This is a genomic window from Mesorhizobium sp. WSM4806, from assembly GCF_055811635.1.
On the sequence record NZ_JBVVQZ010000023.1, the window covers coordinates 57,672 to 139,621 of the forward strand.

Consider the following 81,950-nt stretch of genomic DNA (forward strand, 5'->3'; position numbering starts at 1 on the left):
TGATTTGGACGATGACGGGGATCCCCGATCGCCCGGAAACAACTTGGCCGAGCATGGCTGCGTCATGAACGGATTTGACGGACGCCAAATGCCATGATTGAACCGCAGCTGCCATCGCCTGCAAGGCGGATGAGGTGAACTTGCGATACCTCCGACGGTATTCAACCCCAGGTGGTTTGAATTTGATCGCAACGGTCTGAAGGCGGACCGTTTGGTGACACAAAATCCCAGGATCGGACTACGAAACCGACGCGATGACCATGGCAATTGAGGACATATATCGGCCGCTTGCCTTAACCGCGAGATTGCTTGTCCAGTGCTGGCCGCAGCTATTGCTTGTCGGCTGCCTGGGTATGATCGCTCGTGGTCTGCTGCTTCAGGGCGCCGTGACGATCGGCCTCCAATTCCCGCTGGGCGGAATGGTCATGCTGTCGCTGGTGGTCCTCGCCAAGCTGACGGTGCTGGTCGTGATGTTCGTGGTGCTCCGGCCGCACATGCCGGCGGTGGCGGCACTGAGGCAAAAAGCCAAAAAGGCAGTGGACGAAACAAAGCGCGAGCCGGTCCTGGCGATTACCGCCGCTGCGATCCTGCCGTTCTTCGCCTATTATGCCGCCTGGGGTTTTCTTGGCGATACGGTTCGCGAATATTCGCGCATGGCGCTCGCCCAGGCCGATTTCGGCAAGAGCGTCGACATCTTCGCCATTCTTCAGTCAAGCGGCGTGGTCCTGTCGATCGTCATATGCTGGCTGGTGCGTTTTGCCGCCAAGCGACTGAACGCGCGCGCGTCCCACCCTTACTGGCGGCTGCTGATCGTGGCGACGGACGCAACCTGGGTCTTCATCGGCCTCTACGCGCTCGGCGTATGGAAGGACCAGTTCATCCGCTGGCTTGGCGCAGGCGCCGCGCTGCAACAGCTCAGCCTCGATTTGCTTGCGCCGGTAAGTCAGGCGGTCGCAGCCGGCCAGTTCGTTCCCGTGGAATTCCGGCCGCTTCCCTTCGGCGAGCAGCTTCAGAATCTATTCTTTTTCGCGTTGCTGCCGATTGTCTGGCTGGTGATGGCGGCGATCATCAACGGCTATGAGCTTTCCGCGCCGGCCGCTCCCGGTCCTGCGCCATCCCGAGCGACCTCCTGGCAGAAGTGGCTGAAGGATTTCGCGTCTCACTTCGTTGGCGGTTACCGCAGCCGCTATTCGCCGGTCTGGACTTGCGTCAAGCTGACGCTCAGTGCCGGCCTGGCCACGCTTGTCACCTTCGTCATCGCCTATCAGGCCATCTCCTGGGCCGGCGCCTGGACATGGTATGGCCTGACGAGGCTGATCGGAGCGCACGATCTCGGGACCTGGCAGATCTTCGCCGATGCTATCAGCCTGTTCATCGGCAGCCCAAGCGAACTCGACGGAGGAATCCTGCTCGACCCGGTCCGGGTCGCGCTGCTTGCAGCCGTGCTCGAGACCGCGGTCGCCATGGCTGGCGAAGCGAATGGCGTCAGGTCCGCGGCTCGCTGACGCTGAGATAACTCGGCAGCCCCGAGTAGAGGGCGATCGACAGCCTGAGGCCGCTCGCCGCAGGTGGGATCGAAAAACTGGCAGCCATCCGTGCCGGTTTGCCGGGCTCCGTCGCGGCGAATGCCATGCCGCCGCACAGGGACCGTTGCTCGGCCTCCGGATATTGCTTCCTGACCACCGGATCGGCAAACAGGGTTGGCCGCCATTCGCGACCGCTCCCATCGGAAAGCCGCACCTCGCATGGAACCGAGCCGAGCGCTTTCGGGTCAGCAGCGAGAGCTTCGAATTCGGCAAGCACGACGGCGCTTCCCGCGCTGCCTGCCAGTCTGGTGAAGCGTGTCACGGTCCAGCTGGCGCCGGCATAATCGACCGGCTGTCCCAAGCTCGCAGATAGCGGCTGGCGCAGATGTTGGGAGCGCCAGTCCTTGATGCTTCCCCACGTCTGCACGGCCAGCGCGGCAGGCAGTGCGACCACCAGCGCCATCATGCTCAGCCAGTAGCCTCGCCGCGTTGACGTCACCTTTGCGGGAGAACTGTCCATGGCGGCCTTTCTTCGTTGCGGCGGATGGTGATCGCCGGCTCGATGTCTTTGCCCGAAATGTTCGTGGCGATGCGGATCTCGTCGTCGAGCGGCAGCAATTTTGTGGGTGCGACCACGACGGTGCCGTCGGCGACGGCATCCTCCGGCACTTCGAACACCAGAAGGACCCGGCGTGGCAGCCCGGGCTGGTAGACATCGCCCGGCATCATTTCGATCGTCGCCCACAAGCGGTCGGTCAGGACATAACGGATGCCGCTGCGGCTCAGCCACTCGCCCGATGTGAGTCCCAGGGTCTCGAATTTCGCCTCGGCCTCGCCTTCGACCACAACCCATACGCCGGAACTCGTGTAGGTCTTTGACTTGCCGAAGGTCTCGACGTTGAGAACACGCGCCACCCTGGTGCTGTCCAGCGAAAGCGCGAAGGCGCGGGCCTCCACACGCTTGTTCATCCCGCCCGAAGCGACTATCGGCGATGTAATGTCGCTGTACAGCGGGCGCGTGTGCTGCATGCCGTAGAGCACGGCGGCAGCCAACAGCAGCGCCAGCGCCGAACGCAGCATGCGCATCATGGCGCCTTCTCCACCGGCAGGTCGACCGTCGCAACCGGATCACGGTCGAACCACCCGCTTGCGCCGTAGACATTGTCGCGCAGCTTGTAGATCTGGCCGGTGACGGTGATCGTCACCTTGTCGGGCACGGGCACACCGGCCGGCCACTCCCAGGCCATGGTCAGGCGTTCCGGCATGTTGGGATTGAAATATCCCGCCAGATACTTGTCACGATCGAGATAACCCGTTGGCATCGGCAGCTTTTGCGCCGGCGCGCTGAGCGTGACGACGCGATGGAGCACGTTGTTGGGGGTGGCGGAACGGTTCACCACATCCATGTCCACCATCACAAGCTGCACGGGCCGCGATGGGGGAACGCCTGTCGGCGGCACGGTTCCGACACGTGCCGTTCGCAAGGTCACAAACCAGCGACCGGCATCGATTTGCTGGCCTGCCTGCACAATCGGCACCTTTGGCGGATGGGCAGCTTCGTAGAGCGTCATTGAAAACGAGATTGCCGATGCGGCCAGCCCGCCCAGGCCTGCAATCAAAAAAGCATACAGCCTTTGCCGTATTGTCGTTCGTGTCGGTTCCGTCATGCGCCGTGCGGTATGCGATGGTCCTCAGGCCAGCCTTATACGATGCGAGATCAATTTGTTACAACAGCAGCGGCAGGCATCTCCAAGGGGTTCAGCGCAGGGACACCAGCCGCGCAATCGGATCGTTGGTGGCTCGCCCGGTCAGTGTTCAATCCCCGCTCCTGGCGTCGAGCGCGGCCCGCCTAAACCATTCGCCCCCAAACCATTCGAGAGGCACCGGACTCGGCTCGGCGCCCCTCACCTTCTTCACTTGTCCGACCACACGGCCAGCTCGTAGCCGTCCGGATCGGAGAAATGGAAGCGGCGGCCGCCCGGGAAGGAATAGGCGGGCTTGACGATCTTTCCGCCGGCCTCCTCGACATGGCGCTGGGTCTCGTCGAGCTTGTCGGCATAAAGGATCACCAGCGGTCCGCCTGCCGCCTTGCCCTGGCCACCCAGAGCGAAGCCGCCGGTCAGGCGGCCGTCGTTGAACTCGCAATAGCTCGGCCCGTAGTCCTTGAAGGACCAGCCGAACGCCTTTCCATAGAAGTCGCGCGAGCGCGCGATGTCGCCGACGGAAAACTCGACATAATCGATGCGCTTGTCGTTCCTGGATTTGGCCATGATCTTCTCCTTTCGCGGTTTTTGGATGCTCAGCGCCCGAGCATTGCCTTCAGGCTGTTGAGGTCGCGCTGCACGGCCTCGGCGTCGGCAGCGAATATCTCCTCCGTCATGTCCGGCGTCCTCAACAGCACGAACATGACCTCCGCGCCGGTCCCGTTAGGAACCACGCGCACCGCATTGCGGGTTTCCTTGTCATCGGCAAAGACGATGTGATCGAGGACGCCGTATTCGTTCGGCCGGGAGAAGCGGATGCGGATGGGCCGGCCGTCGGGGTCCTCCGCGGTCCATTCCTCGCCCGATCTTTCGAAGCGCCTGCCGAGGCCTGCCGCCCAGCGCTGGAAGTTCTCAGGGATGGAGGCGAAGTCATAGACTTCGCGCCAGTCCCGGTCGATGGACACGGTGATGATGCGGGATTTGTAGATCGTCATATCTGCCTCCTTTCAACGAAGGCAGACTAGGCCGCGTTGGCGGTGGCGTATTGAACGAAACGGCCAGCTCAGGCGCCGAGCTGCCGCAGAACCGTCGCCGGCGAGAAGCCCGACAGGCGCCGCACCTCGCGCGTCAGATGCGCCTGGTCGGAATAGCCCGCCTCGAACGCCAGACCGGCCAGGCGCGGCTCGGTGGACTGCCGCGCCAGGTTCAGGAACCGCTGGAAGCGGAGGATGCGGTCGAGCGTCTTCGGGCCATAGCCGAAAGCCTCCTGGCAGCGGCGGCGAAGCGTTCGCGGGCTGACGTCGAGCCGGTCGAGGATCACCGCCATGCCCGGACCGGCGGATTCGGTTTTCAGCGCGTTGAAGGCAAATCCCATGTCCGCAGGCGGCGGCTCGACATCCGGCGCAAGCCTGCAGAGTGCCGCTTGCATCGCCCGCATCCGCTCTATCGTCGAGGACGCCTCGCCAATTTTTTCGGCGATTTCGCGCGCAAGCGCTCCCCAGAAGTGGCTGAGCGCCACCCGGCCGCCGACGATTTCCGACATCGGCAGGCCGAGCCATCGGCTTGCCGCACCCGGTCGGAAGCGGGCGCCGATCACCGTAGAGCCAGGTGTCAGAGTAGAGAGGGCAACGGCCACGTCGGGGCCCGCCACGACCAGATCGCCGTCGATCCAGGTGATGTCGACGCAGCCGTCGGGGACCACGGCCGACAGGCTCGCCGCGTCCGGGCGCAATGTATTGGACCAGGCACACTGGAAATGCCCTTCGAGTGCGGCCGCAGGATCGAACTCGCGGTACTCCCCGATTGCCCCGGAAAGGATTGGTGCCCCGGAAGGGACGGGTGTGTTGTCGGATGTCACGAGCCTCTCCTGTGAGGAACTTTAGGCATCGTACCCTTCGGTCCCCGAAATCTATTGCGCTGGCGGCGGGCTTCAACCCTGTCCTCTGTGCTCCAACCCTCGTTTGGGGCCTGCACTGTGAGCGGGCGTCTGCGGTGCAATGCGTCTTGACGACCGGGGCGCCGTTCGATTGGCAGCTTTCACCGGCTGCTGGAGATGTCGCCCGCGATAGGCAGTTTGCCGTCTTTATCGCCATGGAGCCTTGACGCACGGGAACCATACACGTTAGGGCGTCCGGGCACGAACGATTGGCGACCAAGCAAGGAAATTCCAGCTGATGGAAATTTTTACCGCCGCCGGCCTCGCGGCCCTGCTCCAGGTCATTGCCATCGACCTTGTGCTTGCCGGCGACAATGCCATCGTCATCGGCCTTGCTGCGGCGGGCCTGCCGTCGGATCAGCGCAAGAAGGCGATTCTCGTCGGCATTGCGGCGGCCACCGTGCTTCGCATCTTCTTCGCTCTGATCACCCAGTGGCTTCTCACCATCGGCCCCATTCTCCTCATAGCCGGCGGCCTGCTGCTGCTTTGGGTGTGCTGGAAGATGTGGCGCGAGTTGCGTGTCAGCTACGAGCAGGAACATGACGCGACGGAAGCGTTGTCGAATGTCGATTATGACAAAAGCGGGACGATTGGCGGCAAGGGGCCGCGCAAGACCTTCGCTCAGGCAGCCTGGCAGATCGTCATTGCCGACGTTTCGATGTCTCTCGACAACGTCCTTGCAGTCGCCGGCGCGGCGATGGACCATCCGACGGTCCTGATCATCGGCTTGGCGCTGTCGATTGCGCTGATGGGCTTCGCCGCTTCGTTTGTCGCTCGCCTCCTGCATAAGTACCGCTGGATCGCCTATATCGGCCTGGTGATCATTTTCTATGTCGCCGTGAAGATGCTTCTGGATGGTGCTGTGCAGCAGTGGCCCGAACAGTTTGCGTTCCTGGCGCCCTGGTTCGGGCCGGGCGGCCATTGAAACCTGAGCAGTGCCGGTCTTAGCGTGCAGGCCCGCCCGAGGCGCCAAGCCATTCCTCGGTTTGCCTGATTGCGGAACTATGCTATTGCGCCGTGCGAATTGAGCTTCTGCGAAAGTTCAAAAGATCAACATGCATCGAGACTTCCGGGCCGGGCCTAAGGGTTTCCGGCCCGCGTCCATTGGAAACCGCAAATGTCTGCCCCTCGCGTCAGTTTCGTCAGCCTTGGATGCCCCAAAGCCCTCGTGGACTCGGAGCGCATCATCACGCGCCTGCGCGCCGAGGGCTATGAGATCGCGCGCAAGCATGACGGCGCCGATCTGGTCGTCGTCAACACCTGCGGCTTTCTCGATTCGGCTCGCGATGAATCGCTCAATGCCATCGGCTCCGCCCTTTCGGAGAACGGCAGGGTCATCGTCACCGGCTGTCTCGGCGCCGAACCGGACGTCATCCGCGAAAAACATCCCAACGTTCTCGCCATCACCGGTCCGCAGGCCTACGAGAGCGTGATGGCTGCGGTGCATGAGGCCGCGCCCCCGAGCCACGATCCCTATGTCGACCTTTTGCCGCCGCAAGGCGTCAAGCTCACGCCGCGCCACTATGCCTATCTCAAGATTTCGGAGGGCTGCAACAACCGCTGCACGTTCTGCATCATCCCGGCGTTGCGCGGCGATCTCGTTTCGCGGCCGGCGGCCGACGTGCTGCGCGAGGCCGAGAAACTGGCCAAGGCCGGCGTCAAGGAAATCCTGGTGATCTCGCAGGACACCAGCGCCTACGGCATCGACATCAAATACCAGACCAGCATGTTCGGCGATCGCGAAGTGCGAGCCAAATTCCTCGATCTGTCGGAGGAACTCGGCAAGCTCGGCGTCTGGGTACGCATGCACTACGTCTATCCCTACCCGCATGTCGCCGATGTCATCCCGCTGATGGCCGAAGGAACGATCCTTCCCTACCTCGACATTCCTTTCCAGCACGCCTCGCCGCGAGTGCTGAAGAACATGCGTCGGCCCGCCCATGGCGAAAAGACGCTCGACCGCATTCGCGGCTGGCGCGAAATCTGTCCGGATCTGGCGATCCGCTCCACCTTCATCGTCGGCTTCCCCGGCGAGACGGACGACGATTTCGAGATGCTGCTCGACTGGCTGGACGAAGCCAGGATCGACCGCGCCGGCTGCTTCAAATACGAGCCGGTCAGGGGCGCCCGCTCCAACGACCTCGGCCTCGAACAGGTACCGCAGGAGATCAAGGAGGCGCGCTGGCACCGTTTCATGCAGCGCCAGCAGAAGATCTCGGCAACGCAACTCGCCAGGAAGGTCGGCAAGCGTCTGCCAGTGCTGATCGACGAGGCGCATGGCACCTCGGCGAAGGGCCGCACCAGATACGACGCACCCGAAATCGACGGCTCGGTGCATATCCAGTCGCGGCGTCCGTTGCGCGCCGGCGATGTCGTCACCGTCAAGATCGACCGTGCCGACGCCTACGATCTTTACGGCTCAGCGGTCTGACCGCATCTCGCCCTACGGCGCCGCGTCCTTTCGGGCGGCAAAGGACGCCGCATAACATAACACCTGATTTTGCGCATGACCCTTCCCGAAATCGATCCCTATTTCGGGCTCTTGCTAAACGAAAGGGCGCCGCGCGGCGCCCTTCCTGTCAAGATTTTGGCCCATCTTGCGCTTACTGCGGCAGCTTGTCGTCGACGCCCTTGACGTAGAAGTTCATGCCGAGCAGCGTCGGGTCGTCGGCGACTTCGCCTTCCTTCAGCCACGGCGTGCCGTCCTGCTTGGCGATCGGGCCGGTGAACGGGTTCCATCCTTCGACGATCTTCTTCTCGGTGGCTTCCGCCATCGCCTTCACGTCGTCGGGCATGTTGGTGTAAGGGGCCATTTTAACGGCGCCGTCCTTGATGCCCAGCCAGACATTGCCGGGTTTCCATGTGCCGTCGAGCGCGGCCTTCACCCGGCCGATATAGTACGGGCCCCAATCGTCGACGATCGAGGTCAACTGCGCCTTGGGGGCGAACTTGATCATGTCCGAAGACTGGCCGAAGCCCTGCAGTCCGCGCTCTTCGGCGACTTGCAGGGCAGCGGTCGAGTCGGTGTGCTGGACGATGATGTCGGCGCCCTGGTCGAACAGAGCCTTGGCGGCATCGGCTTCCTTGCCCGGATCGAACCATGAATTGATCCAGACGATCTTCGCCTTGAAATCCGGCTTGATCGACTGGGCGCCGAGCATGAAGGAATTGATACCCATCACCACTTCGGGAATCGGGAACGAAACGATGTAGCCGGCGACGCCCGACTTCGATTGCTTGGCGGCGATCTGGCCGAGGATGTAGCGGCCTTCGTAGAAGCGTGCGTTGTAGATGCCGAGATTTTCTGATGTCTTGTAGCCGGTCGCGTGTTCGAACATCACGTCGGGGAATTTCTTGGCGACCTTCACTTCGGGGTCCATGAAGCCGAAGGACGTACCGAAAATGATCTTGCATCCTTCGCGCGCCAGGCGCTCGAAGGCACGATCGGCATCGGGACCCTCGGAGACGTTCTCCAGATAAGCGGTCTCGACCTTGTCGCCGAGCGCCTTCTCCACGTCCAGGCGGCCCTGGTCATGCTGGTACGAATAGCCGAAATCACCGATCGGGCCGGTATAGACCCAACAGGCTTTCAGCTTTTCCTGCGCTTCGGCGGTCGCCGCCAGCGACAATGCCGCCGCCGCGGTCATCAGCGCAATAAGCAGTTTTTTCATCGTGTTACCTCTCTGAGTTAAGCCTTGGAGCTTCCCGTTTGTCTTTTTATCGTCAGCGATCCGGAACGAATGGCTGCCCCAAGGAAGCCGGTGTGTTCATCATCGTCAAACGCTTGTTGCGCGAGATTAGAACGAGAACCACGATGGTTGCCAGATAGGGCAACGAAGAAAGCAGTTGCGAGGGAACCGGAATGCCGAAAGCCTGTGCATGAAGCTGGCCGATCCAGACCGCGCCGAAGATATAGGCGCCCGCCAGCACCCGCCATGGCCGCCATGATGCGAACACGACCAGCGCCAGCGCAATCCAGCCGCGCCCGGCGGTCATGTTCTCCACCCATTGCGGCGTATAGACCAGCGACAGGTGGCCCCCGGCAAGGCCCGCACAGGCGCCGCCGAAGATCACTGCCAGATAGCGGTAGCGGATGACCTTGATGCCAAGTGCATGGGCCGATGTGTGGCTGTCGCCGATCGAGCGCAGCGTCAGTCCGGTGCGGGTCTTGAACAGGAACCACATGACGGCGGCGGTCAATGCAATCGAGATGTAGAAGATCGGGTCCTGGCCGAACAGCAACCTGCCGACGATGGGCATCGCTGTCAGGCCGGGAATGTCGAGGTTTGGCAGCCTCGCGCCGGGCTGGCCGACAAAGCTGGTGCCCATCATGCCGGAAAGCCCCAGGCCGAGCAGTGTCAGCGACAGGCCGGTCGCAACCTGGTTGGTGGCCAGCGACAAGGTCATGACGGCGAACAGCAGTGAAAACACCGCACCCAGGGCGATCGCCGCCAACAACCCGATCCATGGCGATCCGGTGAGATAGCCGGCGCCGAAACCGCCGACCGCCCCCATGATCATCATGCCTTCGACGCCGAGATTGAGCACGCCGGAACGTTCGACCACCAGCTCGCCAATCGCCGCGATCAGCAAAGGCGTCGCCGCGGTTGCGATGGTCAAAAGAATGTTGACGGTGATGTCCATCAGCGGGCCTCCTCCAGCTTCGGCGCGGCTTCAAGCGTCGGCGCAGCCAGGCCGATCAGACGAATGCGGTAGTGAATGAGCGTGTCACAGCCGAGCACGAAGAACAGGAGCATGCCCTGGAACACGCGCGCCACCTTGTCGGAGATGCCGAGCGCGCTTTGCACCGCCTCGCCGCCAAGATAAGTCAGCGCCAGCACCAGGCCCGCCGCGACAATGCCTAATGGATTGAGCCGGCCGAGGAACGCCACGATGATGGCGGCAAAGCCGTAGCCGGGCGAAATCACCGGCTGCAGCTGGCCGATGGCGCCGGAGACTTCCGAGATGCCGGCAAGTCCGGCCAGTGCCCCCGACAGCATGAAGGCGAAGAACACCATCCGGTGGATGCCGAAGCCGGCGAAGCGCCCTGCCCTGGGGCTTGAGCCGAGCACGCGGACCTCAAAGCCTTTCAGCATGCGGCTCATCAGGATCCAGACCAGCACCGCCGCGACCAGCGCGAACACGAAACCCCAATTGGCGCGGCCGGAGGCCGGCATCAATTCCGGCAATATCGCCGAGTCGTTGAACTGTATCGTCTGCGGGAAATTGAAACCCTTCGGATCGCGCCACGGCCCGCGCACCAGCCAGTCGAGGAACAGCTGCGCGACATAGACCAGCATCAGGCTGGTCAGGATCTCGTTGGTGTTGAAGCGCGCCTTGAGCAGGGCGGGAATGGCGGCGTAGGCGGCACCGCCGACCATGCCGAACAGCAGCATCAGCGGCAGCACCAGCGGCCCTTCAAACTGCGGAAACAGCACCGGAATGCTCGATCCGACGATGCCGCCCAGGATGAACTGGCCTTCCGCGCCGATGTTCCAGATGTTGGCTCTGTAGCAAACCGACAGGCCGACCCCGATCAGGATGAGCGGTGCCGCCTTGATCGCCAGCTCATGCAGCTGCCAGACCTGACTGACAGGCTCGAGGAAATAGATTTGGAACGCCTTCAAGGGATTGACGCCAAGCAGCGCGAACAGGATGGCGCCGGCAATGATCGTCAGCACGAATGCAATGAAGGGCGACAGCGCCGAGAACAGCATCGAGCGCTGCGGCCGTTTGACGAGTTCGAGGCGCATCATGACGTCTCCAGAGCGTGTTCGGCGTGGCCCGGCTCGGCCCCGCCCATCAGCAGTCCGATCTTTTCGAACGTCGCCTCGGCGATCGGCAAAGGCTTCGACAACTCGCCATTGTGCATCACCGCGATCGCGTCGGATATCTCGAACAATTCGTCGAGATCCTGGCTGATGACCAGCACTGCCGAGCCGCTGCGCGCCAATTCGATAAGCGTCTGCCTGATATGGGCGGCCGCACCGGCGTCGACGCCCCAGGTCGGCTGATTGACGACCATGACGCTTGGCCTGCGGTCGAGTTCGCGGCCGACGATGAATTTCTGCAGGTTGCCGCCTGAAAGCGCTGCCGCCTCCGGGTCCGCAGAGCTCTTGCGCACATCCATCGCCTTGATGATGCGTTGGGCAGCTGCATAGATCGCATCGCTTTTGACCATTCCGCCGGCGCCGACAAAAACCTTGCCGTCGGTGGCATGGCGCGACAGCAGCAGGTTTTCCGAAAGCTTCATGCGCGGTGCTGCACCGTGGCCGAGCCGCTCTTCCGGCACGAAGGCAGCGCCCATCAGCCGTCTGCCGGTGATGCTGAGGTGGCCGGCGTCCTTGCCGCGGATACGCACCGAGGCGGCATCCTGCTGCGGCACCTCACCGGAAACGGATTCGAAGAACTCGCCCTGGCCGTTGCCGGCGACGCCTGCAATGCCGATCACTTCGCCGGCGCGTACGGCCAGGTTGATGTTTCTGAGCGGGATCGAGAACGGCGTTGCGGGCTTGCGGCTGAGCGCGCGGATTTCAAGCAGCGGCTGCGCAGTCTCGATACCCTGGGCCGGCGCGCGCACCACGGCCTGCACGTCGTTGCCGACCATCATGCGCGCCAGCGATGCCGCGGTTTCCTTGCGCGGATTGCAATGGCCAACGACCTTGCCGTGGCGCAGCACGGTAGCGCGGTCGCAGATACGCTTGACCTCTTCCAGCCGGTGCGAAATGTAGAGGATGGACTTTCCTTCCGAGCGCAGCCGTTCGAGCGTCTCGAACAGCTTGTCGGCTTCCTGCGGCGTCAGCACCGAGGTCGGCTCGTCGAGGATGATGAGCTGCGGCGTCTGCAGCAGACAGCGGATGATCTCGATACGCTGGCGCTCACCGACCGAGAGGTCGCCGACCAGCGATTGCGGATCGAGCGGCAGGCCGTAGCTATAGGAAAGCGCCCTCGCCTTCGCGGCGATCGTGCTGATCGGCGAACCGTCGTCCAGCGACAGCGCGATGTTCTCGGCCGCCGTCAGTGCCTCGAACAGCGAAAAATGCTGGAACACCATGCCGATGCCAAGCTTCTTCGCAAAGCCGGGATTGGTGATCGTGACCGCCTGGGCGTTCCAGAAAATCTCGCCCGAATTGGGCTCCAGCGTTCCGAACAGCATTTTGACGAGCGTCGACTTGCCGGCGCCGTTCTCGCCGAGCAACGCATGGATTTCGCCTTTTGCGACGATGAGATCGATATGGTCGCACGCTGTCAGTGTGCCGAACGTCTTGGTAAGGCCACGAACCTCAAGCAGGTTGGCGTCGTCCTGATTTGCACTCACAGTGCCTCCCATCTGGTTTGCCAGATATGTTCTGTGTTCCCGCAGGCATGGTATGCGTGGCCTGCTGTCATCGCAAAGCGGCACCCGTCTTGAAAGAGCTTCAAGAATTTCAGCGGAAACCTAACGCATCGGCCCGAAAATCGAAATCGATTTTCGGAAAGCACGATGCGCAGATTCAAAATGTCAGAGCGTGCTTTTGTGCGTCCAAGTGGACGCAGGTCGCTCCAAGCGATGGCAAGGCTCAGGGGACAAAAATGGTTGTCCCGGTCGTCCTGCGGCCTTCGAGGTCGGAATGCGCCCTGCCGGCGTCCTGGAGCGCGTAGCGCTGATTGATCTTGATCTTGACCGCGCCGCTGAGCACGATTTCGAACAGCGCGGCGGCGGACGCCTCCAGGTCTTCGCGCCTGGCGTTGTAGACGAACAGTGTTGGACGGGTTGCAAACAGCGAACCTTTCTGCGCCAGCAAGGACATGCTGAACGGCGGGACCGGTCCCGACGATTGGCCGAAGCTGGCGAACATGCCGAGCGGCTTCAGGCAGTCGAGCGAAGCCGGAAAGGTGTCGTTGCCGACCGAATCATAGACGACGTCGCACTTCTTGCCGCCGGTGATGGCGAGGACGCCGGCGACGAAGTCCTGCTCGCGGTAGTTGATGACGTGGTCGAAGCCATGCGCCTTGGCGAGCTCGATCTTGTCGGCGGAGCTGGCGGTGCCGATCACGGTTGCGCCGAGATGCTTGGCCCATTGGCCGAGGATCAGCCCGACGCCGCCGGCCGCCGCGTGAAACAGGATCGTGTCGCCCGCCTTCACCTTGAAAGTACGGCGCAGCAGGTATTCCGCCGTCATCCCTTTCAGCATCATGGCCGCCGCCTGTTCGTCGCTGATACCGTCCGGCACCTTGACGACGCGATCGGCCGCGATCACGCGCTGCTCGGCATAGGCGCCAGTCGTCACGGCGTAGGCGATGCGATCGCCCGGCTTCAGCCAGTCGACGTCCGCGCCCACTTCCACCACCACCCCGGCCGCCTCGCCGCCGGGTATCAGCGGGAAACCGCCTGGCGGCGGGTAAAGGCCGGAGCGATGATAGACGTCGATGAAATTGAGGCCGATCGCCGTGTGCCTGACCAGGATTTGCCCCGAGCCGGGTTGGCCCGGATCGGCGTCCTCATAGGTCAGGACCTCCGGACCGCCATGGGCGTGGATGCGTATTGCTTTGGACATTGATGAGGCTCTCTTGGGACCAGACTCTATGGGATCAGGTTTTCTTGGCGCCGAGCGTTGGAAAGAGCTGCATGATACCGCCGATGCATGCGAGGTAAAGTCCGGTGACCGTGATGCCGATCTTGGTGAAGACACTCACCTGCTCGCCCAGGACGCCGATCTGGTCGTAGAAGGCGGCAAGAGCTGCTTGCGCCAGCGCCAGCGCTCCGAAAGCGCACCATAGCAGCGTCATGCCAAGGTTGATCGGCCGCAGCCGCGCCACCCGCACCGGGTGGATGAAATTGATCGGAACAAAGGTCAGGATGCCGGCCACCACGACCACGGCGAAGGAAACCCATTGTCCCGGCTCGATGACGAACAGCGTGAACACCACCATGTTCCAGACCACGGGAAACCCCTTGAAGAAATTCTCCTTGGTCTTCATCCCGGTGTCGGCATAGTAGATCGCGCTCGACACGACGATGATCGCCGCCGACAGGAACGACAGGCCCTCGCCCATGAAGCCGCGCTGGTAAAGCGCGAAGGCCGGTATCAGCACATAGGTGACGTAATCGATGATGTTGTCGAGGAGTTCGCCCGACCACGTCGGCAGGATTTCCTTGACCTCGAGCTTCCTTGCGATCGGCCCGTCGATGCCGTCGACGAACAGCGCCAGCCCCAGCCACCAGAACATCGCCGTCCAGCGCTGCTCGCTCGCCGCCACCAGCGACAGGAACGCCAGGAACGAGCCTGATGCGGTCAGCAGATGCACCGAAAACGCGCGCGCCTGCGGCCATGTGACTTTCTTCTTCGGCCTCGGAATCTTGTCGGCGATTTTCCTGGCCGTGATTTTTCCGGCCGTGATTTTTCTGGCCGTTGTTTTTTTGCTCACGGGCCCCGCCAGTCCAGCTTGCAGATTTCGGCCGAGCGGCCGGCAAAATTCCAGTTGCGGCCGAAGGCCCGCATCTTGCTCTTGTCGGACCTGGCGACGATGATTTCCGGTGCGATCCAGTACTCCGAATTGCTGATCACCGTATCCTTGTCGCGGTCCTTGCCGGAAATCGGCGTTACGGCTCCATCGATGATCTTCGGGATCTGGAAGATTCGGGTCCTGTCGCGCGTCTCATAGGTGATCGGCGCCTGCTCGACGCCGAGGAACTTTCCGACCAGGATGGAGAGCAGCGAGGTGGTCCCGCCAGCCTTGCCGGTGAAAATCCTGGTCAGCGCCTTTACCGCGTAGACTGAGGCGCGCTTGTCGATGAACAGTCCGGCGGTCCAGTTGCCGCGGCTCATATAGCCGGGGATTTCCATGACCAGCCCAAGATTGAGGCCGGAAAGCTCGACCTCGCCGAAATGGCCGGCGTCGATGCGGAACCCCGCCCAGGTCTGACAATAGCCCTCGGTCGGCGGATGACTGCCGAGAGAGAGCACGCAAGGACAAAAAACCGTGCAATTGCAGGAGAGCACCAACTCTCCTTTCATTGCCCAGCCTTGATCCGCCATAGAATTCTCTCCCTATGCCGAGACTACTAGCAGGGCGGTTGCCCAGACAAGCAGTATCGCACCGGCGACCCGGGTTGGCAGCCTGCCCGCCGTCTGTTTTTCGATCAAGGTGAACAGGCCGATCAACGCCAACCAGAACACGTTCATCACACCGACGGCGAACATCACCAGCATCAGCGCCCAGCAGCAGCCGAGGCACCAGACGCCCTGCTCCATGCCGAGCCGGAAAATGCGGCCGGGCCTCGCGCTCCAGTTCGAAAACAGGATCGAGAACGGGCTTTTGCATTTTGTCAGGCAGGCTTCCTTCAGGCCGCTGAACTGATAGAGGCCAGCAACCAGAAGCGCAGCCGCTCCTGTCGCTCCGACCACCGGATCGAGCATCTGCACAGATGAGGCGAAGGCGTGAACGATGAGCGTCAGCGCCGCAAACACTGCCGACGCAGCCAACCACACGCTGAGGTAACCGGCGACCAGGATCAGCGGATGGACGACCGCTTCGCCCTTGATCCGCGCGGTATCGGCAATCTCGCAATAGGTGCGGATCATCGGTGCCGCCGAAGGCAGCATGGTGGCGACCGCCATCAGGAACCACATGACGATGAGCGCTCCGGCCTGCGCGCCGACGCCGCCGTCGAGCGGCGCAGGTGCAAGACAAAGGCTGAAGAAGCGCTCGAGAAGATCCGGCAGCGGCAGCCCCGGCAGGTGCCTGAGCATCGTGTCGCCGGGTGCATCCACGCCCGGAACCCGGCTTTCGGCGCCACGTATGGCCATGGCGCCAAGCAGCAGCCATGCCAGGACGACGGCTGCGCCCAAAACGATGTTCACCGCCAGTCGAGGATTGCGCGAGACGCTCGCCGCTGCGCGGCCGAAACGGTCGAGATGACTGAAATCATGGTCTTCGGCGGTCATGGCAGTCGAATGGGCCGAATCGCCGCGTTGATCAAGCCGCATGATCTGATCTATATGCTCCTCAGGTCGGACCGACCGCCTCGCATCGCAACCGGGAAGCCGAATTGGACCGTCGGGAAACAGCACGGATACTGGTGGCCGGCAGTGGCCCGGCAGGGCTGATTGCAGCGCTTGGTTTCGCAGACGCCGGCTTTCCCGTGACGCTCGTCGGACCCGAGGCAAATGGCCAGGACGGCCGCACGACGGCCCTGATGAACCCGGCCCTGAAGATCCTCGAGCGGTTGGGCGTCCTCGATGCGGTGAGGTCCCAGGCCGCACCGCTGAGGGTGATGCGCATCGTCGATGCAACCAGCCGGCTGATCCGCAGCCCGGTGGTCATTTTCCGCGCCAGCGAAATCGGCGAGCAGCAGTTCGGGCTGAATTTACCCAATAGTGCGCTCAACCCCGCACTTGCCCGTGTTGTTGCCGCCCATTCCGGCATCGAATGGCGAAAAGCGATGGTGGAGACCTGGCGCCTGGACGGCGACCATGCGCATGCGATCCTGCCTGACGGCAGCGAGATCACGGCATCGCTGGCCGTCGCTGCCGATGGCCGTTTGTCGCCGGCCCGCGAGGCTGCCGGCATCTCGACGTCGGCGCGGTCCTATCCGCAGGCGGCATTGGTTCTCAATTTCGGCCACCGCAGCGACCACTCTTTCACGTCGACCGAGTTCCACACCGAGACCGGCCCGTTCACCCAGGTTCCCCTGCCCGGCAACCGGTCCAGCCTTGTCTGGGTGGTAGAGCCGGAAACGGCGAAGGAACTCGCCGCACTGGACGACGCGGCGCTTTCGATGCGCGTCGAACAGCGGATGCAATCGATGCTGGGCCGGGTTTCCGTCGAACCCGGCCGGCAGATCTACCAGCTTTCCGGCGTGACGCCGCGGTGCTTCGCGCGCAACCGGGTCGCACTTGTCGGCGAAGCCGCCCATGTGTTTCCGCCGATCGGCGCACAAGGTCTCAACCTTGGTATCAGGGATATCGATGATCTGATTGGAATTGCTTGCAAAAACAGGGATGACCCGGGCGCCGTCAAGGCCCTCGCAGCCTATGATTTCAAGCGCCGGCCCGACATCCTGGCGCGCAGCAATGCGGTCAACCTGCTCAACAAATCGCTGCTCTCGCAGATGCTGCCGGCACAGATGGCGCGCAGTGCTGGCCTTGGCGTGCTCGGCGGATTCGCGCCGCTCCGCGCCTTTTTCATGCGCGAGGGGCTGCGGCCCGGCAGTGGTTTTGCAGCGCTCGCCGGCGGCTTAAGGAAACAGATCCGGCGCTAGCACAGGGCGGGCTGGCCCGTATTTGGCGTGGCGTCAAGCGTTCGGCATTGAAATCATGCGGCGTCTGCGTCAAATAGGTCAGGTATCAGCCATAAGTCGGGCTCGATTTTTTGAAGCGTAACGCGTAAATTCAAGGTCTTAGGGAGTCTTTGCGCATTCCAAGGACGCGGCACTCTAGGACTTAGTGGTGAGTACCATGATGAAAACAGCCAAATTTTCGATCGGACAGGTGGTCCGCCACCGGCTGTTTCCGTTCCGCGGCATCATTTTCGATGTCGACCCGCAATTCGCCAACACCGACGAATGGTACGAGGCGATCCCGGCGGATGTGCGGCCGCGCAAGGACCAGCCCTTCTACCACTTGCTCGCCGAGAATTCGGAAACGGAATACATCGCCTATGTGTCTGAGCAGAACCTGCTCGAGGACCGGTCTGGTGAACCGGTGCGGCATCCGGAGATCGGCGAGATGTTCGACAAGAGGCCGGACGGACGCTACGAGCCGAGACGCCAGTCAAGACATTGAGCTGACGAAAATCGCGGGGACCTGACGCGATTGCGGGCCTAGAAATGGCCGGACGGAACAAAAAAGCGGGGCATGACCCCGCTTTTTGTTGGCTTGAGAAATTGTCTTGTTTGCTCAGGAATCAGTTGGCGGTCTTCGCCTTGTCCTGTTCTTCCTTGAGCTTCTTGGCGAAGTCCTGGTTGTTCTTGGCAACGAAATCCTGAAGCTTCTTCTGCCGATCCTCGATGTCCGACTGCTGCAGCGGCGGCCCGTCGAAGGCGCCGCTGAAGCCGGTCAGAGCGACCTTGATCGGGTTCGGCTGGTTCTGGAAATTGACTGAGGTCAGCGTCAGGTTCGAACCCTTCTTGAAGGAACTGATGAGCTGATCGGTCAGCGGCACTTCCGCCACGCAGCGGTCGGGGAAGCAGATCACATAGTCGAGCTTCTGCGCCTTCGCGGTGTCGATCTGGAGGCCAATGCCGGGAGGAATCAGGCGACCGCTCGGAACCGTCACCTGGAACACCTTGCGGTTTACCTTGCCCTTCAATTCGATCAGGCTGACGCCGGTGACGAGCTGGCCGTTGCCGGCGGTGGTGATGTTCTGGACATTGCAGATGTCGACGTCTTCCTGCTTGGTGCAGGCTTTGAACCAGCCCTGCGGAATCTGCTGTTGCTGCTGCGCAAGAGCAGCGGGAAGCTGTGCGCCCAAAAAGCCGACCACGCCAGCGGCCATGACCGACAGGCGGTACGCGTTGCTGTTCAGGCTCGTCATATCGTGCACTTCCTCTCAAATGATCCCAAGACCGGCTTCTTCGCGCCGTGTGGTCCAGCTAACTGTTGTCGAAATGAGGCAACAGAATGACTTCGAACGGCGTGTTACACTGCAAGCGGTGCCGAATCCAGCCCGATGCCCGCAATTCTTGAGCTCGCGATTAGCCGGGAGGCGGTCGGCTCATGTTAGGGTGCGCTCCGAATCATCAAGCCGACCCGGTAAGGAGACGGTCATGGGCCGCGTTCTTGTTTGGCTGATCGCCGCGATTATCACCCTTTCGCCCCAGCCGGCCTTGTCGGAGCCGAAACACGCGATCGCCATGCAGGGCGAGCCGGCGCTGCCGGCCGACTATGCGCATTTCAACTACGTCAATCCCGATGCGCCGAAGGGCGGCAGCATCACCTATTGCGTCGTTGGCAGCTTCGACAATCTCAACCCGTTCATCCTGAAGAGCCTGCGCACGACGGCACGCGGCATGATCGACAGGATTTTCGGCAATCTCGTCTTCGAGCCGTTGATGCAGCGCAACGACGATGAGGCCTTCAGTCTTTACGGCCTGCTTGCCGACACTGCCGACATTGATCCGGAGCGCAAGAGCATCGAATTCCACCTCGATCCGAGGGCCAAATGGTCTGATGGTCAACCGGTGACTGCGGAAGACGTGCTGTTCACCTACGACGTCTTTACCGAGAAAGGCCGGCCACCCTACAGCGCCCGCATGAGCATGGTCGCCAAACTGGAAAAGACCGGCGACCGCAGCGTGCGCTTTAGATTCAACGACAAGGCTAATCGCGAGACTCCGTTGGTTATCGCGATGACGCCGATCGTGCCGAAGCACGCTTTCGACAAGGCGACCTTCGACAGGACCACGCTGAAACCGGTGATCGGCAGCGGCCCCTACACCGTGGCGCATGTGGCGCCTGGCCAGCGCATCGTGTTCAAGCGCAACCCGAATTATTGGGGCAAGGACATCCCCGCCAAGCGCGGTTTCGACAATTACGACCAGATCACCATCGAATATTTCCTCAACGCCAACGCCAAGCTGGAAGCTTTTAAGAAAGGCATCTGCGCCATCGCTGACGACAGCGATCCGGTCAAGCGCGAGCGAGATCTCGACTTCCCGGCCTTCCACAAGGGCGACGTGATCGCCGAAACGTTCGACACCGGCATCCCGCCAGTGGTGACGGGGTTCCTGTTCAACACGCGGCTGCAGAAGTTTTCCAATCCGGTGGTTCGACGCGCGCTCGGCATGCTCTACGACTTCGAATGGGCCAACAAGAACTTGTTTGGCGGCAAGTACATGCGCACCATGAGCTATTGGCAGAATTCCGAGTTGTCGGCACTCGGCCATCCGGCCGACGACAGGGAAAAGGCGCTCCTGGCGCCCTACCCGGGTCGTGTGCCAGCCGATGTCATGGACGGCACCTGGCGGCCACCTGTCACCGACGGCTCGGGCCAGGACCGCAAGGTGCTGAAAGCCGCCTTCGACATATTCAAGGGCGCGGGCTATGCCTTGCAGGATGGAGTGATGCTCGATCCCGAGGAGAAACCCTTCGGCTTCGAGATCCTGACCGCCTCCCAGAACGAGGAGCGCCTTGCCGCCATCTACCAGCGCACGCTTGCGAAGATCGGCATCGATGTCACCATCCGCAGCCTTGACGGCGACCAGATCCAGTCACGTAAGCAACGTTTCAATTTCGAGGTGCTGATCGGCGCCAGCGGCTTCGAGAACTCGCTGTCGCCGGGCATCGAGCAGTTCGGGCGCTGGGGATCGGCTGCCGCCAATGCCGAAGGGTCGTTCAACCTTGCCGGCGTCGCCGATCCGGCGATTGATGCAGCACTTGAGGCGATTGTCGACGCCCGCAGCCGCGAAGATTATGTTGCCGCCGTCCGGGTCCTCGACAGGTTGTTGATCTCCGGCCACTACATGGTTCCGATGCAGCACAACACGCAGCAATGGCTCGCCTACTGGAGCTATCTGGAACATCCGCGAAAGACCCCCATATCCGGTTATCGACTGCCGACATGGTGGCGCAAGCCGAAGTGACCTCTTCGGAACAGGAGATCAAGATGAGCGACGAGAAGTCGATTACCGTCGATGTGGTCTCCGACGTCGTCTGCCCCTGGTGCTTCATCGGCCAGAAGCGGCTCGACAAGGCGATCGCCGCGGCAAACGAGGTCAAGGTGCATATTCGCTGGCGGCCGTTCCAGCTCGACCCAACCATCCCGCCCGAAGGCAAGGATCGCCGCGAATACATGATGGCCAAGTTCGGCAGCGACGAACGCGTCAGCGAGATCCACGCCCGCATCGAGCCATTGGGCGAAGCCGAGGGCATCAACTTCGCCTTCGCCGCCATAAAGGTCGCGCCCAACACGCTGGACGCGCACCGCGTCATCCGCTGGGCTGGTGCCGCCGGCGAGGTCATGCAGAACCGGCTGGTGCGACGTCTGTTCCAGTTGAATTTCGAGGAAGGCGCCAATCTCGGCGATCATGTCGTGCTGATCAACGCCGCCCGCGAGGCCGGCATGGATGCGTCCGTCGTCGAGACGCTTTTGCCGACGGACGCCGATGTCGAGGCGGTGCGCACCGAAATCGCCACCGCATCGAGCATGGGTATCACGGGAGTGCCGTGCTTTCTGCTTGAGGGCAAGTATGCGGTGATGGGCGCGCAAGACGTTGACACGCTCACCGACGCCATTCGCCAGGTTGCGGCGGCGAAGGCGCGGGGCGAGTTGGAGAAAGCGAACTGATGGACGTCCTTCCATAGGCGCCTTTGGCGACATTGCCAAAGCAGCCACGCCCTCCGGGCCAACGCCCTCCGGTCACTTTCCGGCTGCCGCCAGGTCGATATGGCAACAAGGATGACGGCGCGCTTTGCGTCGATTCGTCTTCCGCAGCATAAAAATCGGCCGATCGATCACGCTCTTCCCATAACAAAACTGTGCAAAAAGCTTTCCCTTGGGGAAGATGCTGACGCTTGCACACGTGAATCAGCAACTCATTGATATTAGACGGATAATCTGCGTCGAGGGCGACCTCGCAAGGCGTTGCCGCTGTTGCTTAATGGCAACGGCCAGGGGTTCATCCTCCACAAGCCCGAGAAAAGATAATTGAAAATGATCAATTGGTGTTACTGTCTGTAACAAAACTAAAAGAGGGTTGGGCGGGATTGTGATTCGGGTCGGTAGACCAGGGCGACATTCAATATCGGAAAAATGGCTCCGCGGTGCCGCAAGGCCGCCGCTCCTGACACCAGTTTCCTCGATGCGCAGCTTCTGGGGACTGATGCGGGCCTACTGGTTCTCGGACCGCTGGGTGGAGGCCTGGACGATGACGCTGGTCATCGCCCTGTTTACCGCGCTCTCCAGCAAGGCTGGCGTCTGGTTCGCCGAAGCATCCGGGGAACTGGTCAACTCGATTGCCTTCTACCACGATGCCGCGAACACCACGCCGCTCGCATCCCTGCTCACCAACGCCGGCGTGCTCATCCTTCTGGTCGTGCTCAAGGACGCGGGCTTTACCGGCATCCGCACTTTTGTTTCCGCGACGCTGCATCGCAAATGGCGCGCTTGGCTGGACAGCCGTTTCAACGCAGCGCTTCTCGACACCAATCACACGCATTTCCATGCTCAGCACGGTTCCTCCGGCGCTGCTGCCCCCGACAACATCGACCAGCGTGTCCAGGAATCGATCAAGGACATGACCGGCGGAGCCATCGGCCTCGCCATCGGGGTGATGGCTGTCGCCACATCGCTTTATTTCGTCGGCCGGAAACTGCTTGAAACCTCGGCAGAGGTGAAAGGGCTGGAGTTCCTCGGCAGCTATGGCAGCGCGGTCTTGGCTTTCCTGGCGGTCGCCATTTACGTGCCGCTGAACACCTGGATCGCGGTGAAGCTCGGCAGGTTGCTGGAACGGATCAACATCCGGATGCAGCAATCCGAAGGCAGTTATCGCGGCGAGCTGACCACGTTCCTGCGCCGCAGTTTCCATGTCGCCGCCTCTCAGGGCGAGAATGTGCAAAAGACGATGCACGAACGGCTTTATGTCGACATCGACCGCACCTGGGCAAGGCTGAACATCGTCCACACCAGCTATCGTTCTTTCGAGCTGGTCTACACTTTCATCGGCGCCCGCATTGTCGCCTATGCGCCGGGCCTGGTGCCCTATATCCACAACCGTTTCGACCTCAAGGGCTACATAACGGGCTCCGAGATGGTCAACTCACTCATCAATCAATGTTCGTGGTTCATCCATGTCATGCCTTCCATTGCGGCGCTGCGCGCCAACAGCCTACGCGTGACCGAACTCGCCAACGCGATCGAAAACGTCCAACACCCGCAGGAATTCTACAGTCTCACCGGCTGTTCCGATTTCCGCTACGACCGTCAGAACCCGGTTTTCGGCTTGACCATCCAGAAACTCGAGCTGGCCCACCAGGGCGAGGACGCCACCCCCTTCCTGAGTGCTGCGAATTTGCGCTTCCGGCGTGGCGAGTGGACGTTCCTGAAGGGCGAATCCGGCTGCGGCAAGACATCGCTGATCAAGGCGATCAACGGCCTGTGGCCCTATGGCCGCGGCTCCATCGTCTTCCCGGAAGGGGTCGAAAGTTTCTATGCCGCCCAGGAGGTCAAGCTGCAGCAGGTCTCGCTGAAGCAACTGGTCTGCCTGCCCGGTTCAGAGCGCGATCACACCGACACGCAGGTTGCATCGGCTCTGCACAAAGCCGGCCTTGGCGATTTCATCGAACACATGACCGATGAAAGCCGTGACGGAATGAGCTGGGACCAGGTGCTTTCGGGCGGCCAGAAACAGAAGCTGGTTGTCGCTCGTATCGTGCTGCAGCAGCCGGGGCTGCTGTTCCTCGACGAAGCGACCGGGGCGCTCGATCCGGAAGGGAAGATTGCCTTCCATCAAGCGATCAAGGACAATTGTCCAGATGTCATGGTGATCTCGATCATGCACGAGGCCGTGCCGCCAAGGTCGCTTTCAGGCGCCGAATTCTACCACAGCATCGTTGCCATCGCGGACGGCGTCGCGACCAAAAAGCCGCTGGCGCCGAGCCTGCCGGTCGAGCTCACCACCATTCTCGCGCACCCCAGGCCAGTCGAGGAAACAAGGCCGGTCGAGGAAAGATGGCTGCGCTTCCCTCGCCGCATCAGGCAGAAATAGCGGCGAACAGAATATCGTTGCACAGTGTCGCATCGGATTGGTGATCTGCGGTCGAGTGGCGCTGCACCATTGCCTTGGTGCATAGATGCACCATTGGTGACGATACGGGCAAAACGTCAGGCGCGCTCGCCGTCCCTCACCCGGTAGGTCGGCTTGTACATGGTGACGAGTTCTTCCGCCGCAGTCGGGTGCACGGCCATCGTGCGATCGAAGTCATCCTTGGTCAGCCCGGCCTTCAGCGGAATGCCGAGAAGCTGCGCCATCTCGCCGGCATCAGGCCCGAGGATATGGGCGCCGAGCACCTTTTTCGAGGCGCCGTCGACCACCAGCTTCATCAGCATCTTTTCGTCGCGGCCCGACAGCGTGTTGCGCATCGGCCGGAAGCTGGCGCGGTAGACCTCAACGTCGGAAAAACGCTTTATGGCCTCGTCTTCCGACAGGCCGACCGTGCCGATCTCGGGCTGCGAGAACACCGCGGTGGCGATCGTTTCATGGTCGGGCGAGGTCGGGTTGCCCTTGAAGGCGGTCTCGACGAAACACATCGCCTCATGGATCGCCACCGGCGTCAGTTGCACGCGGTTGGTGACGTCGCCGATCGCCCAGATGTTGTCGATGCTGGTGCGCGAATATTGGTCCACATGGATAGCGCCGGTCCTGGTTATCTCGATGCCGACGCCCTCAATCCCCATGTTTTCGGTATTGGGCAGACGGCCGATGGCGAGCATGACCTGATCGACCGTCAGCACCTTGCCACCGGTGACGACAGCGTCGAGGCGCCCGTCGGGACGCTTCCTGACCCATTCGGACACGGCATGGCAGAGGATTTTTATCCCCTTCTTTTCCATCGTCTCGTGCAGCATGCGCCTGAGATCCATGTCGAAGCGAGAGAGGATCTCCTTGCCGCGATAGACCAGCGTTGTGTCGACGCCGAGGCCGTGAAAGATGTTGGCGAATTCGACGGCAATATAGCCGCCGCCCTCGATCATGATCGCGTCAGGCAATTCCTTGAGATCGAAGGCCTCGTTGGAAAAGATACAATGCTCATGGCCGGGCAGAGCCGGGTGCGGTGCCGGGCGGCCGCCGGTGGCGATGAGAATCTGGTCGGCGGTGACGGTGCGGTCCTCGCCGAGAAGATGCACCGCATGCGGATCGACCAGCATGGCGCGTGACTGAAACGTCTCGCCGCCGGCGCCTTGGACATTTTTCCTGTAGATAGCTTCCAGCCGGCTGATCTCGCGATCCTTGTTGGCAACCAGTGTCTGCCAGTCGAAGCTCGCCTGCGGCACGGTCCAGCCGTAACCGGCGGCGTCGGCAAAGTGCTCGGGAAATTGCGAGGCATAGACATAGAGCTTTTTCGGCACGCAGCCGCGGATGACGCAGGTGCCGCCATAGCGGTATTCCTCGGCGATGCCGACGCGCTTGCCGAGTGCCGCCGCCACGCGCGCCGCCCTCACCCCGCCGGAGCCGCCGCCGATGACGAAAAGATCGTAGTCATAGACGGCCATGGCGCGGCTCCTTGCCCTTCAAAATGTCTGAGACAGGTAGGCTGCAAACCGCCAAAAGAAAAGCCCGGACGCCGCGCATCCTGTCGGACGCGCAACGGAGGCGGGCTTTCCGGTCCAGCAGCGATGACGCCGCCGGAAACAGGCTCAGTTCTTCGGTGCTTCCGGCTGCGTGCCATCAGCAGGAGCCGCGGCATTTGACGGTGCTGTGGCCTTTGCCGCCGCGGCCAGCGTTTCGCCGACCTGCTGGGCGAGGTCGCGAGCGAGGCCGTTCTGCCATATCTCGGCGGCCTTGAGCAGCTCACGCGTCACGGCCTGGCCGCTGTCGAGCAGTTTCTTGCCGGTATCGGAATTGTAGAAAGCGGCGATTTCGGTAAGCTCTTTTTCGGAAAATACCTTGGCATAGGCCAGGGCCGCTTCCTTCTCGAGATCGGCGCGGCGCGAGGCCAGCGCCAGAGCCTTTTCGCTAACCGTTCTGCCGATCAGCTCCTGCATGTCCGGGTTCTTTTGGATAAGCTGCTGCTGAAGCGCGGCGGCGGCCTGCGGCAGGATGTTGTCGAACGGGTCCGTCGCGTCGATCGCCGCGACTGCGGCGCGGGCTGCCTTAAGATGCCCTTCGCTGACGTCCTGCGAGAACGCCGGCGATGAAAACGCAAAGACGGCTGAAGCTGCCAGAATTGCAGAAAAACGGCGAACCCGGTTATGCAACATCATGATCGATAGAACTCCCTGGTTTTCGGGCGGCATGGACGGTTTGGACGCCGTCGCCGGCTATGATGGCCGCTGATGCCAGCCCGATGAAAAGACCATGCTCGACCACGCCCGGAATGGCATGGAGAGCATTCGAAAGCGCTCTTGTATCCGGAATGCGGCCAAAAGATGCATCGAGGATAAAATGGCCGCCGTCTGTAACAAAAGGCTGGCTTCCCGTCATCCTCAATGTGACGGGGCCGGAAAGGCCGAGCCTTCCGGCTGCCGCGGCGACGGCGATTTCCGTGGCACGCAGGCCGAACGGGTTGACCTCGATCGGCAGTGGAAAACGGCCGAGCGTCTCGACCATCTTCGAACGGTCGGCGATGACGATCATGCGGGCGGAAGCCGCCGCCACGATCTTTTCGCGAAGCAGCGCACCGCCGCCGCCCTTGATCAATGTCAGCTCCGGATCGATCTCGTCGGCGCCGTCGATGGTAAGGTCGAGCTCGGGCGTTTCTTCCAGCGTCGACAGTGGCACGCCAAGCTCGCCGCAGAGGATAGCGGTGCGCTCCGAGGTCGGCACGCCGATAATGGTAAGGCCGGTGGCGACCTTTTCGGCGAGCAGCCGCACGAACTCGTCGGCCGTCGAGCCGGTGCCGATGCCAAGCCGCATGCCATCGCTGACATGGGCAAGTGCCGCCCGCGCGGCCTCGACCTTCAGTTGCCTCGCATCCATGCTTTGCCCCGGATTTCGCTTGTTTCGGCGCTCCTAGCATCTTTGCCCGTCCGGTCAAAGACTTTGCCCTGTGGATTGACGCCCTGTGGATTGAGTTGGCACGGCTTGCCTGGATGGGCTGCAGCGGCTATCGCCTGCCGGCAGCGCAATCGTCACAGGACATGCCATGACCCGACCGATCATCGTGTTCGACCTCGACGGGACGCTGGTCGACACAGCGCCGGACCTGCTCGACAGCCTCAACCACAGCCTTGCCGCCAGCGAACTCGCAGCCGTCGACGAGGCCGGCTTCAAGCGCTTCGTCGGCCATGGCGGCCGGGTGATGATCGAGCGCGCGCACGCCGCGCAGCAGAGATCGCTGGTGGTAGAGGAACACGACCGATTGCTAAAGCTGTTCCTCGATCACTACACCGACAACATCCCGGGCAAATCGCTCCCCTACCCCGGCGTCGTCGAGACGATCGCGCGATTCGAGGCGGCTGGCTATCTCCTGGCCGTCTGCACGAACAAATACGAAGCCAACTCGGTGGCGCTGATCGAGGCGCTCGGCCTGGCGAAGCATTTCGCGGCGATTTGCGGTCAGGACACGTTTGCGTTCCGCAAGCCCGACCCGCGCCATCTGACCGAAACCATCGTGCTCGCCGGCGGCGATCCGCACCGCGCGCTGATGGTCGGTGATTCGCAGACCGACATCGATACGGCGAAGGCGGCCGGCATTCCCGTGGTGGCAGTGGATTTCGGCTACACCGACCGCCATGTGCGCGAATTCGAACCGTCGGCGGTGATCTCGCATTTCGATGCGCTGACGCTTGGTCTGGCCGAACGCCTGATTGCCGCTGCCGGGCACTGAGCGCGACGGCGACCGGCCCGCTCCCGGCGGGATTGCATTCGGTCTTCGTCGGAACGCCAGCACATCGCCTTGACTTCCCCGGCCGGCCTCCCTTATATCGCGGCGCGCTTGGCCTTCGGGCAACGAGCGGGCGATTAGCTCAGCGGGAGAGCACACCCTTCACACGGGTGGGGTCGCAGGTTCAATCCCTGCATCGCCCACCAATACCAGCTTCCCGTACAAAGTTACCATCCGCTTCGGAGCCGCCTACGCTTCGAGCTTCCGCCTCATCGCAAGGTTTGCCATGACCCGGTTCATGCGATTCGCCAGGCAGCCGAGGACACATCACAAGCGCTGTCTACCCTTGGAATCGCTCAAGCTGCACATTGAACGCGGCCGGGAGAAAGTTGACGGACGATAAAATCGTCCTAGGTGAACTGCTATCTCAGTGGCCCGGGAACTGACGAGGGGAAATCGCCGTCGACCTCCTGCTCGATTAGTAAAACTGCGCAATTGCAAATGCGTCCGGCTTCCGCGAACATTGCTGGACCCCATCAAGGGCCCGTAGCGGCCGACCCGAAACTGAGCGCTGGCTTCCCGGCCCGCTGTCCTGGCGGCCTCGCCTTGGATCCAGCCAGCGTCCTTAAAGTCAAAAGGGAGGAATATCAGATGAAAGTGACAAAACACCTCACCGGTGTGGTGATCGCGTCGACCTGTCTGTGTGCACCCGCGCTGGCGCAGACCAAGTTGACCATGTGGTATCACGGCGCCGGCAATGAGGTGGAGTCGCGAATCCTCAACCAGATCATTTCCGACTTCAACACCAGCCAGTCCGACTGCACGGTGACCATCGAGAGCTTTCCCGAGAAGAGCTACAACGATTCCGTCGCGGCGGCGGCCCTCGCGGGCAACCTGCCCGACATCCTGGATGTGGACGGGCCGGTCATGCCCAATTGGGCCTGGGCCGGCTATCTGCAGCCGCTGCCGATCGACGAGAGCGAGTTCGCCGACTTCCTGCCCGGCACCAAGGGCGTGTGGGACGGCAAGCTCTATTCGGTCGGTCTGTGGGACGCGGCGGTGGCGCTTTTCGCACGCCAATCCACGCTGGACGCGCTGGGCTTGCGCACCCCGACCCTCGACAAGCCCTGGTCGCGCGAGGAATTCATGGCCGCGCTCGATGCCGCTAAGGCCTCCGGCAAGTATGAATTCGCCCTTGATCTCGGCATGAACGACCAGGCCGAGTGGTACTCCTACGCCTTCTCGCCGTTCCTGCAGAGCTTCGGCGGCGACATCGTCGACCGTTCGACCTACAAGACGGCGGAAGGCGCGCTGAACGGCGAGGCTGCGCAGGCGTTCGGCAAATGGTGGCAAGCGCTGTTTACCGGAGGCTATGCGCCGGGCACCAGCGAGGACCCGGCCGATCAGCAGACCGGTTTCATCGGCGGCAAGTTCGCCTTCCAGTGGAACGGCAACTGGCGCGCGGTGGCAACGATGGAAGCCGTGGATGACGTTGTCTTCCTTCCAGCCCCCGATTTCGGCGCCGGCAACAAGATCGGCGCGGGATCTTGGCAATTCGGCGTGTCGGCCAAGTCAAAACATCCGGAAGGCGCTGCCGAGTTCATCAAGTTCGCCGCGCAGGACAAGTACCTGGCCGCCTTCTCCGACGGCATCGGCCTGATCCCGCCGACGCCGTCGGCGGCGCAGATGACGAAGAACTACAAGGATGGCGGCCCGCTCGCGGTGTTCTTCGACCTTTCCAAAGCACAAGCCCTGGTGCGCCCGGTCACCCCGGGCTACGTGGTCCAGGCCAAGGTCTTCACCAAGGCACTGGCCGATATCGCCAATGGCGCCGACGTGGCCGACACGCTTGACGCGGCGGTCGACGAGATCGACGCCGACATCGAAAGCAATGGTGGCTACGGTCACCGCTAGTTCTGTCGCGCCGGGGTCCTCGCCAGCCGCGGACTCCACCCTCTCTGGCTTGCTGGGCGGATACCGCGGATGGCGTCGAAACTGACCCTGTCGAACCGGGCGGGCTGGACATTCGTCCTGCCGGGCTTCGCACTCATCTTCACATTCATCGTGCTGCCGTTTTTCTTCGCGATCGGGCTGTCATTGACAAATCAGCGGCTGCTGTCACCAAACCCCACCCAGTTCGTCGGGTTGGAAAACTATCGGCAGCTCCTCGGCCTTGCGGTGGTGACCCTCGAGCCAGAGCGCAACGATGCTGGCGAAGTGATCCGAAACGAGGCCGGCGAAATCCAGTATCCCCGCCTGCGCGAGATCACCCGTAGCGACGACTATCCTCAGTATCGCGGCATGCGCGAGTGGTTTCGCTGGCAGTCCGGCGAGAACGTCATGGTCGTCATCGCCAACGACGTTGTGTTCATGAAGGCGCTGGTAAACACCTTCCTGTTCGTTTTGGTCGTGGCGCCGGTACAGGGCAGCCTCGCGCTGATGCTTGCTTTGCTGATCAACCACAAGGTCAGGGGCATCAACCTGTTCCGGACCATCTACTTCATGCCGGTGGTGGTCTCCATCGTCGTGGTCTCGCTCCTCTGGCGGTTCATCTATGACGGCCAGAACGGGCTGTTGAACAGCATCCTCCAGGCCCTCACCTTCGGCCTCTTCCAGCCCGTCGACTGGCTCGGCAATCCCTCGACGGCGCTGTCCGCAGTCATGGCCATGTCGATCTGGCAGGCCGTCGGCTTCCACATGGTCATCTGGCTGGCGGGGTTGCAGACGATCAGCCCCACGCTCTACGAGGCCGCCGCCATCGAGGGGGCTTCGAGATGGCAGACCTTCCGCTATGTCACCTGGCCGGGCCTGCGCAACACCGCCGTGCTTGTCCTTGTCGTGATCACCATGCAGGGCTTCGCGCTTTTCGCCCAGATCGACGTGATGACCAATGGCGGTCCGCTCGACAGCACCCAGACCCTCGTCTTCCAGGCGGTCGAGCGCGGCTACGGCAAGCAGGACATCTCCGGCGGCTCGACCATCTCGGTCATCCTGTTCGCGATCGTGCTGGCGATCTCACTCATCCAGCGCTGGCTGACACGGGAGCGTTAGGATGGCCTTCGATCCCGACAATTACGGCCTCAGGCTGTTCGTCCGCTATCTGGTGCTGTGCCTGATCGCGCTGATCTTCGTCTTTCCGCTCGTGTTCATGATCAACTCGAGCTTCAAGCCGGACAGTCAGCTTCTCGCGGACACTTCCAGCCTGCGTGCATTCCTGCCCGTCGGGGACATCAGCCTCAACAACTATTTCGGTGCGTTTCGGCGGGCGCCTGTCGGCCTGTTCGTCCTAAACTCGGTTCTGGTCACCGGGGTGACCGTCCTTCTCTCGCTGCTGATCTGTTCGCTGGCCGCGTTCTCCTTTGCTTTCCTGCGGTGGAAGGGGCGCGATGTCCTGCTCTCGATCGTCATCGCGACGCTGATCATCCCTTTCGAGACCATCGCTATCCCGCTCCTGCTCCTGGTCTCGAAACTGCCCTGGATTGGGCTTGATGGGCTGCATTGGGGCTGGCTCAATACCTACCGGGTGCAGATCATCCCGTGGATCGCCGACGGACTGACGATCTTCCTGTTCGTGCAGTATTTCAAAGGGCTGCCGGGCGAACTGATTGAAGCAAGCCGGGTGGAGGGCGCGAATTGGTGGCAGGTCTACTATCGCGTCGTCATGCCGCTTTCAGGGCCGGTACTGGCGACTGCCGCCATCCTGAAATTCCTCGTCATGTACAACCAATATCTCTGGCCGCTGATCGTGGTGCAGCAGGAAGGCTATCGCCCGGTCATGGTCGGCCTCGGCTACTTCTTTCAACTCAACGTCGCCTGGGGCGAAGTCATGGCTTATCTCACCCTTATCACCGTCCCGGTGCTGGTCTTCTACCTGTTGCTGCAGCGCGCCTTCATCGCGTCGATCGCCTCGACCGGCGTGAAGGGCTGACTGCATGGCTCTCGCGCTCAAACGCCAGTGGATCTGGGACGGCCGGTCAGCCCCATTCCTCAAGGCCGACCAATCGATCGGAGACCCCGAATTGCCGCACATGAATCAGGAAACGGGAGCCATCGCTCATGGCTGAGGTCTCACTCAAGGGCGTCAAGAAATCCTTCGGTCGCGTCGAAATCATCAAAGGCGTCGATATCCACATCAACGACGGCGAGTTCGTCGTCTTTGTTGGACCGTCGGGCTGCGGGAAGTCCACCTTGCTGCGCATGATCGCCGGACTCGAGGACATAACCGAAGGCACCCTCGAGATCGGAGGCCGGGTGGTCAACCAGCTGCAGCCCAAGCAACGCGGTGTTGCGATGGTGTTCCAGAGCTATGCCATCTTTCCGCACATGACCGTGCGCGAGAATATCGCGTTCGGCCTTACGATCGCGGGCGCTTCCAGGCAGGAAAAGCAGCAGAAGGTGGCCGAGGCCGCACGCATCCTGCAAATGGAACATTTGCTCGACCGCCGGCCAAGTCAGCTTTCGGGCGGCCAGCGCCAGCGCGTCGCCATCGGGCGCGCAATCACCCGGAAACCGGCCGTATTCCTGTTTGACGAGCCGCTCTCCAACCTCGACGCCGCACTGCGCATGGACATGCGCATGGAAATCGGCCGGCTGCGCAGGCAACTGGGCACAACGATGATCTATGTCACCCACGACCAGGTCGAGGCGATGACGCTGGCTGACAGGATCGTCGTGCTGAAGGACGGTCAAGTCATGCAGATCGGAGCGCCGATGGAGCTCTATCACGAGCCGGCCAACAGGTTCGTAGCCGGCTTTCTGGGAGCCCCGTCGATGAATTTCCTGAACGTCGACGTCCTCGCCCTCGATGGCGAAGCGGCAATGGTTGGCAACCAATCCCTGGAGCCGATCAGGGTAGCGACCAGAAGGCGCGCCTTCCGGAAAGACGGCAAGGCCATCCTGGGTGTCCGTCCGCAGTACCTGCGGCCGGTGCAATCTGGAAAAGGCTTGCTGCATGGCATCGTGGCACATGCCGAGCGATTGGGCAGCGAGACGGTCGTCGACCTGACCCTTCGCGATAACAGCGAACTCATTGCGGCCTTCAATGAAGACAAGGTCTTTGAACCGGGTGACGCTCTGGAGCTCACGTTCGACACGGCCTTGGCCCACCTCTTCCCCGACGAAGGTGAGTTGCAGACGCATTAGCATGAGCAACGACAACAAGATGCGTCTGCCAATTTCGCGGGTGTCCGTTCCGGAACCCGAAACAAACCTGCCCGGAACAAACCTGCATGGCCGCGAGTTTCTACTTTTGCGAGAAGTGAGGGAAAGCCATGTTCAGACTTGTTTTGGCGACAGGCGTCGTAGTTCTCTTTTTCGGTGAACCGGCCCTTGCCGCAGACGGAAGTCCGTTGCCGCCGCAGAATGCCAGGAAACTGTCGGAAATAATCGCCAAGGTCGAGCAGCGCGACGACTTCCGCTACGTCGACGAGGTCGCCTGGGACAGCGGTGCCTACACCGTTACTTATTACACGACCGACAAGGCGAAGGTCGAAATCACCTACGATCCGGTAACAGCCGAGCCCAAATAGATCGCCACTCCAGGCAATAGGTGCCCAGGTCGGCGACACTGATGGCGGCGCGGCCGGGTCCGGCGCCCGCTCTCCCCCGCGTTAGCGTCCTCAGATCGCCGGCGAGCGCACTGCTTGCGTGCTGTCGAGCGCCTGCTGCAGCCGCGTGTCGCGGTCGTAGACGTCGCTGAAATATTCGACTTTGCCGGACATATCAGGCCAGGCGGTGAAATAGGCGACATAGACCGGGATCCTGCGCGCTACCTTCTCCGTCGCATGTCCGTGCTTCAGCTTCTCCGCGATGTCATCGACCGAGGTGCCGAGCACGGCCGCCGCCATGCCGCGCGGATCCTGCAGGCGAACGCAGCCATGGCTGAGCGCGCGCATGTCACGCTCGAAAAACGTCTTTTGCGGCGTGTCGTGCATGTAGATGGCGTGCTTGTTGGGGAACAGGATCTTCAGTTCGCCCAGCGCATTGGCCTCGCTCGGCAGCTGGCGCACGCCATAAGGTATCTTCGCGCCATAGGCGCCCCAATTGACCGAGGAGGAGGGAATGCGTTTGCCGCGCGCGTTGACCACTTCGTAGCCTGCGCGGTCGAGATAGCCGGGATCCCTGCGCAGCCGGGGCAGCATCTCGTTGACGAGGATCGACTGCGGCACGCCCCAATAGGGGTGGAAGTCGACCTGCTCGAGCTGATCGTAGAAGAAGGAAGTCTGGTTGGTGGTCTTGCCGATGACGACGCGGGTCTTCAGCTTCTCCTCGCCATTCTCGATGTAGCTCGCGGTAAAGGCCGGCTGGTTGATGAAGACACGCGGGCTGCCGAGATCGGATGGCAGCCAGCGCAACTCTTCCAGCGCGACATGCACCTTTTGAATCTTGTCGGCCTTGGACGTCCCGACCAGCGCCGCGACGGTGCGCGGACCGATGACGCCGTCGCCCTTCATGCCAGCCTTTTTCTGCACCGCCTTGATGACCGGCACCAGTTCCGGGGCATAGACCTCGCTGGTGGCGAGCCTGGCCAATATCTCGCCATAGGCGCCGCCCGTCTCGTCGTCGAGATTGCGCGCTATCTTCGTCAGAAGCTTCGGTAGTTCGGGGCTGGTCTCCCCCGGCTTCAGCAACAGCTTGGGATCGACGACGATCTCGTCTTCGGCGCTGGCCTGGAGTGATTCCAGTTCGACGCGCAGCGCCTGATATTCGGCGTTCTGCGGATGCCGCGATTCGAGATAGGTGCGCACTTGCTGGGTGCGTGTCAGCGTTTTCAGCACGCCTTCCATGTCGAGCGGCTTGACCGGGAAATCATAGTAGCCGGTGATGCGATTGGGATCGACGCGGCCGCTTTGCGCGTCGTGGACATAGCGCAAGACGCGCGCTGACAGCGCCATCTCGAAGCGGACAAGTTCCTTCAACCGCGCATCGGCGCTGCCGGTCGATGCGCCGGCGGCAGGCACTTCAACCGTATAGTCGGCCGGCGTGAGGCCATAGCTCGTCGTCTCGCCAAGCACCCGCACCGCATCTTGCGCGCGGCTGTTGGCATTGGCTCCCGTCACCCAGATGAAATCCGGATTGGCCGCGTAATAGGCGACGAGCGCCTTGGCGATGTCTTTCTCGGCGTAGAGCTCGTAATCGTTCAGTCCGGCAATCGCTTCGCGGAAGGCCGCGCCGGTGGCGGAAGAAGGCTGGAATGCGGCGTCTTGTGGCATTGCCGGCTCCGGCGCTGCCGTCAGCGTCGAGAAGTCGACGCGCACGAGCGGATCGCTCTTGTAGGTGTAATAGGACGGGCCGCGGATCCGAGAGGCAGCGGGCGCTGCTGCATATGGCTTGTATTTCGGCCTCTGCCTTGATGGCGGCAGGGGGAAATCAGCTCGCGGCGAATGCCTGACACCACCGCCGAAGAGCCTCTCGAAAAACCCTTGCGCGTCTGCCTGCGGCACGCCGAAGGCCAGCATTGCCGCGACCGCCGCAAGCGGCATCACGGTTGCTTTGTTTCCGAGGAATTTCATGGGATCACCCGCTCCGGCTGCAACCGGCTCCGTTCCGCATCGCTTGACGGTCTCGCCCACCGCATCATGGATGTAGGGCGCGACTACACCGATTCATACTGATTTCGTTAAGCTTTCATAAATTTCAGGAGGTCTGTTGCAGAACAGTTTCACAACGGTGGCAACCGAAGCGAATTGGGTCCGCTCCGGTTCCAGCAAATAGCGCTCAGGTCGGGCGATGGCGCCGCGGCGATGGGAGCCAGCTCAACCAGCCTCTAAGCAGCATTCGGCTGCAAGGAAGCGCTCTTCCTCGAAGCGGTCGATCTCTACACGCAGGTCGAAGCCGTCGCTGTTTAATGCAGCGATACCGGCTCCCGGTGTTCGGCAACGAAGCCGACCGCACGCTCGACCACGCCCTTGTCGGCAAGGATGCGGCGGTGGCCGAGCCCGTCGGCCCAGTAAAGCCGCACATGGTCGCCGGCGCCGGCATAGAGCCTTGCATGGTCGGCGGACACTTCGCGGTCGTCCGGCGCATGGATGACCAGCGTTGGCACCGGCGTGCCGGCAAGCTGGCGGTCGCCGGTGAATTCGTGCAGCGGCCGGCCGGCGATGCGTTCGACCCGGTCGGCCATGGCGGCCTGCGAGCGTGGGCCGACACTGAGCATGCGGCTGAAATCGTTGAAGATCTCCGGCAGCGAGCTCGGTGCCGCGATCAGCACCAGCCGCTCGGCCGCCAGCGGCGGAACGTCTTTGACCGAACCGACGACGGCATTGGCGGCCACGGCACCGCCGAAGGAATGGCCGACGACCGCCACGAACGGGCCGAACCATTCGCCAGCGAGTCGGGCGGCCTCTACAGCGCTGACCAATGTGAGCCGGCGGCCCTGCGACTGGCCGTGGCCCGGCAGGTCGAGCGAGACAACCTTGTAGCCGGCGTCTCGATAGGCTTCGATCAGCGTGCGCATATATTCGGTGCGCGAACGCCAGCCATGGATGACGAGCACCGTGCCGGCGGCCCGCCTGCCCGGCTCTGGCCTGAATTCATGCACCATGACGCAGCCGTTTTTGGTCTTCAGCCGATGATGGCGCGCCTCGGCCATGAAGCCGGCGGCGCGGTCGACGGCGCGCCGCTCGCCGTCGCTGAGGATTTTGGCGTTCGGCGTGCGGCAGAACAGTTCGAATGCCGCGCGACCGGTCAGGCGGGGAGCCACATGTTCGGCGGCGGCAAACACGCCCCGGATGACCTTCAATCCAAATGATGCCATAGTGGCAATCCATCCATTCGTTCAAGCATGAACATAATAGTTCAAACATGAACATTAAACAAGAGCTGCCCTGGGACAACCCGCGTTTTCGCAACTGGGTCGCGGTGGCGCGCGCCTGCCATGCGCTGGAACGCACGCTGGCAGTGAAGCTAGCGCCGCTGGACCTGAAGCCGGCGCAGCTCGACGTGCTGATGAACCTTTACCGCCATCCCGGCATGTCGCAGCACGATCTCGCCCGCCGGCTGCTGGTCGGCCGTTCCAACATCACCATGCTTTTGCCGCAACTCGAGACACGCGGCCTGCTGCGCCGCGAAGGCGATCAGAAGGACAAGCGCGTGCTGCGCCTGACCCTGACCGAAGCCGGCACGGAACTGCTGATGCAGGCGCTGAAGGTCCACATGGCGCTGATCGAGAAAGCGATGAGCCAGTCGACGCCGGAGCAATGCGACATGATCGGCGAGCAGATGCGAAAGATTGCCGACCTGCTCAAGGAAGCATGACTGGAGCATCGGACCCAAAAGCCCGCCCTCGAGCCCGCCCCGGGGTGGAAATCGGTTTTGGGAAAATCCGATGCTCAAACAAAGGATGGCGCTCGCGGAGCGACCCGCTCACCACATCGACTTTTTCGCGCGCTCCGGCCATTCCCTGTCGTAAGCCTCGCCGTCGATGCCTTTCCGGTTGGTTATTTCCAGGATTTTTCCGGGTGTCGGCAGCGACTTCGGGTCGACATGCCTCGCCGGGTTCCACAGTTCCGATCGGACAATGGCGCGGGCGCACTGGAAATAGACCGAATCGACATGGATGACCGTGACCGAACGCGCCGGTCGGCCGTCGACGCTGAACGAGGCGCACAGCGCGGCATCCGTGGTGATGTGGGCGCGGCCGTTGACGCGCAGCGTCGTGCCGCAGCCTGGGACCAGGAACAACAGGCCGACGCGCGGATCGCGAATGATGTTTTTTAGCGAATCGGCACGGTTGTTGCCGCGCCGGTCCGGCATCATCAGGGTTTTCGGATCATGGATGCGGACGAAGCCGGCGAGATCGCCGCGCGGCGAGCAATCCAGGCCTTCCGGCCCGCTGGTCGCGAGCGCGGCAAAAGCCGAGGCCTCGATGAAGGCGGCGTATTCGGGGATCACATGGTCGAGTTCCTTGACCATCGAGGTCTCGCCGGGCAGGCCATAGAGCGCTTCGAGCTGCTCGACCGTGGTGATGACGGACATGTTTTCGCCTCCGAGTATCCGCAGCCGCTACTCCAATTCCGTGACGTCTTGACGACACGTGCTGCACCTCATTTCGACCGTCTGGAAACGGGTGTCGATCCCCCAATATTAAGGGGTAAGCCACGTTGATAGCACGATCCTGAAACGGAGACGGAAAATGGATAAACCCTTCGATCGGCGACGTACCGCCTTGGAACTTCTCGAAAATATGTTCGAGGCTGAGATGCGCTTCCTGCAATCAGGGTCGGAGAGCCTCGATATCCTTGCCAGCGCGTTTCACGCGGAAGTTGTCGTGCATGAGCCGCAGTCCCTGCCCTATGCCGGCGACTGGAATGGCCTCGACGGCGTTGGCGCCCTTTTTCGCAAGATGCGGGAAATCTGGAGCGACGTGACCGTGGAAAGCCTTCAGGCCGCCCAAAACGATGACATGGTATTCATGAGCTGCACACTTGCGCTGACATCGCGGGCCAATGGTGCAACCATCAAACAGCCATTTGCCGAAGTCTTGCGCTTCAAGGATGACCGGCTGATCGAAGGCACGCCGTTTTATTACGACACCAGCGAAATACTGGCGATCCTGCGTTGACCGGAGCGTCCCGCCCGAACCATTCAACGATCGCGGCTTAGCCCCTTCTCTTCCAGCTCGGCGAGATAGGCGGCCCAGCGTGCGTCCTTCTCACGACCCAGCGTATGCAGGTAATTCCAGGTGAAGATGCCGGTATCGTGGAAATCGTCGAAGGTGATGCGGACGGCATAGTTGCCGACCGGTTCGATCTTCAGGATCGCAACGTTGCGCTTGCCGGGAACGGTCACGCGCTGTTCGGGCGAATGGCCCTGCACTTCGGCCGATGGCGAGGCAACCCGCAGCAGCTCCGCCGGCAGCTCGAACGGCTGATGGCCAGGGAACGTCACGGTAAGCAGCCTGCGGTCCTTCGAGACCCTGAGTTCCTTCGGCGCCGTCATGGTGATAGGTTCCACATCATCTGTCCTTTCCCTACGCCGCTTCGCGCAGCGGGAAAAGGCCGCTTCGAAACTTCCGACACGATCTGTCGGCGGTGTGATGTTGCCTAATGCATGTCGCGCAAAATTGTGCAGCGGTTTTTGCGATAACGACATGCATAAAACAACAACCTAAAGCGCGTCGTATGAGGCCGGTCGAACGCGACGCGCTTTCGGAATCGGAACTTCTTGACTTGAATGGTTGGTTGGATCGTATCACATAGCCATATATAACGAAGCCGTTCGCAGCCACGGGAAACGCACCAGCATGGACATGATCGATCCTTTTGGTCGCACGATCAGCTATCTGCGCGTTTCGGTCACCGACCGCTGCGACTTCCGCTGCACCTATTGCATGGCCGAGGACATGGCTTTCCTTCCCAAGAAGGATTTGCTGTCGCTGGAAGAGCTCGACCGGCTATGCACTGTTTTCATTGAAAAGGGAGTCAGGAAACTGCGTCTTACCGGCGGCGAGCCGCTGGTGCGCAAGAACATCATGCATCTGGTGCGCCAGATTTCGCGTCATCTCGAAAGCGGCGCTCTGGAAGAACTGACGCTGACCACCAACGGCTCGCAGCTTTCGCGCTTTGCCGCTGAACTCGCCGATTGCAGGGTCAAGCGCATCAACGTCTCGCTGGACACGCTGGACCCGGAAAAATTCCGTCAGATTACCCGCTGGGGCAATCTCGACAAGGTCATGGATGGCATCGACGCCGCGCAGGCAGCGGGACTGAAGGTGAAGCTCAATGCGGTGGCGCTGAAGGATTTCAATGACGCCGAACTGCCCGAGATGCTGCGCTGGGCGCACGGCCGCGGCATGGAGTTGACTGTCATCGAAACCATGCCGATGGGCGAGATCGACGCCGACCGCACCGACCAGTATCTGCCGCTGTCGCTGCTGCGCGCAGTACTCGAGCGGCAGTTCACGCTGACCGACATCCCCTACAAGACCGGTGGCCCGGCCCGCTACGTCCACGTCGCCGAGACCGGTGGCAGGCTCGGCTTCATCACGCCGATGACGCATAATTTTTGCGAAAGCTGCAACCGCGTCCGGCTGACCTGCACCGGCACGCTCTATATGTGCCTCGGCCAGGAAGATGCCGCCGACCTGCGCGCACCGTTGCGTGCATCCGAAGGCAACGAACTGGTCGCCGACGCCATCGACGAAGCCATTGGCCGCAAGCCAAAGGGCCATGATTTCATCATCGACCGCCGCACCAACCGTCCGTCGGTATCGCGGCACATGAGCGTCACCGGCGGCTGATCTTCCTGGTCGCACCGCCGAAATAAATCCTGCCGCTCTTGCGAGGAGGTTGTAACGAGCCGCCGAAGGCCGTGGACCAGCCCTTTGACGTTGCTGTCTTGCCGCCGGCTGGTAGAGGCTTGATGCAGGACCACAGTGGTAACGCCTTTGCTTTTTTCCCCAAATCTTCGCGGTGCACTGTTCATGGTGGTGGCGATGAGTGGTTTCACCCTCAACGACGCGATCACCAAAGTCGCGTCGGAATCCATGAACATGGCGCAGGTCATGCTGATCCGCGGCGCCTTCGCTTCGCTTTTCGTAGGCCTGCTTGCCTGGCAACGCGGCGCGCTTGCCCTGCCCGGCTCGATGCTGCAGCCGATGGTGGCGATACGCGTGATCGGCGAAGCCGGCGCTACCGCGTCGTTTCTCATCGCCCTTGCCCATCTGCCGATTGCCAATGTCTCGGCCGTGCTGCAGGCGCTGCCGCTGGCGGTGACGATGGGCGCAGCACTTGTGTTCAAGGAAGGCGTCGGCTGGCGGCGCTGGCTGGCCATCGCCATCGGCTTTGCCGGCGTGCTGATCATCGTGCGGCCCGGCTTCGAGGGGTTCAGCATCTATTCGCTGCTGGCACTGGCCTGTGTCGCCTGTTGTGCGGTGCGTGACCTCGCCACCAAGCGGATACCGCAAGCCATTCCGACATTGCTGGTGTCGACCACCACGGCAGTCGCCATGACCGTGCTCGGCGCGGCGCTGCTTTTGCCGATGGGCGGATGGACACCGATGACGGGGGAAAGCACGGCGTTCCTGGCATTGGCGGCAGTGCTCGTGGTCATCGGTTACCAGTTCATCATCATGGCGATGCGGGTGGGCGACATCTCGTTCATCGCGCCGTTCCGCTACACGGCCCTGCTCTGGTCGATCCTGCTTGGCCTGTTCATCTTCGGCGACGTTCCTGACCTGCCGATGATCCTCGGCGCCAGCATCATCGTCTGCTCCGGCCTCTACGCACTTTACCGCGAACGGATCGTCGGCCGGCGCAAGACAGCCGCCGAAAGCGCTGGACCTGATATGGCGCCGGACGGCATATAGGCTTGCCATTCGCCACGAGTGACCTTGTCCGTGTCGAGGGTCTGTTGCAGAGCATGAAGCCATGATGAGACGCGTCTTCGGTATCACCGGCTGGAAGAATTCCGGCAAGACGACACTGACCGAAAAGCTGGTCGCCGAACTCGTCCGGCGTGGCTGGAAAGTCTCGACGGTAAAACACGCCCATCATGCCTTCGACATCGACAAACCGGGGGCGGACAGTTTTCGCCATAGGCAGGCCGGGGCCACTGAAGTCGCCATCGTGTCGGACAGGCGCTGGGCGCTGATGCACGAATTACGCAGCGAGGACGAGCCGACGCTGGATGCGATCCTGTCGCGGCTCGGCACCGCCGACATCGTGCTGGTCGAAGGCTACAAGCGCGAGGCGCACAGCAAGATCGAGACGCGGCGGCTGGAGGCCAAGGACCAGGCACCGCTTTCGGCAAATGATCCGCACATCGTCGCCATCGCCGCCGACTTCACCATCGCCGACGAAAGCCTGCCCGTCTTCGATCTCGACGACACCAGATCGATAGCCGACTTCATCGAGCGCGCGACAGGTTTGACGCGCTGAGGGTACTGCCGAAGAAGGATCAGCCGCCCCCTGTTTCCCCGTTGCTATACCTGCCGCAACGTCAGCATTGTCCGGCAATGCGAAACCCGCAAGCAACGGTTTTACAGTTGCTTTTTCTTGGGAAAGAATGGGAGTATCGCGCCAGCGGGCGGTCAACAGAACCGCCCACAGAGCCGCTCGGAACGACGGCCGGGGACATACAGAGAGGACTATCATGCGTACTGCACTGCGTATAGCGCTCGCCGCATCGGCGGCGCTGCTGACATTGGGCGTTGCCCAGGCTCAAGAGAAAACCTTGAGGATCGGCTCGGAGGGAGCCTATCCGCCGTTCAACAACCTGACCGCTGATGGCCAGCTCGTGGGCTTCGACATCGATATCGCCAAGGCGCTTTGCGACGAGATGAAGGTGACGTGCACTTTCGTCGCGCAGGATTGGGACGGCATCATCCCGGCGCTTCAGGCCGGCAAGTTCGACGCCATCGTCGCCTCGATGTCGATTACGCCGGAGCGTGCCGAGAAGGTCGACTTCACCAACAAATACTACAACACGCCGCCGGCCATCGCCGCGCCCAAGGACAGCGATATCAAAGGCGTGACCAAAGAGGACCTGGCCGGCAAGACGATCGGCGTGCAGGCGTCCACCACCCACTTCAATTATTCAACCAAGACTTATGCCGACAGCACAATCAAGCCGTACCCGACCGCGCAGGAATACCAGCTCGATCTCGCCAATGGCCGCGTCGATGCGGTCAACGACGACATCACCGTCATCGAAGGCTGGCTTGCCACGCCGGACGGCGCCTGCTGCAAGCTGATCGGCGCGATCACGCCCGACATCGAGATCCATGGTCCGGGCGCCGGCATCGCGGTACGCAAGGGCGATACCGCGTTGGTCAATCAGTTCAATAAGGCGATCGACGCCATCCGCGCCAACGGAAAGTACAAGGAAATCAACGACAAGTACTTCAAGTACGACGTCTACGGCGGCGAGTCCTGATCCTTCCGGGTTGACGGCGAACGGCGGGACATCCCCGCCGTTTGCGCAAGGCGCGGCGCGCCAGGGCTGACGCCGCGCTCTCAAAAAAAGCATAGAGGAGAACAGGCAGGCGGATGCAAAGCGTTTGGACGCTGCTCAGTTGGGGACCCGAAGGCTGGCTCGACGACATCGCCTATGGTGTCTTCATCACCGTTTTGCTTGCAGCCGCGACCCTGCCTGTCGGTCTGATGATCGGCTTTCTGGTCGCACTGGCCAAGCAATCCAACGAACCGTCGCTGCGGCTGGCCGGCAATATCTACACCACGATCTTTCGTGGATTGCCTGAGCTGCTGACCCTGTTCATGATCTTTTACGGCGCGCAAATCGGCATCCAGCAATTGATGCGCCTGTATGACCCGACCGCCGCGGTCGAAGTGAATGCTTTTGTTTCCGGCATGATCGCGCTCGGCGTCGTCTTCTCGTCCTACGCCAGCGAGGTCTTCCTCTCGGCATTCCGCGCCATCCCGAAGGGACAGTATGAGGGCGGCTATTCGGTTGGCCTGTCGGGCGGGCAGACGATGCGACTGGTGGTGCTGCCGCAGCTTATCCGCATCGCCCTGCCGGGTCTTGCCAATCTGTGGCTTATCTTGCTCAAGGACACTGCGTTAGTTTCGGCGATTGGCCTTGCCGATATTCTGCGGCAGACCGGTGTTGCTGCCCGCGTGACCAAGCACGCCTTCCTTTTCTATGGATTTGCGGCCCTTATCTATCTGCTCCTCGCCATCATATCGTCTTTCGGCATCAATGCCATTGAACGCAGGGTTGGCCGACAACAGGTGCAACGATGAGTGCGGCAGCGGCCGACGTGGCGACCAAGGTCGAAAAACCGCCGGCAATCCCGCGCGGCTGGTCCCGGCAACGTGTATTGGGATATGCGTTGGTCGGTCTCTGGATCGTGCTCGGCATCGGCATGATTGTATACTTGGTCGAGGCTTGGAATTCCGAACTCTTCCAAAAATACGCCCCGGGCTACATCTCTGGCCTGGGAGTGACCCTCACGCTTGTCGCTGTGTCGATCGTATTGGGAGCCGTTCTTTCAGTTCCTGTCGCGTACGCGCGGATGTCCAGGAACCGGACCCTGTCCAGCTTTGCCTACGCTTACGTCTACTTCTTCCGCGGCACTCCGCTTTTGACCCAAGTCTTTCTTATCTACTATGGAGTGGGTTCGTTTCGACCGGCACTTGAAGCTGTCGGCCTGTGGGGCTTTTTTCGCGAAGCTTGGTACTGCGCCATTTTCTCGTTCACACTCAATACAGCAGCCTATCAGGCTGAGATCCTGCGCGGCGCAATCGAGAGCGTGCCCAGGGGCCAGTGGGAAGGCGCTGCCTCGCTTGGCCTGCACAAATTGCAAACACTGCGCAAGATCATCCTGCCACAGGCATTGATCGTGGCGCTGCGCCCCTACGGCAACGAGATCATCCTAATGATCAAGGGCTCGGCCATCGTAGCCCTCATCACCGTCTACGATCTGATGGGCATCACGAAGCTCACCTATTCGCGGACTTTCGACTTCCAGTCCTATGTCTGGGCGGCGATCATCTATCTGATCATTGTCGAAACGCTGCGCCACGTAGTCGAATGGATTGAACGGCGCATTACGATCCATCTGCAACGCTGACTCCCATCGCTTTGCCTGATCCGCTAAGAAGGCCGGAAAACAGGATTGAAGGGATTCGAAAACATGGCATCGGTGGCATTTCTCGGTCTTGGCGTCATGGGCTATCCAATGGCCGGACATCTCAGGAACAAGGGCGGCCACGACGTTACCGTCTACAACCGCACCAAAGCAAAGGCCGAGCAATGGGTTGCCCAGTATGGCGGCAGTGTTGCCAACACGCCGGCTGAGGCCGCCGACGGCAAGGACTTTGTCTTTTGCTGCGTTGGCAATGACGATGATTTGCGCGCGGTGACGATTGGAGCCGAGGGTGCGTTCCAGTCGATGAAGAAGAAAGCCATCTTCATCGACAACACCACGGCCTCGGCTGAAGTCGCGCGCGAACTGGCGGAGAAGGCGCAAGTTCGCGGTTTTTCGTTCCTCGACGCACCGGTCTCCGGCGGTCAGGCCGGCGCCGAAAACGGCATCCTGACCGTCATGGTCGGCGGCGAACAGAAAGCCTTCGAGCAGGCGAAGCCTGTCATCGATGCCTATGCCCGCATGGTCGGGCTGATGGGCCCGGCCGGCTCGGGCCAACTCACCAAGATGATCAACCAGATCTGCATCGCCGGCCTTGTCCAAGGGCTGGCCGAAGGTATTCATTTCGGAAAGAAGGCTGGGCTCGACATCGAAAAGGTCATCGAGGTGATTTCCAAGGGCGCGGCCGGCTCATGGCAGATGGAGAACCGCCACAAGACGATGAATGCCGGCAAATATGATTTCGGCTTCGCCGTCGACTGGATGCGCAAGGACCTCGGCATCTGCCTAGCGGAGGCCGACCGCAACGGCGCCAAGCTGCCGGTGACGGCACTTGTCGACCAGTTCTACAAGGATGTGCAGGGCATGGGCGGCAAACGCTGGGACACGTCTTCGCTGCTGGCGCGATTGGAGAAGTAGGTTTTGTCGTGGCCGAGCTTTCGCCTCAATCCAGCGCCGAGGAGATTGTCGCCCATCTGCGCTCGATCGGCTCGCAGGAGAACCGCCTTGGCATGCTGCGCTACGGCATCAAGATCGAACGTGCGCTCGGAATCTCGCATGGCGTGCAGAGGCAGATTGCCAAGAAAATCAAGCGCAACCATGAGCGTGCCTTCGAACTATGGGAGTCGGGCATCATGGAAGCGCAGTTCATCGCTTCCGTCACAGCCGATCCGAAGCGGTTTTCTGCTGCGGATGCAAGACGATGGGCGGCGACTTTCGACTCGTGGGATATCGTCGACGGCGTCTCCGATCTCTTTGTCGATACGGATTGCTGGAAGGAGCTGATAGAAGAGTTCGCGGCCGACGAACGCGAGTTCGTTCGACGCACGGCCTTTGCCATGATGGCCTGGTCGGTCGTCCACCGGAAGAAGGAGCCAGAGACGACCTTCCTCGACTTCCTGCCGATCATCGAAGCGCACGCCAGCGATGCCCGTAATTTTGTGAAGAAGGCAGTGAACTGGGCGCTTCGCTCTATCGGCAAGCGGTCGATGAATTTGCACGGCGATGCCCTTGCCCTGGCACAGAAGCTTGCTGGATCGACCGACAAGACGGCGCGCTGGATCGGCAAGGACGCTGCACGGGAGCTTTCCGATGCCAAGACGCTTGAGCGGCTCGCCAGGAAAAGCTGACCGGAGCCAAATCCGCTTTACTGAGGTGACGCGATCCACGCGCGCCGATTTCGAAAACCTGTTCGAGCAGGCGGGCGGCCCGAAATATTGCTGGTGCATGGCCTGGCGCCACCTCGAAAACCGCGAGCACGCGTCCAACGATGAGCGGAGACGGGCCATGATGGCGCTCATCGAAGCCGGCACGCCGGTCGGTATCGTTGCCCATGCCGAAGGCAACACCGTCGGCTGGTGCTCCGTGGCGCCACGCGAGACCTATCGCAAGCTGTCGCAGGCGCAGGACGACAGCGAGGCGGGCGTGTGGTCGATCGTCTGCTTCTATGTGCCGAGGGCGTCGCGCGGCCGTGGACTGGCAAGCGCCCTGCTCGACGCGGCCATCGATCACGCCTTCGCCAACGGCGCCAGGACCATCGAGGCCTATCCAGTCGACCAGGCGTCGCCGAGTTACCGTTTCATGGGCTTTCGAGAGATGTTCGTGGCCCGCGGATTCCATGAGATCGGCATGGCTGGCTCGCGCCGGCATGTGATGCGCTTGGAGCGTTGAGGAAGCCAGACGCTACCGGCGCAGGTCGTGAACATCAAGTTCCGTCCACATCCACTCAAAACTGTAAGCGGCCATGGGATGGGCGCGGTCAGGCTGCCTGGCGGTCTGGTTTTCCAAATATTTGAGCCACTCGGCGACCTTTTGCCGGCCAGTTCGGGTCTTGACGGCCTGACGCGGTGTCTTGCCTCCAAGCATTTGGACCGGCTGATCGAGGGTTTCCCGATAATGTTGATCCAGGTATTCGTGAACGACCTGTTCAGCGAGTTCCGGCGGCATCTCCGATGATGGCGTCCTGCCATCCTTGGCTGGCCGTTCGGCCATCATCTACTGTATGGTCCGGATTTCGGTAAGAGGTGTTCGGACCAGATCGCCGAGGGCTCGCTGGTCAGGGCCGTCCCTTTTTCCGCCCGCTCGGCGGAATTGGCGGATAGACACAGGAAACCGCCTTTCAATTCGACATTGCCCAACACGCGCCAACCGCTGTCCATCGCGGTGTCCAGGGAAAGCTGGCCCGCCTCCTTGAGTTTGTCCTCGCCTGGCGGCATGTATTCCAGCCAGTTCCAGAACTTGTGCATTTTCCTGCGACATGCCCGCTATGCCGTTCAGCAGGGCGGCGATGTCCTCCTGCGTCGCGCCGGCGGCCAGGGGAAAGCGGACATCATGAAACATGAATTCGTCGCCTTCGGCATTTTGGAGCATCGGCATGTCCATCACCTTGTCAAAGGCGTCGAACACCCATATGAGCGTGAACGTGAACGCCACCGCCCGCAGGTCTTCATCCCTTATGGCCGGCAGCTTTCTAGCGTTCTTTTTGCCGAACACGTCCAACAGGGCATCGAACAAGGATTGGGTGGCCTCTCGGGTGAAGGGAAGAACACCGCCGGTAAGGATATTCTTTCCGAAGACGGGCACGATTCTCGCCGCAATCTTGTCCCACTGCTTCAACGTCTTGGTGGCGGTGCCCTCTTTGACGGCGATCGGCTCGCCACCGCGGAGAAGATCGCACGCCATAAACGATTGCCCCGGAACGACGTCGCTCACCTCATACAAGCTCATGACGGAGGTACGCAGCGCGCCCATATAGGCCCTCGTTTGCGCATTTTCCTTCCAGCCTCTGCGCTCGAGATACTTATCGACGATGTTGCTGGGTTCGCCCTCGAAATCCTGGGTAGGAAATCCTCGAAGGCACAGCCCTAAAGATTCATGACTCTGTCGTCACCGAGGACCTCGGCGAGTTCTTCGAATTCCATGTCCCCGTCGCCAAGGATCGGGCCGAAATGTTCGTCGAAAACTTCCTCGAAACATTCGCGCCATTCGTCACGGCTGAGGAATTTCATCAGCCCGTTGAGATCATGGCTGGTCGGCATTGAATTTCTCCAGGTTCAGGCGATATCCGAAGATAGGGTTTCTGTCGTCTGGCATCGCTGGGTCGGGTTATTCTGCGCCGCCGAGCCGACTGGGCAAGAATTTTTTTGGCGATTTCCTCCCTTTCTTCGGATCGAACTCCCCGCGCCGGTGCCGGCGTGCCCTTCAGTGGGGGCGGCAGCCTCAACGACGGTTTGCCCCACGGTAGCCCCACCGGCATGGCACTCGATGTTGCATTCTGCGATAACAAGTGGATCACTCCGTTACCGATACTTCACGACGGGTTTACCCGATCCAGCCACGGACTGGCGAAGGATGAAGCCAATGAACAATTGTCTCAAATCAGGCGCGGCCTTGGCTGTCGCACTCGGCCTCTCCATTGCCACCGCTTCCGCCGAAACCGCGCGCATATTCTGGAAGGACCTGCGCCCGGCGACCCAACCCGCTGCCGAAAGTGTCGGATTGCCGATGGGCGCGGCAAAAATGCCTGACCGCGGCGAGACGCTGTCTGTCAATTTGCGAGACAAGGCCGTCCAACTGGCGGGCTACGCGCTGCCGCTCGATCGGGACGGCGATCTAGTCTATCAGTTCCTGCTGGTGCCGTGGACAGGTGCGTGCAGCCACATGCCGACGCCGCCGCCCAATCAGATCGTCCTCGTCACGCCCGCCCGCCCCTACAGGATGTCGCAAGCCTATCAGCCGGTTGCCGTGACCGGAGCGCTGGAGCCGGGCATGGAGAAAAGTCAGCTGTTCATCCTCGACGGTGTCAGCGTGATCCAGTCGGGTTACACCGTGCGCAAGGCGGAGGTGACGGATGTCGATGGTGTGCCGGACACGATCACGCTGCCGGCAAACTCGCCGTGGAGTTTCCTCAACAAAAAAAAGAACTAAGCAACAACTCCTCAGGCAGCGTTGGCGCCCGATTCCTTGTCCAGGACCATGTAGTCGAGCGGCATTTCGGTCGTGTATTTGATCTGCTCCATGGCAAACGACGACGAGACGTCGCGGATCTCGATCTTGGCGATCAGCCGCTTGTAGAAGGCGTCGTAAGCAGCGATGTCGGGCACCACCACGCGCAAGAGATAGTCGACGTCGCCGCTCATCCGGTAGAACTCGACCACTTCCGGAAATTCCTGGATGACCTCCGAAAAGCGGCGCAGCCACTCATGGCTGTGCGAATTGGTGCGGATCGACACGAACACGGTGACGCGCACATTGACCTTTTCATGATCGAGGATGGCGACGCGCCGCTTGATGACGCCTTCCTCCTCGAGCTTCTGGATGCGCCGCCAGCAGGGCGTGGTCGACAGTCCGACTTTCTTGGCGACATCGGCGACCGCGAGCGTCGCGTCCTCCTGCAAGAGGCGGAGGATTTTTCTGTCAAGGCGGTCCATTTGGGTGCTCCCACGGGGATAGATCAGGAATAGATTGGCTATAGTCCTTCTTATTTGGGCCATTCACAAGAAAGAAATTCTGTCAGATGGCGCAAAAGCGAGTGATTTCTTGCTTGCGCGTCAGCCGAGGCGATAGCGGATTTCCGATCTCAGAAACGGCAGCAAATCCATTTCAAACCACGGATTGCGCTTCAGCCAGCCGGTGTTGCGCCACGACGGATGCGGTAGCGGCAGCACTTTCGGGATGGTGGGCGCATCCCAGATGGTGCGCCAATCCATCACCGTCTCCGTCAGCGAGGGCCGGCGCGCGACGCCCATGTGCCAGGATTGCGCATAGAGGCCGATCGTCAGCACCAGGTCGATATGCGGCATCAGCGCCATCAGCGGCGCACGCCAGGCCGCTGCACATTCGCGGCGCGGCGGCAGGTCGCCGCCCTTGGCATCCTGGCCGGGAAAGCAAAAGCCCATCGGCACGATGGCGAATTTTGTCGTGTCGTAGAATTCTTCGCTGCTGACGCCCAGCCAGTCCCGCAACCGATCGCCGGAGGCGTCGGTGAACGGCATGCCTGACATATGCACCTTGGTGCCCGGTGCCTGGCTGGCAATCAGGATACGGGCGCTCGACGACGGCCTGAGCACAGGGCGCGGCTCATGCGGCAGCGGCTGGCCGACCGGGTTTTCGACGCAGATTCGGCAGGCGCGCACCCTCGCCGCGAAGTTTTCCAGGTCTCGATCATGCCTGGGGCTCATCCTCAGGCCGCGGCGCTCGGCCGGCTGGAGATCGCCTGATGCCAGCGCAGCACGTTGACACAGTCTTCCGGCACCTTGATGCGCGCCGGCTTCATGAAGTCGATGGCAATCAGCCCGGTGATGTCGGCGATCGAATAGGCGTCGCCGGCGACGAATTCGCGGTTCGCCAGTTCGTCGTCGAGGAGTTTCAGGAATTCAACGGCTTTCAGCTTGTTGGCCTCGCCCCATTCGGGGATTTGCGGAATTTCCCATTCCTTCATCGCCGGATGGACGTGGCGGAACGCGGCGCTGACGCAGTTGAGCAAGTTGAGCTCCATCCGTCTTTGCCACATCTCGACCAGCGCCTTGCCGAGCGCGCCGCGGCCGAACAACGCCGGTGCCGGGTGCAGTTCCTCGAAATAGCGGCAGATGGCGACGGATTCGGTGATGACGGTGCCGTCGTCGAGTTCGAGCACCGGCAGGCGCTGCAGCGGGTTGCGCGAACTGACCGGCTGCTCTCTGTGCTCCAGTGCGCCCATGTCGACGGGCACCAGCGGAACCTCAAGCCCCTTTTCAGCGAGGAAGACGCGAACCCGCCGTGGATTGGGCGCCCGGCCGCCGTCGAAGAGTTTCATCCCATCCTCCTTTCGCACCGGCCCGAAAACCGGAATCGATTGCCGGAAAGCACGACGCGAAGATTCAAAAATCTCAGCGCATGGCTTGCGCGTCCGACTGGACGCACGTCGCTCTGTTGCAACACTATAGGATTGACCATCACCAGAAGCGAAAAATTTCTCGTAAGCCATCGCCGATCGAAGCCAAGCGACCGTGCTTTCTTTCGACCACTTCGTGATCGCGGCTCTCGCGCCAATCATGCGGCTCGTCGAAAGTGCCGGCCCAGATGCCGGCCTTGCCTGATCGGGCAGCGGCCTCCTCGGTTTCGAAATCGCCATAGGCAACTGCCCAGCCGGCCTCGACCTGGGCGCGGTTGAGATCCTTGCCGCCGGCGTTGCAATCGCCGAGCAGCCGGCGGTATCGATCGCGCTGCCAGCCGGTGCAGGAGACGGGTTTGCCTGATATCAGACGTACCAGCGACTGCCGCGCCAGCTTGCCGCAGGGATAGTCGGCGCCGTCCTTGCGGCAGATCTGCGAATATTCTGGCGCATCAATGCCGCGCATGCGGATGCGCTCGGTACCGAGCGTGATCGTATCGCCGTCATTGACGACGGCGGCACCCTCAGCCTTGCGCGTCTCGATCCGATCAAGGCGCGCCGCCAGAAGGATCAGCAGACCGAGGACAAGCACGGCCAGTGCATAGTCCACCAGCCGGCGCCAAAGGCTTCGCGGCTGCGGCGGGACGTATCGCAGTCCCGGCCGCCGCGACCACGAACGGCTCATATGGCAAACCGTTGGTTAATCATTCGAACGTAGCTTAACGATTTGAAAGCGCTGCCCGCATAAATTGAAGTCTCCATGCCCTCGCAACGTTCGACCACAGCGGACAAGTTTATTGTGGACCGCCGGAAACCCCATCGCAACAGCGATGTGGCGCGCGCGGTGCGCAAGACGCGCGACCGTCTTTCGCAGCAGGCCGGAAATCCTGATTTCGACCGCGAGCTGTTGAAACTGCACGCCCGTGCGATGATAGGCGGCGCGATCATAGTTCCGCTTCTCGTCCTGGCGACCGCCGCGACCGGTCTGTTCGCTGGCGTCGGAAAGGCAATTGGCGTCTGGGCGCTTCTTATACTCATCTGCTACGCCATCGTCGTGTTCATGGCGAGGCGCGTCGACCGAACGGAAGCTGCCGAACTCAACCCGCTGCAAACGCACCGTGATTTCCTGATAGGCCATTTCCTTTGCGGCCTGGGCTGGGCCTGGTTTGCCTGGCTCGGTTGCGACGCTTGCCAGGTCGACCAGTTCCAGTTGATCAAGGCGGTGGTGCTGCTGCTTGCCATGGCGGCGACGGCGATCACAGCGTCATCGTTGCGCGGTGCGTTGCTGGCGACTTTCGCCGTTCCGGTGGCCGCCTATGCCTATGCCGGCGCCAGGCAGTGGATGCCGGTCGAGTTGATCATGGCCGGGTTGCTGATTGTCTCGCTGCCCTTCTTCGCCTATGTGGCGCGCCGCCTCAATCGCTCGTCCTTGATGCTGCTCTCGTTCCGCTCCGAAAAGGACGCGCTGATTGCCGAATTGGACACGGCGAAATCGATGTCGGACGAAGCGCGCCGACGGGCGGAGGACGCCAACCTGGCAAAGTCGCGGTTTTTGGCCTCGATGAGTCATGAGTTGCGGACGCCGCTCAACGCCATTCTCGGTTTCTCCGAGGTGATGGCGAACGAAGTGCTCGGACCGATGAGCAATCCGACCTATCGCGACTATGCTCGCGACGTCCATGACTCTGGCCAGCACCTGCTCGACCTGATCAACGAAATCCTCGACCTGTCGCGCATCGAAGCGGGCCGCTACCAGCTCAACGAAGAGCCGATGATGCTGCTTTCCGTCGTCGAGGATTGCTGTCACATGATGGAGCTGAAGGCGCGCAACAAGGACATCCGCATCGTCCAGGATTTCGAAAACGCCTTGCCGCGCCTGTTCGCTGACGAACGCGCGGTGCGCCAGATCGCGCTCAATCTTTTGTCGAACGCCATCAAGTTCACCGGAACTGGCGGCGAGATCCGCGTGCGCGTCGGCTGGACGGCGGGCGGCGGCCAATACCTCTCCGTCAAAGACAATGGGCCCGGCATTCCGGAAGACGAGATTCCGGTCGTGCTGTCCGCCTTCGGCCAGGGCTCCATCGCCATCAAGAGCGCCGAGCAAGGCACCGGGCTTGGCCTGCCGATCGTCCAAAGCCTGCTCGCCATGCATGGCGGCGAGTTCGAACTCCATTCCAAACTGCGCGAAGGCACCGAGGCGATCGCCATCTTTCCGTTGAGCCGGGTGATGGAGGAATTGCCGGCGCTGCCGACCAGGGCCGTTGCTGCGCGCCGGCGATAGACGCTTAATGCATGTCGCCGCAAAACAACAACCTGAAGCGCGTCGCATGAGCGGGTCGAACGCGACGCGCTTTAATGCAGCGCCGCTGCCATGCCCGAGGCGGTGAGCGCAGCGGCTTTGACCAGGCCGGCCGCAAGTGCCGCCCCTGCCCCCTCGCCGTGGCTGACGCCGAGATCAAGCAGCGGGCGCAAGCCGAGCCGCTCGGCGGCCCGAGCATGCGCAGGCTCTGGCGACAGGCTGGCAAGCAGGCAATGATCGAGCGCAGTGGCGTCGGCGGCATGCAGCGCCGCCGCAGCGGCTGTCGCCACCAACCCATCGAGCAGGACGGGGATCTTCTGCGTCCGGGCGGCGAGGATGGCGCCGGCAATCGCTGCGAACTCACGGCCGCCAACCCGGCGCAACGCTTCCAGCGGGTCCCTGAGACCTGTGCCGTGGAAGGCTAGCGCGGCATCGACCACTTCCGCCTTGCGCACCCGCATCGATGCATCGGCGCCCGATCCGGATCCGACCCAATCTGCGCCACTGCCGCCGAACAGTGCGGCAAGCAAGGCCGCGGCGACGGTGGAATTGCCGACGCCGAGGTCGCCAAGGCAAAGCAGATCGGCGCCGCCGGCGATCGCCTCCATGCCGAAGGCCATGGTGGCGGCACAGCCGCGTTCGTCAAGTGCCGCCTCCTCGGTGATGTCGGCGGTTGGAATGTGCAGCGCAAGATCGAACACTTTCAGCCCGAGATTATTGGCGATGCAGATCTGGTTGATCGCCGCACCGCCGGCCGCGCAAAGCTCGACGGCGTTCGCCGTGGCAGCGACAGGCCGTGGCGAAATGCCGTGGCGAGCGACCCCGTGATTGCCGGCGAAGATCGCCACCAGGGGCCGGTTCACTGCCGGCGGCGCGCGGCCGCTCCAGGCGGCCAGCCAAGCCGCGATGTCCTCGATGCGGCCGAGCGAACCTTTGGGTTTGTCGGCCTTGGCAAACAGCCTACGGACGCGGGCTTCGGCTGCCGTGTCGGCCCGTGGCAGGGTCGCCAGAAGATTGCGAAAATCGTCGAAGGGCAGCGCGCTGGTCATGTCGTTGATGATCGTTCCCGGAGTTGGTGAGCGGCATAGCCGCCTTGCTCGGCCGGCACAACTGCCGGCATTGACGCGAAAGCGGCTGCCGGCGGCGCATTCCGGAGGGCTTGCATTGGCCTTGCCGTTACACCATGTGGAGGCGAGACGAGGAATTCCTTGGGAATCCTGAGAGATAAACATGACGGCCATCGAATCCCCATGCGTCCTGGTCTGTTCGATCGATATGAAAACCGGCTTCTGCTTCGGCTGCGGCCGTACGCGCGAGGAAATCGGCGCCTGGATCGAGATGACCCCTGAAATCCGCCGCAGCGTCATGGCCGAGCTGCCGGCCCGGCTGGAAACGGTTGAACGCAGACCGCGCCGCGAAACCCGCCGCACCCGCCTCGCGCGCGAACGCGACGCTCTCTCGTGAGCCACATATGAACCGGGTTTTCTGGGTTTTGATGATCCTGATCGGGGTAGGCGTTGTCCTGCTCATGCTCAATGATCCCGCCGGCAGCACATTCGGCGTCGAGAATTACGATTTCAGCCGGCTGATCTGGCTTGCCGCACTGGTTGCACTCATCGCCGCCGGCTTACTCAGATCAGGCAGACCCTTGGGCACGATGGCCCGCAGCATGGGCGCCTGGGCCGTCATCGTGCTCGCACTGATCGCCGGCTACCAGTATCGTTATGAATTGCAGGATTTCGCCAGCCGGGTAACGGCCGGCCTTATCCCCGGCAGTCCGCTGGCGTTGGGCCTTGAGGACGGCCACGCCACGGTGACCCTGGACAAGGCCGGCAATGGCCATTTCGAAGCACGAATCATGGTCAACGGCACGCCGGTCCGGGCCGTGGTCGATACCGGCGCAACCAGCACCGTGCTGACCGCGCAGGACGCGCAAGCGGCCGGCTTCAATCCAGCCGCTCTCAATTTCACCATCCCGGTTTCGACCGCCAACGGCATGGCGCGCGCCGCCGTCGTGAGAACCGACGAATTGGCGATCGGCGGGATCGTGCGCAAGGACATGCCGGTCATGATCGCCGCGCCCGGCATGCTCGGCCAGAGCCTGCTCGGCATGAACTTCATCGGCTCATTGTCCGGATTCGACGTGCGCGGCGACCGCATGATCTTGCGCGATTGAACAGTCAGGCCACTGCGCCGCTCAGTGAGCGTTAAGCATCTCGACCGCTTGATCAAACCGGCCGTCCCGCTCCGCCCAGCGCAGGAAGCCCACGCACTCCACCAGAATCTCCTTCGGCGTCGGCTCCCGGCTGAACAACGCCATCGCCTCGTCGACAAACGCATCGAGCGGCATGTAGTCGTCGCGCCTCGACTGGCCGGGCGTGAGTTCAGTGCGAACCGCTGGCAGCGCAAGCTCGATCACTTCGACCTTGCCCCTGAGTTGCTCGCGCAACGACACCGTATAGGAATGGATCGCCGCCTTGGTGGCATTGTAGGTCGGCGTGCCACTCGGCGGCACGCGATCTGGGAGCTTCAAGGGCAAATCGTGACCCAAAGCCGACGAGAGCAGGACTAGGCTCCGAAGCGATACTCTTTTATCATGGTACAGTTGCCCAGCGCCGGAAACTACCATGGAGCGCAGGCTTGCGGCGATACTTGCCGCTGACATCGTTGGCTACAGCCGCCTTATGGAAGCCGATGAGGCGGATACCCTCGCGCGCCTGAAGAGCACCCGCGAGAACCTGATCGATCCGAAGATCGCCGCTCATAAGGGGCGCATCGTGAAGCTCATGGGCGACGGCGCGCTGATAGAATTCTCCAGCGTGGTCGACGCGGTCGGTTGCGCCGTCGAAATCCAGCGGACTATGGCGGAGTGCAACGCCGAACTGCCGAAGGAAAAACAACTCGAATTCCGCATTGGCGTAAACCTTGGCGATGTGATTGTCGAAGGGCAGGATATCTATGGCGACGGCGTGAATGTCGCAGCGAGACTGGAAGGATTGGCCGAACCCGGGGGCGTCCTTATTTCAGGATCGGCGTTCGATCAGGTCGAGAGAAAGCTGGATTTTGAGTTCGAATTCTTGGGTGAACAAAAGCTCAAGAACATCGAAAAACCTATTCGTCTGTATCGGATAGGCCCGCGGGCACGCGCCGCATCCGGAACAGTTCCAGCAAAACGCAAGCGCTATATCGAATGGCGCCGGCCGGCGGTCGTGGCGACGGCGCTGATCCTGATCGCCGGAGGTGTAGCACTTTGGAAGGTCGTCGGCGACGGTTCAGGACCGCCGGTCGAGGTGGCCTCCAGGGAAAGAATGGCGCTCCCGCTACCGGACAAGCCATCGATCGCTGTATTGCCATTCACCAACATCTCGAGCGACGCCGGCCAGGAGCACTTCGCCGACGGCATGACCGATGACTTGATCACCGACCTTTCCAAGCTTTCCGGCCTCTTCGTGATCGCGCGAAACTCGACATTCATTTACCGCGGCAAGCCGGTAAAAATCAGCCAGGTCGCCGAAGAACTTGGCGTGCGTTACGTTCTCGAGGGAAGCGTACGGCGAGCCGGCGAGCAGGTGCGAGTCAACGCCCAACTCATCGATGCCCTCACCGGCGGGCATGTGTGGGCGGACAGGTTCGATGGAAACGTCGCCGATATTTTTGCGGTCCAGGACGTTTTTGTCGCAAAGATCGTCGAAGCGTTGAAGGTCAATCTCACCACCACCGAAAAAACGGAAATTGCCCGCGCCAAGCCGGACAATATCGCAGCCAAGGAAGCTTTCGAAGAGGGTTGGAGCCTTTATCTCCGTTACAACGCAAAGGACACAGCTGCCGCCATCAATTCCTTGAAAAAAGCAACCGAACTTGATCCCGAATATGGGCGAGCTTATGCCGCCCTGGCGCTGGCCTACTTCCGCGTCGTTGACTCACTCTGGGGTAAAGAACTCGGTAGGGACGAACCATATTTCTGGTGGGGAGCTCACGATTACGTAGAGCTGGCCAAGAAATATCCAACGTCACTGTCTTATACGGTCGAGGCATTGCGGAACGTTTATCAAGGTCTGGCCAAAGATGCACGCAGGAATGCCGGTCGAGCGATTGCATTGGATCCCAACGACCCCGAAGCACACATCGCAATGGCTTGGGCGCTGACGATCTCAGGCGAACCTGCCGAGGCGCTGAATTTCGTCGCGACCGCCATGCGGCTCAACCCGACCTATCCAAGCCACTACGTTCTCGCTCGTGGATTGGCGCTTTTTGCAATGGGCGATCTGAAACAAGCGGCGGAGGTGTTCGGAGACGGCGTCAGGCGAAACCCAGACGCAACTGCGCTCTTTCTACCACTCAGTTCCGTGCTGGCGCAGCTCGGGCGCCGGGAAGAAGCCAGGCAAATGCTCCTGAAGTTCCGACCGGGTGCAGACCAGAAAGGGCTCGAAAATCTTCCCGACACCTATATCTTCTCGTTCCAATGGGATTATGAACACGCAGGCGTGCGGGAGCGCCTGTATGATGGTCTCCGTATCGCTGCGCTGCCGCTGGCCATCACCGTTACGAGCCTGGAAACAGAGCTTGAGACCGGCAATCCCTTTTCCCAGCAATATGCGGCAGAGCGACTGGGCTGGTTTGGACCAGCGGCAGCACAAGCCGTTCCGGCTCTGGTTGAAGCGCTTAAGGTTGAATATCTCCGCCGGGATGCCATCGAGGCGCTGGGAAAGATCGGGCCTCCGGCACGAGCTGCGATACCTGCGCTCGTGGCACTCCAGAATGAAGCTCTAATTGGCATTCACGCAAAGGACGCACTGTCCAAAATCAGAGGCAATTGATCGACCCTGGACGCGCGCCCGGGATTTCCGCTTGTGGTCCAACGCGGACCTGCTGCGATGTCCGCTCGGGAGCCGCTGGTGGGGGCAAGGAGACATTAGACGCGTCCAGTCCGCCATCCCAGTTTATGAGTAGACGGCCTAGGCGAACCACCAGCGTTCGGCGATCTTAAGCCCGTCCATCGGCCAGTTCGACGCCACCTCGCCATGGGCGAGAGCCTTGGTGTGGGCATCGACATAGGAGTTGAAGACGACATTAATGAGCCCGCCGTCGTCATGCAGCAATTGCTGCATTTCGGCATACATGCCGGCACGCTTGGTATCGTCGGTCTCCGAGCGGGCGGCGACGAGCAGCTCATTAAAGCGCGGATTTTTCCAAGACGTTTCGTTCCACACCGCTTCCGCCGCATAGGCGATGGTGAACATCCAGTCGCACGTCGGCCGGCCGGCCCAGTAAGAGGCGTAGAACGGCTTCTTGAACCAGACATTGTCCCAGTAGCCTTCATTGGGCTCCCTGATCACATTCAGGTTGAGCCCGGCCGCCCGGGCATGCTCCTGCCACAGGAGAGCCGAGTCGGTCGCACCCGTGAACCCGGCATCCGCGACCGACAGGTCGAACTGGGTGTTCTCGGCCCCCGCCTTCTTGAGAAGGCTCTTGACTATATCGGGGTCGTAGACATGCTTCGGCTGCGGATCGATCGCGAACTTGACGGTCGGTGCGACCGGATTGTCGTTGCCGACGGCGCCGTGGCCGAGAAACACCTTCCGCACGATCTCGTCGCGATTGAGCGAGTACTTGATCGCATTGCGCACATCGGGATTGTCGAAGGGCGCCTTCTGGACGTTCATGACATAAACGTAGTGGCCGTAGCCCGTCGTCTCCGAGATCACGAGATCGGGGTTCTGCCTCAGGATGTCGAGCGTCTTCAGATCGCAGCGATCCATGTAGTGGACCTCGCCGGTGTTGAGCGCGTTGGTGCGCGCCTTCACATCGTTGATCGCCAGGCATTCGACACGGTCGAACCAGCCCTTGTCGGGTTTGAAGTAGCTCGGGTTCTTGTTGAAGGTGGCGATGACGCCGGGCTCGAATTTCTCGAGCATGTAGGGGCCGGTGCGGATGCCCGACTCCCAGTCGACGCCGCCCTCTTTCGCCGGCATGACCGGGATGTCCGACATGATGTAGGGGAAGTCGGCATTGCCGCCGTCGAGTTCGAACACCACCGTCTCGGCACCGTCGGCGACGACATTCTTGACCGAAGCCAAGAGCGATTTCATCACCGATTTCGTGCCCTTGACGTTATGGTGCCTGACAGAGGCCACGACATCGTCGGCGGTAACCGTCTTGCCATTGTGAAAGGTGGCTTCTTTCCTCAGTTTGAACACCCACTTCTTGGCGCCGTCTGACGGCTCAAAGCTCTCGGCGAGGTCGGGGACCACGTTGCCCTTGGAATCGATCTCGGTTAGGCCATTCGACAAGGTTCCGAATAGCGCGGTGCCGGTGAACGGGTTGACGCTGGTACTACCCGGGTCCAGTGAATCGGTGGCGGCGGCATCGCCGATTCCGATCTTCAAGGTGCCGCCCTTCTTGGGCTCGGCGCGCACCGCCTGGACGAACATCGCATTGGCGGCCGTGGCGGTAAGGCCGGCGGCGAACGCCAGCTGAACAAAGTCGCGACGCGAAACGCTGCCTTTCGCGGCAAGCTTGGCGGCCAACTTCAGTTTCGTTGCAAATTCCGTCACAGATGCTCTCTCCCTCGAACGGGAAGATCATGCGAGACCCTCGGCGGCCCGAGAGACTTTAGGACGATAGCACAACAGGCATTCCCGAGCTAACGAGGAACCTCCGGCAGCGCACGGTCGGACTCGTGTCCTCTCGCTTGCTCCCGCGTGGACTTGGGCCCTCGCCCGGGGCGGGTGGATCGGTCGATATCCAGTTCGTTGGCTGCGACGGAAAGATTGCCAACCTGTATTTCGAATACACATGGCTGGAGTTGCTGGGTCCGCCTCTATCACCCCGCACGCAAATTTTAGATCGCACATGGGTATTCTCGGAGCCGAAGCTGATGAATGGACATGAGGACGTCCAATGTCCGCTCTTCCAAAGCTGCCCTGGAATCGCTTTCGCTAATGTCCGTTTCTGGCGCTACTTGCCCGTTCAGGTGGCCGCTACAGTTGATTGCGAGCGACCTTGGGCAGTCTTTCGAAACGAACGCCCAACAGAATCGTCATTTGTTCTCGCTCAGCGTTGTTTGGCGTACCTTCAACGCGACGCCCTCCACATGATCTTGCGCGACTGGACAGTCAGGCTGCTTCGGCGTCCGTCCCGCTAAAATCGACTGCAGCGAAAGCCGCCTTCAGCACATCCGGTCCGGCGCCGGGCCTTGTCGCATCGGTCGAAAGGATCTGCCGGTAGCGGCGCGCGCCAGGCAGGCCGTGGAACAGGCCGACCATGTGACGGGTGACATGGCCAAGCCGCCCGCCCCGCTCGATATGGCGTGCCGCATAATCCGCCATCGCATCGATCAGCGCGGCAAAATCGAACGTTTTGGACCTGTCGCCGTAAAACGCCGCATCGACGCCTGCCAGAATGCCCGGCGTATGATAGGCGGCGCGGCCGAGCATGGCGCCGTCGACATGATCAATGTGGTCAAGCGCCTCTTCAAGGGATTGAATGCCGCCGTTGATGCCGATGAATTTGTTTGGATTTTTGGCCTTCAGCCGATACACCCTGTTGTAGTCGAGCGGCGGGATGTCGCGGTTTTCCTTCGGGCTCAGCCCTTCCAGCCACGCCTTGCGGGCATGCACCCACAGCGCGTCGGCGCCGGCCGCGAAAACCCCGTCCGCCAACGTATCGAGCGCCGGCTCGGGATCCTGCTCGTCGACGCCGATGCGGCATTTGACGGTAACCGGAATGCTGACAGAAGCCTTCATCGCCGCGACGCAATCGGCGACCAGAACCGGTGCTTTCATCAGGCAGGCGCCGAACGTACCCGACTGGACGCGATCGGACGGGCAGCCGACATTGAGGTTGATCTCGTCATAGCCGAAGACTTCGCCGATGCGGGCCGCCTCGGCAAGCTTCTGCGGATCGGAGCCGCCGAGCTGCAACGCGACCGGATGTTCCGTACCATCGAAGCCGAGCAAGCGCTCGCGCTCGCCATGGATGACCGCGTCGGCGACGACCATCTCGGTGTAGAGCAAGGCCCGGCGCGTCAACTGGCGATGCAGGAACCGGCAATGCCGGTCCGTCCAGTCCATCATGGGCGCTATGGCGAATTTTCTATATTTTTCAATCATTTACACACAGATTTTAAACCACGAGATTGGACGGACACTGCCGGCCTCTATGATATGTGACTCATTTCATTCTTTTTTCAAAGCGTAACCATCAATGTCACTTCACACCGCTTTTCTGCTCATGACACAATATAATGGTAGGGCCACCATTCCGCTCGATGAGGTCCGTCGCGATTGCCGAGCCAGACTAACTGTGCGTCGCGAGCAGACGTGCAGCTGACTTCAGATCAGCAGTATCCAAACCCTCAACGAAGCGCTCGAACCGCGGCTGGAGATGCGCCCGGGCGGTTTCGTGTTGTCTGCGATCGATCAGAAGGGTAGCCAGGTCGACCGCGGCGCGCAGCTCCCACCCCCACGCGCCCCAACCCTGGCTCATTTCGAGTGACCGGCTGAAGTAGGTTTCAGTCTCGTCGCCAGACTGCACTGACGCCAAAACAAGGCAGCCCTTCACGCGCAGCAACTCCGGCATATAGCAGAGATCTCCGTTTGCCTCGACCGACAGGATCGTGTCGTCGAGCAGTGCGAGGGCCTCCGCGAGCCGGCCCGTGGCGGCAAGGCCTTGAACGAGCGCGACGTTGAGCGGAGTGGTGAGCAGTTCGTAGGGTGCTGCGTGGAGCTCCGCGAGACTGCCTTGCAGGCTCTCGATTCCCTTTTCCGCATCGCCTCGACGAATGGCCAGTTCTCCCTTGAGGCCTCGTCCTAGCGCCAGATACGGTCCGAGCGAGTGGGGTTCCGCACGCAAGCAGAGACGGTCTATATGCTCGTCCGCGCGGTCGAGATCGCCGACCCAAAGGAACACGGAAACGGCCCAGACAAGAGCGATCGAAAGCGTCAGCGGATGGTTCAGGATCTCGGCGTCCTTGATCGTCAGCAGCGCGCGTTCCACCGCCCGATCCGGATGGCCTTGCAGCCAAAGCGTTCTTGCCAGGATCGCGCCGGCCAGGATTCTCCCGTCGAAGCCGAGATAGTTGGTCGTGGTCCGACCGGAACGCGGCCCGTATCGCAATGCTGCCGCAAGCGAGGTCTGGGCGCGAGCTAGTTCTCCATTGAGGTGAAGCGATATTCCCATCAACGAATGCGCCAATGTCGTGGAGACGGAGTCTTCCAGCGCGTCGGCAATGACGGTGCAACGCTCCGCGTAGCGGAGCGCGGTCCTGAAATCTCCCGTACGCAAATGGAACATCTGCAGCGGCCCGAGAACCTGAATCTGGTCGAGCGCATCGCTGCGCTGCTCGGCAATGGAGAAGCTTCTGTTCAGCGCCACGCGCGCTGCGTCCCTTCCCCCGTGCGTGAACATCAGGGAAACTCCAAGGGCCGGCTGAAGGTGCATCTCCTCGCGTCCGCTGCGCATGGAGTCGTCGAGAGCGAAAATTGCCCGGGAGCTCCAGCGATGGCACTCGGTGAGCAAGGACATCGACAGGAAAAGCGGAGCAGCGGCGGCGGCAAGACGAATGCCGAGCCTGGCATCCCCGTTGGATCCGAAACACCAATCCAGAGCCCCACGCACATTGGCAAGGCCCGCGAGGTGCAGTGATCGTTGCGACGCGCTCGACAACGTAGGCCACTCATTCCCCGTGTCCTCCAGCCATCGCAGACAGTAGGTCGCGTGCCGGGCGGCCAGTTCCGTGAGTTCCGCATCCTGGACCTCGAACTGAAGGGCATAAGCCCGCGTCGTATCGAGCAGTCGATAGCGCATCGTTGCACCGGCTGGCCTCGCCGCGACCATCGACTTCGCCACGAGGCTATCGATGGCGCTGAATACGAGCGCATCGTCCACGGTCGGGCTCGTTACTATTGTCAGCGCGGCATCGATCGAAAAAAGACCGACGAAAACGGCAAGCCGGCGAAGCACCAGGCGCTCGAATTCGGACAGAAGCCCGAAGCTCCAGTCCAGAGTAGCCTGAAGTGTCTTCTGGCGCGGCGGTGCGCTGCGCTGCCCCGGCCACATGAGGGCCAGGCGTTCGTCGAGAAGCATCGCGGTCTTCTGCAGGCCGTAGCTCGCAACCCGTCCTGCTGCCAGTTCGATGGCAAGTGGTACGCCATCAAGCTTCCGGCAGATGTGCGCCACGACCCCCGCATCCGAATCGTCGAGGTCAAGACGAGCACCGCTCGCTGCTGCGCGCTCCAAGAACAGCTCGGTCGCAGGGAACGCCTGCGCGACTGCCGCGGTGGGTTCCAGATCGTCCGGCGGGTAAGCAAGCGGCGCCAGCTTGTAGACGTGCTCGCCTTCGACCTGGAGAGCCTCCCGGCTCGTCGCCAGGATGTGGGCCTGCGGCGCGGAAGCGAAGATACGGGCGGCCAGGTCTGCCGCCGCGTCTATGACATGCTCGCAGGTATCCAGGATCAGGAGGATTCTCTTGTCAGCCAGGTATGTGATGAGAGCGGACGTGGCGTCGTCAGACTGAAGCGACAAGCCCAGCATCGAGGCTACAGTCGGCGCAACCAGGTTGGGATCATTCAGCGCGCCAAGATCGACGAAATGCACAGCGCCGGCAAACGCATCGACGACGTGATGCCCGGCCGCCACTGCAACGGTGGTCTTGCCGACCCCACCCGTGCCGACGATCGTGACGAAGCGCGCGGCCGCCAGCTCCGCGGAAAGCGCGGCCGTGTCGTCGGTTCGCCCAACCATGCGAGCTAGTCGGCTCGGGAGGTTGGCCTGCGGGTAGCTGGCGGCAGCCTCGCTTCGCGCATCGTTGCGACCACCCGATCGCGAGACCGGCGCCACGAAGCAATAGCCCCGGCCCTTCAAGGTAGCGATGTAGCGCGCGCCGTCCTTGCCGTCGCCCAACGCCTTTCTGAGATTGGCCATATGAAACCGCAGACTACCCTCCTCGACGGTGACGTCGGGCCAGACGTTCGCCAATAAATCCCTCTTGCTGATCACCTCGTTGGAGCGGGCAGCCAAAGTAGCCAGGATATCGAAAGCGCGCCCGCCCAGATCGACGGTGGTGCCTTGCCGCAAGAGCAGCCGTTCGCGGACGGCAAGCGTAAAGGGACCAAATGATATCGTGTCGGCTGCAGGCCCTGTCATGACACTCCCTTCGCAGCCTGCTCATGCAGGCGACCACTCACCTATGAGAACAACAAAAGTGGGGGCTTCGCTGCAAGCCTGCATTCGCCGACGAGCGCTAACGTTGCATCATAATGCATAACGGGCGCTTCGGGCGATCTCCTTCTATGTGTCGAAAGCAGCAAGAACCTCTCTGCCGACGGACCCAAGGAAAACGACCATGCCCGCATCATCGCCATCGCTCACGCGACGAAGCCTGCTTGCCGCATCAGCGGCCACAGGCGCCTTGAGCCTGCTTCCAGCAATGGCGCGCGCGAGCGTCGATAGTGAAGCCGTCCGTCCCTTCCGCGCCGGCATTCCGGAGGAGGCAATCGTCGATCTCCGCCGACGTCTGGCAACGACGCGCTGGCCCTTGCGGGAAACAGTTACGGATCAGTCCCAAGGCGTGCAGCTCGCAAAGCTCCAGGATCTCCTTCGATACTGGATGACCGATTACAACTGGCGGAAGGTCGAGGCGAAGCTCAACGCTCTGCCTATGTTCGTCACCGAAATCGACGGCCTCGCTATCCACTTCATCCACGTCCGGTCCCGCCATGAGAATGCTATGCCGATGATCATGACGCATGGCTGGCCCGGCTCGATCTTGGAATTCATGAAGGTCGTCGGTCCGCTGACAGATCCCACGGCCCATGGCGGCGCGGCGGAAGACGCATTCCATCTCGTCGTGCCGTCGATACCTGGCTTCGGCTTCTCCGGGAAACCGACGGAGGCTGGCTGGGGCTCAGACCATATCGGCCGTGCCTGGGGCGTGCTGATGAGGCGGCTGGGTTACGACCGCTACGTCTCGCAGGGTGGCGACTGCGGTTCGGTCATCTCCCATCGCATGGCGCTGCAGAAGGTGCCTGGGCTCATTGGCATACACGTCAACATGCCGGGGACCGTGCCGCCGGAAATTGCATCGGTGCTGGCGGCCGGCGGGCCGACGCCGAGCGGACTGACCGAGAAGGAAAGTGCGGCATTCGATGCGCTCGACACCTTCTACAAGGACAGTTCCGGCTATGCCGCCATGATGGTGACGCGGCCACAGACCATCGGCTACTCCCTGGTGGATTCACCTGTGGGTCTTGCCGCCTGGATCTACGAAAAGTTCGCGCAGTGGACCTATAGCGGTGGCGACCCCCGAGCGGGTTCTGACCAAGGACGAGATGCTCGACGACATCTCGCTCTACTGGCTCACTGAATCCGGAACCTCCGCGGCGCAGATCTACTGGGAAGACCACTCCAACAATTTCAATGCCGTGGACATTGCCGATCTTCCGGTCGCCGTGACGGTATTCCCCGGCGAAATCTACTGCGCGCCGCGAAGCTGGGCCGAGCGCTGCTACCACAACCTCATCTATTTCCATGAGGCCAAGGCCGGCGGGCATTTCGCTGCCTGGGAACAGCCGGAAATCTTCACGCAGGAGGTCCGTGCAGCTTTCAGATCGCTGCGCTGATCGAAGATTCGATGTCATACAGGATGCATGCCATGACTACCCAAGCAAAACGACTCTACACAGCGAAGGTGCACACAACGGGCGGCCGGGAGGGCGGCTCACGCAGTTCCGACGGCAGGCTGGACATCAGGCTCTCGACGCCCGGCGGCGCGGGCAGCGGCACCAATCCCGAACAGCTTTTTGCTGCCGGTTGGTCGGCATGTTTCGAGGGCGCGATGGCGATCGCCGCGCGCAAAATGAACGTCGTGCTGCCAGCAGACCTTTCGATCGATGCGGAGGTTGATCTCAACAGCGGCGACGGCGCCTTCTTTCTCAGCGCCCGGCTCAATGTGAGCCTGCCAGGGATGGATCGCAACGACGCCCGGGCCGTTGTCGATGCTGCTCATCAGACCTGTCCCTACTCGAAGGCCACGCGCGGCAACATCGAAGTCGAAATTAACCTGATCTAGTCCCTCGGTTTCGGCACTGCCGCGACTGCCCTGGAAACATGAACAAAGGTAGTAGTCCCATGAACGCAATCAAAATTCCGGAAGTCGTCGACCATCATCGCCGACGCCTGTTCGGCATCGCGGCCGCGACCGTGGCGTTGGCTCAGTTAGGAGCGGTCCGAACCTCCACTGCTCAGGGCGGGACGCAGACGACATTAGCCGGCGGGACACGATCGCGAAACTCATTCGCATCGCTGAAGCAGATCGAGGCTGGTCTGCTCACCGTCGGGTATGCCGAGGACGGCCCGGCGGATGGGCCACCCGTCATACTGCTGCACGGCTGGCCCTACGACATCTACAGCTATGTCGATGTCGCGCCGCTGCTTGCAGGAGCCGGCTATCGGGTCATCATGCCCTATCTGCGCGGCTACGGCACGACGCGGTTCCTGTCGGATGCCACTCTTCGCAACGGCCAGCAGGCTGCGCTGGCGGTCGATATCATCGACCTGATGGATGCCCTGGGCGTCGAAAAAGCGATCGTCGCCGGCTACGACTGGGGCGCGAGGACGGCAAATATCCTTGCCGCGCTCTGGCCGGAGCGCTGCAAGGCCATGGTTTCGGTCAGCGGCTATCTAATCGGCAGCCAGGCGGCCAACAAGGCGCCGCTACCGCCACAGGCCGAACTGCAATGGTGGTATCAGTTCTATTTCGCGACCGATCGTGGCCGTGCCGGCTATGCGCAATACACGGACGACTTCGCCAAACTGATCTGGCGGCTCGCCTCGCCGCGCTGGAACTTCGACGATGCGACCTTCGCCAGAAGCGCCGCTGCGTTCAAAAACCCCGACCACGTCGACATCGTCGTCCACAACTACCGTTGGCGGCTCGGCCTTGCTGAAGGCGAGCGCCGCTATGACGAACTGGAGGAAAAGCTTGCCAAGCGCCCGGAGATCGACGTGCCAACGATCACGCTGGAGGGCGACGCGAATGGTGCGCCACATCCCGATCCCGACGCCTATGCGAAGAAATTCTCCGGCAAGTACGAGCATCGGCTGATCACCGGCGGCATCGGGCATGACCTGCCGCAGGAGGCGCCTGATGCCTTCGCCACGGCCATCATCGATGTCGACAAGTTCTGAACGCGGACGGAGCGAGCGCATGAGACGCAATCTTGCAATTGCAGCCGTCATCGCCGTGTCGATCGCTTTCGCTATCGGCTGCGTTGAGATCGACAGCGTTCGAGCTAAGAACGCGGAAGCCTCGCCGATCTATGGCGTGACGATCCCGGTCGGTTACCGCAGCTGGCAACCAGGACCTGGCCACCTGGTCGCAGGCATGCGGTCTAGCCTGCGATCTTGATGAGCGCCCGCTCCATGGCTGCAAGGAAGATGTCGACATGCTCGGCCTGGCAAACGAGCGGCGGGCGCACTTTGAGCGAATCCTCGTTGGCCCCTGTCGTGCTGACAAGGACGCCGTCGTCGCGCAGTGCGTTCACGACATCCAGCGCCATTGCCCGCCGGCTTGCCGCCGGGGCACCCTCACGCCCGATGTCGATGCCAAAGAACAGACCGGCGTTTCGGATAGCGCGAACTCCATATGGCTGCTGTGCGATTTTCTCCAGCCCGGCTCGGAGGCGCTGGCTCATGGCAAGCGCTTTCTGGGGGATCTGGTCGCGCTGCAGGATCGCCAGCACGGCGTCGGCGGTCGCTATGCCAACCGTATTTCCGGCGAACGTGTTGGAGTAGCGAGCGGTTGCGCCAAATTGCTCCATCGGTGCTTTGCGACCAACGACCGCGCCAATTGGAAATCCGTTGCCCATCGGCTTGCCGAGGGTAGCGAGATCGGGAACGATCCCGTGCCGTTCAAAGCCCCACATATGAGCGCCGGTTCGCCCAAAACCCGGCTGAACCTCGTCGGCGATGACGAGACCACCTGCCTCCCGCACCGCCGCAACTCCGCCGGCGATGAAGCCGGGGGGATCGACCCATACGCCATCGCTGGAAAAAATACTGTCGATGAGCAGGGCCGCAACGCCGATGCCACGACGGTTCAGATCTACGATGGCCGCGCGTACTTGCGCCTCAAAAAAGTCCGCAGCCTGGGCTTCCGGCACACCCTCCGGCCCCGGCAGGGAAACCATGCGCACGAATGGGCTGAGCTTGACGGCGTCGCCCAGGTTCGGGGAAACCGCGGCGACAGCCGCGCTGGTGCCGTGATAGGCGTAGCTCGAGACGATCACGCCTTCATTGCCGCTCGCAAATCGCGCGATACGCAGGGCCAGATCGTTGGATTCACTTCCCGTGCAGGTAAAAACCACCCGGTCGAGCTCGCTTGGGAAAGTGTCGACCAGTCGCTCGGCATAGTCGACAAGTTTTGGCTCGAGATAGCGCGTGTTGGCGCTTATCCGGCCCGCCTGCTCAGCCATTGTGGCGTTTACTTCAGGGTGGCAATGGCCGAGCGACGGCACGTTGTTGTAGAAATCAAGATAGGCATGCCCGTCAGGGTCGTAGAGCCACATGCCTTCGCCGCGAACGAAGTGCACAGGCCGGCGGTACTGGAGCCGATAGGAGGCCCCAAGTACTTCGTCACGGCGAGCAATTAGCTCGGACTCGCGCCTCGGAAGGTCGGATTCGCCGGGCCTGTAGCGATTAGGCATGAGATCTGTGGACATGTGCTGCTGCCTATCTGAAAGAGTTACCTTGATCATTTCGCGGTTCGTCTTTGGGTTAGCGTGCCGGTCGAGGCAAACCGAAATGCGTTAGGGCTGAAACGACGACATTGCCGCCAGGACGGCCGCCTCGCCCGATGCGACACCAAGAGGCGCCAGGATGGACAGTCCGTGCTCGGCACGCGCGACATTCTTTTTGATGTACTGGGCATCGGCCGGAAAAAGGTGGGACCGCCAGTAGTTGACCAGGATCAATGCGCTTTGTCGCGCCCGCATCAGTCCGACGAGCAGTTTTGCTTCCAGTGCCGAAAGTGCAATGACAGAGGCATAGCCGGCAATCAGATGCTCGGCTCCACCCAAAGGAAGTGTCGAATCCCCTACGACGTGACTTGCTGCGATCGCCAGGTCCTGGATCCTGGGGCTCCAGCAGCCGTCGCCGAAATCGATGAAACCCATTCCCTGGCCGGTCACCATCATGTTGAATGGGCTGGGATCATTATGCGTTACCTGCCACGCCACATCAGAGAGTTGCGGCTCAACGAACTCCGCATACTCCGCCATCGCGACGCGTACGCTATTGGCAATGCTCCCGGATGGCAGGTAATGCTCCAGTTCCATCAACCTCGACCAGCAACCGACATGCCAAAGAACGGGACGGCGAGCCGCCGGCACACTGACCAGCTCAAGAGCCAGGTCTAGCCGGGCGAGAGCACTGCCGGTTCGAAAAAGCAGGTCGGGAGTTGGTGTCGCCTGGTGCAGCGGAATGCCCTCGATCCGGGTCTGCAAGTACCCGCATGTCCCCTCTTGCTCAAACATCAATGCGCCGCTGGTCGTGCGGAGCACTTCGGGTGCAACGAAGCCCGTGAACCCTTGCAATCCGGCCATGGCGGCGGTTTGAAAACGAAAGCTGTCGACCGCCTCCGCTGTTGCCGACGTCTTCAGGATCAACCGGCGGCCGTCCGGCAGGTTGACCTCAACGGTGCGCTCAACCTCGGAGGACAATGTCGCGATCGATCCCGTCAATCCGTAGTGGCGCTTCAGTAGTGCCGCCGACATGTCCGGTTCGGAAGCGCCCGGCCGCATCGCCAGGCTTGCAGCGGCAGCGCGAAAATAGGCTTCGGTTGAAGCTGCCGCGTTAGGCAGATGGTCGCATCCTGCCGTCATAGAGCCATTGAGCTGACCAGCTTCTTCATCGGGGACCAGATCACCATAAGCACCCAATTCGAAAGATCCTCGCCTGTTGAGACGGTTGTTCTTCATGCTTCGACAGATGGAGCGCTCCAGCGATGACGCCCCGCAGGTCTATTTCTCGCGGTATTTCAGACGGCGCCGCTGGCCGCCCTCGCAAAATGGGCGCAGTGCTCTGCGGGTCTCCGGCCTATCCTCGCCCTCAGAGTCCGAAAACGCCCGGTAGCTGCGTCACGTCACGGATTTCCGTATACTCGTAAAAGGGATTGGCCGGCTCGTGGCCGCGGTTGACCCAGACCTTGCTCTTGATCCCCAGATCATAGGCGGACATCAGGTCGTGGCGGAAAGACGAGGACACATGCGTGATGTCCTCCGGGCCGCAACCCAGCGTGTCGAACATGTACTCGAACGCCTTGAAGTGCGGCTTGTAGGCACCCGCCTCTTCAGCGGTCAAGATGGCATGAAACGGCGCACCGAGCTTTGCCACGTTCGACGGAATCTGGGCCACCATGGAGTTCGTCAGGGTGACCAACGGAATTTCCTTGGCCAGTTTGGCCAATCCCTCGGGCACGTCCGGATGCGGCCCCCAGGTGGGGATGCGGTTGTAGATCGTTTCGGCGTCTTCGGCACGGAATGCGACGCTGTTGCGGCGGCAGGTGCGTTCCAGTGCGTTGTGAACGACATCTGCATAAGGCTTCCAGTCCTGCAGCACCTCGTCGAGGCGGTAGCCCTGGAAGTTTTTGATGAATTCGTCCATGCGCGGCCCATCCAGAAGATGACCGAACAAATCCCTGGCGGCGTCCGCCATCTGGAAATTGATGAGCGTGCCGTGGCAATCAAAAGTCACGTATTTCGGCCGGAAGCGATCCATGTCCCTGGTTCCTGTCAATCTGCCCTATTGCCCGAGCATAATCGCAGGCGTTTGGCAGAATGTGCCGCAATGCGTGGTCATTCAGCAGAAGGCCCTCAGGTCGACCGCCAAACCAGCACGCCCTTTGGCAGTGCTGTCTCTTTCGCCCCGCCTGAGCCGATACGTGCGCAAAGGCGACCTATTTTCCTGGTTTAGCTGTTCTCAAGCACCTGCCGCTTGAACGATCTCTCGGACTCTGCGGTCAGCCAATCGCGCAATGCGGAGAGGCCGGTTGAAACAATGATCGACTTCGGATGGATCAGGCCGTAGTCCGTCCCGTCGCGATCAAAGCCGAGTGGTGCTTCCAATCGCCCATTCGCGACGTCATCCGTGGCAATCGCCTGGGGGGCAAGAGCAACGCCAAGACCACCCAGGGCCGCTTCTGTCATCAGGAAATGGTGATCCAGCAATCGGGTCGTTCGAGGACGCGGCGCATCCATGTGCGCGTCGAGCCACGCTTCCCAGGCATCCGGTCGCGTCCGTGATCCGAGCGCCACATAGTCGCCACTCTCGAACCGTTTGCGCAGGGATGGCAGCATGACCGGACCGACGCGCTCGGGCATCAGCCTGATGATGGTCCATTCCGGGTCGACCAGAAAATCGAGTCGGCGGATCGCAAGCGTCACCCGGTCACGCGCGAAGTCGAGCCCTCCGCCGCCGGTCGACAGATGCACCTCGACATCCGGATATCGATCCTGAAACCCAGACAGACGCGGGATCAGCCAGCGCATCGCCAGCGAGCGCTCGCAGGACAGGATGATCGGAATCGGCGTCGAGCTGGTTCTGATTTCTGCCAAGGCATCAGTGATTAAATGGAACGCCTTGCCGGTTGCCTCTGCCAGCTTCGCGCCATCGAAGGTCAGACGCACCCCTCGCCCGTCCGCTTCGAGCAAACGCAGACCAAGATCGGCGGAAAGTTTGGAGACGCGGCGGCTGACTGCACCATGCGTCAGAGCGAGTTCGGCGGCCGCAGCACGAACAGATCCCAGACGCGCCACTGTTTGGAAGGCACGCAGATCGTCCAAAGAAGGTACTTCAGATCGTTTCATTGGTGATTATTTATCACTGCTAATCGTCAGATCATATGGATAATCGTTGCCGATCGTTCTGCTATTATCACCGACATGAAACGGAACACATCTCTCCTGGTCGGGATAATCGCCGACGACCTGACCAGCGCTACCGACGGCGCGGCGGCCTTTCTCGCGAGAGGCTATGCACCTGTGATCAAGCGACAGGTCGACGGCGCGGAGAATGGAGCTATCACTTCTATCGATACCAACAGCCGCGCCTCCGACATCTGGCAGGCGACAAGGGCTATCGCCGACGCCGTGTCGGCCCTCTCGCATGCCCGCCTTCTGTTCAAAACGATCGATTCGACCCTACGCGGCCATATCCGCGTGGAAGTCGCCGCCGCCTTTCGCGCCAGCGGCCGGAGCAGGCTTGTCATCGCTCCAGCCTTTCCAGCAGCGGGGCGGCTCACCGTCGGCGGGATCCAGACGGTGAACGGCATTCCCGTGAGTCAAAGCGTCTACGGCCGTGATCCAGTCCATCCCGCAGGCACCTCGGACATTGCCGATCTGGTCGACCCGTCCCTGGGAAGACCGATCGTTATCGCCCCAGAAAATTCCGGCGATGCGGCGACGAACGCGTCCATTCTGATCCTCGACGCCGACAGCCAGGACATACTGAACCGACAGGTCGCCAGCATCCCCGATCCTGAGACTGTTCTTTGGGTGGGCTCTCCTGGTCTCGCCATCGCGCTGGCATTGCTGGTCCCTGCCGTGCCGGATGGACGCCCGGTAACCGACCAAACCGCCAGGCGGGTGGTGATCGTCGCAGGAAGCGCCAATCCGGTGACGCGCGTCCAATGCGAGACCTTGTGTGTACGAGGCGTTCCCGTCGTCGGCGACCTTGCCGACGCTCCCGGCGACGCCCGTGTGATTTGTCTTCGGGCACCGCTGCAACGGCAGGAGAATGCCAGCGCGGTGATGACGAACCTCGCCGGACAAGCAGCCGCAGCGGTCGCCCGGCGCGACTATGACGCGGTGATCGCCACCGGCGGCGAGACGATGGCGGCGATCCTCGACCGCCTCGGCATCAACCGGTTCCTTCTCACCCGCGAGTTGGAGCCCGGCTTTCCGGTTGGCCGCGCCGAACGGGCGGATGGAGAGCCGCTCACCATCGCCATGAAGGCGGGAGGCTTCGGCTCACCCTCTGCACTCCTTGATGCCGCCCGCGACCTGCTGGCAAACCGCTTTCACGAAAGGCTCTGATCGATGACCGCCCATGACGCTCCTCTCGCCGTGACCATGGGTGATCCCTCCGGCATCGGCCCCGAGATCATCGCAAAAATGTATCTCCGTCGACCGGACAAGCGACACTGGATCGTCGTCGGTGATCCGCTGGTGATGACCCACGCCCTTTGCGCACTCAATTCTGATGTGCGGATCCGGCCGATCGCCTCCGTCGATGAGACCGTGCTCGATGACGGAACCCTCAACGTGCTTTGCTCCTCGCAGCTTTCCGCCCTGCCACCGGTCAGGCAGGTTTCGGCCGTCAGTGGACGCGCGGCGTTCGACGCCATCGTTGTCGCGATCGGACTGGCGCGGGACGGTTGGGTGGGCGGCATCGTAACGGCGCCGATTCACAAGGAGGCCCTCGCATCAGCCGGTTTGCACTATCCCGGCCACACCGAAATCCTGGCCGATCATGGCGGGGCTCCCAAGGTCGCCATGATGCTGGCGAACGAGGACATTCGCACGGTCCTCGTCACCATCCATTGTTCGCTGTCCGAGGCGATCCGCAAAGGCGATTTCGCGGCGCAGATGGATGCCATCCGGTTGGCCGATGCCGGTGCGAAGGCGCTCGGCATCTCCCATCCGCGCGTCGCCGTAGCCGGCCTCAATCCGCATGCCGGCGAAGGCGGTCTCTTCGGAGACGAGGAAATCCGCATCATCCGGCCGGCGATCGAGGCGGCCCGTGCCGAAGGCATCGACGCCTCCGGCCCATGGCCAGGCGACACCGTGTTCATGCAGGCCCGCAAGGGCCGGTTCGACATCGTGGTCGCCCAGTATCACGACCAGGGTCTCATCCCGGTCAAATATATGGGCCTCGACCATGGCGTGAACGTCACGCTGGGCCTGCCATTCGTGCGCACCAGCCCCGATCACGGCACCGCCTTCGACATCGCGGGGTCCGGCGTTGCCGACCCCTCCAGCCTGGAGACCGCCTTCGACTACGCCCTTCGGCTGAAGGCTTCCCTCCCGAACCAGAAAGCCGACACCCCATGACCCAATTCGACTTCATCTTCATGCTGACACGCAACGACCGCACCGTGACCGACGCCGCCGTCCACGCCGAAACGGCGCTCGGGGCCGGAATCCGCCACATCGGCTTCAAGGACATCGGCCTGCCGCTCGCCGCGCTCGCCGCCCTCGCCCGCCAGATCCGCGAGGGCGGAGCCAGCACCTATCTCGAAGTCGTATCGCTCGACCGCGACAGCGAGATCCGCTCGGTCAAGGCGGCGATCGACCTCGGCGTCGACTATCTTCTCGGTGGCACCCATGCCGACGACGTGCTGCCGCTGCTGGAAGGGACGCCCATCCGCTACTATCCGTTTCCAGGTCGCATCGTCGGCCACCCGAGCATTTTGGAAGGATCGCAGGCCGAGATCGTCAAAAGCGCCGTCGCGCTCGCCAGCCATCCCGGTGTCGCCGATCTCGACCTTCTCGCCTACCGTTCGGCAGGCAATGCGCCGTCTCTGATCGACGCTGTGTGCCGGGCCGTGCCCAAGCCCGTTATCGTCGCGGGATCGGTGGACCGGCCGGATCAGATCAACACCATTCGCAACAGTGGCGCAGCGGGATTTACCGTCGGCACCTCCGCGATGGACGGCCGGTTCCCGGCGGAGGGTCCCGCACTGGAATTCCAGCTGCGGGCGATTTCGGCGTGCCTCGAAGGACATCAAGAGAGCGTGGGAGGTTAGTCCTGGTCAAAATAGTCACAAATTGAACCCAGCACGGCGGAGCTTCGAACAATCGAGGAAGCTCCAGACCAGAGTTCTCTGCCACTCCATTCGATCGCATAGACAAACGCCCTGTCGACGCACCTGCCCGCGCGCCGTCGCAACATCGAGGTCTTTGATGCCACGCCCGATCGTCGAACGGGCCAGACCGGTGATCTCAGACACCACCGCAAGCCCACAACCCGCAGCACGAGCCTCACTCGCAGCGAATACCCGGCGGCCACGCTCGTCCGCTTCGAGCGGTCCGCCTCCACCGCTGCTCGATTCCGCGTCGGTCGATCATGCCCGATCGGTAACCCACAAAGCGACCGAATAGAATCGCAACCTGATGAGTCAAACCGACGCAGACGTCACCAAATCCGATTCAGTCATCAATCGACATGTTCTAACTGATTAGCGATCCGCTCAGCCTACAGGCGTAGACGGCAGCTGCGCCCTCTGCGCCCTGCAAAAATGTCGCCTAGAAATAGCCGAGGATGGATTTGACCTCGAGATACTCCGACATGCCTTCGATGCCATATTCGCGTCCGTTTCCGGACTGCTTGAAACCGCCAAACGGGGCGTGCGGATCCCAGGCCGGGTAGTTGAGATGAACCTGACCGGCGCGGATCCGCGAGGCGACGTCCCTGACGGCGCCCATATCCGCGCCCTGCACATGGGCGCCCAGGCCGTAGACCGTATCGTTGGCGATAGTGACGGCCTCCTCGACTGTGTCGTAGGGGATGATGCACAGAACTGGCCCAAAAACCTCTTCCTGGGCAATGCGCATGCCTGTGCGCACGTCGGAAAAGATGGTCGGCTTGACATAGAACCCGACGCTCAGATCGTTCGCGCGACCCGACCCGCCGGTGAGGAGCCTGGCGCCCTCCGAAATGCCGATGCCGATCATGGTTTGGATGCGGTCGAACTGGGAACGGTTGGCGATTGCACCATGAGTGGTGGCTTCTGAAAGCGGATCGCCGACGATGATCTGGGCTGCGGCCCTCTTGGCGACCGCCTCGATCTCGGACAGCCGCTCGCGCGGCACGATCATACGCGTCGGCGCGCTGCATGACTGGCCGAGATTGCGGAAGGCGGCGGCTATGCCCAGCGAAACGGCACGATCGAGGTCGGCGTCGGGCAGAATCACATTCGGCGACTTGCCGCCGAGCTCCTGTCCGACGCGCTTGACCGTCGGCGCGGCGGCCTGGGCCACCGCGATGCCGGCACGGGTGGAGCCGGTGATGGAGATCATGTCGACATCCGTGTGGGAGGCGAGACCCATGCCCACGCCTGGGCCGTCACCATTGACGAGGTTGAAGACACCGGCAGGGAAGCCGGCTTCCTCAATCGCCTCGGCGAACAGCAGGGCGTCCAAAGGAGAGAGTTCGCTTGGCTTCAGCACGACCGTGCAGCCTGCGGCGAGCGCCGGCGCAACCTTGGCGGTGATCTGGTAGAGCGGCCAGTTCCAGGGCGTGATCAGGGCGCAGACACCGATCGGTTCGTGGGTGACGGCGGTGTGGCCGCGCTGCACGACGAAGGGGAAGGTTTTCAGGACATCGCGAGCGACTTGCACATGGGCGATCGCGAGCGGCACCTGCGCGGTGCGCGCATATCCGATCGCCGCGCCCATTTCGAGGCTCAAGCATTGCGCAAGCAGTTCATTGCGCGCTTCGAGCAGCGCCTGCAGGCGATCAAGCAGACCCGCGCGGTATTCCGGCCTGGTACGGCTCCAGGTGGCGAACGCCCGGCGGGCCGCTGCAACGGCCGCGTCGACGTCAGCGCTGGTTCCGAGCGGAAACCGGGCCACGATCTCTTCGGTGGCGGGATTCACGACGACGCTCTGGGCGGTGCCTCTCGGCTCGACCCATTGACCGTCGATGAAGAACTTGTCGAGGCGGCCGTTGCGGGACAGGTGTTCGAGGGGCGAAATCATGTGACAAGGTCCTTCATGCGGTAATAGGCGCCGAGGATCGGCAGGAACCAGGGACGCCCAAAGTATCCAGGGATCGCCGGTCAGTCGAAATCCTTCCAGGGGTTCAGGTCGGGGCGCCCGTCCATGACATCGGCCATGATGCTGCCCATCAGCGTCGACATATGGGTGCCGTGGCCGCTATAGCCCATGGAGTAGTAGATTCCGTTGCGCTCCCCGGCGCGCGGCAGGCGGTCGCGGGTCATGTCGACCATGCCGCCCCAGCAGTAATCGATGCGGATGTCGGCCAGTTCCGGATAGACCTCGACCATCGCCGCTTTCAGGATCCGGCCGCTCTTCTCGTCGGACTGCGGGTTGGATACTGCAAACCGGGCCCGCCCGCCGAACAGCATGCGATTGTCCGGCGTCAGCCGCCAGTAGACGACGAGATTGCGCGTGTCGACGACATTGCGTCGGGTCGGCATGAGGCGCTCGAGTTGCGAAGGCGACAGCGGTTCCGTCACGACCAGGAAGGCGCCGACCGGCACGATGCGGCGGCGGATCCATCCGAGCGGACCGACCTGGGAAATGCCGCTCGCCAGCAGGACCTGACGCGCGACGATCTTGCCTCGCGGGGTCTCGACCTCATGCCCGTCGGCGACCTTGCGCAGAGCCATGACGGGGGCGTTTTCATAGACCTCTGCGCCCCGCCGTGCGGCGGCGGTCGCCAGGCCCCGGACGAAACGGCCGACATGCATGCTGGCGCTCTTGGGAAACAGCAGCCCGCCATGGTAGCGGCTGGTGCCGACTTCAGTTCGCAGGTCGGCGCGCGCGATCATCCTCGTCCCGGGATCGACATTTGCCGCCAAGAGTTCCTGGCTGCGCGCCAGCATGTCGTAGTGCTCAGGCTTGGCGGCAAGCTTGAGCTTGCCGACCCGGGAGAAGCTGCAGTCGATCTTTTCTTCCTGCACCAACCGCTCGACCATATCGACGCCGGCGTCGAAAGCCTTGTAGAGGGCGTTTGCGGCCGGCTTGCCGTGCTTGCCGGCCATGATTGCATAGTTCTGGGCAAAACCGTTGTTGCACATCCCGCCATTGCGGCCGGAAGCGGCGTTGCCGATCGTTTCGGCCTCCAACAGTGCAACCCGGGCGCCCTTTTTGGCGAGGGCAAGCGCCGCGGAGGATCCGGTCAGGCCGCCGCCCACAACCGCCACATCGTAGTGGCCTTCGAGCGGTTTGGACGCGCCCTCATTGAACGGCTGAGAGGTATCCAGCCAATAAGATGTAAACTTCATGATTGCACCACCAGTGCGTCAGTTTGCACGGGCGCCATGCAAAGCGTTGCGATTGCAGCCCCTACCATCCGCGGATCCGCTCCCAACGGGCTTCGATCCGGGGACTGTCCCCGTTGACGACGCTGTAGAAGTGGTGCTGGGCGGCCATCGCGCAGGCATGGTTGGGCAGAATCCGGACCCGAGCCCCGAGCGGCAAATCGGGCATGGACTTTCCAGAACCGGCACGAATGGCGAGGATACCGTGTTCCTGGCTGGCCTGCGCCACGATCACATCTTCAAGCACCCGCCCCTTTTCATCGCAGACGACACCGTAACCCTGGTCGACCTGCTGGTTTGCGGTTCCGCGGTCGCGCGAAAGCGCCATCCAGCCCGCGTCGACCAGCACCCATCCTTTTTCCGGCTTGGACCCGATCACCGTGGCCAACACGGAAATCGCGATATCGTCGAGACGGCAGACCCCTACCCCGTGCTGGACGAGATCGAAGAACATGTAGACCCCGGCGCGCAGCTCCGTGACGCCTTCGAGGTTCTCGGCGAAGTGCGCCGTCGGCGTCGAGCCGAGGCTGACGATCGGGCAGGCATGGCCGTTGGCGCGCAAAGTTTCGGCGGCGCCCACGGTGGCCGAACGCTCGTCCTCGGCTGCCTTGACCAGTGCATCAGGAGTGTTCAAGCCATAGGACTCGCCGGCATGGGCGAGGACGCCGACCAGGTTGGCGCCAGCTGCGACGATCCTGTCGGCCACCTCGAGCAGCTTGGGATCGTCCGGCTTCAATCCGCCGCGATGGTCGTCGCAGTCCAGTTCGATGAAGACGGACGGCATCATACCGGTGGCTTCGCGTACACCGGCCAGGGCGTCGGCCTGCTCCACGGAATCGAGCAGCAGTTTCACATCAGCGCCGGTGCGGCGACAAAGTTCCATGGCGCGGACGGCCGACGCCGGCGACATGCCGACTGCATAGGTGATGTCGCGAAAGCCGTGGCCGGCGAAATACTCCGCCTCGGCGATGGTCGAGACGGTGATCGGGCCGGGTTCGCCGGGGAACACATGTCGGGCGACGTCGATGCTTTTGGCCGTCTTCATATGCGGGCGCAGCACTACGCCAAGCTCTCTGGCATGCTCGGCCAGACGCTGGATGTTGCGCTCGATCCGCCCCCGGTCCAGAAGCAGCGACGGGGTGATGAGGGCATCGATCGTTTGTGCCGCCTCACGGATATTTACATTCGTATCCATCGCTACCCTACCTCATTCCTTAACCGAACGACTGATTTGCCAAGGCATACATGCGGGCCGTCCCGTCGCAGACCGGCCGTCGCCCCTTGACCATCGCGATCACATCCCCGACACGCGCGAGGCCCAGGCTCTCCAGCCAGTCGCCCAATACGTGTTCGGCATAGACGTCGATGCGCACGAATTGGCCGTGAAGCGTCGCAAGCTGCGCCAGGATCAGGAGCCGCGCGTCCTGGGCGCTTTCGGCTGCAACAGGGCCGACCACGTAGCCGCGGCCGAACCGCCTGGCGATGGCGTAGCCTGCAATACGCCCCGCGCGTTCGATGACCGAAACATTGCCAGCATCAGCGAGCGCAGCCATCATCGACGGCCGGGGCATGCCTGTCGCCCGCTCGTCAAAAGCCTGGATCGCCGCGAGGTCGGAGACCGTCGCCTGACGGATGTCGTCGCGCGCACCCTGCGTCACGGCAACGGTCAGCGGGCCCTGGTGCTGAATCACCGTGCCCCAGGCATTGAAGCCGCGTCGTTTGTAGAGCGCGAGCCCCTCTTCCGTCGAATTGAGCAGCACGTTGCGCCCGTCCGTTTCCTGAAGCAACCCGTCAAAAAGCCGGGAGCCGTTGCCGCCGCCTTGCGCGGAGCCAGTGACTATGATCATCCCGGCAGTCGCATAGGCCTGTCCGTAATTCCAGGACATGGCAGTGCCGATCACCTGTCCTGCCCGCTCGAGGACCAGGCCATTGCCGACCTTCACGGCAAATTCCCAGTCCTCCTGGCGATAAGGCCAGCCCATCTCCTGCGACACCTTCAGCGCGCCCGGCACATGGCGGGTCTCGAATTTCATCAGCTCGGTCGGGGCGCTGACGCTATCCCTGTCATGATCAACGGCCATAGGTGCAACGCTGTCGCTTGATCCAAAGTCACATTTGTAGTCGGACCTTAGAGTGGCGACCGGCGGGCAGATTTCGCTGCTGTTATGCCCCTTCAATTCAGCGGGATCATTCGTTTTGAGCCGTCCGTCGGCATGCCATATGGCGCAAATCGGGCGAGGAACGCGGCAAGACCACTCGGGCGTCGTCAGGCGAGGTGCAATGCAGACCTCAGCGGCATCTTTCGGTCGCAGCCTGCCACTCGCCTGACCAACCTCAATGCAATTTGAGACGCGGACGGACAACCCGGTTGACATGGCCGACCAGGATAAGAGCCAGGCCCTTGATCCAGCCATGTATGGCCACCAGGTGCATGCGGTACAAAGACACGTAGATCATCCTGGCCAGCCGCCCTTCGATCGCCATCCGCCCTCCGACGAGATTTCCCATCAAGCTGCCGACGGTGGAAAACCGGCTCAACGACACGAGCGAGCCCTTGTCCCGATAGACAAATGCTTCCGGCGTTTCCCAGGCAATCAAGTGAAGAATGTTGCGATAAGCGGTCGATGCCATCTGGTGGGCGGCCTGAGCGCGTGGCGGCACCGGGCCGCCCGCCCCTTCCGGCTTGAAAAAGCAGCAATCGCCGATAGCGAAGATGCGCTCGTCCCGGCTCGTTTGGAGGGTGGGAAGGACGACAAGTTGCCTGCTGCGCGCCACCTCAAGTCCGTCGAGCTCTCCCAGAATATTTGCCCCCTGCACTCCTGCAGCCCAGACGCAAATATTGGCGTGTATCTGCTCCCCGGTAGCACACCGCAGTCCCTGTTCCGTTGCTTCGGATACAGCCGTGTTTGCGAGCACCCGGACGCCGAGGGCCTCAAGTTCCTGATGCGCGGCCTTTGCTAAAGCTTCTGGGAGAGCCGGAAGAATCCGCGGCCCGGCCTCTATCAAAGTGACCCTCAGCCGGGTCTCGTCGAAGACTTCCAGGCCATAATGTCTGAGAGATGATGCAGCATTGTAGAGTTCAGCAGCGAGTTCGACGCCTGTCGCGCCGCCACCTACGATAGCTATATCAACAAAGGCGTCGTCGGTTGAATCAGCTGACATTGTCCTGGAAACTCGAAGACAATGATTCAACAACTTCAATCGAAAGCGATCCGCTTGGTGACGGTCTTCGAGGAAAAGGCAATGATCCTTGACTCCGGGAGTGCCGAAGTCGTTTGAAACCGACCCGATTGCGATAACGAGGTAGTCGTATCGGAGCCGATGTCGACCGACCAGTTCCGACCCGTCATCGTCGAATATCGGCGCCACTGTGACCTGCCGCGCGGTGCGATCGATGGCCTCCAGCGACCCGTAGAAGAAGCGGTAGCCCCAACGGTGCCCGTGGCCGCGGTAGCCCACTTCGTCAAGATTTGCGTCGAGTGATCCGGCCGCAACCTCATGGAGCAGCGGCTTCCAGACATGGGTGTGGTTCCGCTCGACAAGAATGATATCGAAATCCTTGCGGCCGAGACGTGCTCCGAGCCGGCGCACGAGTCCAAGACCTCCAGCCCCACCGCCAACGACGACAATTTGGGTCTTCATTCGTGCTTGCCCGGTCCGTAGCGGAATGCTTCTCGACATGACCAACCGCCTGTCAACGGCTGGTGCGCCGGATGGCAATCAAGTCCTGGATTCGATAGCCCTGAATGATAAAGAAGCGTCATCATCGCCCTCACGAACTCAAAAATCGCGCTATTCCCGGGCGTTCACGCCGCGAATGGCGAGCCCTGTAGTCCAGCCCCAAGGCCGCCCTCACCAATCCATGACAACCTTGCCGGAATTGCCGCTCTTCATCGCCTCGAAGCCGGAAATATAGTCGTCCACGCCGATGCGGTGGGTGATCAGGCCGCCGACATCGAGCGGACCCTGCACCAGCGCGATCATCTTGTACCAGGTCTCGAACATTTCGCGGCCATAGATGCCCTTGAGATGCAGCATCTT

The 81,950-nt window shown here is 61.8% G+C and carries 77 protein-coding genes, 1 tRNA gene and 5 pseudogenes; 38 read left to right on the forward strand and 45 right to left on the reverse strand.

Features of this window, described 5'->3' with window-relative positions:
- Positions 1 to 353 precede the first annotated feature (353 nt).
- Entirely contained in the window at positions 354 to 1,505 is a 1,152-nt protein-coding gene (locus tag AC0L2M_RS28980; protein ID WP_473536537.1) for a hypothetical protein, read from the forward strand.
- Here AC0L2M_RS28980 and AC0L2M_RS28985 read toward each other — a convergent pair.
- The 6 genes from AC0L2M_RS28985 to AC0L2M_RS29010 all read right to left on the reverse strand — a co-directional run bounded on the left by AC0L2M_RS28985 (position 1,486) and on the right by AC0L2M_RS29010 (position 5,087).
- Positions 1,486 to 2,046, reverse strand: a complete 561-nt coding sequence (locus AC0L2M_RS28985) for a hypothetical protein (RefSeq protein WP_128169546.1) — start codon at positions 2,044 to 2,046, stop codon at positions 1,486 to 1,488. The two genes, AC0L2M_RS28980 and AC0L2M_RS28985, sit on opposite strands and share 20 nt — an antisense overlap.
- Positions 2,022 to 2,615 carry a hypothetical protein gene (locus AC0L2M_RS28990; protein WP_473536538.1) on the reverse strand — a complete coding sequence of 198 codons (594 nt, stop codon included), beginning with the start codon at positions 2,613 to 2,615 and terminating at the stop codon, positions 2,022 to 2,024. The genes AC0L2M_RS28985 and AC0L2M_RS28990 overlap by 25 nt, the downstream gene beginning before the upstream one ends.
- Positions 2,612 to 3,145 carry a hypothetical protein gene (locus AC0L2M_RS28995; RefSeq protein WP_473536539.1) on the reverse strand — a complete coding sequence of 178 codons (534 nt, stop codon included), beginning with the start codon at positions 3,143 to 3,145 and terminating at the stop codon, positions 2,612 to 2,614. Before AC0L2M_RS28995 ends, AC0L2M_RS28990 begins: the two co-directional genes overlap by 4 nt.
- 294 nt (positions 3,146 to 3,439) lie before the next feature.
- Positions 3,440 to 3,796, reverse strand: a complete 357-nt coding sequence (locus tag AC0L2M_RS29000; RefSeq protein WP_473536540.1) for a VOC family protein — start codon at positions 3,794 to 3,796, stop codon at positions 3,440 to 3,442.
- A gap of 29 nt (positions 3,797 to 3,825) precedes the next feature.
- A complete protein-coding gene (locus AC0L2M_RS29005; RefSeq protein ID WP_473536542.1) occupies positions 3,826 to 4,224 on the reverse strand; it encodes an SRPBCC family protein in 399 nt (132 codons plus the stop codon).
- A 68-nt stretch (positions 4,225 to 4,292) separates the two neighbouring features.
- Positions 4,293 to 5,087, reverse strand: a complete 795-nt coding sequence (locus AC0L2M_RS29010) for a helix-turn-helix domain-containing protein (RefSeq protein WP_287241496.1) — start codon at positions 5,085 to 5,087, stop codon at positions 4,293 to 4,295.
- Between the two features lie 316 nt (positions 5,088 to 5,403).
- Between AC0L2M_RS29010 and AC0L2M_RS29015 the strand changes: the two genes are divergently transcribed.
- Both AC0L2M_RS29015 and rimO read left to right on the forward strand, forming a co-directional pair.
- Positions 5,404 to 6,090 carry a TerC family protein gene (locus tag AC0L2M_RS29015; protein WP_023801832.1) on the forward strand — a complete coding sequence of 229 codons (687 nt, stop codon included), beginning with the start codon at positions 5,404 to 5,406 and terminating at the stop codon, positions 6,088 to 6,090.
- 192 nt (positions 6,091 to 6,282) lie between these two features.
- Complete coding sequence (rimO, locus tag AC0L2M_RS29020; protein ID WP_023801833.1) at positions 6,283 to 7,596, forward strand: 30S ribosomal protein S12 methylthiotransferase RimO; 1,314 nt, start codon at positions 6,283 to 6,285, stop codon at positions 7,594 to 7,596.
- 172 nt (positions 7,597 to 7,768) lie between these two features.
- On the opposite strand, the gene AC0L2M_RS29025 is transcribed toward rimO, so the two are convergent.
- The 8 genes from AC0L2M_RS29025 to AC0L2M_RS29060 form a co-directional block, all read right to left on the reverse strand.
- A complete protein-coding gene (locus tag AC0L2M_RS29025; RefSeq protein WP_023801834.1) occupies positions 7,769 to 8,836 on the reverse strand; it encodes a BMP family ABC transporter substrate-binding protein in 1,068 nt (355 codons plus the stop codon).
- Between the two features lie 52 nt (positions 8,837 to 8,888).
- The gene (locus AC0L2M_RS29030; RefSeq protein WP_128172541.1) at positions 8,889 to 9,809 is read right to left on the reverse strand and encodes an ABC transporter permease; all 921 of its coding nucleotides are present in this window, start codon (positions 9,807 to 9,809) and stop codon (positions 8,889 to 8,891) included.
- Complete coding sequence (locus AC0L2M_RS29035) at positions 9,809 to 10,921, reverse strand: ABC transporter permease (RefSeq protein ID WP_128169542.1); 1,113 nt, start codon at positions 10,919 to 10,921, stop codon at positions 9,809 to 9,811. The genes AC0L2M_RS29030 and AC0L2M_RS29035 overlap by 1 nt, the downstream gene beginning before the upstream one ends.
- On the reverse strand, positions 10,918 to 12,495 hold the full coding sequence (locus AC0L2M_RS29040; RefSeq protein ID WP_473536543.1) for an ABC transporter ATP-binding protein: 1,578 nt from the start codon (positions 12,493 to 12,495) through the stop codon (positions 10,918 to 10,920). The genes AC0L2M_RS29035 and AC0L2M_RS29040 overlap by 4 nt, the downstream gene beginning before the upstream one ends.
- A 229-nt stretch (positions 12,496 to 12,724) precedes the next feature.
- On the reverse strand, positions 12,725 to 13,702 hold the full coding sequence (locus AC0L2M_RS29045) for a quinone oxidoreductase family protein (RefSeq protein WP_473536545.1): 978 nt from the start codon (positions 13,700 to 13,702) through the stop codon (positions 12,725 to 12,727).
- A 34-nt stretch (positions 13,703 to 13,736) separates the two neighbouring features.
- Positions 13,737 to 14,573 carry a phosphatidylcholine synthase gene (gene pcsA / locus AC0L2M_RS29050; protein WP_023801839.1) on the reverse strand — a complete coding sequence of 279 codons (837 nt, stop codon included), beginning with the start codon at positions 14,571 to 14,573 and terminating at the stop codon, positions 13,737 to 13,739.
- Positions 14,570 to 15,184: a DUF1326 domain-containing protein gene (locus AC0L2M_RS29055; protein ID WP_023801840.1), complete on the reverse strand. Its 615-nt coding sequence runs from the start codon at positions 15,182 to 15,184 to the stop codon at positions 14,570 to 14,572. Before AC0L2M_RS29055 ends, pcsA begins: the two co-directional genes overlap by 4 nt.
- A gap of 12 nt (positions 15,185 to 15,196) precedes the next feature.
- Positions 15,197 to 16,135: a DUF2182 domain-containing protein gene (locus AC0L2M_RS29060; RefSeq protein WP_287342571.1), complete on the reverse strand. Its 939-nt coding sequence runs from the start codon at positions 16,133 to 16,135 to the stop codon at positions 15,197 to 15,199.
- Positions 16,136 to 16,197: 62 nt separating this feature from the next.
- Here AC0L2M_RS29060 and AC0L2M_RS29065 point away from each other — a divergent pair, with 62 nt between their 5' ends.
- Complete coding sequence (locus AC0L2M_RS29065; RefSeq protein WP_473536546.1) at positions 16,198 to 17,409, forward strand: UbiH/UbiF family hydroxylase; 1,212 nt, start codon at positions 16,198 to 16,200, stop codon at positions 17,407 to 17,409.
- A 199-nt stretch (positions 17,410 to 17,608) separates the two neighbouring features.
- A complete protein-coding gene (gene hspQ / locus AC0L2M_RS29070; protein ID WP_023801843.1) occupies positions 17,609 to 17,932 on the forward strand; it encodes a heat shock protein HspQ in 324 nt (107 codons plus the stop codon).
- A 121-nt stretch (positions 17,933 to 18,053) separates the two neighbouring features.
- Here hspQ and AC0L2M_RS29075 read toward each other — a convergent pair whose 3' ends face one another.
- Positions 18,054 to 18,683: an invasion associated locus B family protein gene (locus AC0L2M_RS29075; RefSeq protein WP_023801844.1), complete on the reverse strand. Its 630-nt coding sequence runs from the start codon at positions 18,681 to 18,683 to the stop codon at positions 18,054 to 18,056.
- Between the two features lie 232 nt (positions 18,684 to 18,915).
- On the opposite strand from AC0L2M_RS29075, the gene AC0L2M_RS29080 reads away from it, so the two are divergent.
- The 3 genes from AC0L2M_RS29080 to AC0L2M_RS29090 all read left to right on the forward strand — a co-directional run bounded on the left by AC0L2M_RS29080 (position 18,916) and on the right by AC0L2M_RS29090 (position 23,853).
- Positions 18,916 to 20,730 carry an extracellular solute-binding protein gene (locus tag AC0L2M_RS29080; protein ID WP_473536548.1) on the forward strand — a complete coding sequence of 605 codons (1,815 nt, stop codon included), beginning with the start codon at positions 18,916 to 18,918 and terminating at the stop codon, positions 20,728 to 20,730.
- 23 nt (positions 20,731 to 20,753) lie between these two features.
- Entirely contained in the window at positions 20,754 to 21,434 is a 681-nt protein-coding gene (locus AC0L2M_RS29085) for a DsbA family oxidoreductase (protein ID WP_473536549.1), read from the forward strand.
- Positions 21,435 to 21,948: 514 nt separating this feature from the next.
- On the forward strand, positions 21,949 to 23,853 hold the full coding sequence (locus AC0L2M_RS29090) for an ABC transporter ATP-binding protein/permease (RefSeq protein WP_473536551.1): 1,905 nt from the start codon (positions 21,949 to 21,951) through the stop codon (positions 23,851 to 23,853).
- 116 nt (positions 23,854 to 23,969) lie between these two features.
- On the opposite strand, the gene gor is transcribed toward AC0L2M_RS29090, so the two are convergent.
- The 3 genes from gor to rpiA all read right to left on the reverse strand — a co-directional run bounded on the left by gor (position 23,970) and on the right by rpiA (position 26,784).
- Positions 23,970 to 25,358: a glutathione-disulfide reductase gene (gor, locus tag AC0L2M_RS29095; protein WP_128172532.1), complete on the reverse strand. Its 1,389-nt coding sequence runs from the start codon at positions 25,356 to 25,358 to the stop codon at positions 23,970 to 23,972.
- A gap of 144 nt (positions 25,359 to 25,502) precedes the next feature.
- Complete coding sequence (locus tag AC0L2M_RS29100; RefSeq protein ID WP_023801849.1) at positions 25,503 to 26,069, reverse strand: DUF2059 domain-containing protein; 567 nt, start codon at positions 26,067 to 26,069, stop codon at positions 25,503 to 25,505.
- Positions 26,056 to 26,784 carry a ribose-5-phosphate isomerase RpiA gene (gene rpiA, locus AC0L2M_RS29105; RefSeq protein ID WP_023801850.1) on the reverse strand — a complete coding sequence of 243 codons (729 nt, stop codon included), beginning with the start codon at positions 26,782 to 26,784 and terminating at the stop codon, positions 26,056 to 26,058. Before rpiA ends, AC0L2M_RS29100 begins: the two co-directional genes overlap by 14 nt.
- A gap of 166 nt (positions 26,785 to 26,950) precedes the next feature.
- Here rpiA and AC0L2M_RS29110 point away from each other — a divergent pair, with 166 nt between their 5' ends.
- From AC0L2M_RS29110 to AC0L2M_RS29140, 7 genes are all read left to right on the forward strand, one after another.
- Positions 26,951 to 27,634: a phosphoglycolate phosphatase gene (locus AC0L2M_RS29110; RefSeq protein WP_023801851.1), complete on the forward strand. Its 684-nt coding sequence runs from the start codon at positions 26,951 to 26,953 to the stop codon at positions 27,632 to 27,634.
- A 128-nt stretch (positions 27,635 to 27,762) separates the two neighbouring features.
- Positions 27,763 to 27,837, forward strand: a tRNA-Val gene (locus AC0L2M_RS29115).
- Between the two features lie 445 nt (positions 27,838 to 28,282).
- Positions 28,283 to 29,545: an ABC transporter substrate-binding protein gene (locus tag AC0L2M_RS29120; RefSeq protein ID WP_473536552.1), complete on the forward strand. Its 1,263-nt coding sequence runs from the start codon at positions 28,283 to 28,285 to the stop codon at positions 29,543 to 29,545.
- A 69-nt stretch (positions 29,546 to 29,614) separates the two neighbouring features.
- Entirely contained in the window at positions 29,615 to 30,682 is a 1,068-nt protein-coding gene (locus AC0L2M_RS29125) for a carbohydrate ABC transporter permease (protein ID WP_473536553.1), read from the forward strand.
- Position 30,683: 1 nt separating this feature from the next.
- On the forward strand, positions 30,684 to 31,559 hold the full coding sequence (locus AC0L2M_RS29130) for a carbohydrate ABC transporter permease (protein WP_128172529.1): 876 nt from the start codon (positions 30,684 to 30,686) through the stop codon (positions 31,557 to 31,559).
- Between the two features lie 128 nt (positions 31,560 to 31,687).
- Positions 31,688 to 32,773, forward strand: a complete 1,086-nt coding sequence (locus AC0L2M_RS29135; protein WP_023801855.1) for an ABC transporter ATP-binding protein — start codon at positions 31,688 to 31,690, stop codon at positions 32,771 to 32,773.
- 128 nt (positions 32,774 to 32,901) lie between these two features.
- Positions 32,902 to 33,159 carry a PepSY domain-containing protein gene (locus AC0L2M_RS29140; protein ID WP_027151749.1) on the forward strand — a complete coding sequence of 86 codons (258 nt, stop codon included), beginning with the start codon at positions 32,902 to 32,904 and terminating at the stop codon, positions 33,157 to 33,159.
- 90 nt (positions 33,160 to 33,249) lie between these two features.
- Here the strand turns inward: AC0L2M_RS29140 and AC0L2M_RS29145 are convergent, their stop codons facing one another.
- Together AC0L2M_RS29145 and AC0L2M_RS29150 are read right to left on the reverse strand one after the other, a co-directional pair.
- Complete coding sequence (locus AC0L2M_RS29145) at positions 33,250 to 35,142, reverse strand: L,D-transpeptidase family protein (RefSeq protein ID WP_473536554.1); 1,893 nt, start codon at positions 35,140 to 35,142, stop codon at positions 33,250 to 33,252.
- A gap of 332 nt (positions 35,143 to 35,474) precedes the next feature.
- Complete coding sequence (locus AC0L2M_RS29150; RefSeq protein WP_023801858.1) at positions 35,475 to 36,386, reverse strand: alpha/beta hydrolase; 912 nt, start codon at positions 36,384 to 36,386, stop codon at positions 35,475 to 35,477.
- 47 nt (positions 36,387 to 36,433) lie between these two features.
- Here AC0L2M_RS29150 and AC0L2M_RS29155 point away from each other — a divergent pair, with 47 nt between their 5' ends.
- Entirely contained in the window at positions 36,434 to 36,886 is a 453-nt protein-coding gene (locus tag AC0L2M_RS29155) for a MarR family winged helix-turn-helix transcriptional regulator (RefSeq protein WP_473536556.1), read from the forward strand.
- A 108-nt stretch (positions 36,887 to 36,994) separates the two neighbouring features.
- Here the strand turns inward: AC0L2M_RS29155 and AC0L2M_RS29160 are convergent, their stop codons facing one another.
- Positions 36,995 to 37,606: a pyridoxamine 5'-phosphate oxidase family protein gene (locus AC0L2M_RS29160; RefSeq protein ID WP_473536557.1), complete on the reverse strand. Its 612-nt coding sequence runs from the start codon at positions 37,604 to 37,606 to the stop codon at positions 36,995 to 36,997.
- Positions 37,607 to 37,763: 157 nt separating this feature from the next.
- Between AC0L2M_RS29160 and AC0L2M_RS29165 the strand changes: the two genes are divergently transcribed.
- Positions 37,764 to 38,192, forward strand: coding sequence for a nuclear transport factor 2 family protein (locus AC0L2M_RS29165; RefSeq protein WP_128169524.1), 429 nt, complete (start codon positions 37,764 to 37,766; stop codon positions 38,190 to 38,192).
- A 23-nt stretch (positions 38,193 to 38,215) separates the two neighbouring features.
- Here AC0L2M_RS29165 and AC0L2M_RS29170 read toward each other — a convergent pair whose 3' ends face one another.
- On the reverse strand, positions 38,216 to 38,569 hold the full coding sequence (locus AC0L2M_RS29170) for a gamma-butyrobetaine hydroxylase family protein (protein ID WP_473536591.1): 354 nt from the start codon (positions 38,567 to 38,569) through the stop codon (positions 38,216 to 38,218).
- 304 nt (positions 38,570 to 38,873) lie between these two features.
- Here AC0L2M_RS29170 and moaA point away from each other — a divergent pair, with 304 nt between their 5' ends.
- The 9 genes from moaA (at position 38,874) to AC0L2M_RS29215 (ending at position 46,346) form a co-directional block, all read left to right on the forward strand.
- The gene (gene moaA, locus AC0L2M_RS29175) at positions 38,874 to 39,869 is read left to right on the forward strand and encodes a GTP 3',8-cyclase MoaA (RefSeq protein WP_473536558.1); all 996 of its coding nucleotides are present in this window, start codon (positions 38,874 to 38,876) and stop codon (positions 39,867 to 39,869) included.
- A 147-nt stretch (positions 39,870 to 40,016) separates the two neighbouring features.
- Positions 40,017 to 40,937, forward strand: coding sequence for a DMT family transporter (locus tag AC0L2M_RS29180; protein WP_287241942.1), 921 nt, complete (start codon positions 40,017 to 40,019; stop codon positions 40,935 to 40,937).
- Positions 40,938 to 40,998: 61 nt separating this feature from the next.
- Complete coding sequence (mobB, locus tag AC0L2M_RS29185) at positions 40,999 to 41,508, forward strand: molybdopterin-guanine dinucleotide biosynthesis protein B (protein WP_023801865.1); 510 nt, start codon at positions 40,999 to 41,001, stop codon at positions 41,506 to 41,508.
- A gap of 214 nt (positions 41,509 to 41,722) precedes the next feature.
- Entirely contained in the window at positions 41,723 to 42,505 is a 783-nt protein-coding gene (locus AC0L2M_RS29190) for an ABC transporter substrate-binding protein (RefSeq protein ID WP_027151758.1), read from the forward strand.
- Positions 42,506 to 42,618: 113 nt separating this feature from the next.
- Entirely contained in the window at positions 42,619 to 43,332 is a 714-nt protein-coding gene (locus AC0L2M_RS29195; protein ID WP_023801867.1) for an ABC transporter permease, read from the forward strand.
- Positions 43,329 to 44,162, forward strand: a complete 834-nt coding sequence (locus tag AC0L2M_RS29200; protein WP_287241947.1) for an ABC transporter permease — start codon at positions 43,329 to 43,331, stop codon at positions 44,160 to 44,162. The genes AC0L2M_RS29195 and AC0L2M_RS29200 overlap by 4 nt, the downstream gene beginning before the upstream one ends.
- 63 nt (positions 44,163 to 44,225) lie before the next feature.
- A complete protein-coding gene (locus tag AC0L2M_RS29205) occupies positions 44,226 to 45,095 on the forward strand; it encodes an NAD(P)-dependent oxidoreductase (RefSeq protein ID WP_473536559.1) in 870 nt (289 codons plus the stop codon).
- A gap of 8 nt (positions 45,096 to 45,103) precedes the next feature.
- Positions 45,104 to 45,805 (forward strand): DNA alkylation repair protein, encoded by a 702-nt coding sequence (locus AC0L2M_RS29210; RefSeq protein ID WP_473536560.1) that lies wholly within the window; start codon positions 45,104 to 45,106, stop codon positions 45,803 to 45,805.
- Positions 45,768 to 46,346, forward strand: a complete 579-nt coding sequence (locus AC0L2M_RS29215) for a GNAT family N-acetyltransferase (RefSeq protein WP_473536562.1) — start codon at positions 45,768 to 45,770, stop codon at positions 46,344 to 46,346. Before AC0L2M_RS29210 ends, AC0L2M_RS29215 begins: the two co-directional genes overlap by 38 nt.
- A 12-nt stretch (positions 46,347 to 46,358) precedes the next feature.
- Here AC0L2M_RS29215 and AC0L2M_RS29220 read toward each other — a convergent pair whose 3' ends face one another.
- Genes AC0L2M_RS29220 through AC0L2M_RS29230 form a run of 3 tightly spaced genes read right to left on the reverse strand, consistent with a single transcriptional unit; the run spans position 46,359 to position 47,713 of the window.
- Positions 46,359 to 46,670 carry a hypothetical protein gene (locus AC0L2M_RS29220; protein WP_473536563.1) on the reverse strand — a complete coding sequence of 104 codons (312 nt, stop codon included), beginning with the start codon at positions 46,668 to 46,670 and terminating at the stop codon, positions 46,359 to 46,361.
- A complete protein-coding gene (locus AC0L2M_RS29225; RefSeq protein WP_473536593.1) occupies positions 46,671 to 47,537 on the reverse strand; it encodes a DUF7986 domain-containing protein in 867 nt (288 codons plus the stop codon).
- Between the two features lie 2 nt (positions 47,538 to 47,539).
- Positions 47,540 to 47,713, reverse strand: a complete 174-nt coding sequence (locus AC0L2M_RS29230; protein ID WP_473536564.1) for a hypothetical protein — start codon at positions 47,711 to 47,713, stop codon at positions 47,540 to 47,542.
- A gap of 322 nt (positions 47,714 to 48,035) precedes the next feature.
- Between AC0L2M_RS29230 and AC0L2M_RS29235 the strand changes: the two genes are divergently transcribed.
- The gene (locus tag AC0L2M_RS29235) at positions 48,036 to 48,602 is read left to right on the forward strand and encodes a DUF3299 domain-containing protein (protein ID WP_128172516.1); all 567 of its coding nucleotides are present in this window, start codon (positions 48,036 to 48,038) and stop codon (positions 48,600 to 48,602) included.
- Between the two features lie 11 nt (positions 48,603 to 48,613).
- Here the strand turns inward: AC0L2M_RS29235 and AC0L2M_RS29240 are convergent, their stop codons facing one another.
- The 4 genes from AC0L2M_RS29240 to AC0L2M_RS29255 all read right to left on the reverse strand — a co-directional run bounded on the left by AC0L2M_RS29240 (position 48,614) and on the right by AC0L2M_RS29255 (position 51,232).
- The gene (locus tag AC0L2M_RS29240; protein ID WP_006333679.1) at positions 48,614 to 49,105 is read right to left on the reverse strand and encodes an Lrp/AsnC family transcriptional regulator; all 492 of its coding nucleotides are present in this window, start codon (positions 49,103 to 49,105) and stop codon (positions 48,614 to 48,616) included.
- Positions 49,106 to 49,225: 120 nt separating this feature from the next.
- Positions 49,226 to 49,918, reverse strand: coding sequence for a uracil-DNA glycosylase family protein (locus AC0L2M_RS29245; protein WP_473536594.1), 693 nt, complete (start codon positions 49,916 to 49,918; stop codon positions 49,226 to 49,228).
- Positions 49,858 to 50,469 (reverse strand): glutathione S-transferase, encoded by a 612-nt coding sequence (locus AC0L2M_RS29250; protein ID WP_473536566.1) that lies wholly within the window; start codon positions 50,467 to 50,469, stop codon positions 49,858 to 49,860. Before AC0L2M_RS29250 ends, AC0L2M_RS29245 begins: the two co-directional genes overlap by 61 nt.
- Positions 50,470 to 50,608: 139 nt before the next feature.
- Complete coding sequence (locus AC0L2M_RS29255) at positions 50,609 to 51,232, reverse strand: thermonuclease family protein (RefSeq protein WP_473536568.1); 624 nt, start codon at positions 51,230 to 51,232, stop codon at positions 50,609 to 50,611.
- Between the two features lie 75 nt (positions 51,233 to 51,307).
- On the opposite strand from AC0L2M_RS29255, the gene AC0L2M_RS29260 reads away from it, so the two are divergent.
- Complete coding sequence (locus AC0L2M_RS29260; RefSeq protein WP_023801874.1) at positions 51,308 to 52,828, forward strand: sensor histidine kinase; 1,521 nt, start codon at positions 51,308 to 51,310, stop codon at positions 52,826 to 52,828.
- Positions 52,829 to 52,899: 71 nt separating this feature from the next.
- On the opposite strand, the gene AC0L2M_RS29265 is transcribed toward AC0L2M_RS29260, so the two are convergent.
- Positions 52,900 to 53,895, reverse strand: coding sequence for a nicotinate-nucleotide--dimethylbenzimidazole phosphoribosyltransferase (locus tag AC0L2M_RS29265; RefSeq protein WP_473536596.1), 996 nt, complete (start codon positions 53,893 to 53,895; stop codon positions 52,900 to 52,902).
- A 181-nt stretch (positions 53,896 to 54,076) separates the two neighbouring features.
- Here AC0L2M_RS29265 and AC0L2M_RS29270 point away from each other — a divergent pair, with 181 nt between their 5' ends.
- Both AC0L2M_RS29270 and AC0L2M_RS29275 read left to right on the forward strand, forming a co-directional pair.
- The gene (locus tag AC0L2M_RS29270; protein ID WP_027151770.1) at positions 54,077 to 54,310 is read left to right on the forward strand and encodes a DUF1289 domain-containing protein; all 234 of its coding nucleotides are present in this window, start codon (positions 54,077 to 54,079) and stop codon (positions 54,308 to 54,310) included.
- A gap of 7 nt (positions 54,311 to 54,317) precedes the next feature.
- Positions 54,318 to 55,022: a TIGR02281 family clan AA aspartic protease gene (locus AC0L2M_RS29275; protein WP_473536569.1), complete on the forward strand. Its 705-nt coding sequence runs from the start codon at positions 54,318 to 54,320 to the stop codon at positions 55,020 to 55,022.
- A gap of 21 nt (positions 55,023 to 55,043) precedes the next feature.
- On the opposite strand, the pseudogene AC0L2M_RS29280 reads toward AC0L2M_RS29275, so the two are convergent.
- Positions 55,044 to 55,361: pseudogene (locus AC0L2M_RS29280) on the reverse strand (oxidoreductase); the annotation flags it as partial.
- 112 nt (positions 55,362 to 55,473) lie between these two features.
- Here AC0L2M_RS29280 and AC0L2M_RS29285 point away from each other — a divergent pair.
- A complete protein-coding gene (locus AC0L2M_RS29285; protein ID WP_473536570.1) occupies positions 55,474 to 57,663 on the forward strand; it encodes an adenylate/guanylate cyclase domain-containing protein in 2,190 nt (729 codons plus the stop codon).
- A 138-nt stretch (positions 57,664 to 57,801) separates the two neighbouring features.
- Here AC0L2M_RS29285 and AC0L2M_RS29290 read toward each other — a convergent pair whose 3' ends face one another.
- The 3 genes from AC0L2M_RS29290 to AC0L2M_RS29300 all read right to left on the reverse strand — a co-directional run bounded on the left by AC0L2M_RS29290 (position 57,802) and on the right by AC0L2M_RS29300 (position 63,991).
- Positions 57,802 to 59,400 carry an ABC transporter substrate-binding protein gene (locus AC0L2M_RS29290; RefSeq protein WP_473536572.1) on the reverse strand — a complete coding sequence of 533 codons (1,599 nt, stop codon included), beginning with the start codon at positions 59,398 to 59,400 and terminating at the stop codon, positions 57,802 to 57,804.
- A 561-nt stretch (positions 59,401 to 59,961) separates the two neighbouring features.
- Positions 59,962 to 60,957, reverse strand: coding sequence for a tRNA dihydrouridine(20/20a) synthase DusA (gene dusA, locus AC0L2M_RS29295; protein ID WP_473536573.1), 996 nt, complete (start codon positions 60,955 to 60,957; stop codon positions 59,962 to 59,964).
- A gap of 187 nt (positions 60,958 to 61,144) precedes the next feature.
- Entirely contained in the window at positions 61,145 to 63,991 is a 2,847-nt protein-coding gene (locus tag AC0L2M_RS29300) for an ATP-binding protein (protein WP_473536574.1), read from the reverse strand.
- A 199-nt stretch (positions 63,992 to 64,190) separates the two neighbouring features.
- Between AC0L2M_RS29300 and AC0L2M_RS29305 the strand changes: the two are divergent.
- The 4 genes and pseudogenes from AC0L2M_RS29305 to AC0L2M_RS29320 all read left to right on the forward strand — a co-directional run bounded on the left by AC0L2M_RS29305 (position 64,191) and on the right by AC0L2M_RS29320 (position 67,253).
- Positions 64,191 to 65,466 (forward strand): annotated as a pseudogene (locus AC0L2M_RS29305) (epoxide hydrolase family protein).
- A 32-nt stretch (positions 65,467 to 65,498) separates the two neighbouring features.
- A complete protein-coding gene (locus tag AC0L2M_RS29310) occupies positions 65,499 to 65,915 on the forward strand; it encodes an organic hydroperoxide resistance protein (RefSeq protein ID WP_023801884.1) in 417 nt (138 codons plus the stop codon).
- Positions 65,916 to 65,989: 74 nt separating this feature from the next.
- Positions 65,990 to 67,033 carry an alpha/beta fold hydrolase gene (locus AC0L2M_RS29315; protein ID WP_287260415.1) on the forward strand — a complete coding sequence of 348 codons (1,044 nt, stop codon included), beginning with the start codon at positions 65,990 to 65,992 and terminating at the stop codon, positions 67,031 to 67,033.
- Between the two features lie 19 nt (positions 67,034 to 67,052).
- Entirely contained in the window at positions 67,053 to 67,253 is a 201-nt protein-coding gene (locus tag AC0L2M_RS29320) for a hypothetical protein (RefSeq protein ID WP_473536575.1), read from the forward strand.
- On the opposite strand, the gene AC0L2M_RS29325 is transcribed toward AC0L2M_RS29320, so the two are convergent.
- The 4 genes from AC0L2M_RS29325 to AC0L2M_RS29340 all read right to left on the reverse strand — a co-directional run bounded on the left by AC0L2M_RS29325 (position 67,237) and on the right by AC0L2M_RS29340 (position 71,709).
- The gene (locus tag AC0L2M_RS29325) at positions 67,237 to 68,565 is read right to left on the reverse strand and encodes an aspartate aminotransferase family protein (protein WP_473536597.1); all 1,329 of its coding nucleotides are present in this window, start codon (positions 68,563 to 68,565) and stop codon (positions 67,237 to 67,239) included. The two genes, AC0L2M_RS29320 and AC0L2M_RS29325, sit on opposite strands and share 17 nt — an antisense overlap.
- 87 nt (positions 68,566 to 68,652) lie before the next feature.
- On the reverse strand, positions 68,653 to 69,822 hold the full coding sequence (locus tag AC0L2M_RS29330) for a phosphotransferase enzyme family protein (protein ID WP_473536576.1): 1,170 nt from the start codon (positions 69,820 to 69,822) through the stop codon (positions 68,653 to 68,655).
- 130 nt (positions 69,823 to 69,952) lie between these two features.
- Positions 69,953 to 70,621: a haloacid dehalogenase type II gene (locus AC0L2M_RS29335; RefSeq protein ID WP_473536577.1), complete on the reverse strand. Its 669-nt coding sequence runs from the start codon at positions 70,619 to 70,621 to the stop codon at positions 69,953 to 69,955.
- Positions 70,622 to 70,812: 191 nt separating this feature from the next.
- Positions 70,813 to 71,709 carry a LysR family transcriptional regulator gene (locus AC0L2M_RS29340; RefSeq protein ID WP_473536578.1) on the reverse strand — a complete coding sequence of 299 codons (897 nt, stop codon included), beginning with the start codon at positions 71,707 to 71,709 and terminating at the stop codon, positions 70,813 to 70,815.
- A 75-nt stretch (positions 71,710 to 71,784) separates the two neighbouring features.
- Between AC0L2M_RS29340 and AC0L2M_RS29345 the strand changes: the two genes are divergently transcribed.
- The 3 genes from AC0L2M_RS29345 to AC0L2M_RS29355 are packed head-to-tail and all read left to right on the forward strand — an operon-like array spanning position 71,785 to position 74,648.
- The gene (locus tag AC0L2M_RS29345; RefSeq protein WP_473536580.1) at positions 71,785 to 72,936 is read left to right on the forward strand and encodes a four-carbon acid sugar kinase family protein; all 1,152 of its coding nucleotides are present in this window, start codon (positions 71,785 to 71,787) and stop codon (positions 72,934 to 72,936) included.
- Between the two features lie 3 nt (positions 72,937 to 72,939).
- Positions 72,940 to 73,953: a 4-hydroxythreonine-4-phosphate dehydrogenase PdxA gene (gene pdxA, locus AC0L2M_RS29350; protein ID WP_473536581.1), complete on the forward strand. Its 1,014-nt coding sequence runs from the start codon at positions 72,940 to 72,942 to the stop codon at positions 73,951 to 73,953.
- On the forward strand, positions 73,950 to 74,648 hold the full coding sequence (locus AC0L2M_RS29355; protein WP_473536582.1) for a 4-hydroxythreonine-4-phosphate dehydrogenase: 699 nt from the start codon (positions 73,950 to 73,952) through the stop codon (positions 74,646 to 74,648). Before pdxA ends, AC0L2M_RS29355 begins: the two co-directional genes overlap by 4 nt.
- A 108-nt stretch (positions 74,649 to 74,756) precedes the next feature.
- Here the strand turns inward: AC0L2M_RS29355 and AC0L2M_RS29360 are convergent.
- The 7 genes and pseudogenes from AC0L2M_RS29360 to tdh form a co-directional block, all read right to left on the reverse strand.
- A pseudogene (locus tag AC0L2M_RS29360) lies at positions 74,757 to 74,970 on the reverse strand (ISAzo13 family transposase); the annotation flags it as partial.
- Between the two features lie 177 nt (positions 74,971 to 75,147).
- A complete protein-coding gene (locus AC0L2M_RS29365) occupies positions 75,148 to 76,602 on the reverse strand; it encodes an aldehyde dehydrogenase family protein (protein WP_473536583.1) in 1,455 nt (484 codons plus the stop codon).
- Positions 76,599 to 77,873 (reverse strand): annotated as a pseudogene (locus tag AC0L2M_RS29370) (NAD(P)/FAD-dependent oxidoreductase). The gene AC0L2M_RS29365 and the pseudogene AC0L2M_RS29370 overlap by 4 nt, the downstream one beginning before the upstream one ends.
- Positions 77,874 to 77,934: 61 nt before the next feature.
- Positions 77,935 to 79,104, reverse strand: coding sequence for an alanine racemase (locus tag AC0L2M_RS29375; protein ID WP_473536584.1), 1,170 nt, complete (start codon positions 79,102 to 79,104; stop codon positions 77,935 to 77,937).
- A 19-nt stretch (positions 79,105 to 79,123) separates the two neighbouring features.
- Positions 79,124 to 79,942, reverse strand: a complete 819-nt coding sequence (locus tag AC0L2M_RS29380) for a GNAT family N-acetyltransferase (protein WP_473536586.1) — start codon at positions 79,940 to 79,942, stop codon at positions 79,124 to 79,126.
- A gap of 301 nt (positions 79,943 to 80,243) precedes the next feature.
- Positions 80,244 to 81,551 carry an NAD(P)/FAD-dependent oxidoreductase gene (locus AC0L2M_RS29385; protein ID WP_473536587.1) on the reverse strand — a complete coding sequence of 436 codons (1,308 nt, stop codon included), beginning with the start codon at positions 81,549 to 81,551 and terminating at the stop codon, positions 80,244 to 80,246.
- Positions 81,552 to 81,761: 210 nt separating this feature from the next.
- Positions 81,762 to 81,950: pseudogene (tdh, locus tag AC0L2M_RS29390) on the reverse strand (L-threonine 3-dehydrogenase); the annotation flags it as partial.

Bases quoted from the DNA above. Each gene is read 5' to 3' on its own strand.
- AC0L2M_RS28980 (WP_473536537.1), top strand. From the start codon at position 354: ATGATCGCTCGTGGTCTGCTGCTTCAGGGCGCCGTGACGATCGGCCTC.
- AC0L2M_RS28985 (WP_128169546.1), bottom strand. From the start codon at position 2,046: ATGGACAGTTCTCCCGCAAAGGTGACGTCAACGCGGCGAGGCTACTGG.
- AC0L2M_RS28990 (WP_473536538.1), bottom strand. From the start codon at position 2,615: ATGATGCGCATGCTGCGTTCGGCGCTGGCGCTGCTGTTGGCTGCCGCC.
- AC0L2M_RS29000 (WP_473536540.1), bottom strand. From the start codon at position 3,796: ATGGCCAAATCCAGGAACGACAAGCGCATCGATTATGTCGAGTTTTCC.
- AC0L2M_RS29005 (WP_473536542.1), bottom strand. From the start codon at position 4,224: ATGACGATCTACAAATCCCGCATCATCACCGTGTCCATCGACCGGGAC.
- AC0L2M_RS29015 (WP_023801832.1), top strand. From the start codon at position 5,404: ATGGAAATTTTTACCGCCGCCGGCCTCGCGGCCCTGCTCCAGGTCATT.
- rimO (WP_023801833.1), top strand. From the start codon at position 6,283: ATGTCTGCCCCTCGCGTCAGTTTCGTCAGCCTTGGATGCCCCAAAGCC.
- AC0L2M_RS29025 (WP_023801834.1), bottom strand. From the start codon at position 8,836: ATGAAAAAACTGCTTATTGCGCTGATGACCGCGGCGGCGGCATTGTCG.
- AC0L2M_RS29030 (WP_128172541.1), bottom strand. From the start codon at position 9,809: ATGGACATCACCGTCAACATTCTTTTGACCATCGCAACCGCGGCGACG.
- AC0L2M_RS29035 (WP_128169542.1), bottom strand. From the start codon at position 10,921: ATGATGCGCCTCGAACTCGTCAAACGGCCGCAGCGCTCGATGCTGTTC.
- AC0L2M_RS29040 (WP_473536543.1), bottom strand. From the start codon at position 12,495: ATGGGAGGCACTGTGAGTGCAAATCAGGACGACGCCAACCTGCTTGAG.
- AC0L2M_RS29045 (WP_473536545.1), bottom strand. From the start codon at position 13,702: ATGTCCAAAGCAATACGCATCCACGCCCATGGCGGTCCGGAGGTCCTG.
- AC0L2M_RS29055 (WP_023801840.1), bottom strand. From the start codon at position 15,184: ATGGCGGATCAAGGCTGGGCAATGAAAGGAGAGTTGGTGCTCTCCTGC.
- AC0L2M_RS29060 (WP_287342571.1), bottom strand. From the start codon at position 16,135: ATGCGGCTTGATCAACGCGGCGATTCGGCCCATTCGACTGCCATGACC.
- hspQ (WP_023801843.1), top strand. From the start codon at position 17,609: ATGAAAACAGCCAAATTTTCGATCGGACAGGTGGTCCGCCACCGGCTG.
- AC0L2M_RS29075 (WP_023801844.1), bottom strand. From the start codon at position 18,683: ATGACGAGCCTGAACAGCAACGCGTACCGCCTGTCGGTCATGGCCGCT.
- AC0L2M_RS29080 (WP_473536548.1), top strand. From the start codon at position 18,916: ATGGGCCGCGTTCTTGTTTGGCTGATCGCCGCGATTATCACCCTTTCG.
- AC0L2M_RS29085 (WP_473536549.1), top strand. From the start codon at position 20,754: ATGAGCGACGAGAAGTCGATTACCGTCGATGTGGTCTCCGACGTCGTC.
- AC0L2M_RS29090 (WP_473536551.1), top strand. From the start codon at position 21,949: ATGCGCAGCTTCTGGGGACTGATGCGGGCCTACTGGTTCTCGGACCGC.
- gor (WP_128172532.1), bottom strand. From the start codon at position 25,358: ATGGCCGTCTATGACTACGATCTTTTCGTCATCGGCGGCGGCTCCGGC.
- AC0L2M_RS29100 (WP_023801849.1), bottom strand. From the start codon at position 26,069: ATGATGTTGCATAACCGGGTTCGCCGTTTTTCTGCAATTCTGGCAGCT.
- rpiA (WP_023801850.1), bottom strand. From the start codon at position 26,784: ATGGATGCGAGGCAACTGAAGGTCGAGGCCGCGCGGGCGGCACTTGCC.
- AC0L2M_RS29110 (WP_023801851.1), top strand. From the start codon at position 26,951: ATGACCCGACCGATCATCGTGTTCGACCTCGACGGGACGCTGGTCGAC.
- AC0L2M_RS29120 (WP_473536552.1), top strand. From the start codon at position 28,283: ATGAAAGTGACAAAACACCTCACCGGTGTGGTGATCGCGTCGACCTGT.
- AC0L2M_RS29125 (WP_473536553.1), top strand. From the start codon at position 29,615: ATGGCGTCGAAACTGACCCTGTCGAACCGGGCGGGCTGGACATTCGTC.
- AC0L2M_RS29130 (WP_128172529.1), top strand. From the start codon at position 30,684: ATGGCCTTCGATCCCGACAATTACGGCCTCAGGCTGTTCGTCCGCTAT.
- AC0L2M_RS29135 (WP_023801855.1), top strand. From the start codon at position 31,688: ATGGCTGAGGTCTCACTCAAGGGCGTCAAGAAATCCTTCGGTCGCGTC.
- AC0L2M_RS29140 (WP_027151749.1), top strand. From the start codon at position 32,902: ATGTTCAGACTTGTTTTGGCGACAGGCGTCGTAGTTCTCTTTTTCGGT.
- AC0L2M_RS29145 (WP_473536554.1), bottom strand. From the start codon at position 35,142: ATGAAATTCCTCGGAAACAAAGCAACCGTGATGCCGCTTGCGGCGGTC.
- AC0L2M_RS29150 (WP_023801858.1), bottom strand. From the start codon at position 36,386: ATGGCATCATTTGGATTGAAGGTCATCCGGGGCGTGTTTGCCGCCGCC.
- AC0L2M_RS29155 (WP_473536556.1), top strand. From the start codon at position 36,434: ATGAACATTAAACAAGAGCTGCCCTGGGACAACCCGCGTTTTCGCAAC.
- AC0L2M_RS29160 (WP_473536557.1), bottom strand. From the start codon at position 37,606: ATGTCCGTCATCACCACGGTCGAGCAGCTCGAAGCGCTCTATGGCCTG.
- AC0L2M_RS29165 (WP_128169524.1), top strand. From the start codon at position 37,764: ATGGATAAACCCTTCGATCGGCGACGTACCGCCTTGGAACTTCTCGAA.
- AC0L2M_RS29170 (WP_473536591.1), bottom strand. From the start codon at position 38,569: ATGACGGCGCCGAAGGAACTCAGGGTCTCGAAGGACCGCAGGCTGCTT.
- moaA (WP_473536558.1), top strand. From the start codon at position 38,874: ATGGACATGATCGATCCTTTTGGTCGCACGATCAGCTATCTGCGCGTT.
- mobB (WP_023801865.1), top strand. From the start codon at position 40,999: ATGATGAGACGCGTCTTCGGTATCACCGGCTGGAAGAATTCCGGCAAG.
- AC0L2M_RS29190 (WP_027151758.1), top strand. From the start codon at position 41,723: ATGCGTACTGCACTGCGTATAGCGCTCGCCGCATCGGCGGCGCTGCTG.
- AC0L2M_RS29195 (WP_023801867.1), top strand. From the start codon at position 42,619: ATGCAAAGCGTTTGGACGCTGCTCAGTTGGGGACCCGAAGGCTGGCTC.
- AC0L2M_RS29200 (WP_287241947.1), top strand. From the start codon at position 43,329: ATGAGTGCGGCAGCGGCCGACGTGGCGACCAAGGTCGAAAAACCGCCG.
- AC0L2M_RS29205 (WP_473536559.1), top strand. From the start codon at position 44,226: ATGGCATCGGTGGCATTTCTCGGTCTTGGCGTCATGGGCTATCCAATG.
- AC0L2M_RS29215 (WP_473536562.1), top strand. From the start codon at position 45,768: ATGCCAAGACGCTTGAGCGGCTCGCCAGGAAAAGCTGACCGGAGCCAA.
- AC0L2M_RS29220 (WP_473536563.1), bottom strand. From the start codon at position 46,670: ATGATGGCCGAACGGCCAGCCAAGGATGGCAGGACGCCATCATCGGAG.
- AC0L2M_RS29230 (WP_473536564.1), bottom strand. From the start codon at position 47,713: ATGCCGACCAGCCATGATCTCAACGGGCTGATGAAATTCCTCAGCCGT.
- AC0L2M_RS29235 (WP_128172516.1), top strand. From the start codon at position 48,036: ATGAACAATTGTCTCAAATCAGGCGCGGCCTTGGCTGTCGCACTCGGC.
- AC0L2M_RS29240 (WP_006333679.1), bottom strand. From the start codon at position 49,105: ATGGACCGCCTTGACAGAAAAATCCTCCGCCTCTTGCAGGAGGACGCG.
- AC0L2M_RS29250 (WP_473536566.1), bottom strand. From the start codon at position 50,469: ATGAAACTCTTCGACGGCGGCCGGGCGCCCAATCCACGGCGGGTTCGC.
- AC0L2M_RS29255 (WP_473536568.1), bottom strand. From the start codon at position 51,232: ATGAGCCGTTCGTGGTCGCGGCGGCCGGGACTGCGATACGTCCCGCCG.
- AC0L2M_RS29260 (WP_023801874.1), top strand. From the start codon at position 51,308: ATGCCCTCGCAACGTTCGACCACAGCGGACAAGTTTATTGTGGACCGC.
- AC0L2M_RS29265 (WP_473536596.1), bottom strand. From the start codon at position 53,895: ATGACCAGCGCGCTGCCCTTCGACGATTTTCGCAATCTTCTGGCGACC.
- AC0L2M_RS29270 (WP_027151770.1), top strand. From the start codon at position 54,077: ATGACGGCCATCGAATCCCCATGCGTCCTGGTCTGTTCGATCGATATG.
- AC0L2M_RS29275 (WP_473536569.1), top strand. From the start codon at position 54,318: ATGAACCGGGTTTTCTGGGTTTTGATGATCCTGATCGGGGTAGGCGTT.
- AC0L2M_RS29285 (WP_473536570.1), top strand. From the start codon at position 55,474: ATGGAGCGCAGGCTTGCGGCGATACTTGCCGCTGACATCGTTGGCTAC.
- dusA (WP_473536573.1), bottom strand. From the start codon at position 60,957: ATGATTGAAAAATATAGAAAATTCGCCATAGCGCCCATGATGGACTGG.
- AC0L2M_RS29300 (WP_473536574.1), bottom strand. From the start codon at position 63,991: ATGACAGGGCCTGCAGCCGACACGATATCATTTGGTCCCTTTACGCTT.
- AC0L2M_RS29310 (WP_023801884.1), top strand. From the start codon at position 65,499: ATGACTACCCAAGCAAAACGACTCTACACAGCGAAGGTGCACACAACG.
- AC0L2M_RS29320 (WP_473536575.1), top strand. From the start codon at position 67,053: ATGAGACGCAATCTTGCAATTGCAGCCGTCATCGCCGTGTCGATCGCT.
- AC0L2M_RS29325 (WP_473536597.1), bottom strand. From the start codon at position 68,565: ATGTCCACAGATCTCATGCCTAATCGCTACAGGCCCGGCGAATCCGAC.
- AC0L2M_RS29330 (WP_473536576.1), bottom strand. From the start codon at position 69,822: ATGAAGAACAACCGTCTCAACAGGCGAGGATCTTTCGAATTGGGTGCT.
- AC0L2M_RS29335 (WP_473536577.1), bottom strand. From the start codon at position 70,621: ATGGATCGCTTCCGGCCGAAATACGTGACTTTTGATTGCCACGGCACG.
- AC0L2M_RS29340 (WP_473536578.1), bottom strand. From the start codon at position 71,709: ATGAAACGATCTGAAGTACCTTCTTTGGACGATCTGCGTGCCTTCCAA.
- AC0L2M_RS29345 (WP_473536580.1), top strand. From the start codon at position 71,785: ATGAAACGGAACACATCTCTCCTGGTCGGGATAATCGCCGACGACCTG.
- pdxA (WP_473536581.1), top strand. From the start codon at position 72,940: ATGACCGCCCATGACGCTCCTCTCGCCGTGACCATGGGTGATCCCTCC.
- AC0L2M_RS29355 (WP_473536582.1), top strand. From the start codon at position 73,950: ATGACCCAATTCGACTTCATCTTCATGCTGACACGCAACGACCGCACC.
- AC0L2M_RS29365 (WP_473536583.1), bottom strand. From the start codon at position 76,602: ATGATTTCGCCCCTCGAACACCTGTCCCGCAACGGCCGCCTCGACAAG.
- AC0L2M_RS29375 (WP_473536584.1), bottom strand. From the start codon at position 79,104: ATGGATACGAATGTAAATATCCGTGAGGCGGCACAAACGATCGATGCC.
- AC0L2M_RS29380 (WP_473536586.1), bottom strand. From the start codon at position 79,942: ATGAAATTCGAGACCCGCCATGTGCCGGGCGCGCTGAAGGTGTCGCAG.
- AC0L2M_RS29385 (WP_473536587.1), bottom strand. From the start codon at position 81,551: ATGAAGACCCAAATTGTCGTCGTTGGCGGTGGGGCTGGAGGTCTTGGA.